Origin of the sequence: Litchfieldia stipae (assembly GCF_014837155.1) — a bacterium.
Classification (GTDB): domain Bacteria; phylum Bacillota; class Bacilli; order Bacillales; family Bacillaceae_L; genus Litchfieldia.
Window position 1 is genome coordinate 1 of sequence record NZ_JACYHA010000011.1, and the last position, 115,343, is coordinate 115,343.

The 115,343-nt window shown below is 37.2% G+C and carries 114 protein-coding genes and 8 pseudogenes (1 of these 122 running past the window's edge); 94 read left to right on the forward strand and 28 right to left on the reverse strand.

The window, feature by feature from the left end:
• Positions 1–130: 130 nt before the first annotated feature.
• The 3 genes from F7888_RS13385 to F7888_RS13395 form a co-directional block, all read right to left on the reverse strand.
• Positions 131–997, reverse strand: coding sequence for a metal-dependent hydrolase (locus F7888_RS13385; RefSeq protein WP_191780249.1), 867 nt, complete (start codon positions 995–997; stop codon positions 131–133).
• 116 nt (positions 998–1,113) lie between these two features.
• A complete protein-coding gene (locus tag F7888_RS13390) occupies positions 1,114–1,269 on the reverse strand; it encodes a hypothetical protein (protein ID WP_191780250.1) in 156 nt (51 codons plus the stop codon).
• A gap of 79 nt (positions 1,270–1,348) precedes the next feature.
• On the reverse strand, positions 1,349–1,573 hold the full coding sequence (locus tag F7888_RS13395) for a DUF1128 domain-containing protein (RefSeq protein WP_191780253.1): 225 nt from the start codon (positions 1,571–1,573) through the stop codon (positions 1,349–1,351).
• A gap of 191 nt (positions 1,574–1,764) precedes the next feature.
• On the opposite strand from F7888_RS13395, the gene F7888_RS13400 reads away from it, so the two are divergent.
• The 3 genes from F7888_RS13400 (at position 1,765) to F7888_RS13410 (ending at position 3,677) form a co-directional block, all read left to right on the forward strand.
• Positions 1,765–2,235 carry a low molecular weight protein-tyrosine-phosphatase gene (locus tag F7888_RS13400; RefSeq protein ID WP_191780255.1) on the forward strand — a complete coding sequence of 157 codons (471 nt, stop codon included), beginning with the start codon at positions 1,765–1,767 and terminating at the stop codon, positions 2,233–2,235.
• A gap of 245 nt (positions 2,236–2,480) precedes the next feature.
• On the forward strand, positions 2,481–2,825 hold the full coding sequence (locus F7888_RS13405) for a YtxH domain-containing protein (RefSeq protein WP_191780259.1): 345 nt from the start codon (positions 2,481–2,483) through the stop codon (positions 2,823–2,825).
• Between the two features lie 12 nt (positions 2,826–2,837).
• Complete coding sequence (locus F7888_RS13410; RefSeq protein ID WP_191780265.1) at positions 2,838–3,677, forward strand: YihY/virulence factor BrkB family protein; 840 nt, start codon at positions 2,838–2,840, stop codon at positions 3,675–3,677.
• Between the two features lie 46 nt (positions 3,678–3,723).
• Here F7888_RS13410 and F7888_RS13415 read toward each other — a convergent pair whose 3' ends face one another.
• The 3 genes from F7888_RS13415 to F7888_RS13425 all read right to left on the reverse strand — a co-directional run bounded on the left by F7888_RS13415 (position 3,724) and on the right by F7888_RS13425 (position 7,553).
• Positions 3,724–5,664 carry a heavy metal translocating P-type ATPase gene (locus F7888_RS13415; RefSeq protein ID WP_191780266.1) on the reverse strand — a complete coding sequence of 647 codons (1,941 nt, stop codon included), beginning with the start codon at positions 5,662–5,664 and terminating at the stop codon, positions 3,724–3,726.
• Between the two features lie 281 nt (positions 5,665–5,945).
• A complete protein-coding gene (locus F7888_RS13420; protein ID WP_191780268.1) occupies positions 5,946–6,245 on the reverse strand; it encodes a hypothetical protein in 300 nt (99 codons plus the stop codon).
• A 138-nt stretch (positions 6,246–6,383) separates the two neighbouring features.
• Positions 6,384–7,553, reverse strand: coding sequence for an MFS transporter (locus tag F7888_RS13425; protein WP_191780270.1), 1,170 nt, complete (start codon positions 7,551–7,553; stop codon positions 6,384–6,386).
• Between the two features lie 178 nt (positions 7,554–7,731).
• Between F7888_RS13425 and F7888_RS13430 the strand changes: the two genes are divergently transcribed.
• From F7888_RS13430 to F7888_RS13450, 5 genes are all read left to right on the forward strand, one after another.
• Positions 7,732–8,121 carry an OsmC family protein gene (locus F7888_RS13430; RefSeq protein WP_191780272.1) on the forward strand — a complete coding sequence of 130 codons (390 nt, stop codon included), beginning with the start codon at positions 7,732–7,734 and terminating at the stop codon, positions 8,119–8,121.
• Between the two features lie 161 nt (positions 8,122–8,282).
• The gene (locus F7888_RS13435) at positions 8,283–8,921 is read left to right on the forward strand and encodes a YczE/YyaS/YitT family protein (RefSeq protein WP_191780274.1); all 639 of its coding nucleotides are present in this window, start codon (positions 8,283–8,285) and stop codon (positions 8,919–8,921) included.
• Between the two features lie 53 nt (positions 8,922–8,974).
• Positions 8,975–9,835, forward strand: a complete 861-nt coding sequence (locus F7888_RS13440; protein ID WP_191780276.1) for a YfkD famly protein — start codon at positions 8,975–8,977, stop codon at positions 9,833–9,835.
• 88 nt (positions 9,836–9,923) lie between these two features.
• On the forward strand, positions 9,924–10,115 hold the full coding sequence (locus F7888_RS13445) for an SE1561 family protein (RefSeq protein ID WP_191780277.1): 192 nt from the start codon (positions 9,924–9,926) through the stop codon (positions 10,113–10,115).
• A 354-nt stretch (positions 10,116–10,469) separates the two neighbouring features.
• Positions 10,470–12,005, forward strand: a complete 1,536-nt coding sequence (locus F7888_RS13450) for a fumarate hydratase (protein WP_318246287.1) — start codon at positions 10,470–10,472, stop codon at positions 12,003–12,005.
• Between the two features lie 47 nt (positions 12,006–12,052).
• Here F7888_RS13450 and F7888_RS13455 read toward each other — a convergent pair whose 3' ends face one another.
• On the reverse strand, positions 12,053–12,838 hold the full coding sequence (locus F7888_RS13455) for a formate/nitrite transporter family protein (protein WP_191780278.1): 786 nt from the start codon (positions 12,836–12,838) through the stop codon (positions 12,053–12,055).
• A gap of 183 nt (positions 12,839–13,021) precedes the next feature.
• Between F7888_RS13455 and pdaA the strand changes: the two genes are divergently transcribed.
• From pdaA to F7888_RS23075, 6 genes and pseudogenes are all read left to right on the forward strand, one after another.
• Entirely contained in the window at positions 13,022–13,804 is a 783-nt protein-coding gene (gene pdaA, locus F7888_RS13460; RefSeq protein ID WP_191780397.1) for a delta-lactam-biosynthetic de-N-acetylase, read from the forward strand.
• A gap of 107 nt (positions 13,805–13,911) precedes the next feature.
• On the forward strand, positions 13,912–15,339 hold the full coding sequence (gene rlmD / locus F7888_RS13465) for a 23S rRNA (uracil(1939)-C(5))-methyltransferase RlmD (protein WP_191780280.1): 1,428 nt from the start codon (positions 13,912–13,914) through the stop codon (positions 15,337–15,339).
• 323 nt (positions 15,340–15,662) lie between these two features.
• Positions 15,663–16,346 carry a helix-turn-helix domain-containing protein gene (locus F7888_RS13470; protein ID WP_019155151.1) on the forward strand — a complete coding sequence of 228 codons (684 nt, stop codon included), beginning with the start codon at positions 15,663–15,665 and terminating at the stop codon, positions 16,344–16,346.
• A gap of 617 nt (positions 16,347–16,963) precedes the next feature.
• Complete coding sequence (locus tag F7888_RS13475; RefSeq protein ID WP_028988130.1) at positions 16,964–17,926, forward strand: tRNA dihydrouridine synthase; 963 nt, start codon at positions 16,964–16,966, stop codon at positions 17,924–17,926.
• A gap of 746 nt (positions 17,927–18,672) precedes the next feature.
• Entirely contained in the window at positions 18,673–19,428 is a 756-nt protein-coding gene (locus F7888_RS13480) for a DUF4825 domain-containing protein (RefSeq protein WP_256464900.1), read from the forward strand.
• Positions 19,429–19,695: 267 nt separating this feature from the next.
• A pseudogene (locus tag F7888_RS23075) lies at positions 19,696–19,890 on the forward strand (transposase); the annotation flags it as partial.
• On the opposite strand, the gene F7888_RS13490 reads toward F7888_RS23075, so the two are convergent.
• The 4 genes from F7888_RS13490 to F7888_RS13505 form a co-directional block, all read right to left on the reverse strand.
• Complete coding sequence (locus F7888_RS13490; RefSeq protein ID WP_019155146.1) at positions 19,883–22,315, reverse strand: choice-of-anchor A family protein; 2,433 nt, start codon at positions 22,313–22,315, stop codon at positions 19,883–19,885. The pseudogene F7888_RS23075 and the gene F7888_RS13490 overlap by 8 nt on opposite strands.
• Entirely contained in the window at positions 22,306–22,452 is a 147-nt protein-coding gene (locus F7888_RS13495) for a hypothetical protein (RefSeq protein ID WP_019155145.1), read from the reverse strand. Before F7888_RS13495 ends, F7888_RS13490 begins: the two co-directional genes overlap by 10 nt.
• Positions 22,453–22,454: 2 nt before the next feature.
• Positions 22,455–22,856: a hypothetical protein gene (locus F7888_RS13500; protein ID WP_019155144.1), complete on the reverse strand. Its 402-nt coding sequence runs from the start codon at positions 22,854–22,856 to the stop codon at positions 22,455–22,457.
• 136 nt (positions 22,857–22,992) lie between these two features.
• Positions 22,993–23,325 carry a hypothetical protein gene (locus F7888_RS13505; protein ID WP_019155143.1) on the reverse strand — a complete coding sequence of 111 codons (333 nt, stop codon included), beginning with the start codon at positions 23,323–23,325 and terminating at the stop codon, positions 22,993–22,995.
• 611 nt (positions 23,326–23,936) lie between these two features.
• On the opposite strand from F7888_RS13505, the gene F7888_RS13510 reads away from it, so the two are divergent.
• The 11 genes from F7888_RS13510 to F7888_RS13560 all read left to right on the forward strand — a co-directional run bounded on the left by F7888_RS13510 (position 23,937) and on the right by F7888_RS13560 (position 32,787).
• Positions 23,937–24,674, forward strand: a complete 738-nt coding sequence (locus F7888_RS13510) for a phage antirepressor KilAC domain-containing protein (RefSeq protein ID WP_191780283.1) — start codon at positions 23,937–23,939, stop codon at positions 24,672–24,674.
• Positions 24,674–25,108: a DUF7768 domain-containing protein gene (locus F7888_RS13515; RefSeq protein ID WP_048717998.1), complete on the forward strand. Its 435-nt coding sequence runs from the start codon at positions 24,674–24,676 to the stop codon at positions 25,106–25,108. The genes F7888_RS13510 and F7888_RS13515 overlap by 1 nt, the downstream gene beginning before the upstream one ends.
• The gene (locus tag F7888_RS13520) at positions 25,105–27,471 is read left to right on the forward strand and encodes a virulence-associated E family protein (RefSeq protein ID WP_191780285.1); all 2,367 of its coding nucleotides are present in this window, start codon (positions 25,105–25,107) and stop codon (positions 27,469–27,471) included. Before F7888_RS13515 ends, F7888_RS13520 begins: the two co-directional genes overlap by 4 nt.
• 219 nt (positions 27,472–27,690) lie before the next feature.
• Positions 27,691–27,972, forward strand: a complete 282-nt coding sequence (locus tag F7888_RS13525; protein ID WP_035150316.1) for a VRR-NUC domain-containing protein — start codon at positions 27,691–27,693, stop codon at positions 27,970–27,972.
• The gene (locus F7888_RS13530; protein ID WP_225228791.1) at positions 27,953–29,314 is read left to right on the forward strand and encodes a DEAD/DEAH box helicase; all 1,362 of its coding nucleotides are present in this window, start codon (positions 27,953–27,955) and stop codon (positions 29,312–29,314) included. Before F7888_RS13525 ends, F7888_RS13530 begins: the two co-directional genes overlap by 20 nt.
• On the forward strand, positions 29,314–29,532 hold the full coding sequence (locus F7888_RS13535; RefSeq protein ID WP_035150322.1) for a hypothetical protein: 219 nt from the start codon (positions 29,314–29,316) through the stop codon (positions 29,530–29,532). Before F7888_RS13530 ends, F7888_RS13535 begins: the two co-directional genes overlap by 1 nt.
• Positions 29,529–29,939, forward strand: a complete 411-nt coding sequence (locus F7888_RS13540; RefSeq protein ID WP_035150326.1) for a DUF1492 domain-containing protein — start codon at positions 29,529–29,531, stop codon at positions 29,937–29,939. Before F7888_RS13535 ends, F7888_RS13540 begins: the two co-directional genes overlap by 4 nt.
• Before the next feature lie 154 nt (positions 29,940–30,093).
• Positions 30,094–30,453: an HNH endonuclease gene (locus F7888_RS13545; protein WP_044036327.1), complete on the forward strand. Its 360-nt coding sequence runs from the start codon at positions 30,094–30,096 to the stop codon at positions 30,451–30,453.
• A gap of 111 nt (positions 30,454–30,564) precedes the next feature.
• Positions 30,565–31,116 carry a P27 family phage terminase small subunit gene (locus F7888_RS13550; protein WP_036174997.1) on the forward strand — a complete coding sequence of 184 codons (552 nt, stop codon included), beginning with the start codon at positions 30,565–30,567 and terminating at the stop codon, positions 31,114–31,116.
• 17 nt (positions 31,117–31,133) lie between these two features.
• Entirely contained in the window at positions 31,134–32,315 is a 1,182-nt protein-coding gene (metK, locus tag F7888_RS13555) for a methionine adenosyltransferase (protein WP_191780287.1), read from the forward strand.
• Positions 32,290–32,787 carry a ParB N-terminal domain-containing protein gene (locus tag F7888_RS13560; RefSeq protein ID WP_225228792.1) on the forward strand — a complete coding sequence of 166 codons (498 nt, stop codon included), beginning with the start codon at positions 32,290–32,292 and terminating at the stop codon, positions 32,785–32,787. The genes metK and F7888_RS13560 overlap by 26 nt, the downstream gene beginning before the upstream one ends.
• A 1-nt stretch (position 32,788) precedes the next feature.
• On the opposite strand, the gene F7888_RS13565 is transcribed toward F7888_RS13560, so the two are convergent.
• From F7888_RS13565 to F7888_RS13600, 8 genes and pseudogenes are all read right to left on the reverse strand, one after another.
• Positions 32,789–33,906, reverse strand: a protein-coding gene (locus tag F7888_RS13565) for an IS3 family transposase (RefSeq protein ID WP_087946637.1) whose coding sequence is annotated in 2 segments (ribosomal slippage) — positions 32,789–33,663 and positions 33,663–33,906 — 1,119 coding nt in all. Because the reading frame shifts where the segments join, the coding sequence is not laid out codon by codon here.
• Between the two features lie 289 nt (positions 33,907–34,195).
• The gene (locus tag F7888_RS13570; RefSeq protein WP_026073465.1) at positions 34,196–35,230 is read right to left on the reverse strand and encodes a glycosyltransferase family 2 protein; all 1,035 of its coding nucleotides are present in this window, start codon (positions 35,228–35,230) and stop codon (positions 34,196–34,198) included.
• A gap of 22 nt (positions 35,231–35,252) precedes the next feature.
• A complete protein-coding gene (locus F7888_RS13575; RefSeq protein ID WP_036175013.1) occupies positions 35,253–35,714 on the reverse strand; it encodes a hypothetical protein in 462 nt (153 codons plus the stop codon).
• Between the two features lie 73 nt (positions 35,715–35,787).
• Positions 35,788–36,216, reverse strand: coding sequence for a hypothetical protein (locus F7888_RS13580; protein ID WP_019155127.1), 429 nt, complete (start codon positions 36,214–36,216; stop codon positions 35,788–35,790).
• A 204-nt stretch (positions 36,217–36,420) separates the two neighbouring features.
• Positions 36,421–37,284: pseudogene (locus F7888_RS13585) on the reverse strand (IS3 family transposase); the annotation flags it as partial.
• A gap of 64 nt (positions 37,285–37,348) precedes the next feature.
• Positions 37,349–38,070 (reverse strand): annotated as a pseudogene (gene istB / locus F7888_RS13590) (IS21-like element helper ATPase IstB).
• Positions 38,070–39,577: pseudogene (gene istA, locus F7888_RS13595) on the reverse strand (IS21 family transposase). The pseudogenes istB and istA overlap by 1 nt, the downstream one beginning before the upstream one ends.
• Positions 39,578–39,733: 156 nt before the next feature.
• Positions 39,734–39,985 (reverse strand): annotated as a pseudogene (locus F7888_RS13600) (transposase); the annotation flags it as partial.
• 273 nt (positions 39,986–40,258) lie between these two features.
• Here F7888_RS13600 and F7888_RS13605 point away from each other — a divergent pair.
• The 35 genes and pseudogenes from F7888_RS13605 to F7888_RS13760 form a co-directional block, all read left to right on the forward strand.
• Positions 40,259–41,023 (forward strand): annotated as a pseudogene (locus F7888_RS13605) (DNA modification methylase); the annotation flags it as partial.
• Positions 41,016–41,420: pseudogene (locus F7888_RS22965) on the forward strand (DNA cytosine methyltransferase); the annotation flags it as partial. The pseudogenes F7888_RS13605 and F7888_RS22965, both read left to right, overlap by 8 nt.
• 105 nt (positions 41,421–41,525) lie before the next feature.
• A complete protein-coding gene (locus F7888_RS22970) occupies positions 41,526–42,071 on the forward strand; it encodes a hypothetical protein (RefSeq protein ID WP_318246294.1) in 546 nt (181 codons plus the stop codon).
• A 95-nt stretch (positions 42,072–42,166) separates the two neighbouring features.
• Positions 42,167–42,928 carry a DNA cytosine methyltransferase gene (locus F7888_RS22670; RefSeq protein ID WP_225228794.1) on the forward strand — a complete coding sequence of 254 codons (762 nt, stop codon included), beginning with the start codon at positions 42,167–42,169 and terminating at the stop codon, positions 42,926–42,928.
• 101 nt (positions 42,929–43,029) lie between these two features.
• On the forward strand, positions 43,030–43,818 hold the full coding sequence (locus F7888_RS13615; RefSeq protein WP_019155122.1) for a hypothetical protein: 789 nt from the start codon (positions 43,030–43,032) through the stop codon (positions 43,816–43,818).
• The gene (locus F7888_RS13620; protein WP_019155121.1) at positions 43,818–44,045 is read left to right on the forward strand and encodes a DUF4314 domain-containing protein; all 228 of its coding nucleotides are present in this window, start codon (positions 43,818–43,820) and stop codon (positions 44,043–44,045) included. The genes F7888_RS13615 and F7888_RS13620 overlap by 1 nt, the downstream gene beginning before the upstream one ends.
• A 135-nt stretch (positions 44,046–44,180) precedes the next feature.
• On the forward strand, positions 44,181–45,080 hold the full coding sequence (locus F7888_RS13625) for an amidoligase family protein (RefSeq protein ID WP_019155120.1): 900 nt from the start codon (positions 44,181–44,183) through the stop codon (positions 45,078–45,080).
• A 38-nt stretch (positions 45,081–45,118) separates the two neighbouring features.
• Positions 45,119–45,577, forward strand: a complete 459-nt coding sequence (locus tag F7888_RS13630; RefSeq protein WP_019155119.1) for a gamma-glutamylcyclotransferase family protein — start codon at positions 45,119–45,121, stop codon at positions 45,575–45,577.
• Positions 45,570–45,758, forward strand: a complete 189-nt coding sequence (locus F7888_RS13635; RefSeq protein WP_018664388.1) for a DUF5049 domain-containing protein — start codon at positions 45,570–45,572, stop codon at positions 45,756–45,758. Before F7888_RS13630 ends, F7888_RS13635 begins: the two co-directional genes overlap by 8 nt.
• A gap of 87 nt (positions 45,759–45,845) precedes the next feature.
• Entirely contained in the window at positions 45,846–47,450 is a 1,605-nt protein-coding gene (locus F7888_RS13640; protein WP_036175021.1) for a terminase large subunit, read from the forward strand.
• A gap of 50 nt (positions 47,451–47,500) precedes the next feature.
• Positions 47,501–48,745, forward strand: a complete 1,245-nt coding sequence (locus F7888_RS13645) for a phage portal protein (protein WP_036175024.1) — start codon at positions 47,501–47,503, stop codon at positions 48,743–48,745.
• Complete coding sequence (locus tag F7888_RS23165) at positions 48,746–48,949, forward strand: ATP-dependent Clp protease proteolytic subunit (RefSeq protein ID WP_462937540.1); 204 nt, start codon at positions 48,746–48,748, stop codon at positions 48,947–48,949.
• Positions 48,927–49,436 carry a head maturation protease, ClpP-related gene (locus tag F7888_RS13650; RefSeq protein ID WP_462937541.1) on the forward strand — a complete coding sequence of 170 codons (510 nt, stop codon included), beginning with the start codon at positions 48,927–48,929 and terminating at the stop codon, positions 49,434–49,436. Before F7888_RS23165 ends, F7888_RS13650 begins: the two co-directional genes overlap by 23 nt.
• A 19-nt stretch (positions 49,437–49,455) precedes the next feature.
• Positions 49,456–50,649 (forward strand): phage major capsid protein, encoded by a 1,194-nt coding sequence (locus tag F7888_RS13655; protein WP_036175029.1) that lies wholly within the window; start codon positions 49,456–49,458, stop codon positions 50,647–50,649.
• Between the two features lie 12 nt (positions 50,650–50,661).
• The gene (locus F7888_RS13660) at positions 50,662–50,874 is read left to right on the forward strand and encodes a head fiber protein (RefSeq protein ID WP_019155114.1); all 213 of its coding nucleotides are present in this window, start codon (positions 50,662–50,664) and stop codon (positions 50,872–50,874) included.
• 26 nt (positions 50,875–50,900) lie between these two features.
• A complete protein-coding gene (locus F7888_RS13665; RefSeq protein ID WP_019155113.1) occupies positions 50,901–51,221 on the forward strand; it encodes a head-tail connector protein in 321 nt (106 codons plus the stop codon).
• Between the two features lies 1 nt (position 51,222).
• Positions 51,223–51,558, forward strand: coding sequence for a phage head closure protein (locus tag F7888_RS13670; RefSeq protein ID WP_191780288.1), 336 nt, complete (start codon positions 51,223–51,225; stop codon positions 51,556–51,558).
• Between the two features lie 5 nt (positions 51,559–51,563).
• Positions 51,564–51,995: an HK97-gp10 family putative phage morphogenesis protein gene (locus F7888_RS13675; protein WP_036175034.1), complete on the forward strand. Its 432-nt coding sequence runs from the start codon at positions 51,564–51,566 to the stop codon at positions 51,993–51,995.
• Entirely contained in the window at positions 51,992–52,333 is a 342-nt protein-coding gene (locus F7888_RS13680; protein WP_021623104.1) for a hypothetical protein, read from the forward strand. The genes F7888_RS13675 and F7888_RS13680 overlap by 4 nt, the downstream gene beginning before the upstream one ends.
• Positions 52,334–52,336: 3 nt before the next feature.
• On the forward strand, positions 52,337–52,927 hold the full coding sequence (locus F7888_RS13685) for a major tail protein (RefSeq protein WP_018664396.1): 591 nt from the start codon (positions 52,337–52,339) through the stop codon (positions 52,925–52,927).
• 11 nt (positions 52,928–52,938) lie between these two features.
• Positions 52,939–53,325, forward strand: coding sequence for a hypothetical protein (locus F7888_RS13690; protein WP_019155108.1), 387 nt, complete (start codon positions 52,939–52,941; stop codon positions 53,323–53,325).
• A gap of 202 nt (positions 53,326–53,527) precedes the next feature.
• Positions 53,528–55,948: a phage tail protein gene (locus tag F7888_RS13695; RefSeq protein ID WP_019155107.1), complete on the forward strand. Its 2,421-nt coding sequence runs from the start codon at positions 53,528–53,530 to the stop codon at positions 55,946–55,948.
• A gap of 13 nt (positions 55,949–55,961) precedes the next feature.
• Positions 55,962–56,813: a phage tail family protein gene (locus F7888_RS13700; protein WP_191780290.1), complete on the forward strand. Its 852-nt coding sequence runs from the start codon at positions 55,962–55,964 to the stop codon at positions 56,811–56,813.
• A 2-nt stretch (positions 56,814–56,815) separates the two neighbouring features.
• On the forward strand, positions 56,816–58,753 hold the full coding sequence (locus F7888_RS13705) for a siphovirus ReqiPepy6 Gp37-like family protein (protein WP_019155105.1): 1,938 nt from the start codon (positions 56,816–56,818) through the stop codon (positions 58,751–58,753).
• Positions 58,754–58,768: 15 nt separating this feature from the next.
• A complete protein-coding gene (locus F7888_RS13710) occupies positions 58,769–59,272 on the forward strand; it encodes a hypothetical protein (protein ID WP_019155104.1) in 504 nt (167 codons plus the stop codon).
• Between the two features lie 13 nt (positions 59,273–59,285).
• Complete coding sequence (locus tag F7888_RS13715; RefSeq protein ID WP_019155103.1) at positions 59,286–61,640, forward strand: phage tail protein; 2,355 nt, start codon at positions 59,286–59,288, stop codon at positions 61,638–61,640.
• 74 nt (positions 61,641–61,714) lie between these two features.
• The gene (locus F7888_RS13720; RefSeq protein WP_019155102.1) at positions 61,715–62,155 is read left to right on the forward strand and encodes a phage holin family protein; all 441 of its coding nucleotides are present in this window, start codon (positions 61,715–61,717) and stop codon (positions 62,153–62,155) included.
• A 33-nt stretch (positions 62,156–62,188) separates the two neighbouring features.
• A complete protein-coding gene (locus F7888_RS13725) occupies positions 62,189–62,890 on the forward strand; it encodes an N-acetylmuramoyl-L-alanine amidase (protein ID WP_019155101.1) in 702 nt (233 codons plus the stop codon).
• 196 nt (positions 62,891–63,086) lie between these two features.
• Positions 63,087–63,338, forward strand: coding sequence for an SHOCT domain-containing protein (locus tag F7888_RS13730; protein WP_019155100.1), 252 nt, complete (start codon positions 63,087–63,089; stop codon positions 63,336–63,338).
• Between the two features lie 45 nt (positions 63,339–63,383).
• On the forward strand, positions 63,384–64,943 hold the full coding sequence (locus tag F7888_RS13735; protein ID WP_036175038.1) for a recombinase family protein: 1,560 nt from the start codon (positions 63,384–63,386) through the stop codon (positions 64,941–64,943).
• A 5-nt stretch (positions 64,944–64,948) separates the two neighbouring features.
• Positions 64,949–65,377, forward strand: coding sequence for a recombinase family protein (locus F7888_RS13740; RefSeq protein WP_036175041.1), 429 nt, complete (start codon positions 64,949–64,951; stop codon positions 65,375–65,377).
• The gene (locus tag F7888_RS13745; protein WP_191780292.1) at positions 65,367–66,932 is read left to right on the forward strand and encodes a recombinase family protein; all 1,566 of its coding nucleotides are present in this window, start codon (positions 65,367–65,369) and stop codon (positions 66,930–66,932) included. The genes F7888_RS13740 and F7888_RS13745 overlap by 11 nt, the downstream gene beginning before the upstream one ends.
• A 141-nt stretch (positions 66,933–67,073) precedes the next feature.
• A complete protein-coding gene (locus tag F7888_RS13750) occupies positions 67,074–67,307 on the forward strand; it encodes a single-stranded DNA-binding protein (protein ID WP_019155097.1) in 234 nt (77 codons plus the stop codon).
• Positions 67,308–67,369: 62 nt separating this feature from the next.
• Positions 67,370–67,939 carry a hypothetical protein gene (locus F7888_RS13755; RefSeq protein WP_019155096.1) on the forward strand — a complete coding sequence of 190 codons (570 nt, stop codon included), beginning with the start codon at positions 67,370–67,372 and terminating at the stop codon, positions 67,937–67,939.
• Between the two features lie 46 nt (positions 67,940–67,985).
• Complete coding sequence (locus tag F7888_RS13760; RefSeq protein ID WP_019155095.1) at positions 67,986–68,906, forward strand: hypothetical protein; 921 nt, start codon at positions 67,986–67,988, stop codon at positions 68,904–68,906.
• A 272-nt stretch (positions 68,907–69,178) separates the two neighbouring features.
• Here the strand turns inward: F7888_RS13760 and F7888_RS13765 are convergent, their stop codons facing one another.
• Complete coding sequence (locus tag F7888_RS13765) at positions 69,179–70,738, reverse strand: recombinase family protein (protein ID WP_191780294.1); 1,560 nt, start codon at positions 70,736–70,738, stop codon at positions 69,179–69,181.
• Positions 70,735–70,884, reverse strand: coding sequence for a hypothetical protein (locus F7888_RS13770; protein ID WP_191780296.1), 150 nt, complete (start codon positions 70,882–70,884; stop codon positions 70,735–70,737). Before F7888_RS13770 ends, F7888_RS13765 begins: the two co-directional genes overlap by 4 nt.
• 366 nt (positions 70,885–71,250) lie before the next feature.
• Between F7888_RS13770 and F7888_RS13775 the strand changes: the two genes are divergently transcribed.
• The 5 genes from F7888_RS13775 (at position 71,251) to F7888_RS13795 (ending at position 82,370) form a co-directional block, all read left to right on the forward strand.
• Positions 71,251–74,472, forward strand: coding sequence for a helicase-related protein (locus F7888_RS13775; RefSeq protein WP_191780299.1), 3,222 nt, complete (start codon positions 71,251–71,253; stop codon positions 74,470–74,472).
• A 44-nt stretch (positions 74,473–74,516) separates the two neighbouring features.
• Entirely contained in the window at positions 74,517–75,272 is a 756-nt protein-coding gene (locus F7888_RS13780) for a DUF4391 domain-containing protein (RefSeq protein WP_318246293.1), read from the forward strand.
• Between the two features lie 3 nt (positions 75,273–75,275).
• Positions 75,276–77,165: a site-specific DNA-methyltransferase gene (locus F7888_RS13785; RefSeq protein ID WP_191780303.1), complete on the forward strand. Its 1,890-nt coding sequence runs from the start codon at positions 75,276–75,278 to the stop codon at positions 77,163–77,165.
• 3 nt (positions 77,166–77,168) lie between these two features.
• Positions 77,169–80,123 carry a type III restriction-modification system endonuclease gene (locus F7888_RS13790; RefSeq protein ID WP_191780305.1) on the forward strand — a complete coding sequence of 985 codons (2,955 nt, stop codon included), beginning with the start codon at positions 77,169–77,171 and terminating at the stop codon, positions 80,121–80,123.
• A gap of 66 nt (positions 80,124–80,189) precedes the next feature.
• Positions 80,190–82,370 carry a Z1 domain-containing protein gene (locus F7888_RS13795; protein WP_191780307.1) on the forward strand — a complete coding sequence of 727 codons (2,181 nt, stop codon included), beginning with the start codon at positions 80,190–80,192 and terminating at the stop codon, positions 82,368–82,370.
• 100 nt (positions 82,371–82,470) lie between these two features.
• On the opposite strand, the gene F7888_RS13800 is transcribed toward F7888_RS13795, so the two are convergent.
• Positions 82,471–82,731, reverse strand: coding sequence for a hypothetical protein (locus F7888_RS13800; protein ID WP_191780308.1), 261 nt, complete (start codon positions 82,729–82,731; stop codon positions 82,471–82,473).
• A 21-nt stretch (positions 82,732–82,752) separates the two neighbouring features.
• The gene (locus tag F7888_RS13805) at positions 82,753–83,115 is read right to left on the reverse strand and encodes a helix-turn-helix domain-containing protein (RefSeq protein ID WP_191780311.1); all 363 of its coding nucleotides are present in this window, start codon (positions 83,113–83,115) and stop codon (positions 82,753–82,755) included.
• A gap of 123 nt (positions 83,116–83,238) precedes the next feature.
• On the opposite strand from F7888_RS13805, the gene F7888_RS13810 reads away from it, so the two are divergent.
• From F7888_RS13810 to F7888_RS13825, 4 genes are all read left to right on the forward strand, one after another.
• Positions 83,239–83,529, forward strand: a complete 291-nt coding sequence (locus F7888_RS13810; protein ID WP_191780313.1) for a hypothetical protein — start codon at positions 83,239–83,241, stop codon at positions 83,527–83,529.
• 18 nt (positions 83,530–83,547) lie between these two features.
• On the forward strand, positions 83,548–83,856 hold the full coding sequence (locus tag F7888_RS13815) for a hypothetical protein (protein ID WP_191780315.1): 309 nt from the start codon (positions 83,548–83,550) through the stop codon (positions 83,854–83,856).
• Between the two features lie 22 nt (positions 83,857–83,878).
• Positions 83,879–84,307: a hypothetical protein gene (locus tag F7888_RS13820; protein ID WP_191780317.1), complete on the forward strand. Its 429-nt coding sequence runs from the start codon at positions 83,879–83,881 to the stop codon at positions 84,305–84,307.
• 581 nt (positions 84,308–84,888) lie between these two features.
• Positions 84,889–85,410, forward strand: coding sequence for a hypothetical protein (locus tag F7888_RS13825; RefSeq protein ID WP_191780319.1), 522 nt, complete (start codon positions 84,889–84,891; stop codon positions 85,408–85,410).
• Positions 85,411–85,769: 359 nt separating this feature from the next.
• On the opposite strand, the gene F7888_RS13830 is transcribed toward F7888_RS13825, so the two are convergent.
• Entirely contained in the window at positions 85,770–86,417 is a 648-nt protein-coding gene (locus F7888_RS13830) for a helix-turn-helix domain-containing protein (RefSeq protein ID WP_191780321.1), read from the reverse strand.
• 514 nt (positions 86,418–86,931) lie between these two features.
• Here F7888_RS13830 and F7888_RS13835 point away from each other — a divergent pair.
• The 18 genes from F7888_RS13835 (at position 86,932) to F7888_RS13920 (ending at position 105,693) form a co-directional block, all read left to right on the forward strand.
• Entirely contained in the window at positions 86,932–87,150 is a 219-nt protein-coding gene (locus F7888_RS13835) for a hypothetical protein (RefSeq protein ID WP_191780323.1), read from the forward strand.
• A gap of 211 nt (positions 87,151–87,361) precedes the next feature.
• Positions 87,362–87,610, forward strand: coding sequence for a hypothetical protein (locus F7888_RS13840; RefSeq protein ID WP_010026693.1), 249 nt, complete (start codon positions 87,362–87,364; stop codon positions 87,608–87,610).
• Positions 87,603–87,788: a Sec23/Sec24 zinc finger-containing protein gene (locus F7888_RS13845; protein ID WP_191780325.1), complete on the forward strand. Its 186-nt coding sequence runs from the start codon at positions 87,603–87,605 to the stop codon at positions 87,786–87,788. Before F7888_RS13840 ends, F7888_RS13845 begins: the two co-directional genes overlap by 8 nt.
• 923 nt (positions 87,789–88,711) lie before the next feature.
• Positions 88,712–90,526 carry a hypothetical protein gene (locus tag F7888_RS13850; protein WP_191780327.1) on the forward strand — a complete coding sequence of 605 codons (1,815 nt, stop codon included), beginning with the start codon at positions 88,712–88,714 and terminating at the stop codon, positions 90,524–90,526.
• A gap of 649 nt (positions 90,527–91,175) precedes the next feature.
• Complete coding sequence (locus F7888_RS13855) at positions 91,176–92,537, forward strand: IS4 family transposase (protein ID WP_191780401.1); 1,362 nt, start codon at positions 91,176–91,178, stop codon at positions 92,535–92,537.
• A 114-nt stretch (positions 92,538–92,651) separates the two neighbouring features.
• Positions 92,652–93,146: a DUF2538 family protein gene (locus F7888_RS13860; protein WP_191780329.1), complete on the forward strand. Its 495-nt coding sequence runs from the start codon at positions 92,652–92,654 to the stop codon at positions 93,144–93,146.
• A 553-nt stretch (positions 93,147–93,699) separates the two neighbouring features.
• Positions 93,700–95,430 (forward strand): ATP-dependent nuclease, encoded by a 1,731-nt coding sequence (locus tag F7888_RS13865; RefSeq protein WP_191780331.1) that lies wholly within the window; start codon positions 93,700–93,702, stop codon positions 95,428–95,430.
• Complete coding sequence (locus tag F7888_RS13870) at positions 95,418–96,989, forward strand: UvrD-helicase domain-containing protein (protein WP_191780333.1); 1,572 nt, start codon at positions 95,418–95,420, stop codon at positions 96,987–96,989. The genes F7888_RS13865 and F7888_RS13870 overlap by 13 nt, the downstream gene beginning before the upstream one ends.
• A 979-nt stretch (positions 96,990–97,968) precedes the next feature.
• Positions 97,969–98,475, forward strand: coding sequence for a nucleotidyltransferase family protein (locus F7888_RS13875; protein WP_225228804.1), 507 nt, complete (start codon positions 97,969–97,971; stop codon positions 98,473–98,475).
• A 50-nt stretch (positions 98,476–98,525) separates the two neighbouring features.
• Positions 98,526–99,539 carry a serine hydrolase domain-containing protein gene (locus F7888_RS13880; RefSeq protein ID WP_191780335.1) on the forward strand — a complete coding sequence of 338 codons (1,014 nt, stop codon included), beginning with the start codon at positions 98,526–98,528 and terminating at the stop codon, positions 99,537–99,539.
• Between the two features lie 265 nt (positions 99,540–99,804).
• Positions 99,805–99,990 (forward strand): DUF4083 domain-containing protein, encoded by a 186-nt coding sequence (locus F7888_RS13885; protein WP_225228795.1) that lies wholly within the window; start codon positions 99,805–99,807, stop codon positions 99,988–99,990.
• A gap of 69 nt (positions 99,991–100,059) precedes the next feature.
• Complete coding sequence (locus tag F7888_RS13890) at positions 100,060–100,911, forward strand: DUF2785 domain-containing protein (RefSeq protein WP_191780337.1); 852 nt, start codon at positions 100,060–100,062, stop codon at positions 100,909–100,911.
• A gap of 42 nt (positions 100,912–100,953) precedes the next feature.
• The gene (locus tag F7888_RS13895) at positions 100,954–101,367 is read left to right on the forward strand and encodes an NUDIX hydrolase (protein WP_191780339.1); all 414 of its coding nucleotides are present in this window, start codon (positions 100,954–100,956) and stop codon (positions 101,365–101,367) included.
• A gap of 198 nt (positions 101,368–101,565) precedes the next feature.
• Entirely contained in the window at positions 101,566–102,396 is an 831-nt protein-coding gene (locus F7888_RS13900; protein WP_191780341.1) for a hypothetical protein, read from the forward strand.
• Positions 102,397–102,780: 384 nt separating this feature from the next.
• Positions 102,781–103,347, forward strand: coding sequence for a GNAT family N-acetyltransferase (locus tag F7888_RS13905; protein ID WP_191780343.1), 567 nt, complete (start codon positions 102,781–102,783; stop codon positions 103,345–103,347).
• Between the two features lie 791 nt (positions 103,348–104,138).
• Complete coding sequence (locus F7888_RS13910) at positions 104,139–104,651, forward strand: HIT family protein (protein WP_191780345.1); 513 nt, start codon at positions 104,139–104,141, stop codon at positions 104,649–104,651.
• Positions 104,635–104,826 (forward strand): hypothetical protein, encoded by a 192-nt coding sequence (locus F7888_RS13915; RefSeq protein ID WP_191780346.1) that lies wholly within the window; start codon positions 104,635–104,637, stop codon positions 104,824–104,826. Before F7888_RS13910 ends, F7888_RS13915 begins: the two co-directional genes overlap by 17 nt.
• Positions 104,827–105,105: 279 nt before the next feature.
• Positions 105,106–105,693 carry a GNAT family N-acetyltransferase gene (locus F7888_RS13920; RefSeq protein WP_191780348.1) on the forward strand — a complete coding sequence of 196 codons (588 nt, stop codon included), beginning with the start codon at positions 105,106–105,108 and terminating at the stop codon, positions 105,691–105,693.
• Positions 105,694–105,768: 75 nt separating this feature from the next.
• Here the strand turns inward: F7888_RS13920 and splB are convergent, their stop codons facing one another.
• From splB to uvsE, 3 genes are all read right to left on the reverse strand, one after another.
• A complete protein-coding gene (gene splB, locus F7888_RS13925; RefSeq protein ID WP_191780350.1) occupies positions 105,769–106,794 on the reverse strand; it encodes a spore photoproduct lyase in 1,026 nt (341 codons plus the stop codon).
• Positions 106,791–107,042, reverse strand: a complete 252-nt coding sequence (locus F7888_RS13930) for a transcriptional regulator SplA domain-containing protein (RefSeq protein WP_191780352.1) — start codon at positions 107,040–107,042, stop codon at positions 106,791–106,793. The genes splB and F7888_RS13930 overlap by 4 nt, the downstream gene beginning before the upstream one ends.
• Positions 107,043–107,126: 84 nt before the next feature.
• Positions 107,127–108,080: a UV DNA damage repair endonuclease UvsE gene (uvsE, locus tag F7888_RS13935; protein ID WP_191780354.1), complete on the reverse strand. Its 954-nt coding sequence runs from the start codon at positions 108,078–108,080 to the stop codon at positions 107,127–107,129.
• 249 nt (positions 108,081–108,329) lie between these two features.
• Between uvsE and tnpB the strand changes: the two genes are divergently transcribed.
• The 3 genes and pseudogenes from tnpB to F7888_RS13950 all read left to right on the forward strand — a co-directional run bounded on the left by tnpB (position 108,330) and on the right by F7888_RS13950 (position 110,745).
• Positions 108,330–109,448 (forward strand): IS200/IS605 family element RNA-guided endonuclease TnpB, encoded by a 1,119-nt coding sequence (gene tnpB / locus F7888_RS13940; RefSeq protein WP_191780407.1) that lies wholly within the window; start codon positions 108,330–108,332, stop codon positions 109,446–109,448.
• A gap of 121 nt (positions 109,449–109,569) precedes the next feature.
• Positions 109,570–109,947, forward strand: a pseudogene (locus tag F7888_RS13945) (3-phosphoshikimate 1-carboxyvinyltransferase); the annotation flags it as partial.
• Between the two features lie 321 nt (positions 109,948–110,268).
• Positions 110,269–110,745, forward strand: a complete 477-nt coding sequence (locus F7888_RS13950) for a hypothetical protein (RefSeq protein ID WP_191780356.1) — start codon at positions 110,269–110,271, stop codon at positions 110,743–110,745.
• A gap of 41 nt (positions 110,746–110,786) precedes the next feature.
• Here the strand turns inward: F7888_RS13950 and F7888_RS13955 are convergent, their stop codons facing one another.
• Positions 110,787–111,329: a recombinase family protein gene (locus F7888_RS13955; RefSeq protein WP_191780358.1), complete on the reverse strand. Its 543-nt coding sequence runs from the start codon at positions 111,327–111,329 to the stop codon at positions 110,787–110,789.
• 175 nt (positions 111,330–111,504) lie between these two features.
• Between F7888_RS13955 and F7888_RS13960 the strand changes: the two genes are divergently transcribed.
• From F7888_RS13960 to F7888_RS13975, 4 genes are all read left to right on the forward strand, one after another.
• Positions 111,505–112,968 carry a SulP family inorganic anion transporter gene (locus F7888_RS13960; RefSeq protein ID WP_191780360.1) on the forward strand — a complete coding sequence of 488 codons (1,464 nt, stop codon included), beginning with the start codon at positions 111,505–111,507 and terminating at the stop codon, positions 112,966–112,968.
• A 508-nt stretch (positions 112,969–113,476) separates the two neighbouring features.
• Positions 113,477–113,896 (forward strand): universal stress protein, encoded by a 420-nt coding sequence (locus F7888_RS13965; RefSeq protein ID WP_191780362.1) that lies wholly within the window; start codon positions 113,477–113,479, stop codon positions 113,894–113,896.
• Between the two features lie 231 nt (positions 113,897–114,127).
• Positions 114,128–114,589, forward strand: a complete 462-nt coding sequence (locus F7888_RS13970) for a DUF3888 domain-containing protein (protein ID WP_191780364.1) — start codon at positions 114,128–114,130, stop codon at positions 114,587–114,589.
• A gap of 484 nt (positions 114,590–115,073) precedes the next feature.
• Positions 115,074–115,343, forward strand: the 5' portion of a protein-coding gene (locus F7888_RS13975) for a DinB family protein (protein ID WP_225228797.1). 186 nt of this gene lie beyond the right edge of the window; only the first 270 of its 456 coding nucleotides appear in the window; it begins with the start codon at positions 115,074–115,076; the stop codon falls past the right edge of the window.

Here is a 115,343-nt window from a genome sequence, read left to right on the forward strand (position 1 = left end):
TGAATTTCCTCAAGCTTTTTTGTGTGCAATTTACAGTGTTATGTGTTTTGCTAATTCGTATGTTATTTAACCATTGATTTTGGATTTTCTCCACCTTATCGGAACTACTTAGATGAAATCCTCTGGCTTGTTATTTTTCTACATATTCAAATAAAAACGATTCACCATTCATATAGAACCTTGGGTCGTAGATTCCAATTCTTTCATCATCATCTACAACAACGACAAATGGTGACCATTGGTATAATGTTTTTGCAGCAGGATTCATTTCAAAAAGTACTTCAAGATTTGTGTCTTCCTTAGAATGAAGAGTATGAATATGTTTAGGCTTAATGAATAAAGTATCATCAATAATGTCAATCACATTGGCATTTTTTCCAATCACGGTATAATTCCAAGGGATAAAGCTCGCAGAAAGAGCAACCTGATCATAATCCTTCTCATAGTCCTTATACAAAATGAAGCCCTGTAATGACTGAATGAGAACATGTAACGCCATTAATCCCCATGCAAGACGAAATTTTTTATAGCTATTCTCTTTCTTAAATCGAGTGATAATAATTGTCGTAAACATAATTAATAAATAGACAATATCAACAATCGGAATCACTCCAAATGTGACACGAGTATCCGAGAGAGGTTCAAAATAGCCAGTGCCCCAAGCGTTAAACAAATCACTGGTACTATGTATAAATACGGCAATACTCGAGATGAAAAACAGTCGTTTATAGTCCTTTACTTTAAATAGGAGCACACACAGCATGGTTAAGATCAAAGCCCATACCGGTACCATCAGAATCGAATGGGTAATCCCGCGATGCCACATTTGATAAAGCCCTTCTGTATCCCACAAACTTGAAACTACATCAATATCAGGTATTTGACTCCCACCAATTGTAGCGACAATCAGTGATTTTTTCATTGCTTTTGAATCATTGCTCTTATCAATTGCTCCGTATAAGGTCATGCCAAAAAATGTGTGTGTTACTGTATCCAAAAAACTCACCTCAACCATAGTATAAACGATTTCAAAATGATAAGAAAAAAATAACCCAAATAATCGCCAAAATGATTGGCTTTTATTTGAGTTATTAGAGACGTTCTTATGGATGATTATTCTTTTGAAGAGGTTGAGTCATCATCAGGCAATGGATCAATCTTCACAGCATCATGAGTGTCAGTAATTGCACCAAGACCTAAGATTGTAAACACAATACCAATTAAGAGAAAACCAAAGATGACTAGCGTCGTTAGCCACATTCCCGCCATAATAACCCTCCTTTTATACACATATATGCACTATGCAAAGGGGGTATAACGGTTTTTGTTATTAACTCTAAAAGGAAGGCTATTTTTTTCGAAGTGAGCCTAGTTCCTCAACAAGTGCTTGCATTTCATTTGGGCTAAATGAGTTTTTCTTCATGACAAGCTCATAAATTTCAAGTAGGTCCTCATACATTTCCTCGTCAAAGTGTGATGGTTTGATTGCGCCAAGGTTAAGTACTTTCAATTTTTCCTTTATTTGTTCAATCATGTATTCTACATTTTCTATTGATTTTTGAGTTAAGTCCATGTTTGTCCATCCCTTCTATTATCGATGTTCCTATTGTATCACGTTTTTGCCCTAATCCATTCTATTAATTACAAGCTGATTAAAATGATGGAAATTGGTATCTGATTATTTTCTAATTGACGAGTGTTTCTTTATAATGAAATTAGATAGGTTTTGTTTACTCTATCATTTTCAGAAAGGGGTTGTGTGGTTTGATTAATGTGTTGTTCGTATGTTTAGGGAATATTTGTCGTTCGCCGATGGCTGAAGCTGTTTTTAGGAATATGGTGAGTGAGGCTGGTTTAGCAGACAAAATCAAGGTGGACTCTGCTGGAACTGGGAATTGGCATATTGGGAAGCCACCACATGAAGGAACAAGGCAAATATTAACGACGTATAACATTGACTATACTGGGATGAAGGCAAGGCAGGTTGCAAAGGAAGATGTGGTTAACTTCAATTATATTATCGCAATGGATGCAGAAAACCTTGGGAACCTAAGAAGAATGGCTGGCTATCAACAAACAGGATATATCGGAAGACTCTTAGATTTTGTTGAGGAAAGTGACATAGAAGATGTGCCAGATCCGTATTATACGGGGAACTTTGATGAAGTATATGAATTAGTCACAAATGGTTGTAAGGGATTATTAAATGCAATTAAGGACGACCATCATTTATAAAGGTTGTTTTCCCAAAGTTTGTTGTTTTTAGCTGTACATTATTTAAAAGATAGAATTCTAGCAGACTGAATATACTCAAGACTCCCGTGGGATGCGTGAGCTAAAGTGAGACCCCACAGGAGCCAGTGACGAGGAGGCTCACCGCTCACCCCACAGGACGCGGAGTGTATTCAGGCTGCGACTTTAAAAGCAACAATTCATACGAAAACTGCCTTTATAAAAGGATATAACTGGAGGTTAGCAAGATGTCTAAGAAAATGGTACAAGGTATGATGATTGGTGCACTAGTTGGTGCGGCCATTAGTTTGTTTGATCGAAAAACTCGTGAAGAATTTGTTGAGAACACAAAGCGAGTAAGTGAAAAGACCGTTGATCTCATTAAGCACCCTCAGCAAGTAACAAGTGCAGTGAAGGAAAATATTCATGAAGTGAGAACCACATTTGAGCAGCTATCAGATGATCTCCGTTTTTTATCATCTAAAATGAATGAATTAAATGAGACGACTCCTGAAATGATAAGTATGATTAAGGAAACTCAGGAGGCGTTCAAAGATATTAAACCGAACTTGGGTAAGGGAAACGACGAATAGCGAGGTGAAGGAATGGGCAAATGGAGTAGAGCTTGGAGCTTTATTAAGGAACTGTTTAAACGGTTTAATGAAGATGAAGTAGCTGGTCTTTCCGCAGAATTAGCCTACTTCTTTTTACTTTCATTATTTCCATTTCTTATTTTTAGTGTCACATTAATTGGTTATTTACCTATATCAGAAATTGATATCCTAAATAGTGTTCGTGAATATGCTCCAGATGGAACCATTGATATGATTGAGAAAAATTTGGAATCCATTCTTGGTGCACAAAATGGAACCTTACTTTCGTTTGGGATTATTGCAACGATTTGGTCTGCTTCTAATGGAATTAACGCAGTAGTACGTGCATTCAATCGTGCTTATGATGTGAAAGAAAGTCGCCATTTTCTCATTGCTCGTGGGATGTCGATTGTGCTAACGATTGCGATGGTGTTTGTCATTATCATTGCTCTGTTGTTACCGGTATTCGGCAGACAGATAGGCTTATTTTTATTTACAGCGTTTGGATTATCAGATGAATTTATGGGCGTTTGGAACGTCATTCGTTGGATATTCAGTGCTACTATCTTATTTATTGTGTTTAATTGCTTGTATTTATTTGCACCAAATCGTAAGTTAAAAATCAAAGAAGTGGTCACTGGTTCATTTTTTGCTACGTTTGGTTGGATGTTTGTTTCATTAGGTTTCTCTTATTACGTGAGCAGTTTTGGAAATTACTCTGCAACCTATGGTGGGTTAGGAGGAATCATCGTCTTAATGATCTGGTTTTATTTATCAGGGATGATAATTATTATTGGTGGAGAAATCAATGCAATTTTAAATTGTGAGCGGATAAGAACGGAACTGAAATAGAATAGAACTGCTTTATCCTCCAAATAGGGGACAAGGCAGTTCTTTTTTATTTGGACCTCAAGAGGCGCAGTCCGTTTAAGATGACTAGGATGGTGCTGCCTTCATGGCCGATTACGCCAAAAGGTAAGTCAATGATTTGTAGAAAATTAGAACAGATGAGTAACATAATAACGGTGATCGAGAAGATAATATTTTGTTTAATGATACGGTTCATTCGTTTTGAAAGTTCTACAGCTTCAGCGATACGTGTGAGGTCATTTTTCATTAATACAATATCTGCTGTTTCTAATGCGACATCTGTGCCTTCACCCATTGCGATTCCTACATTTGCTGTAGCTAAAGCTGGTGCATCATTAATACCATCGCCGACCATAGCGACGCTTGTGTACTTCTCTTTTAATTCTTTGATATAATCTACCTTTTGTTCAGGTAAGCACTCTGCTTTGAATCCATCAATGTTACATTCTCTTGCAATGGCAGAGGCCGTTCTTTGGCTGTCACCAGTTAACATCAAGGTGTGGATTCCTAATTTTTTCAGGGCTTTAATTGAATCAACCGTGTCTTTTCGGATGGTATCTTTCAAAGCAATTAATCCAATGATTCCATTTGAGTCACTAGCAAATACAACCGTATTTCCCTCTTCTGCAAGGCAGGACGCCACTCCTTCTTGAAAGTGATCAGCCAGTTCCTGTCCAACAAATTCTGCCTTGCCAATTTTCCATTCTCTTGACTGAAGAGTACCGACCACTCCCCAACCAGGAATATCTTCGATGCCATCAGGCTGTAGTAGCTCTAGCTGAAGCTTCTGCTGAGCATGTGTAACAATTGATTTAGCTAGTGGATGTGTTGAATGCTGTTCGATGGATGCAACTTGTTGAATAAACTTCGCTTCATCAATTCCTTCTCGAACTACAATTGATGTGACTTCTGGTTTTCCATTTGTTAATGTACCTGTTTTATCAAAAGCAATGGCTTCTAGGTTTCCTAGCTGTTCAAGGTGAATACCGCCCTTAAATAGAATCCCTTGACGCGCACCAGTCGAGATGGCTGAAAGTGTAGCAGGCATGATTGAGGCAACCAGTGCACAAGGTGAAGCTACAACTAGTAAAATCATTGCTCTGTAGAAGGTTTCTGTCCAAGTCCATCCTAATAAAAAATAAGGGAGAAACATCATCAGTGCAACAGCTGCAAGGACACATTTGACATAGGCACCTTCAAATTTCTCTATAAATAGCTGAGATGGTGATTTTTCACTTTGTGCATTTTGAACAAGTTGAATGATTTTTTGAAATAGAGTGTCACTACTTTCTTTCGTGACTTCAACCGTGATCGAGCCTTGTATGTTTACTGTACCAGCAAACACGACATCACCAGTCATTTTACTTACTGGGATAGATTCTCCTGAGATTGCTGATTCATCAATATTTGTCTGACCTCTTACAAGCTTTCCATCAGCTGGGACCCTTTCACCTGGTCTTATTAAAATATTGTCACCAATTTGTAAGCTTGCTACCTTAACAATCTTATGGACCCCATTTGAGATAAGAGTTGCCTGTTCAGGCTGAAGCTCCATTAGCGATGAGATTTCTCGATGACTTTTATTCATCGTATACGTCTCAAGAGCACCACTTAATGCAAAAATGAAAATCAATATTGCTCCTTCCATCCAATATCCGATGATAGCAGAACCAATCGCAGCAAAGATCATTAGCATTTCTACATTTAGTTCTTTGCTTTCAATGGTATCCTCAATACCTTCTTTAGCTTTTGCGAATCCTCCAATGACAAAGGCTGAAATGAACATCACAATTGATAATGTATCGGCATTTGTTTTTGAGAGAATATAACCAGCGATAATTAAAAGTCCTGAGACTAGTGCTGCAATTAATTCTGCATGTTCTTTTAATTTACCAAGTACGGTAAAATGTTGTTGTTCGTTTTGGGTGACTTCAGTTTCTTGTGATAGTGCTTTAATTCCTGAATTCATATTATCGCCTCCGATTTCTAATTGAGAAAAATAATCACAATCAATTGGGTTATTAAATAACGAAAGCTGCCTTCATGAAAGAAAGCAGCAACAAACACTAATTACTTTTACTTTATAATTATTATAATCTAAGTATAACATGACTAAATGGAATAATGAAGATTTTTTTTTCGACATTAGATGTAGTTGAAGAGGTTGAACTAATTATATGAGGGGAATGAGGATTATGTGCTTTTGAAAAGAAGAGTTTAAAAGGACCACCTTGATGGTCCGCGTTAAAATTATTCTTCTGAAAACATTCTAATTGCCCCTATCACAAACGCTATAGGAAATAGAATGATGGCTAATCTAAGGTGAGGGATGTCTAAAAACAGAATGATAATCACAATAGGTAACCCAACCATTGCAGTCAATGCTGAGAATTTCGCATAGCGGATTCCTGTTCTTGAAATCTCAGGTTCATCGTTATACATCCACCGCTTTCCAAATAGAATACTTTCTTCAGGACAACAATATGTCCAAATCAATAATGCATATAAAGGAATCATAAAGATTACTGTTAAAATAATATTTGCAACCATCAATCAACCTCCAACAACTTTGGTAATAACAGTGTAAATCCTTACTATTAATACGAATGATTAGATGTAGAAGTTTCAAATTTTTCAATGTGTAAGTCCGCAAAAAAAGGCCCTTCACTAAGAAGGACCTCACTCAATCTAACTTTTAACATCAACTACTGACTTCCGACCATTAAACAGAATCACAAGACATAACCCCAAAAACAATGAACTTATAATCATAAAGAAGCTTATTCCTTCTAGAAACTCAATGAACAAACCTCCAATAGAAGGACCCACCAAGCTGCCTAAACTGAAGAAGATTCCGCACATCAGATTCCCTGTTGGTAGCAAATTCTTTGGCATTAAATCTGCCATATAAGAAATTCCAAGAGAAAAGGTGGAGCCAACAAACATTCCAGAAATAAATAAGCATAAGACAAGCCCAGCTATCGAATCCTCCAATAAGCTTGCAGTAGTAAAGCTGATAAAGCCTAAAAATAAAATCGAAATGAGGATCTTCCTCCGTCCCAATTTATCACTTAATATCCCAAGAGGTAGCTGAAAGACAATTCCACCAATGGCAAAAGAGGCTAATAGAATGGAAACAACATTGATATCATGACCAATCCTTAAAGCATACACAGGGAAGCTTCCATTTAAGGAGGACTCCAAAAAGCCATAGGCTAGAGGTGGTAAAAAGGCAACCCAGCCATACTTCCACGCATGTTTAAATCGTTTCAATGTATCAAAGAATGACGTCATCTCAACCTCTTGCTCTGGATATTCATTTTTAAGCGCAAATAAAAATAACCAACCAATCAAGCATAAGACAGACGATAGAATAAATGGGAGTGATTCATGGATATTGACAAGTGGAGTCATAAGAGGTCCCACCGCAAATCCAATCCCGAAAAATAATCCATATAAGGAAATGTTTCGACCACGCTTATTCGCAGGAGAAAAGTCAGTGATCCAGGTTTGCGTACCGAAGTGAAGGGCATGATCCCCAATACCAATCAAGAGTCTTAGAACAAACCAAAACCAAAAGGATTTCCATAGCGGAAAAAGTGCGAGTGCTAGAACAACGATTAATCCCCCAATGACAATCACAGGCTTATACCCAAATCGTCTAAGCGGCTGCTCCATAAAAGGTGATGCTAGCAAAATTCCAATATATAATGCAGTCGCATTCAACCCATTTAAAAAAGATGAAACACCACTATTTTCAAGCAGAACAGCAATTAATGGTAAGAGCATTCCCTGAGAAAAACCAGAAATCGCAACAATACTTACTAAAACCCAAAAACGATAAGTTGTATTTTTCATATGTATCCCCAATGTGAGTAAATTCATTTCCATCTTCCATCATACAAAACTCGGGTGGTGCCTGTCACTACCCGAGTTTTGTCGGATGTTGTGTAAATCAAAAAGGATAATATATTTGTATTTCATATGCAATCCTATAAAATAGATATAAATGACTAAGCTATGGAGGAAAATAAATATGGAATTTAAAATGAAAGAAGTCGGCTTTACGACTCAATTTGAATATGGAGAATTACATGTTGCTGGAGACGAACAGCATGGGTTTAGACCATTTCAACTGATGGTTTCTTCAATTGTTGTTTGTAGTGGTGGAGTGTTACGAAAAATTCTAGAAAAGAAAAGAATCAATATTGACAATATGACAATCAAATCGTCAGTTGAACGAAACGAAAGTGAAGCAAATCGAATTGAGAAGATCTCTATTCATTACATAATTACAGGGAAAGACCTAAATGAAAAGAAAATAGCCCAATCGATCGAGCTTGCTAGCAAGAATTGTCCAATGACACAATCAGTGAAGGGCAGCATTGAGATTGAAGAAACGTTTGAGCTTGTAGTAGCTGAATAATCTGCAAAAGCGTTAGGGAGTGTGAAAATTCCTAACGCTTTTTCTACATATAGAGTAGAACAAAGTAGAGGAATTGATACATTGTAATAGGGTGAAAATTGAATACTACATATAGAGAAGGACAAATCTTGCGAGGCATAAGTTAGGGGAAATGAAATTATATGAAGCACTTTCTTTGGAGAACCATCTTCTTTACCATTGGATTATTTATTATTTCATTAGGAGTTAGTTTAACAATCATAGCGAACCTCGGGGCGGGACCCTGGGATGCGTTAAATGTTGGTTTGTCAAATATGATTGGATTAACGGTCGGAAATTGGACAATCATTATCGGGATCTTACTCATATTTATTAATGCATTTCTGTTAAAAGCAAGGCCAGCTTACTTAGCAATAGTTACCATAACGTTAATTGGCTTTTTTATTGATTTTTGGCTCCTCATTGTGTTTGGGGATTGGACTCCAATAACATTTGGTCGTCAAATCCTTATATTGGTTAGCGGGATTGTTACGTTAGCATTAGGAATTGCCTTCTACTTACAGGCTAAGTTTCCCTTATCCCCAATTGATCAATTGATGGTCGCTATTAGTAAACGATTAAAGGTAAATCTAATGATTGCTAAAACAATGGGTGAGCTCACAGCATTAGTCCTAGCCTTCATATTTAAAGGTCCGATTGGGATTGGGACAATTATTATTACATTTTCAATTGGGCCACTTATTCAAGTTTTTTTCCCTACTTTTGAAAAATGGATGAATGTGTTAAACGAAAATCATCAATTTAAAAAAAAGAATGGATAATATAGCATTTCTTCGAAAAAACTAACAGCAAAGAACTGAAAGGAGTCATTTTCATGAAATCTCTATTTCATTGCATTGCTGTTATCGTTTTATTACTTAGTAGTTCAATAAATGTTTTTGCCGATAAACCGAAAGACAAACCGAAGGAAGAAAAGAAAGAGGTCACTGAAAAAGAGCAAAAACCGACTGAAGAAAAAAGTGAGAAATATAAAATCCCTAATTCGGTTTTGGATATCTCTAAAGAAAATACGTATCCAAATCCAACACAGGATTTACCGTATTTACAACCAAGTGATCTTGCAAAGGAATTAATTGACACTGCAGAGGTGAAAATTGAAAACCCAGATCTCATTAAGATTCTAAATGAATCAACGATTTCAACCACTCCATTAGCAATTGGATACCGTGCAACAATTTATTTGGGACAGTGGGCGTTGAATTATGAGTCATCTGAAACGAATATCAATTGGGAGTTCCAAAAGGTAAATACGAACTATTTTGATAACCGTGGTGGAAAAGCTCCACATCAAATTCATTATCGTCAAGAAGCCCAAAAGCAAGTAGAGGGTGGATTAACAGCAAAAATCGATAGTGCAGATGAAGTGAAGAAAATGATGTTAATCACGGCTGCAAATAAAACGAAGCTTCCATTATCATTTGAGACGATTATTGGAGCCGGAACGAAGAAAGATCAGGTCTATAATATTCCTCCAAAAAGATTAGGTTATTTATATGCATACGCACCTGCGGTTAATGAAAAAGGAAAGGTAACGTATGGCGAGGTATACTTAGTTTTAAAGGGGAGTAAGAAAAGTCTTGTCATTAAAAATGTCACACACCAAGGAATTGGTGCTTGGATTCCTGTACAGGACCACACCTCATTTGGATTCCTTGCTTCTGAAGTACCAAGATAAAAATAGAAACTCATCCGACTATTGACTCCTTTGATTTGTCATTTTTCGTGAAATCAAATACGATAGTACGGAAAGGAGAGATGTCATTTTGGGTAACGCTGTGCACGATAAGGATTCACAAATAGATTATTTGAAAAATCGACTCAATATGTTTATAGAGGTAATTGATTCTCTTGATCCAGAAAACACTGAGTTAGAGGATATCGATCGTCTAATCAAAATGCTGGATGATTTAGAGTTTAAATATGATCAATTTAAGACAGATTGGGATAAGGAATAAGCCACTCATTGGATGAGTGGTTTTTCTTTTTGGCTGTTTTCGTATATATTGTTGCTTTGAATACCGCAGCCTGAATACACTCCGCGTCCTGTGGGGTAACCGGTGAGCCTCCTCGTCGCTAATCCCACGGGAGTCTTCGTGTATTCAGACTGCTAGAATATTAACTCGTTTCACCAGAGGAAGTGATTTTTTAGAAAAAGGTGTAATCGCTTGCATATGTCTTTCACATTCTCCGTTTAGAAGTTATAATTGGTAATGAGAGAATTGGTCAGAAAAGTTGCACTTTTTAAATGGGGAATTACTTAAAAGAAATTGAATATATCTTTTGTAAAGGGGATAAGGGAGAGGGGATTAATGATGGAAAAGCTTCAGGAAAGTATGTACAAGTTAATTGTTGAAACCTCAACAAGACTTCCTAAGGATGTAAGACGTGCGATTGCTAGAGCCAAAGAGCTAGAGAACGCAGGGACACGTTCAGCGATGTCATTGGATACGATCACTAATAATATTAAAATGGCTGACGATAATATCTCACCAATATGCCAGGATACCGGACTGCCAACATTTAAAATTAAGACCCCTGTGGGTGTGAACCAATTAAAAATAAAAGAAGCCATTTACCAAGCAATCGCTCAAGCGACAAAGGATGGGAAACTTCGCCCGAATTCAGTAGACTCACTTACTGGGGAAAACAGTGGGGATAATTTAGGGTACGGTACGCCAGTTATTAAGTTTGAGCAGTGGGAAAAAGATTACATAGATGCTCGCCTTATTCTTAAGGGTGGCGGATGTGAAAATAAGAACATTCAATACAGTCTACCATGTGAGTTGGATGGACTTGGACGAGCGGGTCGTGACTTAGATGGTATCCGAAAATGTGTCATGCATTCTGTATACCAAGCACAAGGACAAGGCTGTAGTGCTGGCTTCATTGGGGTCGGAATTGGTGGTGATCGTACGTCAGGATATGAGCTTGCGAAGGATCAATTGTTCCGAAGTGTAGAAGATGAGAATAGTCATGAAGAGCTTAAAAAGCTCGAAGACTATGTCATGGAAAATGCAAATAAGCTAGGGATTGGGACAATGGGATTTGGTGGAGAAACAACTTTACTTGGCTGTAAAGTAGGAGTGATGAACCGCATTCCAGCAAGCTTCTTCGTTTCAGTTGCGTATAACTGTTGGGCTTTCCGTCGTCTTGGAATCACAATTGATCAGCAAACGGGTGATATCAATGATTGGCTGTATCAAGAGGGAGACGAGATTGATTTTTCTAAGGAAACTAAGGCTGAAACAAATAAAGAGGATGCTAATTTAGTAGAGTTACAAGCACCAATTACAGAGGAACAAATTCGCCAATTAAAGGTGGGAGATGTTGTTCGAATTACTGGTCGAATGTATACAGGACGAGATGCCATCCATAAGTATTTAAGTGACAATGATGCTCCAGTTGATCTGGATGGCCATATTATCTATCATTGTGGACCAGTTATGCTCAAGGATGACCAAGGAAATTGGCATGTGAAAGCAGCTGGACCAACGACAAGTATTCGTGAGGAGCCATATCAAGGCGACATTATGAAGAAATTTGGAATCAGAGCTGTTATTGGAAAAGGTGGGATGGGGCCGAAAACTCTTGCTGCCTTAAAAGAACATGGTGGTGTGTACTTGAATGCAATTGGTGGAGCAGCCCAGTATTATGCCGATTGTATTAAAGGTGTCTACGGTGTAGACCTTATGCAATTTGGAATTCCTGAAGCGATGTGGCATTTACAAGTAGAAGGCTTTACAGCCGTAGTGACAATGGACTCTCATGGAAACAGTCTTCATGAAGATGTTGATAAGTCATCACTTGAAAAATTATCAAACTTCAAAGAACCTGTTTTTAAATAAATATACGAAAGAGCTTGGATTGATGTTCCAAGCTCTTTTTGTCTGCATTAATGTTTCTCATCTAAAAATGGTTTATTTACATAGTGATACATGAAGCCCATTAAGACGGCTCCACCAATTAAGTTTCCTATCGTCACAGGAATTAAATTTCTGATTACCCCGTAAAAGGAAATGCTCTCAGGGTGGTCTAATACTAAAGCTATAGCGAACGTACACATATTGGCAATACTATGTTCATATCCAGAAATAAAGAAACAAAAAACAAATAACATCATTGTAAATAATTTTGGTCCATCATGATCAAAATTCATCGGTACAAAAAACGCTAAACAAACAAGCCAATTACAAAGAATGCCTCTGAAAAATAACGCCATTACTGGATCGGTAACCTTTTTTTCAACAACTCCTAATAAAAATCCATTCACAGATGCATCATTAAAGAGACCTGTTGTGTAAATGAGAAAGGCAAACACAATGGCACCAAGTATATTGCCAATATAACTATAAGTCCAAAGCTTCCATACAATTGCCCATGACATTTTTTTTCTTAGTGCAGCATAGGAGAAATAAAATGTATTACCAGTAAATAAATCTCCGCCTCCATAAGCAATTAGAATGATTGCTGCCCCGAACGTAAGTGCAGCCATTGGATAGGTGAACGGAGAATGCTCTAGATAGAAGAAATTCCCTGTTTTAAAGGCAACAATGACTCCAAAACCTATAAACATACTAGCAAGCATTGATCTAGAAAGATAACGTAATGGGCTGTTCAAAAAGATTTTTTGTTTTTTTAACGCGAGTTCTTCGACACCTTGTAATGGTTTGATTTCCATGATATTCTCCCTTGAATTTCATTTCTCTTACTTTCTCCATTTTAATAGAAGATTATGTAAATACAAAGAGGAGTTGGAAAACTCTTCCCTGAATGAATTGCCTATTTTTGCAAAAACTAACAAAATCAGATGTTGTAATTTAGGGAGGGTCTTTTGGTGAGAAAGATCGTTTGTATACTTACGATGATTGGAATTGTCTTTTCCATTCAAACAAATGCACAAGCAAGCTACTCCAATCAACCGATTCATTGGGGATTCAAAAAAAGCCAAAATCATGAACCACCAAATGCAGGTGAAGAGCTGAATACACTGCTTGAGAACTATGGAACTTATTATCTCGGTGATACCTCGAAAAAGGAAATCTATCTTACATTTGATAATGGATATGAAAATGGCTACACGGGTCAAATATTAGATGTGTTAAAGAAGAAGAAAGTCCCAGCTACTTTTTTCGTGACGGGTCATTATTTAAAAGACCAGGCAGATCTTGTGAAAAGAATGGCAGCTGAAGGCCATATAGTTGGTAATCATTCATGGCATCACCCTGATTTAACAAAGGTCAGTGATGAGCGTTTAAGAAAAGAGCTTAATTCTGTTAGAGATGAAACTGAGCGATTAACAGGACAGAAAAAAGTTGCTTACTTACGACCACCAAGAGGTGTATTTAGTGAAAGAACCCTCGCTTTAACGAAGGAGCTCGGTTATCAAACGGTGTTTTGGTCACTGGCTTTTGTTGACTGGCATGTGGATAAGCAAAGAGGATGGGAGTATTCCTATAATAATATTATGAAGCAGGTTCATCCTGGAGCGATTCTTTTACTTCATACTGTTTCAAAGGACAATGCAGAAGCACTCGAAAAAGCAATTGATGACTTGCATGAACAAGGCTACACATTTCATAGCTTGGACCACTTAATGGCAAGCAAAATGAGGATGGACGAGCCTTTGATTTTTAATATTGATTAGTAGGTAGCACCTTTAGGACTGTCCTAAGGGTGTTTTCGTATCTGAACGGGATTTTTTTGTTATACTAGTAGCATCAAGTAGGTCAAATTAAAAATGGAGCTGTATGAATGAATCGTCAAGTGAAAGATCAAAAGAACACATCAGTTAAATTAAATGAGGGACAAACCTTTCCTCTTACTATAAAACGTCTAGGCATTAATGGAGAAGGTGTAGGATATTTCAAAAAACAAGTCGTCTTTGTTCCGGGAGCACTTCCAGGAGAAGAAGTAGTGGTAGAAGCCACAAAAATTCATCCGAAATTCGCGGAGGGAAAAATCAAGAAAATCCGCAAAAAATCATCCCATCGTGTCATGCCACCGTGTCCAATCTATGAGCAATGTGGAGGTTGCCAGTTACAGCATTTAGATTACTCCCAACAGCTCAAGGAAAAACGAGATATCGTCGTCCAAGCGTTTGAAAAATATATGAAATCATCAGTCGAAAGTTTACATATCAAAGAAACGATCGGGATGGAGAACCCTTGGAACTATCGAAACAAGAGTCAATTTCAGGTTGGATTGCAGAAGCAGAAGGTCATTGCGGGCTTATACGGGATTGGATCACATTCACTCATTGATATCGCTGACTGCATGGTTCAGCATGAATCAACGAACAAAGTGACCCAGGTTGTTAAGAAAATATTACAAGACTTAAGTATTTCTATTTATAATGAAAGAACGCGAAAAGGTCTGGTAAGAACAATCGTTACTCGTGTAGGTGTCCAAACAGGTGAGGTTCAGGTTGTTCTAATTACCTCGGGGAAAGAACTACCGCGCAAGCAAGTCATCATCGAGGAAATTACTCGAAGATTACCAGAAGTGAAATCAATTGTCCAAAACATTAATGGCCATAAAACCTCATTAATCTTTGGAGATGAAACAAAGCACATTCACGGGAAAGAAGTCATTCAAGAGACTCTTGGAGACCTTTCATTTGAACTGTCAGCAAGAGCTTTCTTCCAGCTGAATCCATATCAAACCGTTAAGTTATATGATGAAGTCAAAGAAGCAGCGCAATTAACAGGAAAAGAAAAAATTGTGGACGCTTATTGTGGAGTAGGAACGATTGGCCTTTGGCTTGCTCAAGGGGCAGCAGAATTAAGAGGGATGGATACCATTGCCGAGTCAATTGAAGATGCAAAGAAAAATGCAAAACGACATCATATCAAGAACGCAACCTATGTCACAGGAAGAGCGGAAACGTGGCTGCCTAAATGGGTAAAAGAAGGGTGGAAACCAGACATCATCGTCGTCGATCCACCAAGAACAGGTTGTGATCAAAAGCTACTAGAAACAGTCTTAAAAGTAAAACCCAGAAAATTCATCTACGTCTCATGCAATCCATCGACACTCGCAAAAGACTTGAAAGTACTGTCTAGTCAATATAAGGTTGAATATGTTCAGCCTGTGGATATGTTTCCACATACCGCGCATGTGGAGTGCGTTGCCTTGATGTCAAGGGTAAAAGGGATGACCAACAAAAATTGCCTGAAGTAAAGACTTTTCGGAAGTCTGAGCGTAAGCGCCGCAGGAGGAGGCTTGCTTTGAACGTGAGAATCGAACTATCACTCTAAGAAAACTTATCTACACTTTTCTTCGGAGGGTTTGAGTAGCCGATTGGGATGTTTTTGCGTTAGGATTGAGTTAGTGATTTGGATAACATCGAGCTCGGGCTGTGATTTAGATGTCTGAGCAGAAAATAGAGAAATATAGCAATTAGACAAGGTTGTCTATAGGCATTAACAGGGCATTTCTCGCTTTGTGTCGTGTTAAAAAATGCCTGCTGGTAGTAATCTGGCAGAGAAAAGGAGGTCATCCATATGGATCAAATCAAAATCGGAGTGTTCCTAAAAGAGCTTCGAAAAGAAAAAGATTTGACGCAGGAGCAATTGGCTGAAAAGCTGAATGTCTCTGGCAGAACAGTATCAAGATGGGAGACCGGCAGGAATATGCCAGATATAGGTCTGCTCATCGAGATAGCAGATTTTTATGATGTTAGTATTCCTGAGATTGTCAATGGAGAAAGGAAAAGCGAGAATATGAATCAAGAGACAAGAGATACTGCTATTAAAATGGCAGAATATGGACAAAACGAGATAAAGTACGGAAAACAAAAAGTGATTAGTTATCTGATGTCATTATTCGGTATATTCATCATTATTTCGGCCTTAGCGATATTCCCCAATGATAGCAGCTGGGGAAGTATTTATTCAATTATCGGAAGTATCATTTTAATAATTGGAGCTTACTTCATGATTAAATCTGTATTCGTAAAGAGAAGCTTACGTATATTGAGTGTTGTCGGATGTGCCATTCTATTATTTGCAATTTTTACTATTTCAGATTATCTTGCAGTCACTCAATTCAACCAGGTGCCCAGATTTAGTTATGAGAAATCATACAGTTCACTGAATCCAGATGAAATTGTTCATAAGACTTTATTTTTTAAAGCTGTTCAGAAAAATCCCGGAACGGAGTATGAACGAATTGAAATTGTAAAATAAGTTCAAAAAAAGATAAATCCCAGTTTGTATTAGACAAACCAAGGCTCCTCAACTACCATTATGGCGGCGAGGAGCCTTTTTATGCTTCGATTTTTGTATGGGAGACTTTAATATAAAGAAAAATTAAAGTAAAATACACACGAATTGATACTTCAAATATCATATACATAAAAGCAGTTGATATCGTAAAAAGTCTATACTATCTGCTTTTTCGTTTGTGAAAATACCATTCAGGACTGATTTTCGTTAAAATATACATGGCGATTTTCATAAATGATCCATATTCAAATATACTAGTGTATGATAGTAAGTTAGGAAACATGATGTTAGTGTAAAAAAAGCGGTTTTATCCCGCATTAATGGGTTGTAATGCTTCTACCTCAAAATTTAGCGAAAGCAAAGAAGTTAGGAAAGGAATCAATTGCCCATAAAAACCCAATTGGTTCAGGCTAATAAGATGTTGGTTCTTCAGGTGTCATAGGACATGGCGCCTTTAACCTGAGTTTCTCTAGTTCGGTGGAGGATGAAGAAACCCCAGTGATTAAAAGTTTCACTTTATATTTTTGACTGACAGATAGTTTAAAGTTGTATCAGTAATGAGAGGATTTGAGTTTGCAATGATTGATAATTTTTGGCGTGATTTACCACGACCATTTTTTATACTTGCGCCAATGGAAGATGTGACGGATGTTGTTTTTCGCCATGTAGTAAGTAAAGCAGGTCGACCGGATGTATTTTTTACAGAGTTTACAAACTCGGATAGCTATTGTCATCCTGAGGGAAAGAACAGTGTTCGGGGTCGTTTGTTGTTTACAGAAGATGAACAGCCAATGGTGGCACATATTTGGGGAGATAAGCCCGAATATTTCCGACAAATGAGTATTGGGATGAAAGAGCTAGGATTTAAAGGCCTTGATATTAATATGGGCTGCCCTGTACCGAATGTGGTATCGAGAGGGAAAGGTAGTGGACTTATTCTGCGTCCAGAAGTCGCAGCAGAACTTATTGAAGCAGCAAAAGCGGGTGGACTGCCTGTCAGTGTGAAAACACGACTTGGCTATTCGGATGTAAATGAATGGGAGGAGTGGCTAACGCATATTTTAAAACAGGATATCGCAAATCTTTCTATTCATTTACGTACAAGAAAGGAAATGAGCAAAGTAGAGGCACACTGGGAGCTGATTCCAGAAATCAAGAAATTACGTGATCGTGTGGCACCGAATACGCTACTAACCATCAACGGGGACATTCCTGATCGTGAAACAGGACTGAAACTTGTTCGTCAATATGGTGTGGATGGGGTTATGATTGGGCGCGGAATTTTTAAAAACCCATTTGCCTTTGAAAAAGAGCCGAAAGAGCATAGTAGTATGGAGTATCTCAATCTTCTAAGATATCATCTTGATCTTTATGACTACTATTTAGAAAAACTGCCACGTCCAATTACTGGGCTCCATCGTTTTTTCAAAATATATGTCAAAGGATTTCCTGGAGCAAGCATGTTAAGAAATCAATTGATGAACACAAAGTCAACGGATGAAGTACGTCAATTACTTGATCATTTTGAAAAAAAGTGTTGACAGGACAGGGACAGTAGAATGAGGTAATGCATAAAAATTAGAGGGAAAATGAATCCTATCAACTCATGTGTATTTATAATTTTACTATTAAATCGAAAAGGTAAAGTTAATTGATTCATGTTAAGAATCCTTCATTCCATATGATTAGGTAGAAAAATTCATTTTATCAGAAATAATCTTTATTTTATTTTGAAAAATGAAAAGCCAGTGAAATTTTACGACGAGTAAAACCTCACTGGCTTTTTTAATGTTTTAAAGGAGGGTTTTGTCCTAGCTGCAATTAAATTTTTTCATATTTAAAGAATATTAATTTATTGGTTTGTTTGTATTCTGTGGTTTTAACATAACTTAGCTTTTCGTAGAAATGGTGATTACGATAACTTAGATAAGGCGCATGCAAAGTAAATAATTCACTTTAATGCAAACTGTTTCAATGTACTTTATAGCTTATGAGTCTAAGCCGGAATTTTGTACATTTTAATTGAGAAACAATTCATCTTATTAAAATAGATTATCACAGGTTAATGGAGCAACAGATGAGTTGCTTCAAATTTTATTTGCATGTCACTAAATAATGATTTTAACGTTCAAAGAATAAAACGATACCTTGTAATAGCTTGGGATAAAGCCGATTATAGTGCTTACCAATCTGACATTTGCCATAATCTCTATGAAAAGCTATTAGAAATTGATACTATTGCTATAGGGGTAGATGTAATAGTTACTTTAAGATATTAGCCTTCTTAATATTACATTGGCTTAATTCTCTTGTATGGCTTTCATTTTTTTTAATGAGTAAGGATATGGAACTTTTCTGTGATGAAAGCGTATTAAAAGTATGCATGAAAACACAAAAAACTTATGTTAATCCATTGCTGTTGCTTGCTATCGGAAAGCGTATTTTAAGAGGAACTTCTCTAGCTTTTGACAAGGGAAATGTAAAGGGGAGGATTAAAAACGTGTTAAATTATAGAAAGCCAAAATTTTGGGTGATTGCTGTTACTTTAGTTGCAATTGTAGTACTTGTGGTTGCTCTAGTTACCAATTTAATTACAACTAAATCAGGTGATGACCCTCTTGTTTCTCAGTTTTTAAAAAATAAAACCGAGTATGTAGGCAATAACTCAAAAGTTGGAGGTATCATCTTTTTATTAACGTTCCCTAAAAACATCGATTACGATTACTTTGAGCTTTCTACTGATAGTGAGCCTTTTGCAATAACTGTAAATTTACAAACGGATACAGAGACTAGAAATTTTTATAGTGATGAAGCAAATCAACAACAGTTTGAAGTTAATGCTATCATTATGTTTGCCTTGATTGGAAACGTAGAATATATCAATTTTAACCTAAATGACGGGCTAACCTCCTATAATATGCAGTACACACGAGAATGGGCAAATGATCAATATGGAAAAGATGTGCGTGATTTTGCCATAAGCGAAGAAGAATTTAGTAAGCTGATTAAGGGTACATCTTATAATGGAAAATATAGAGATTAAAATGATATAGCACAACTTGTGGAAGAAAATCTTGCTATTATAATGTTGCAAAATTCGAATCAAGACATCTACACTTGGATTTTATAGTCCACTCTTATAGTAGTGATGTAAAATCGCGCCGAGCTTTTATAAATAGAATTTCATTTTTAAATCTTTTGCGCAGGAGTGTATCTGACGGTCATCTTGATTTTTGAGAGAGGTTATGAATGTTCTTGTTAATTCATTATTGGAAGTTGTGGCAGCGTCCCAGGTTGATACAAACGAAGTCCGGAACGCGCCACGCAAAGAAATGGTTATCATCATGAATTGGACACATGGCTAGGTACACTAGATTTGAAGATTCGAAAACCTCACAAAGGCAGTTACTATCCAAGTATGCCAAAACCCCGAAAACGTATAGAAAAACATTGCTCTCTGTTATCTAAGAAGCATATTTCATTGTATTTTGAATCAGTTAAATAATCCATTCGTTGGAATCACCGGGATCAAGTGATGGGAGGGTTCCAATAACGCCGAATACGCTGTCGGTTACTTCAATATTGGTAAGCGTCACATCACCAGTATTTGTTACGATGAATTTAAATTGCGGTGTTACTCCGTCTGGAAGCAACGGTCCTGGAGACGTATCGGCTTCCTGCCATGTTGCTCCATTATCTACCGAAACATATTTCTCAATGGTGATGGAAGGGATGACGCCAAACCAATATGTCGAATTGGTGTCAGAGAGAGTATTGCCGTCATATTCACCAGTTACCGTTGCGGCATTCACGTTTTGTCCAAGCACCCAGGTACCGACAATAATCCAACTAGCTGAATCTCCCGGTGGCAGAACGGGCATGGTCCCAACAAAACCGTATATATCGTCCGTTACTTGGACATTGGTTAAGGTTACGTCTCCCACATTAGTAACTGTAACTCTAAACAAAGGATTGGTCCCTATGGCAACATTTAATCCTGGAGGTGTATCCGCGTCATACCAGGTAATCCCGTTATCGTTAGATACCTCTTTTATTATATTAATTTCTGGCTGTGGAGCTTCTTCGCCGAACCAATATGCGACATCAGCATCGGATACTCCTTCGTCAGATGTTGCTGTTGCAATATTCATTTGATTCCCAAGTGCCCATGTACCAACAACTATTGTGGATGATGATTCACCGGGGGCTAAACTTGCGATTGGTCCAAGCACTAAGCCATAAACATTGTCATTTACTATAACATTGGTCAACGTGATATTGCCCGTATTAACAACTGTGAATTGAAATTGTGGATCTGTGCCTTGTGGTACAGGTGGGCCTACAGGAGCATTTGCTTCAAACCATGTGACCCCATTATCTGGTGAAACGTATTTGTCTACTTCAATGGACGGTGCGGCCGCTTCAACCCCAAACCAAAATGCCGTGTTCTCATGGGTAACCCCCTGATCACATGTTGCCGTCGCAATATTGGACTGCTGGCCAAGTGCCCATGTGCCGTTAATTGTTACTGTTTCCGATTCGCCGGGGTTCAAATCCGTTGGACCGATAACCGTTAAATAAACATTATCCGTCACGGTAACATTGGTCAACGTAACATTTCCTGTGTTTGTAACTGTAAATCGAAACTGCGGATTGTTGGGAAAAACTACATTCGGGCCTGGAAGCTTGTTTGCATCGAACCATGTAACCCCATTGTCTGGCGATACTTCCTTTTTCACGGTAATCGCCGGAAGTGCCGCTTCCACACCTACCCAATATGTCGAATTGGTGTCAGAGAAGGTATTGCCGTCATATTCACCAGTTGCCGTCGCGGTATTCACGTTTTGACCAAGTACCCATGTTCCATCGAAAATGAATTGGTCCGAAGCGGACTTCTCCAGTGTAGCTATTGTTCCAATTAAACCGTAAACATCGTCCGTAACTATAACATTGGTTAGTGTAGCAGTTCCATTATTTGTAACAGTGAAACGAAAACGCGGATTTGTGTTAGAAGGCACATCCGGTCCTGGGGCAGTATCTGCCGAGAACCATGTTACACCATTATCAGGCGAAACCTCTTTTTCTATCGAGATGGAAGCGATTTCAGTTAAGCATGACTGCGGATCAGGCAGAGTTCCTTCAAACAATTCATTATGACTTTCGGAAGTTCCCGTAAGAGAGTTAAAAATAATATTGCCATTAATTTGGCTAGATACGGTAGTTGCATCTGCAAATGGGGCCAATACCGAGCCATATATTGCGGTCGTACTATTAGTCCATGTTGCTGCTTGAGGAAAATTCCAAAGGATTAATCGTGCATCGCTTCGAGTTGCGGTTACTCCATTTCTAAAAATTTGGTAACTACCAAATGCAATGTTTGTTCCTATGACATTGATTAAAACTGTAGAACTTAGTGGAGCTACAATATTGATGCCATTCAACTGATTCAGTGACAATCCTGACCCTGCTACATCATTTGCATTTATTTCAAATATATTCAAATCTGGCTCGGTACCGGTTAGAGTTAATCCCCCAAAGCTTACACTTGCAGTACCAGTTGCCGTCAGATTGCCCCAAAAGGTACTTGCGCATTTTAAATAAGTTGCTTTCTCTGTAAAATTGATTGGATTCCCAGTTACAAAAGTACCGTTTGGGTTTCCCATAGTATAATTGATTACTGAACTAGATGCTCTTCTGATAGTATTGCCACTAAAATTCGAACCACTTGTAACATTTACATTACCGCCAATTACAAAAGAGGCATCCGTTCCAAAGGGTGGTAATGGTGAGATGGAAGCGCCTATTCCGTAGTTTTGCAAGGTAACATTACCTCCTACGGCTACTCTTCCTTCGGCATCTGTATTGCTCATATTCATATCTTGTATCACAAACACATTGTAAATGCCTATTGGTCCAAGGTTTACTGCCATTTTTCCATTCCCTCCTTTTCAACGAAAATCGAGCCAATAATCGTCATATTACGAACATCGTTGAGGTTATAGTGAAACCTTTTCTGAATGTTACTCCATTTAACAGGAGTGTTAATGCAGTTTAAATTCGTTGACATTATTACATTCCTCCCGTTGTATGATAATATGCACTGTCGCTGGCGTAGTAGGTGTTGCCTTCGAATACGGCCGTTACGCTTGCAGTATTAACGTGTATGCCAAGCTGTTCATAATTGATGAGATCCTCGAGTTGGAACTGAAGAAGTATCTGGGTTTTAATAGTATCTTTGAGCGTCTGATTCACCGAATTGTTGATTTTCAATAAATCATCAATTGTAGCGGGCTCTGGTGGGGTTTGCCCGTCAAGTGTTCCAAGGACATACTGAATCTTTTCAGCTTCGGCGTTGATGATATGAGACAATCCTAATTCTTCCAATGCTATGGACGCCAACAAAAGATTGATGACGCTATCTCGGTTAATATTGATATGTGGAGTTACATTAGGCATGTTTGGAAATGACATAATTGGACTCCTTTCTATTTGGTTTTTATATCACAAGATGTTTTTTCGACATTGGTTCAACGCTCAAAACTAAATGAATAACAAGGCGGTGCATATGTGTCTGCTTATCTACTCATTAAAATTTGCAATTACAAAGTTATGGCGTCCCGGTAGTCGTCGTTGTGGATGTCGAAATGGATAGCGTATCTTTCAACTTAAAATGAAGAAGCATTTGGTTTTTAATGACGTTTCTCAATGTTTGACTAACCGACTCATTGATTCCTAGAAGTTCATCAATCGTCGGGGGCGTAGTGGGGGGATTCTGTCCTCTGAGCGTTCCAAGGGCATACTGAATCTTTTCAGCTTCGGCGTTGATGATATGAGAAAGCCCCAGTTCCTCAAAGGCCACGGAAGCAAGCAAAAGATTGACAGAATCTTCAAGAGTGATACTGATGGTTGCATTTATGTTAGGTATATTGGGCATTGACATAGAGTAAATTCCTCCTTTCAAGTATTAATGCTTAATGATATCTCACGCTTTCAAACATAGAATCAAATCTATAACGATTATTAAAGCAGATGAGATATATGACACTCAGTGAAAGTGTTTATGCTATATTATGTCAATGTTGACTATGTGATTGTGCTGTCGTCTATCATGTAACAGTTTGACAAGTAAAGAAGTTTAATGATTAAAGGCATACTAGATTTAGATAAGAACTATTTATCAGAAAAAATAGTAAGTGATATGGCAAAAGGAAATGATGATTTTACTGATCTGTTTCATAATGAATTTAAGATGTTGACGGACATTGGAAATAAATATCGTATACGACATCATGAGATTGAAATAACTAAATTCCGTTATTATGACTATCTTTTTAATTGTTGTTTAGCACTAATTACACGAGCTATAAAATAGTTGAAGGACTATGTAATATTTTTAATAAAGAAAAATTCCGCAAAATCATAGATGTATCGTGAGGCTGAAATAAAAATCAAACTACATATTCTTGCATTTACAATGTGATGACATTACGAAAGATTTGGAAAGGAAATTCTTTAGATCAATTCCAATTTGTCAAGGAACTTATGAGCACAATGCATTTTGTTACAGATATAGTGGATATGTTTCTGGAAACGGATTCAAATGACATTCATTCTAAACTTCCGAAATATGATAAATGGTTTCCAAGAATGTGTGAGTATGGATTTGTGGAGGGTACGGACTTTTCGACATTTCTGTCGGAAAGTACAGGTGGAAGACCAGCTGTTGACCACCAAATAACAATTGATATGGCAAAAGAGCTATGCATGATACAGCGTACTCCAAAAGGGAAAGAGTGTCGCCAATACTTTCTTGAAATAGAAAGAAGATGGAATTCACCAGAGGCAATCATGGCAAGGGCACTACAGATTGCCAATCAACAGCTAACTCAAGTAAGGAAACAAAATAAAGTGCTTGAAGGTACAGTTGCTGTTCAGAATCAGCAAATTGCAGAAATGAAACCGAAAGTGTCTTATTACGATGTGGTTTTAAATTGCAAAGACCTCATTTCCACATCAGCAATCGCCAAAGATTATGGTAAGTCAGCTATTTGGATGAACCGCTATCTTAATAAAAAGGGCATCCAATTTAAACAAGGTGGTATCTGGCTTTTATATCAGAAGTATGCAGAAAAAGGGTATACCAGCACCAAGACACATAGCTACATTGGTAGTAACGGTGAACTGCATACAAAAGTCCATACATATTGGACTCAAAAAGGCAGACTCTTCATTTACGAACTGTTGAAGGCAGATGGTATTTTGCCGCAGATAGAAATGGAGGGTGTGTAATGGGAATTGATAAATTCAATCATGAAGGATACCATGACCCAACTCCCCATGAGGCACTGACCAACATAATAAGAAAGAAAAAGGCAGAGAAAAAATCTGCCTTTAAGCCACTTGTATATATTTGTTCTCCCTATTCCGGTGATGTAGAAGGAAACATTAAAAAGGCTCGCAGTTTTTGCAGGTTTGCATTAGACCAAAACTGTATTCCGATTGCTCCCCACCTTATGTTTCCACAGTTTATGGATGATGAAAATCCAGAGGAACGGGAACTTGCCATATTTATGGACATCGTGCTTATGGGCAAATGCTCCGAGGTTTGGGTGCTAGGCAATACCATCTCAAGCGGTATGGCAAGGGAGATTGAAGTAGCCAAGAAACGCAGACAAACGGTCAGATATTTTAGTCCAGAGCATGAGGAGGTCGAAAGCTTATGAAAATCGCTGTGGGCAACAGCCGGATGGACAAGAAATGGAAAAACAAAGATATCTCGTGGGAGGATTTTTGTGCCCGAGTAAAGACAACACAACGTACTACGGAAACAGTAGAAGAATATCGGAAATTAAAAAGAGGTCAACAAGATGATATCAAAGATGTGGGTGGTTTTGTTGGAGGGCATTTAAAAGGAGGAAGGCGAAAGAAGGGCAATGTTTTATGCCGTTCTTTGCTTACCCTTGATATGGATTACGGTAGACCGGACATCTGGGAACAAATCAGTATGCTTTTTGATTTCAAATGCTGTGTTTATTCCACCCATAAGCACACACCGGAAAATCCAAGACTTAGGCTAATAGTTCCTCTTGCTCGTGAAATCAGCGAAGAAGAATACGCAGCCGTTGGACGTATGGTGGCAAAAGAAATCGGCATAGATCTTTTCGATGATACGACTTATGAAGCCCATCGCCTTATGTATTGGCCATCCACTTCCTCTAATGGTGAATTTGTCTATGAAGAGCAGGATGGAGAATTGCTTGACCCTGATGTTTATCTTTCAAAATATCAAAACTGGCGGGATACATCAACATGGCCAGTATCAAGCAGGCAGTCTGAAGTTATAAATCGCAGTCTTAAAGAGCAAGCAGACCCGCTTTTAAAGGAAGGTGTGGTAGGAACATTCTGTCGTGCCTACTCCATTCGTGAAGCAATTGAGAAATTCTTAGGTGCAGTTTATGCACCTTCTGCTATGGAAGGGCGATACGATTATATTCCAGCTGATAGTAGTGCCGGTGTGATTATCTACGATGATAAATTCGCATACAGCCATCATGCTACAGACCCAGCAAGTGGATTACTCCTCAATGCTTTTGATCTCGTTCGTATTCATAAATTCGGTTCTTTAGATGATAAAGCTTCTACCACTACAGCTCCTGGTAAGATGCCATCTTTTGTGGCAATGTGCGAGTTTGCTATAAAAGATGAAAGAGTAAAAGCTGAGTTTTCTAAGGAAAGACAGGCACAGGCTGAAGAGGAGTTTAGTGATGAGGATTGGCAGACAGCTTTGGAATTGGATAAGCAAGGCCGAATAAAAGACACTCTAGACAACATCGTTTTGATTATTCGTCATGACAAGGAATTACAGCATATAGCTTTTAATTGCCACCGTGATGGTATTGATGCCAAAGGTGGCCTGCCTTGGGAACAGATCAAGGCGGGTTGGAATGATTCAGATAATGCACTTCTTAAAGTGTATTTAAGCAGCAAATATGGAGTCTATTCACCTACCAAGACCAAGGATGCTGTGTTAGCTGTAGCGTCAGAACGAGCCTACCATCCTGTTAAGGAGTATCTGGACTCCCTGCCAAAATGGGATGGAATTAGGCGAGTAGATAATCTATTAATTGATTATTTCGGTGCAACAGATAATTCCTATACAAAAGCAGTCATCCGCAAAACGATGGTTGCAGCGGTAGCCCGCATTTATAGACCAGGCACAAAGTTTGATAGTGTCCTTATCTTAAACGGTCCTCAAGGTATCGGTAAGTCAACCTTCTTTGCAAAACTTGCTGGAGATTGGTTTTCAGATAGTTTGACCATTACGGACATGAAAGATAAATCCGGAGCTGAGAAACTTCAGGGATATTGGTTATTGGAACTGGGTGAGCTTGCTGGTATGCGTAAGACGGATGTGGAAATTGTGAAGTCTTTTATTTCGAGGGCAGATGATAAGTACCGGGCAAGTTATGGAGTCAATGTGGAAAGCCATCCCCGTCAGTGTGTGATTGTAGGTTCAACAAATGCAGAAAGCGGGTTTCTTCGAGATATAACTGGCAATCGAAGATTCTGGCCAGTCCGTATTAGCGGTAATGGTAAAAAGAAAGCTTGGCAGATGACTAAAGAGGAAGTACAGCAGATTTGGGCAGAGACACTAGTGCTATATGAGAAAGGCGAAAAACTCTACCTTGAAGGTGATGATGCATCCATGGCAACTAGTGAGCAGGCAGATGCCATGGAAACAGATGAACGAGAAGGATTGGTTCGTACCTATCTGGATACTCTTTTGCCGGATGATTGGGACACTATGTCTTTATACGAACGTAGAAATTTCCTCGGCGGTAGCGAATTTGGCGGCGGAACCCGTGTTGGAACAGTAAAAAGAACCCTTGTCTGCAATATGGAGATTTGGTGTGAATGTTTTGGAAAAGATGCATCCTCAATGAGAACATCTGATTCTTATGCCATCGGTGCCATTATGAGAAAGATCAGTGGGTGGAACAAGTACACCGGGAACAAGAACGGAACAATCAATTTTCCTATCTATGGAAAGCAACGAGCTTATTCCCGAGTCGAGGAACAAAGCTAGTTGTACCTTACCTTGTTCTCATACTGGTTCTTTCCCCAAAGCTAGTAATCAAAAGGAAAATCTACGGTTCGGAACAAGTGGAACAAGAAGTACCCTATTTATTTATAAATAGTAAAAAAGAGGAAAGTGTAGCCTGTGCATACACGCATACGCGCGCGTATAGGAAAAATGGGTTAAAGTTGTTTTCTTGTTCCGAGCCTTTTTATATGGGAGGCATTTATGCTTGAAAAATATATCGAAAAGAAACTGGTGGCTGAGGTAAAAAAGATGGGAGGCATTGCAGCAAAGTTTGTTAGTCCGGGTTTAGATGGGATGCCAGACCGCCTAGTGCTTTTACCACTTGGAAAGATGGCATTTGTGGAATTAAAGGCTCCCAGAAAGAAACCTCGTCCACTACAGATTAGAAGAATAAAGCAATTACAAAAATTAGGCTTTACCTGCTATGTCATTGACGATGTTGAGCAGATTGGAGGGATACTCGATGAAATACAATCCTCATAAATATCAAACATATGCTACGAATTTCATACTTGAGCATCCCATAGCAGCGGTGTTTTTAGAGATGGGTCTTGGCAAAAGCGTAATCACTTTAACTGCTATATTTGATTTATGTCTTGATCGTTTTGAAATTGGAAAGGTTCTGGTCATTGCCCCTCTAAGGGTAGCAAGGTATACTTGGCCAGCTGAGATAAACAAATGGGAGCATTTAAAAGGACTGGAGTATTCAGTGGCTATTGGAACAGAACAGGAGCGGTTAGCAGCTCTTAGGAAACCAGCAAGTGTCTATCTTATAAACAGAGAAAATGTTGACTGGTTAGTAAACAAAAGTGGCATTCCTTTTGATTATGACATGGTGGTCATTGATGAATTGTCATCTTTTAAGTCCTATGGAGCAAAAAGATTTAAGAGTTTACTAAAAGTCAGACCTAGGGCGAAACGTATCGTGGGTCTTACAGGTACTCCATCCAGTAACGGGTTAATGGATTTGTGGGCAGAGTTTCGTATTCTCGACATGGGTAAAAGACTCGGCAGATACATAACTCACTACCGCAATTCCTTCTTTACTCCAGATAAACGTAATCAGCAGATTGTATTTTCATATAAACCGTTACCTGGGGCAGAAGATGCCATATATCGGCTAATTTCAGATATTACCATTTCAATGAAGTCGGTTGATTTTCTGAAAATGCCAGAATGCGTGATCAATGAAGTGTCGGTGTATCTAAATGATAAAGAACAATCAGTATACGATCACTTTCGTGAAGAGATGGTTCTTGAGCTTGCAAATGAGGAGATTGATGCCATGAATGCAGCAGTCCTTTCTGGCAAACTCCTTCAAATGGCAAACGGTGCTGTCTATGATGATGATAAAAATACTCATATTATCCATGACCGCAAGCTGGATGCTCTTGAAGATTTAATCGAAGGTGCAAACGGCAAACCTGTTCTTATTGCATATTGGTATAATCACGATTTAGAGCGTATTAAAGCAAGATTTAATGTTAGAGAAATTAAAACATCTAAGGATATCAAAGACTGGAACAACGGAGATATTTCTGTGGCGGTTATCCATCCCGCATCAGCAGGACACGGTCTCAATTTACAAAGTGGAGGTTCAACACTTATTTGGTTTGGTCTTACCTGGAGTCTGGAACTCTATCAGCAAACAAATGCAAGACTTTGGAGACAGGGACAAAATGAAACGGTGGTTATCCATCACATTGTTACTAAAGGCACGATTGATGAAGATGTGATGAGAGCCTTGAAACGAAAGGAAAAGACACAGTCCGATCTTATTAACGCTGTCAAAGCAAATCTGGGGAAAGCGAGGGGTGTTGTATGATGGATGCATTTGAAAAGCTGGCAAATGCCATTATTCTACAGGCGGTCAAAGATTATCGTTTTGCTCTGAAAAGACTAGCAAAATACCCTCGCAATGATTCTGCTAGATATACGAAACGTGAGATTGAGCGTTTCTTCCATTCCGGGTATTTCACTACCCTGACATCTCTCGATCCTGAGATGCTAATTAAAAAGCTACATGAGGAGGTGGTGCGATGACGGCAAAGGAATTCTTGAAACAAGCTTATCGCTTAAATGAGCTGATTAATTCCGATCTTGAGGAGTTGCAAAATCTAAGGGAACTCTCAAGAAGTGTTTCATCTCCTGTTCTTGAGGAAAAAGTCAGTAAAACAAAAAGTACTGATCCACCTTTTGAAAAATACGTGATTAGAATAGTAGATTTGGAGAAGCAGATACAACAAGAGGTGGAACGTTTAATAAAGCTTAAGTCAGATATTCGTGAAGCGATTAACCAGATGGAAAACGTGGATGAGAAGCTGCTTCTTCGCTACCGTTACATTAACTTTCTTAACTGGGAAGAAATCTGTGTCAACCTTAATGTTTCTATGAGAACTGTGCATAGACTTCACTCATCAGCCTTGCAGCATTTAAAGGTGCCTAAATAAAAGTTGGCACACTTTGGCACAGGTTGGCATACGATGACACTGTTTGTCCGTAGTGAAAGTTATATAATGGTAGTATGGAATATTAGCAAACAGAAGCCTTCACGGGAGCATTTCTCCTGCGAGGGCTTTTTCTATGGGCAAAAGGAGGTGTAGTATGCCAAGGAAACCTAAGCGACCATGCTCTTATCCTGGTTGTCCAGAGCTGACTGACAGACGTTTTTGTGAAGAACATGCTAAAAAAGAAGCCGCACGGTATGAAAAGTATGACCGCGATCCAGCAACCCGTAAGCGATATGGTCGTGCATGGAAAAGAATACGTGATCGCTACATTGCGGCTCATCCTCTTTGCGAGGAGTGTAAACGACAAGGAAAGCTGACCCCAGCAACCGAGGTGCATCACATTCTTCCTCTAGCAAGAGGTGGAACTCACGATAGAAGTAATCTGATGGCTCTTTGTACTCCTTGCCACTCTGCAATCACTGCAAGAGATGGAGACCGTTGGGGAACCCGGTAGGGGGAGTCAAATCTCTACAGCTTTCCATTTGTGCAACGGGCGTGGGGCAACGCGTGAAAAAACGCGGTTTCAAACGGGGTAATAGGCCCATCGACGAAAAGAGGTGAGTGAATGGCCAAAGATGGAACAAATCGTGGCGGCGCCCGTATAGGCTCCGGTCAAAAGAAGAAACCACTTGCTGACAAAATTGCAGAGGGGAATCCTGGTAAGAGAAAGCTTGAAGTCGTTGAGTTCCAAAATACCGCTGACCTGAAGGGGCAGGAAATGCCAAAGCCAATGGCCATGCTCTCAGCGGTGCAAAAGGATGGAAAAACCCTAGTAGCGAGTGAAATCTATGAAATTACATGGAAATGGCTCGAGGAGCGAGGCTGTGCCCATTTGGTACTTCCACAGCTTCTAGAGCGATATGCCATGAGTGCGGCCAGATGGATACAGTGTGAGGAAGCAGTAACCGAGTTTGGCTTTCTTGCCAAGCATCCAACTACCGGCAATGCTATTCAAAGTCCTTATGTAGCTATGAGTCAGAACTTTATGAGTCAGACAAACAGATTGTGGATGGAGATTTATCAAATCGTTAAAGAGAATTGTGCTACAGAGTATTCTGGTTTAAACCCACAGGACGATGTGATGGAGCGACTGTTATCTGCCCGCAGAGGAAAATAAAGATGAGGAGATATATAATGAGTAAAAGATATTTAACAGCTGAAAGTGTATGTGCTGGACATCCTGATAAACTATGCGACATCATAGCAGATAGCATTTTAGAAGCATGTTTACGTAAAGACAAAGCATCACGTGTCGCTTGTGAGGTAATGGCAACCAAAGGGAAAATTATCGTGGCGGGCGAAATCTCCTGCAGCGAGAAAATAGACATCCGATACATTGTTAGGAATGTCCTTAAAGAGATTGGATACAACCCTCTTAGATTCTTAATTTATGTATTTGTACACAAACAAAGTGTAGATATTGCAACTGGCGTGGATACTGCACTGGAAGCAAGAAATGGAATAAATGAACAGTATGGTTCGATAGGTGCTGGAGACCAAGGAACTGTGTATGGCTATGCTACAAAGGAAACAGGAGAAATGCTTCCCCTACCCCTTATACTATCTCACAGGATTGTAAAGAGACTGGATGATTGCCGAAAAGGGAAACTGATAAAAGGTATCCACCCAGATGGTAAAGCACAGGTGACGGTGGAATATGAAGGGGACACTCCAGTGCGAATAAAGACTATCGTGATATCGGTACAGCATGATAAGAATAAAACACAGGAAGAACTAAAGACAGATATCCTTAACAATGTCCTATGGCAGTGCTTTGAGGACTTCCCATTTGATGATGAAACAGAAATTCTCATTAACCCCTCTGGTAGATTTGTCGAAGGTGGTCCCGCTGCCGATACAGGCTTAACTGGTAGAAAAGTTATGGTTGATACCTATGGAGGACTTGCATCTCATGGAGGAGGCGCACTTAGTGGTAAAGACCCCACCAAAGTTGACCGAAGCGGTGCCTATATGGCTCGGTACATTGCAAAGCATATCGTCTGGTGTGGATATGCAAAGAGATGTGAAGTTAGTATATCCTATGCCATTGGTAAGGCAAATCCTGTAGCCTTTTCTGTAAATACCCTTGGCACAGGTATTGTTTCTGACGAAATATTAACTCTTGCTGCACAGGAGATTTTCAATTTAAGACCTGCGGCAATCATAGAGAAGTTGCGTCTAAGGAATGTGATTTACTCTGATACAGCTGTTTATGGTCACTTTAATAGTTGTCTGTTCCCGTGGGAGGATGTAAATAAGTACAGTGAATTTAGAAAGGCGGTGGAAAAGTATGTTGATAGAGAAGATAAAAACTAAACAACTCATCCCCGCTGAATATAACCCAAGGAAGGATTTAAAACCGGGTGATCCGGAATATGAGAAACTTAAACGCTCCCTTGAGGAGTTTGGATATGTAGAACCCGTAATATGGAATAAGACCACCGGCAGAGTCATCGGAGGTCATCAGCGTTTGAAAATCCTGCTGAGTATGGGCATGGATGAGATAGAATGCGTAGTTGTTGAAATGGATGAGCAAAAGGAGAAGGCGCTGAACATTGCACTAAATAAAATAAGTGGTGATTGGGATAAAGACAAATTAGCACTTCTTATCACGGACTTAAATGCTTCAGACTTTGATGTGTCCTTGACAGGTTTTGACCCAGGAGAGTTGGACGATCTTTTCAAGGATTCCCTTAAGGATAATATAAAAGAAGATGATTTCGATGTAGACAGCGAGCTGAAAAAGCCCGCTGTTTCGCATTTAGGGGATGTGGTATGTCAACACTAAACTAGACAACTTTTTTAAGGTGTTCATTTTTATATTCAATAGGGCTTAAATACCCAAGTGTTCCGTGAATTCTGATATGATTAAACCAATGAACATAATCATCTAATTCTAATTTCAACCGTTCTAAATTTTCAAAATGTTTCCCTTTGACAAACTCTGTCTTAATAATTTTAAAGGTGGCTTCAGCTACCGCATTATCATACGGACAACCTTTCATACTCAATGAACGCTTTATTTTAAATGTTTCTAATGCTTCATCAATCATCCTGTTTTTAAACTCATTTCCTCGGTCCGTGTGAAACAATTGAATTTGCCGTAAATCAGCTTTTATAGTCGATAAGGCTTGATATACTAGGCCTGCGTTTTTATGAGGCCCAGCACTGTGACCAATAATTTCACGATTATAAAGATCAACAAATAAACATATGTAATGCCATCGATTTTCGACTCTTACGTATGTTAAATCACTCACTACCACAGATAATTCATTTTGTTGATTGAATTCCCTATTTAACTCGTTTTTAGCTTTTGATTCATTACATTTATCTACATGAGGCTTAAATTGAGCGACTGTATATTTAGATACTAGCCCATTCTTTTTCATAATTCTGCCAATACGTCGTCTGGATGCAACTATGCCAAGCTTTTTTAATTCATGTTTAATTTTGCGTGTGCCATAGTTTTGGCGACTTTTATTGAATATATCAATTATGGCAAATGCGAGTTCATCTTCTGATTTTGATTGCTCTTTTGCTTCGTAATAATAGGTACTTCTTGGGAGTTGTAGGACGTCACACATTGCTGATATCGAGTATTTGTGTCGGTTATTTTTGATCACATTTACTTTCGTCCTAGTATCAGCGCAGCTTGCTTTAAAATATCATTTTCCATCAATAAACGTTGGTTTTCTTTACGAAGTTTGATCAACTCTGTTTGTTCTGGTGTCCTATTATCCTTCTCTTTAAACGAACCAGATGTTTTGCTTTGTTTAATCCATTTGTCCAATGCCGAAGGCGTTAAATCGTATTCACTAATGATATCTTTTCTGGGCTTTCCGCTTTCGTATAACTTGACCATTTGAGCTTTAAATTCGGAAGTAAAAGTTCTTCTTTCTCTCATGTAAGTCTCTCCTTAACTAAATAGGGGTAACGTAGACTGCAACAACAGTGGAATAATGCCGAAACTTGACATGGAGCCTCTGCGGACATGCTTTCCCGACCAGGAAGCCAGCTGATAAGTACACCTGGCCCCGCCGACAAGGCTAGCATACCCGCTTCTCCACGTAAAGTTTCTAGAATGGATCTCTTATGACAGTAAGCAGTATGCCCAAATTTGGTGGTTAGTCTACTTGACCTTATTTTTATTGTCCAGTTAAGTGTAGCCGATTCAGCTCCTTGACGACATCCAACTACAAATCACTTTCTGGAACTATCATTGCTTTTAAACATAATTGTTTATAATGTTCTGCTTTAAAGCTACCTGCACCCCTTGTAATAAGATAGTCTGTGTGATGTTCTCCTAGTTCCAGACATTTATCAAATGAAGCTATTGCAGCTGGATAATTTTTTATTTGAAATAAAAAAAGCCCTTTTAAAAAATGAAGATCTACATAATCCGGATAAAGAAGAAGAGCCTTATCAATACTAAAACTAGCAACTTCATAGCTCTTCGTCTCAAATAAAATATCATATTTCAAACGGTATAAAAGAGCAGGAGGTGTATATCCTTGCTGTAAAAATCCTAAGATTGATTTATTTATATAGTTAAAAGCTGTTTGATATTCTTTTAATCGATAAAATTCACTAGCTAAATGATATTCAATCCAAGGACTATGAGAACTGTCTTGAAATTCTTTAAAAAGGACCTGTAAATTCCTTCGAGATTTATTTCGTTGGTCTGTAATTTTTTTGAAATAACCATAATGATAAATTTCAGTATCAATACTTACTATATCATGAGATGATTCGAGTGATTGGGGTAGTTGGAGTGTTTCGTGAATTCGATTAGTAAATCGAATACCTACATGATTACGAAATAGTCGTGGCTGGTAATAGATAAAAGCATCTTCTTCTTGAATGGGTAGAGATTGACCGTAATAATTAACAATAGGCATATAAATCATTAACGCATTCGTTTGTTGTATTGCATCTTGTATTAATTTCGATTTTTGAACTTCCAATTTTTCATCAGCATCTAACCATAATATCCAATTACCACTAGCCTTTGATAAACCATAGTTACGGGCTTCTGCAAAATGATCATTCCATTCATAAGAAAAGATAGAAGCATTATAGTTCTTACAAATGTTAATCGTTTGATCGCTTGAGCCCGTATCCACAATAATAATCTCATTAACTAACTTTTGAACACTTTGTAAACATTGTTCAATAAAATCTTCCTCGTTTTTAACAATCATACAGAGTGAGATTGTCTGCGATGTCATTTAATCATCCCATCCGTTATAATTAATGATTCGGTGGTTTCCAAGGAGGAGAAGGTTCTTTCAAAATAATGATTTTAACAGTGGAAGCAGGGTAATAGTTCAGAATCTGAGAGATAATATTGTTGCATAACAATTGATTATCTGAATGGACAAAATGATGTTGCTTAATCAGGTGCTGTAATTTTTTTATTAATAAATAAGTATTATTACTTTCAATTGAATAGTAGGTAAAATGATCATCTGATAAAGGTATTACCTGATTATAGAGATAATGCCGATAATTCATATACATGTGCAGCTTTTCAATTAGGAGTAAAGATTGAATAATTTGTTTTTCAGTTAAATTTTTTTTTTTTGAAGAAATTGCATAGGAATAAACAAAAAAATATTTTATTATCAATTTAATAAATGACTGTATGAAATGGTAATGATTTTCTACCGTTTTCATGACTTTCTTTTCATCGAAACTATGATTTGTTTGCAATGATTCAACTCCTCTCCTAAACGTTTCCTCTCGATTCATATCAATGATGGAAAGGCGTTACAGGCGCTTAATTCTAGCATTCTTTATTCTTTTCTTTACTTTGACACTTTGAACAAATACAAGGAATCACCTTTGTATCCTTACAGATATTATTTTTTTGTTTATCACATTTTTTAGAACATTTGTCTTTATCTTTCGAATCGCATTTTTCATGACATGCCTCATCATCAATTGAAATAACTTCTTCTAACTTAAATTGAAGTAATGTTTGAGAACTGACAATCGATCGCAGCATCTTATTGACGCTTGCATTTAATTTTATATAATCCTCAACGTTACAAGGATCCTTTTTTAAGAAATGTTGTATTTTTTCCCCTTCTGCATTCAAAATATGGGATAAACCAATCTCCTCTAATGCAATGGATGCAAGCAATAAATTGATCGTTTCACAACGGGTTAGTGAGATTTTTGGAGTAATGTTAGGAATAGTAGGTAATGACATATAGATCCTCCAATCCATTTTTGCCTTTATCAAATGACTAGGACGTTCTTTATAATATATGAGTTATGAAATAATTGGTTCCTAGTTATTTGAAATTAGAGTGGATATAAAACAGTTTAAGAAATCACTTTTTTATCGAAAAACTATATGCTTCTCAGACGAATTAGTGTTATGTAATAAGACAAGTGGTATGTCAACACTAGACTAGACAATTTTTTTAAGGTGTTCTATTTTGTATTCAATTGGGCTTAAATACCCCAGTGATCCGTGAATTCTTATATGATTAAACCAATGAACATAATCTTCTAATTCCAACTTTAACTGTTCTAAACTTTCAAAATATTTACCTTTTACAAATTCTGTCTTAATAATTTTAAATGTGGCTTCGGCTACTGCGTTATCATATGGGCAACCTTTCATGCTTAACGACCGTTTAATCTCGAATGTATCTAAAGCTTCATCGATTGTCTTGTTTTTAAACTCGTTTCCTCGGTCTGTGTGAAATAGTTGAATTTGTCTTAAATCAGCTTTAATCGTTGATAAGGCTTGGTAGACTAGTCCAGCATCTTTATTAGGACCGGCACTATGTCCAACAATTTCTCTATTGTAAAGATCAACAAATAGACATATGTAATGCCAATTTTTTTGGACCCTTACGTATGTTAAATCACTGACTACAACCGTTAATTCCTTTTGTTGATCAAATTCCCTATTCAACACATTTTCAACTTTAGATTCATTACATTTATCCACATGTGGCTTAAACTGGCCAACTGTATAGTTTGATACTAGCCCATTTTCTTTCATGATTCGGCCAATACGTCTTCTGGATGCAATTTTACCGAGTTTTTCCAACTCATGTTTTATCTTACGAGTGCCATAGTTCTGGCGGCTTTTATGAAAAATATCGATGATGGTAACAGTAAGTTCATCATCTGATTTAGATTGCTCTTTTGCTTCATAATAATAGGTACTTCTTGGGAGTTGTAGGACGTCGCACATTGCTGATATCGAGTATTTGTGACGATTATTTTTAATCACATTTACTTTCGTCCTAGTATCAGCTTGTTTTTGGCAAGTAGGAAATGTATCAAATGGCAATTAAAAATGTACCACTTGCCAATCCCTATATTTACTTATTGTGTAATAATGATTCTTTATACCGGTAGCTTTCTCCATTAAATACAATTAAATGAGAATGGTGAATCAGCCGATCGATCACAGCTTCCGTTAAGATCGGATCCCCAAATACGTGATTCCACTGACCAAATTGTAAATTCGTCGTCACAATCATGCTCTTTCTTTCATAACACATTGAGATGACTTGAAAAAGAAGTTCTGCCCCCTGTTTATGTAGAGGGATGTACCCTATTTCATCAAGAATCAGAAGATCGAGTTTCTCTATCTGCTTAAAGACCCGGCTCAACGAGCCTTTTTCGTGCGCATCTAGTAAGCTATTCACTAGACCAGTTACCGTATAAAATTTGATGCGCTTCTCTAATTTTTGAATCGCGTTTAAACCAATTAACGTGGATAAGTAGGTCTTTCCGGTACCCACACCTCCATAAAAGATTAGATTTTCTCCATTTTCAATAAAGTGCCCGTTTAACAGATATTCTGCTGTGATGCCTTGAGCCATTTGAATGTGGGTCCATTCAAATGGCTTTCCTGCTATTTTAGGCAACGTTGCCTGAGAGAGTAATTGGTAACCTTTCGTTTTTCCCGTTGTTTCACTTCTTGTTCAAAGAGTTGGAGAAGATACTCCTCATGGCTCATTGCTTCGATTTCATGATAATGCTGACGAATCCAGCTTAATTTCAACCGTTTTGCATATTCTCGAATCTTTTGATCCATCACTGCTTCCCTCCTCTAGAAGGGAAAAGCTGATCATAATGCTCTAACCCTCTTGTCGCATTCGGTATGACAGGTAACGAACCTTTCGGTTGAATGATAGGGCGCTGTCCTCGTCCGTTAATGAGTTGATAAAACACTTGTTTAATCGACTCTACAGATGGATGCCCGTTTTCAGAGGCAAGCTGTAAAGCTTGCGTAGGTAACTCAAAATCGTAGTCTTTTAGAATCACCGATAAGAGCTGTAATGCTTGTTGTTTTTCTGACAGCGTACATTGTGTAAAGTATTGTTGCCACAATGGAGGTAACTGATCGTAAAAACTTGTGTATTTCATCGCTGTCGGTCTTTTCGACATCAACGTTAGATACGGTTGCCATATCATCGATTTTTGTTTATTACCGTAAAGACGTGGATGGCAAACAATCGTGTCATAATCTTCTGTTAGGATCTCGATTCGGTTGTACGAGATTTTTGCCAAAACTGTGGATTTGGCAAAACGCGGAGACGTCGAATAGAGTTTATTTTCCACTCGAATATAGCCATACTTATCAGCTTTTACTTGTTCATACCGCACACACTCATACTCTTTCGCTGGTAACTGTAAAAACTGCTCTTTATCTGCCAAATACAGTTCGGCAAGTACAATACCTTTTTGATAATGAAGACGGTTTCGTTCCTTTTCTGCCTTTCCCCATAGCGTTTCATTCAGTTGTTCTATGTCATGCACCACAAGCTCCGGAAGAAAGAAGTTGTTTCGAACATATTTCACCATCGATTCCACATGTCCTTTTTCGTTTCCACTAGCCGGATTACAAAATTCATATTCAAAACCATAATGGCAAACAAAACGCTGAAACTCCTCCGTTAGCTCTCGCTCCCCATTAGGTAATACTTTTTTCACCGCAGGTGATAAATTATCAAAACGAATTACTCTAGGTACTCCACCTATGTGATGAAAGATTCGTTTCAACCCTTCTAAAAAGCAATCCCGATTTTCAGATGGAAACACCTGAACGTAAAAGGTATTACTATAGGGAAACGATAAAACCAAATATGGCCATGTCACTACTTCTCCACGATATTTAAATGGTGCCTCCCTAAAGTCCACTTGAGCTGTTCCTGGCTTCGACTCTAATGGCAATGCAGCTGTTTCTGTTTCTTCGGAAAGCTGTTTTTTACGTTGGGATACATAATGCCGAACGGATCGTGCGGAACCTTCAAACCCATATTCTTCGACAAGTTGCGTATACATCCGTTGAGCAGTTCGTTGAAACTTCTTTTTCTTCTTCAAGTCTTCTTGAAGCCATTGATCTAGAATCGGTTTCACAGGATCCATGACTTTTGCTTTTCGTTTTTGCTTTGGTACTTCTGAAGGACTAAAATCCTCCACCTCTGCATATTTCCGAACCGTTCTACGGTCTCGACTCATTTGTTTGGCAATAGAGCTATACGAACGCCCTTTTTTATTTGTTCATGTCTGATATAATTAATTTCTGCCACTGCTAACATCTCCTTCATCGCCTCCTGTCATTTTTGCCCAATAACAGGAAGTTTATTTGAATGTAGGAATGTTGGCAAGTGGTTTTTTTATGCCCGAAAAGGGCTACATAAATTAATTGCCAAACTGTACATTTTTAGTTTGCCATAAACAATCAGCGCAGCTTGCTTTAAAATATCATTCTCCATCAGTAAACGCTGATTTTCTTTACGGAGTTTGATCAACTCTTCTTCTTCAGGTGTTCGGTTATCCTTCTCTTTAAATGAACCAGATGTTTGGCTCTGTTTCACCCATTTGTCTAATGCCGAAGGCGTTAAATTGTATTCACTTATAATGTCTTTTCTAGGCTTACCACTTTCATATAGTTTGACCATTTGAGCTTTAAATTCGGGAGTAAATGTTCTTCTAGTTCTCGTCATATCGGCGTACCTCCATTAACTGAATGAGATGAAGTAGACTTCCAAATTTAGAGGGTAAACACCGCAACTTGACAAGGAACCTCTACGGGCATGCTTTCCCAGCCAGGAAACCAGATGATGAAAACATCTGGCTTGCCAAACAGACTAGCATACCCGCCTCTCCTAGTAAAGTTGCTGGTATGGGATCTCTTACGTTTGTTAGCAGTATACCCAGATTAGGTAGTTAGTCTACTTGACCTTAATTTTTTTGTCCAGTTAAGTGTAGCCGATTCAGATGTTTGGCTACTTGGGCAGCATCGATTAGTCTGCGGAGACAGTACAAAGAAAGACACCTTTAATGTCTTGATGGATGGGAAAACTGCTAATTTGGTAGTTACGGACCCTCCATATAATGTTAACTATGAAGGCACTGCTGGAAAAATCAAAAATGACAATATGGCTAACGAAGCGTTCTACGATTTCCTGCTTGCAGCATTTCAGAACACCGAAGCAGTAATGGCGAAGGACGCTTCTATTTATGTATTCCATGCGGATACCGAAGGACTCAATTTTAGAAGAGCATTCTCCGATGCAGGATTTTATCTTTCCGGTACTTGTATTTGGAAAAAGCAGTCCCTTGTTCTCGGTCGCTCTCCTTATCAGTGGCAGCATGAACCTATTCTCTTTGGGTGGAAAAAGAAAGGCAAGCATAACTGGTATTCCGATAGAAAGCAGACCACCATCTGGGAATTTGAGAAACCGAAGAAAAACAGTGATCATCCTACGATGAAACCAGTTGCACTTGTGGCCTACCCTATTTTGAACTCAAGCCTTTCTAATTGTATCGTGCTTGATCCTTTTGGTGGTTCAGGAAGTACACTGATTGCTTGTGAGCAGACAGATAGAATCTGTTACACCATTGAACTGGATGAAAAGTACTGTGATGTTATTGTGAAAAGGTATATTGAGCAAGTTGGAAACTCAGACGGTGTGTTTCTTTTAAGAGATGGTTCGAAAATAAGATATTGTGACCTGCCGGAGGTGAATGCAGATGAGTAAATTGACACTCGGCTCCCTTTTTGATGGGAGCGGAGGTTTTCCTCTAGGCGGTCTGCTCTGTGGCATTGAGCCTTTATGGGCATCTGAAATTGAGCCGTTTCCTATAAGAGTTACGACCAAACGCATCCCTCAGATGAAGCATTATGGGGATATAAACAAATTAAATGGTGCGGAGCTTCCACCTGTAGATATCATAACATTTGGCTCTCCCTGCACAGATATGAGTGTGGCGGGTAAAAGAGCTGGTCTGGACGGAGAACAATCCGTCCTTTTTTATGAAGCAATAAGAATTATCAAGGAAATGAGGTGTAAGACCAATGGACAATATCCAAGGTATGCAGTCTGGGAAAATGTACCCGGCGCATTCTCGTCAAATAAAGGAGAGGACTTTAGGGCAGTCCTCGAAGCGGTCATCGGTGTCAAAGAGCCGAACACCTCGGTGCCTTTACCTGAAAAAGGACGATGGCCATACGCTGACATCTATATGGGAGACGGATGGAGTGTGGCTTACCGAACTATCGATGCGCAATATTTCGGAGTACCCCAACGTCGTCGTAGAATCTACCTTGTCGCAGATTTTGCAGGCAGATGTGCCGCAGAAATACTATTTGAGTCCGAAGGCATGCCAAGGAATTTTGCGCCGAGCGGCAGCCCGTGGCAAAGAACTGCCGGAAATGCTAAAAACTGCACTGGAAAGACAGGCACTGTATGCTTAAACGATCAAGGTGGACAACGCATCGATGTGCTTGATGGTAAGACAGCAACACTTAGAGCAAAAGCAAATCATCCACCCTGTGTAATGTTTGAAAACCACAGTCAAGATACACGATACAAAGGCCCCGTTGATGTAGCACCAACTGTATCCGCTACATATGGGAAGGGTGGTAATAATCAACCTTTTGTAACAACTGCTGGATTCTGCACAGAACATTCATCGGATAGTCGTAGTATTGGATATGAGGAGGAAATTTCACCAACGTTAAGGGCAGGAGTCGTACCAGCGGCTGTATCATTAAATGGTGTGAAGGTGGCGGTAAAGGTGCGTTAATTCAAGATGATAAGTCTGCGACCCTTGGATGCAACAATGACCAGACCGTTTTTGTGCCTACTGCATTTGGCATCTGTTCTGATAAGAGCAACTCTATGCAGTCAAGCAATCCTCATAGCGGTATATATGAAGCGGATACTTCCCGAACCATCGATGCTAATGGTGGAAATCCGGGATGTAATCAAGGTGGTATTGCAGTAGTTGCTCTTCAAGGCTCGATGATTGGAAGACAGGATAAAAACGGTCCTCAAGGCGATGGTATAAATGACAATATGAGTTTCACTCTTAATACAGTGGATAGACATGGTGTTGTGTATGCAATTGATCGTGAAACCTTTAACTGCGGACAGAATTTTGCTAGAAATTTAGGGATAACAGAAGACAGTGTTGCATCAACATTAAATGCTCAAGGTCCATCGGCTGTGGCACAACCTTATCAGAATGTCAGTGGTACGATTTCTGCAGGCGCACATCCAAGTGGTTTTAACGGTCAGGATGCATCAAACGATATGCTTGTTACAGTCAAGAAAAACGATGAGCCAGAATATATCGTTCGAAGGCTTACACCAACGGAATGTGCAAGATTGCAAGGTTTTCCTGATGATTGGTGTGATGACCTCGGTACGGAAAACCCTACAGAGGATGAAATTTTATTCTGGACGGAGGTTTGGGAAACTCACCGCAAAATCATGGGTAAGAGCAGCAAGCCAAAAACAAGAAAGCAGATTATAAAATGGCTTAATAACCCTCATTCTGATTCAGCTGAGTATAAAATGTGGGGTAATGGTGTAGCACTTCCATGCGTCTGTTATGTGCTGACTGGCATTGTGTTATCTGCTGAAAATACCGCCGATTAATGGAAGAGTCTTTTCTACAGAAAGATGCTCTAAATGACTTGATATTAACAGCCTTTAGAGAGATATATGTATGTACCGAAAATAGAAAGGCGGTATAAAAAATGCAGATAAACTATAATGTCACAGGAGAAAAAAGAAAAGAGCTAGTCAACGCAATCAGCCAAAAACTGAATGCTCCTGCAAGATATCTTGGAGCGCCTACATTTGCATATGAGGTGGCAGATTACAACATTGACAAAAACGGGGTGGTCAGAGGACCAGATAATTCTAAACTGGTTAATGATCTATTAGGCCTTCATGACTTTAAGGCGGTTACAGAAGAATATGACACACCACTTCCAGCAGCAGAGCCTGTTCTTGAAAATATTCAAGTTCCCAATGAAGCGGCTCTTGGGGGTAGGGTAAATCCAAATAGTGATTACGAAGAACCTCCCGTATACAGCGAATCAAATGAAACCGAAGAAGCTATTAGTTTGATTATTCAAATGCCGAGGGCGGGTTTTAGCGAAACTGCACTTGGTAACCTAAAAGGATTGGTAGAAAGTAAAGAAACCCTTATAAAGAAAGCACTTGATACTGACTCTATTCCCATTATCATAAATGAGGAATTTATAACCTTCCCTTGGTTCCAGAGTGAGTGCTCCGCAGAGGAGGTTAAGGCTTATACCCACTTTGTAACAGCACTTTGTGAAATGGCAAAGAAGCAGACCCGCGTCAACTCGACCGAGAAATCAGTGGAGAATGAAAAGTACGCTTTCCGTTGTTTCCTTCTAAGACTTGGCTTTATTGGGCCAGAATACAAAACAGAACGAAAAATTCTCCTCTCCAAACTGTCCGGTAGCTCTGCCTTCAAAAGCGGAAGTGCCAAGCATGAGGAGGTGAGTGAATAATGAATATCATTCATCCAGAAATGCTAAAGCAACTTAGAAGTTATTACACTCCAGGAACTCGTGTCATGCTACTTAAGATGAATGACCCTTATACCAAGCTTCAGCCAGGAGATAAAGGTACGGTTACTAGTGTTGATGATATGGGAACTATCCACGTCAGTTGGGATTCAGGCAGTTCCCTTGGAGTGGTTTTTGGAGAGGATTTATGCAAGAAAATCGAAGAATAAAAACACACATTTTAACCCCAATATGGCAGTAAATATGTAGATTTATATTGCAGAATTGTCTTGCTATATAAGCCTTTTAGAGTGATATATGTACATGCCGAAAGGACAAACACACTTTAAAAGGAGCGATACACGATGTTAAGTGCAAAATTCGGGATTGAGATTGAATTTACAGGGATTACAAGGGAAAGGGCGGCTAGAGTCGCTGCAGAGTTTTTGCAAGGCATTTACAGTGAAGGCGGGACTTACTACGACACCAAGAAGGTAAAAACTTCAGATGGTCGAGTGTGGAAGTTTATGTACGATGGGAGCATCAACTGCCAAAGAAAAGAAGGTAGAAGAAAAGTAGCTGCAGGTAGAGATTATAGTGTTGAGCTGGTTAGCCCAATACTAACCTATCGGGAGGACATTGAAACTTTGCAAGAGCTAGTAAGAAAGCTTCGCAAAGCTGGAGCCTTTACAAATACATCTTGCGGAATTCACATTCATCTAGACGGTGCTGAACATACCCCACGAAGCATTCGAAACTTTGTAAATATCATTGCAAGTAAAAATGACTTATTTTATAAAGCACTTCAGATTGCACCGCAGAGAATGAATTACTGCAAAAAGATGGACAGCATTTTGGTTGAGAAGATAAACCGTAAAAAGCCTAGAACCATGAGACAAATTGAGGACATTTGGTACGAGGGCTACAGCGAGAGTAGAAGCACTCATTATCACAACAGCCGCTACCATTTCCTCAACCTTCACAGCTTTTTTACCGGAAACCATACAGTTGAACTTAGAGGGTTCAATAGCGAACTTCATGCAGGAAAGATAAGAAGCTACATTGTTCTAGCACTTGCCATCAACCACCAAGCCTTAACACAAAAGTGTGCATCAGCAAAGAAACCGCAGGTGGAAAACGAGAAATTTGCCATGAGAACCTATCTAAACCGGATTGGTTTCATTGGAGATGAATTTGCAAACTGCAGAGAACATTTGACAGCAGCACTTTCGGGTTCAGCTGCATGGCGGTTTCGGGCGGCCTGAGCTGCCCCTAACCTACAAAGCTAAGAAGGAGGATTACAATGAAGAATAAATTATACCTTGCCTATGGCTCCAACCTTAATCTAAAGCAAATGGCCGACAGATGCCCCACAGCGAAGGTGGTAGGAGCAAGTCAAATCAATGACCACCGCCTATTATTTAGAGGGGCACACGCGGGCGCTGTGGCGACAATCGAGCCTTTTGAGGGTGGCAACGTACCAGTTTTAGTTTGGGAGATTACACCGACCGATGAAGCGGCACTTGACCGTTACGAGGGATGGCCGTTCCTTTATCGAAAGGAAACAATAAAAGTGAAGTTGGGAGGCAAAACCGTCAAGGCGATGGTCTACATCATGAATGATGGTAGACCGCTTGGACAGCCGAGTTGTTATTATTACAGTACAATTTTAGAAGGCTATAAGAGTGCAGGCTTCGATGTGGAAATCCTGCGCAAAGCGACAACCGATTCAGTAGAATCGGAGGAGGTAGCCAATGAATGAGATAATTAAGCAACAAATCCTTTCCATCCGAGAAAGCGGAGTCACAAATATGTTTGATGTGGACCGAGTACAGTATGAGGCAAATGAACGAGGGTTTTATGAATTGGTAGTCTATTTAATAGACCATAAAGCAGAATATGCCCATTTCATACTGACGGGTGAAGTGGATAAAAAGAAATAACTAAATCTAAATAGGATAGAGAAAAGGGCTTCATCTATAGATTGAGGCTCTTTTCTTATGTCCTTTTCCATAAAAGGGGCGGTGTTTATGCGGAAACTGAAGAAATATAAGCCGACCGCCTTTATAGCTGAAGGGTCATATTACGATAAGGACGCTGCTGATTACGCTGTGGCTTTTATCGAAGCACTCTCCCATACGAAAGGTTCATGGGCAGGCAAGCCTTTTGAACTTATCGATTGGCAGGAGCAAATTGTCCGTGATTTATTCGGTATCTTAAAACCTAATGGATACCGGCAGTTTAACACGGCTTATATAGAAATACCTAAAAAGATGGGAAAAAGCGAGCTTGCAGCAGCAATCGCACTTCTCCTCACTTGTGGAGATGGTGAAGAACGAGCAGAGGTATACGGTTGTGCCGCAGATCGCCAGCAGGCATCAATTGTATTTGAAGTAGCAGCCGATATGGTGCGGATGTGTCCAGCGCTGAATAAACGAGTGAAGTTGCTGGCTTCAACTAAACGACTGGTGTACCTGCCGACCAACAGCTTTTATCAGGTATTGTCGGCTGAAGCCTATTCAAAACACGGCTTCAATATACATGGTGTTGTTTTTGATGAACTTCATACTCAGCCAAATAGGAAACTATTTGATGTTATGACAAAAGGGTCTGGTGATGCGAGAACCCAACCGCTATATTTTCTTATCACCACTGCAGGGACGGATACCCAGAGTATCTGCTATGAAACACACCAAAAAGCGGTTGATATTATTGAGGGCAGAAAATACGATCCTACTTTTTATCCCGTAATCTACGGTGCCAAAGAAGAGGATGATTGGACTGATCCTAAAGTATGGAAGAAAGCAAATCCAAGCTTAGGAATTACAGTAAGTATCGATAAAGTTAGAGCCGCTTGTGAAAGTGCAAAGCAGAACCCTGCTGAGGAAAATAGCTTTCGACAGCTGCGTCTGAACCAGTGGGTTAAGCAATCTGTCCGTTGGATGCCAATGGCAAAGTGGGATGCCTGTGCGTTTCCAGTAAAACCAGAGAGCCTTGAAGGTAGAGTATGCTATGGAGGACTTGATTTATCCTCTACCACTGACATTACAGCCTTCGTGCTGGTGTTCCCACCGGAAGATGAAACAGATAAATATACCGTTCTCCCGTATTTTTGGATGCCGGAGGATAATATTGACCTCCGAGTTCGACGAGACCACGTGCAATACGACCTTTGGGAGAAGCAAGGCTATATTTTAACCACCGAGGGAAATGTAGTCCATTATGGATACATTGAAAAATTCATTGAAGAACTGGGGGAAAAGTACAACATTCGAGAGATTGCTTTTGACCGCTGGGGCGCTGTTCAGATGGTGCAAAATCTTGAAGGGTTAGGCTTTACTGTAGTTCCTTTCGGTCAAGGTTTTAAAGATATGTCACCACCTACAAAGGAACTTATGAAATTTACATTAGAAGAAAGAATAGCACACGGCGGGCATCCAGTACTACGGTGGATGATGGATAACATCTATATAAAAACAGATCCGGCTGGAAATATAAAACCGGACAAGGAAAAAAGTACAGAAAAAATAGATGGAGCAGTGGCAACTATTATGGCACTCGACCGCGCCATCCGCTGTGGACCAGGTAATAGTGGAGACTCGGTGTATGACGAGAGAGGTTTAATAATTCTATAAATTTCAATGATTGTTTGTGGTGTAATTCTTTCAATTTGGAGGTGACGCCTATGAATCTAATAAAAGGACTGTTTCGGTCAAGAGACAAACCGCAAAACCGTGTGGGTAGTGCATTTTCCTTCCTGTTTGGCGGTACGTCATCTGGCAAAACGGTTAATGAACGTACTGCAATGCAGGCAACAGCGGTGTATGCCTGCGTAAGGATACTGGCTGAAGCGATTGCAGGACTGCCACTACATGTATATAGATATCGTTCTGATGGAGGTAAAGAAAAGATTCCTTTCCACCCGCTGTATTACCTTCTTCATGATGAACCAAATCCAGAGATGACTTCGTTCGTGTTTCGAGAAACACTGATGAGTCATCTTTTACTTTGGGGTAATGCTTATGCACAGATAGTTCGAAATGGTCGTGGCCAGGCAATTGCGCTCTATCCTCTACTTCCTAACAAGATGGAAGTAAGTCGAGCATCAAATGGTGAACTGGTTTATACCTACTACCGGGATACAGACGAAAGTGGCCTGAATCCAAAGGGCGGCTATGTCACACTCCGTAAAGATGAAGTTCTACACATACCCGGCTTAGGTTTTGATGGACTCATTGGTTATAGCCCAATCGCTATGGCAAAAAATGCAATCGGTATGTCACTTGCTACTGAAGAATACGGTGCGGCATTCTTTGCCAATGGTGCTAATCCGGGAGGTGTGCTGGAACACCCAGGAGTAATCAAAGATATACAGAGGGTCAAGGATAGTTGGAATAGCGCCTACCAAGGCACAGGAAATGCTCACAAAATTGCTGTGTTGGAAGAAGGCATGAAGTTTCAAGCCATTGGTATCCCGCCGGAACAGGCGCAATTTCTTGAAACACGGAAATTCCAAATTAATGAGATTGCGAGGATTTTCCGAGTACCGCCTCATATGGTGGGTGATCTTGAGAAGTCTAGTTTTTCCAATATTGAACAGCAGTCTTTGGAGTTTGTAAAATACACCCTCGATCCGTGGGTGGTGCGATGGGAACAAAGTCTCCAGCAATCGCTTATTTTGCCTTCTGAGAAAGCTTCACTGTTTATCAAGTTCAATTTGGACGGTCTGCTTCGTGGTGATTACCAAAGTCGTATGAATGGCTACGCTACAGGTCGTCAAAATGGCTGGATGTCAGCCAACGATATCCGTGAACTGGAGGACATGAACAGAATACCAGCTGAGGAAGGCGGCGATTTATATTTGGTTAATGGAAATATGACAAAACTGGCTGACGCAGGTGCGTTTGCCAAAACCGAAGGAGGTCAGTAAATGAGAAAGTTTTGGAACTGGGTGCGAGATTCTGATGAAGAACGTACCCTTTATTTAAACGGAGTAATATCCGAAGAAACGTGGTGGGGCGATGAGGTCACACCTAAACTTTTCAAAGATGAACTGCTGGCAAGCACTGGCGACATTACGGTGTGGATTAATTCCCCTGGCGGGGATGTATTTGCAGCAGCTTCAGATTTATAACATGCTGATGGAGTATACCGGAAAAGTCACTGTAAAGATTGATGGGCTTGCGGCAAGTGCGGCTTCCGTTATTGCAATGGCGGGTGGAGATGTGTATATGTCCCCAGTTTCCATGCTTATGATTCATAATCCATCAACGATTGCTATCGGTGACAGTGAGGAAATGTTGCGGGCAAAGGCTCTATTGGATGAGGTCAAGGAAAGCATTATTAATGCCTATGAGTTAAAAACGGGTCTTTCTCGAACAAAACTCTCCCATCTAATGGATGCAGAGTCATGGATGAATGCCAATAAAGCGATTGAACTTGGTTTTGCAGACAAAATCATGTTCATGGAAAGTGAACCACCGGATTTGACGGATAGTCTTATCTTTAGCAGGATGGCAGTTACTAACTCGCTTATCAGCAAACTGCCAAAACAACCAAAACAGAAAACAGGTACACCCATTGAGTCGCTAGATAAGCGGCTTTCTTTAATTTCGCACTAATTTAAAGGAGGAAATAACAATGAGTAAAATTCTTGAATTGCGCGAGAAACGCGCTAAAGCATGGGACGCAGCAAAGGCATTTCTTGATTCAAAACGTGGCGGTGATGGACTGTTATCCGCTGAGGACACGACAACCTATGAAAAAATGGAAGCCGATGTGGTGGCTCTTGGTAAGGAAATTGAACGTTTGGAACGCCAAGCATCTATCGATTTGGAACTGTCGAAAGCAACCAGTAACCCAATTACGAATGAACCTACTAGAACTGGAGAAGTAAAGACTGGTCGTGCAAGTGCTGAATACAAAAAAGCTTTCTGGAATGCGATGCGTGACAATGTCAGCTATGAAGTAAGGAACGCTCTAAAGATTGGCACTGATTCTGAAGGCGGATTCCTTGTGCCAGATGAGTTTGAACGTACGCTAGTAGAAGCTCTGGAGGAAGAAAATATTTTCCGTAGACTGGCCAATGTAATCACGACATCTTCTGGTGACCGCAAGATTCCTGTTGTTGCAAGCAAAGGCACTGCAAGTTGGATCGATGAAGAGGGAGCTATACCAGAGAGTGATGACAGCTTCGGTCAAGTATCCATTGGTGCCTATAAACTAGCAACGATGATCAAAGTCTCTGAGGAACTGCTAAATGATTCCGTGTTTAATCTCGAAAGCTACATCACAAGAGAATTCGCCCGTCGCATTGGTAACAAGGAGGAGGAAGCCTTCTTCATAGGTGACGGTACAGGAAAGCCAACAGGAATTCTGAATGCTACTGGTGGTGGTCAAGTTGGGGTTACTGCGGCAAGTACCACTGCCATCACTTTGGATGAGGTATTAGATTTATTCTACAGCTTAAAAGCACCGTATCGAAATAAGGCAGTATTCGTAATGAATGACGCCACTATAAAAGCTATCCGTAAATTAAAGGACGGAAACGGACAGTACTTATGGCAACCTTCTGTCCAAGCGGGGACACCTGATACGATTCTTAACCGCCCGCTGTACACCTCATCATATGTACCTACTATTGAAGCAGGTGCAAAGACTATGGTATTCGGTGATTTTAGTTATTACTGGGTGGCAGACCGTCAAGGACGCGTATTCAAACGATTAAATGAACTCTATGCTGTTACAGGTCAAGTAGGATTTATTGCGACTCAGCGAGTTGATGGAAAGCTTATCTTACCGGAGGCCGTTAAGGTACTCCAACAGAAAGCCTAACGGAGGTGCTTTATGAGTTATAACACGAAGAATTATACCGAACAAGGCGGAGAAAAAACTGTCATCGGAGGTGTTTTAGAAATTAAAGAAGGGGCCTCGGTTATGGGGCTTCCTGTTGCTGTAAACCAGGCAGACAGCACCGCCACCGATGTTGCTGGTCTAGTTACGGACTTCAATGCCCTGCTTGCCAAACTAAAAGCAGCGGGGCTTATGGAGACTGACTAAGGTGGAATGTAAAGGGGGTTGGTGGTATGGCAGTGACAGACAATCTTTTGCCTAAAGTTAAGGCAAACTTAATTTTGGCGCATGACCAAGATGATGCCCTCCTTATTGGATTTATCACTGCTGCAGTCTCATATGCACAGAGCTATCAGCACGTTCCTGAAGACTATTATGAAACCCATGCCATGCCTCCAACAACAGAACAAGCAGTGATCATGTTGTCGAGTCATTTCTATGAAAGTAGAGATGGCTCGACGGCAGGTTTCTTTGCTGATAGCGTACAGGCGGGACAACAAGTATGGAATACAGTGAACTTGCTTTTACGACTTGATCGAGAGTGGGGTGTTTAGTGTGAGCTTTGGGAAGATGAACACATTCATAGATATCATCAGTACGGTACCAATAAAGGATGAGGAAGGCTTCGCCACAAAAGATGACAACATACTCGCAAGTGTACTTGCTTACAAGGAAGATCGGCATGGCAGTGAGCGATGGACGAATATGGCATCATTTTCATCTGCAACTTCCCTATTCAGGTTTAGAAAAATCTTCGGACTTAAGGTGACCAATGAAATGGTTATCGTCTGCGATGATGGCAGATATCAAATTTTAAGTGTTGAGGATGTAAGAAACCGAGGGATGTATGTCGAGGTTTTAGCCGAAAAGCTAGAACCAACTGTGAGGTGATGGATATGGCAAAAGCGAATATAAAGATGCCAGAAGAATTCCTTTTAAAGGTATCCCGATTAGCTGACCAGACCGATGTGATTCTTCCTAAGGTTTTGGAAGTTGGCGGTGAAGTGGTGCTGGATAAAGTCAAAGGAAATCTAAGTAAGGTGGTTGGCAAGGGCACGAAATATCCATCCAAAAGCACTGGTGAGTTGCTATCTTCACTGGGTCTTTCTGGAGCAAAGCAAGATAGAAACGGAAACTTCAATGTAAAAGTCGGCTTTGCCGAGCCACGATCTGACGGCGAGAGCAATGCTAAACTTGCCAGCATTATCGAATATGGCAAACATGGTCAGCCTGCAAAACCCTTCCTAAAGCCTGCGAGGAATGCATCTAGGAAACCTTGCATCAATGCAATGGTCGCCAAGCTGGAGGAGGAAATCGAGAAGATATGAATATCTTAGAGGAATTGAATACACTTGTGACCGCTATACCGCTCCCCGTGGAAACCGGGGTTTTTTCAGGTTTGGCACCAGATGAGTATGTCGTGATTCTCCCTCTTTCGGATATTTTTGAAGTCCATGCGGATAACCGTCCAGGCTTTGATGTGCAGGAAGCGAGGATATCACTGTTCTCAAAAAATAACTACCTAGAGCGGAAAAGACAGCTCACAACGGCTTTAATAAATGCAGATTTTACTGTGACCGAACGAAGATATATCGGTCACGAGGATGATACTGGATATCATCATTACGCCATCGATGTGGCGAAAAACTATAGATTGGAGGATTAACACATGGCAACGATTGGTCTTGATAGACTGTACTATTCAAAAATAACCGAGGACGCTAACGGTGAGGAAACTTATGCCCAACCTTCTGTGCTGGCAAAAGCCATCACTGCTGAACTTTCGGTAGAACTGGTGGAAGCAATTCTGTATGCTGACGACGGAGCGGCTGAGGTTGTGAAAGATTTTAACAGTGGTACTCTCACTCTCGGTGTAGACGACATTGGTCCGACAGTCGCAGCGGATTTAACTGGTGCTTCTACAGATGATAACGGAGTATTAATCTCAGCCAGTGAAAACGTGGGTACACCCGTTGCAGTTGGGTTTCGTGCGCAAAGGGCTAATGGAACATACCGCTATTTTTGGTTGTATCGCGTTAAGTTTGGACTACCAGCAACCAACTTGCAGACAAAGGCTGATTCCATTACCTTTTCTACACCCACCATTGAGGGAACCGTTATGCGTAGAAATAAGCTGGATGGATTGGGCAAGCACCCATGGAAAGCGGAAGTTACAGAAGGTGATCCTGGTGTTTCATCGACCACCATAACAGGTTGGTTCACAGAGGTCTATGAACCTGTATATACACCTGAACCATAGGAGGGGAAATCATGGATAATGATAGAAGTGCCTCAATCAACATAGGTGACAAAGAGTATGAACTGGTTTTAACTACACGTGCAACAAAGGCCATTGCGGGTCGTTACGGTGGTCTTGAAAACCTTGGAGAAAAGCTGATGAAATCAGAAAACTTCGAGATGGCACTGGACGAGATTGTTTGGCTAATTACATTGCTTGCAAACCAGTCCATTTTGATTCGTAATCTTAAGAATAAGAACGCACCAGAAGAATTGCTTACAGAGGAAGAAGTGGAGCTTCTTACTTCACCGCTTGACTTAGCGGCATATAAAACTGCAATTACCGAGGCAATGTTCAAAGGTACAAAGAGAAATGTGGAAAGTGAGGAGGAAACTCCAAAAAACGTGGAAGTCGGGTAACGGACGCTGAGGTCTTTACCCGGCTTCTTTATTATGGAACAGTCCAGATGGGCATGGAGGCAGAGGAATTCTGGCTTCTGCCAATTGGACTGTTTTTTGATTTATGGGCTTGCCATAAGCAGTGGCATGGCATTGAAAAGCCAAAGAAAAGTCAGACCATTGACGATATTATCCCACTAGGCATATAGGAGGAGGTGAAGGGATGGCGGATAATTTTGGATTAAAAATAGGTGTCGAGGGTGAGCGAGAATTTAAGAAGGCACTCTCCGAAATCAATCAATCATTTAAGGTACTAGGTAGTGAAATGGCCCTTGTAACCAGTCAATTTGATAAAAACGATAAATCCATTCAATCGATCACGGCTCGAAATGCCGTTTTAAATAAAGAAATTGACGCACAGAAAGAAAAGATTTCTACCCTTAAGGCTGCCCTTGATAATGCCTCCTCCTCTTTCGGTGAAAATGACCGTCGTACCCAAAACTGGCAGATACAATTAAACAGGGCTCAGGCAGAACTGAACCTTATGGAACGTGAACTTGAGGAGTCTACAATTGAAGCGGATAATCTCGGTGAAGAGTTAGAGGATTCCGGTAAAAGTGCAGAGGATGCTGGTGGCAGGTTTGAAAAGCTTGGCGGTGTACTCAAGGGTATTGGTGTGGCGATGGGTGCGGTTGCCGTTGCCGCTGGTGCCGCGGCTATTAAGTTAGGTAAAGAGGTAGTTACTCAGTTCGGAGAATTAGAACAAAACCTAGGTGGATCGGAGGCGGTTTTTGGAGCATATGCTGCATCGATTCAGAAAACTGGTGAGGAAGCCTATAAAAATCTAGGTGTTTCCCAAAGTGAGTACCTAGCAACTGCCAACAAAATGGGCGCGTTATTCCAAGGTTCTGGTATACAGCAACAGAGGAGTCTTGAGCTAACTGAAAAGGCCATGCAACGTGCGGCAGACATGGCATCTGTTATGGGTATTGATATGTCCTCGGCATTGGAGGCAGTCACTGGGGCGGCAAAGGGTAACTTTGATATGATGGATAACTTAGGTGTTGCGATGAACGCTACAAACATCGAAGCCTATGCTCTCGCAAAGGGTCTGGATTTCACTTGGAATACTGCAACACAAGCGGAAAAAGCCGAAGTAGCAATGCAAATGTTCTTTGAGAACACAGAGCAGTATGCAGGTAACTTTGCAAAAGAATCAACCGAGACAATCTCCGGTTCTATTGGGTTACTACAGGCCGCACTTGGTTCATTTACAGCTGGACTCGGTAATGCCAATGCTGATATGACGAATCTGACTGAGAATCTTGTTGATGCTTTCGAGGCGGTTGTCACTAATATTGTACCGGTTTTAGAAAATATCGTAGCCGCCTTGCCAACAGCGACAGGCGCAATATTAGCGGCGGTTGCAGACTTGCTACCAATGCTTCTTGAATTGGTTACAAATATATTCGCGCAAGTACTGGAAACAATTTTGAGCCTTTTACCCGAACTTATTCCAGCGACGGTAAGTGCTCTAATGACGATTGTCGGTGCATTAATTGATAACCTTCCACTGCTAATAAATGCAGCAATTGAATTAGTAACAGCACTTGTGGAGGGAATCGGCATAGCGTTACCACAACTCATCCCTGCGGCAGTTTCTGCAGTTATGCAGATTGTCCAAGGATTGATGGATAACCTACCACTCATTTTGGATGCCGCTTTGCAGTTGATTATAGGATTAGCACAGGGATTGGTAGAGGCAATACCTCAGCTTATTTCTGCCTTACCGGTCATCATCAAAGCAATAGTGGATTTTATCATTGCATCTATTCCACAGATTATTGATGCGGGTATTCAATTATTGACCTCACTGGTCACAGCTTTGCCTACCATTATTACAGCAGTTGTGGAAGCAATTCCGCAAATTATCGATAGTATCATCAGTGCTGTTATAGGGTCGATTCCTTTGATTATTGATGCAGGTATCCGGCTTCTAATATCACTCATACAGGCATTGCCACAGATTATAACTACTGTTGTAGGTGCTATTCCCAAGATTGTTAGCTCGCTGGTCAATGCCATTATTGGTAACATCGATAAGATTATCTTAGCGGGTGTACAACTGTTTGTGGCACTGATTGCAAATCTGCCAAGGATAATCGTGGAGATCGTAAAAGCCGTACCGCAGATTATCTCTGGACTGGTTAGGGCCTTTACTGGCTATATCGGTCAAATGGCACAAGTGGGCGGCAATTTGATTAAAGGGTTGTGGAAGGGTATATCAGACGCAGGTGCATGGTTATGGGGTAAAATATCCGGGTTTTTCGGAAATGTTGTATCGAGGATAAAAGACTTTTTCGGTATCCGCTCCCCTTCAACTCTATTTGCTGGAATTGGCCACAACATGGGTGAAGGTATCGGTGTAGGTTTTGAGGATGCAATGACAGCAGTTTCAAGGGATATGCAAAATGCAGTACCAACTAGCTTTGATTTTAATTACAGAGGTGTATCTGGGCAAGGGAATGCTACAGGTGCAAGTATTACTCAAAATATTTCAGTTGTGACACCTAAGGCTCTATCAGAAAAAGAACTAGCACGGGAGTTTAAGAACCTATCCCGTAAACTGGCACTGGAATTGTAAGGGAGGTACGGCAATGGAACTAACATATACAAATAGAGATGGAGAGAGCATTACGCTTAAGCAAAGCCGACCGTACTTTCTTACGAAGGTAGACGGCACTGGCAATATGCGTCAAACCGTCAACACTTTCAAGGCGCCAGATCAGGATGGCGCTTTTTATATTTCCTCCACGTTAGATATGCGAAACATAACGATTGAAGGTACGGTTGTTGCTGATACTCCCGATGAAGCCTTTAAAAGGAGACAACGATTCCTTAAAATATTCAGCCCAAAGCTACTAGGGACCCTTCAATACCGTGACCGACAGATATCCTGCGTGGTGGAGGAGGCAGGTTTTAGTGTTTCTAATCGGCAACGAATACCAAACTTCTTTGTCAGTCTACTCTGCCCATCCCCTTTCTTCGAGACATTAAATGAGGTGCGAGAGGAACTGGCATCATGGATACCGCTATTTGAGTTTGAATTAGAAATCCCAATGAGCGGGATGGAGTTTGGAATGCGTCAGCCTAGCCAAATCATTACGGTGGAAAATATCGGGGATGTATCTTGCGGATGTGAGATTGTGTTCCGAGCTTTAGGTACTGTGTCGAACCCTGAACTCTTAAAGATAGACACTGGTGAATACATTCGGCTTCTTACGACAATGGATGCCGGAGACGAGCTGCGTGTATATACTCATTTCGCCAGAAAGCGTGTAGTAAAAGTGGAGGGTTCTTCGATTACAAATGCTTTTTCGTTATTAGATACCACTTCGGCGTTCTTTCAACTTTCCGCTGGTCTTAACACACTGCGCTACGATGCTTCAGTCAATATGGAACTGTTAGAGGTTAGTATTTACTTTCGTCCACAGTTTCTGGGGGTGTGAGTATGGAACTATATATCTTTAATACAAATCGGGAGCTTGTGGGAATTGTGGAATCTTTCGAGTACTTGCGCTGGACGAGGCGCTATTCCCAGTGTGGCTCATTTGAATTAAAAGCGATTGCAACTCCGGAGAATACAGAACTCTTAAAGGAAGGGAATATCATCTGGAAAAATGATGATGAGGAAGCCGGGATCATTGAGCATCTGGAACTTTCTCAAACCGAGCATGAAATTATTACTGCAAGTGGTCGCTTTGCAACTTCCTTCCTTTCCCGCCGCATTGTATGGCAAACGGAGAAACTCTCTGGTGACATTTCTGTATGTGTAGAGCAGCTGATAAATAATAATCTTATCAATCCTTCTGATACAGCAAGGAAGATATCAAATATATCTTTTTCTGCTCCAAACTTAAATGCTCCCATCAGCACACAGGTATCGTATCGAAATTTGATGGAGGCTGTGACAGGACTATGTGTTGCTTCAGATATTGGCATTAAGACCGTGTTCACTCCTGCGACGGGTCTTTTTACCGTATCGTTGTATAGAGGAACGGAATCACAAGCAGTATTTTCTAAGGAATATGAAAACCTTACAGAACAGATTTATACAATAAGTGCTGGAGATTATGCCAACACAGCTCTTGTTGCTGGCGAAGGAGAAGGTGAAGACAGAACTTTTGTTGCAATTACAAGTGGCTCTGGTGAGACAAGGCACGAAATTTTCGTGGATGCTAAGGACTTGCGGGCAGAAGACTTTGGTTCAGAATACATTGATACACTAATCTTTCGAGGTCAAAGTAAGCTGAGTGAGCAAGCCATACGCTATTCATTTGATACATCTATCAATCCACACGGCAATTTAACATATAAAGTAGACTTCGATCTTGGGCAGACTGTCAAAGTCATTTCCAAAGCCTGGGGTGTATCCATGACGACGCGCATCACCGAAGTCGAAGAAACCTATGACGCAGATGGACAGAGCATCAGCGTAGTGTTCGGAAAAGCGGAGTTGACAATCGCCCAAAAAGTCCGCTCTGAGTTAAGTGAGGTAAAAACAGCAATATCCGCTCCAACTGGCATATCTGAAATTGCACAGGCTTTAGGAGCCGTGGAGGATACGCTAGTAACAGTTGAGGAAACCTTAGGCGACTTGACGGAGGTAGATTCAGAGATTCAAGGAGACAACGTTGCATCTACTATTAACAATCTATATGGAAAATTACCTGCACTGGAGATTAATGTGGGTGGAGGTACTATATCGATTGGCCAATATGCGTTGTACCATATGAACCCTGGAGATGCCTTTTATTTCACTTCATGGAGCGGAAATAAGTTTAGTGACCAGCCAAGTGACGATGGGCATGTCTTTTTGATAAAACATAACGGTGACGATACGGGAAATGGCTATCAGCGGGCAATGGGTTTCTTCATTTCTCGCAATACCATGACATTCTATGTGATTTCCGTTTTCGTATTTGATAATCCTTCTGGTCAAGCAAACTGGCTTAATATCAATAACGAACCTGTAACTACTGCAAGAATTGCAAACGGAGCAGTTACAGGTTTAAAAATTGCAGACCGTACAATTACTGCTACTAAACTGGCTTCTTCCTTTAGCGATTATTCAACTACAGAACAAAACACAGGGCGACTATGGATAGATGGCAAGACGATTTATCGTAAACAGATAAATCTCGGTTCCCTTACAGATACAACACCAAAACATGTACCTCATGGTATAGCAAACCTCAGTACTGTTGTCAGTTTATCCGGCTTTGTCACGAACGGAAGTGTTTTCTTGCCACTGCCCCTTGCTCGGTATAACAACTTTGAATCGCAAATTGGTCTCTTCGCAAATAAGACCGACATTGTAGTCGAACCAGGCAATGATAGAACCGCGTATACAGGCTATGTAGTAATAGAGTATACAAAAACGATATAGAAGGAGGAGTGATTAATGGAGAAAAGTGGATTTTTCAATTCATCCGATGGGGATAGAGTCTATGATGCAACGGACTTCGCTGCATACTTTGGAAGCCTTGTCTCGAATGGTGTGTTTTATGCGACACCAACAAACTTACTGGTATCTCCTGGGATTGGATTAGCAGTAACCATAGCACCGGGCAGTGCATGGATTAATGGTTATAGATATGAAAATACGGATGTTTTAAATAAACCCCTTGCTACAGCAGATGGGAGCAATCCTCGCATAGACAGGGTTGTGGTTCGTTTAAGTCAAATTACGAGAAGCATTCAGCTCGCCATTGTTACTGGTACTCCAACGGCATCGCCCATAGCTCCGGAGTTGACAAGAACAAGCGATGTCTATGAACTAGGTATTGCTGATGTTCTAGTACCTTCAGCTGCTACATCGATTTCAGCAAATAACATTATTGATACTCGGTTGAATACTAGTCTTTGCGGGTTGGTAAACTCGCTAGTTTCTGCGGTTTATGAATAGGAGGTGAATATAAGTGGCGGATATTAACGGCATCACTCTGCAGGCGGGTTCCAGCCCGACCGTTTATTACACGATTACTTATACTAAAAGCCGACCTAATAATAGCCAGATGACATACAACTTTACCATATCCGCTGCATTGGGTTCTTCAGGTTCCTTCATCCATAATGGTTATGCATTGCTTTGTACAATGACTGTAAATGGATCTTCTTCGCAGGTGCGAATCAAAGCGGCGGACGGGGATAACTGGGATGGAACTACACCAAGACTCAGGTATGTTTCGGTGACCTGTGCTTCTACTACAGGTAATGCAACCCAGCCAGTCACATTCAAAGTGGTATCTGATGGGCGATTGCCATTATCCTCTGGTGTAATTACCAATTCGAGTTATACAGTATTAAGCTCTCCATTGCTTACTACAGCATGTGGAGCACCGACATCTTGTACGGTTTCCCCGACACTTGCGGAAGGGGATGTGACTCTTTCTTGGAGTGGTGCTTCTGGGGGCATCAATAATACAATCTCTAGTTATGAGATTCAATATAGTGATTCTGCCGATAACATCACATGGGGAGCATGGACTGCTCTGACAACTGTGACCACCACAGCATCAAGTGGCAGTGTATCAGTAGCACCGCCCTCAACGCGAGGTAATTACCGAAGATTTCGTGTACGAACCCGTGGTACAGCAGGAGCTAGTTATTACTCTAGCTGGAAAGTATCCACAAACAGCGTCCGCAGGAATACGGTACCAAAGCCAGCAACGACTGCTGTTGCCTCCCCTGCGGCATATAGTAATGAGACTATCACGCTTACTTGGAGCGGAGCGTCTAGCGGTACCAGTCCAATTAAGGGGTATCAAATTGCCAGTCGCACATCCACGGATAACAGCACATGGAGTGCGTGGAATGTGTTGACCATGTTGACATTGGCAGCAAGCGGTGGTAGCTATAATCCAATTGTATCGAGGACCCCAGGAACATATACACAATTTGGTATTTGGACAATTGACACATTTGATGTTTACTCAATAGAGAAAATCAGTAATAGCATTTATTGCAACATCACTGCCTGTGCAGCACCGACTGCCTGCACGGTAAGTGCAACATTATCTGAAGGAAACGTTACTCTTTCGTGGAGTGGAGCAGCTGGTGGCGCAGGTAATCCCATCACTTCCTACGAAATACAATATAGTGATTCGCCAGATAATAGCAATTGGGGTGCTTGGTTGGCATTGGCGATAGTCAATACTTCTGCAACAAGCAGTATTTTAAATGTCAGTCCACCTGCTACACGTGGTCATTATCGTCGTTTCCGAATAAGAACTCGTGGTACGGCTGGAGAGGATTTTTACTCAGACTGGACTATATCCAGCAATACTGTACGTAAAAATATACTACCCATACCGCCGACTACTTTTGCCGCAACCCCTCCTATATATGAAGCTAACACAATAAATCTTTCATGGAGCGGAACGGTACCAGGAACCAGTGCGATTAAGCAGTATGTCATACAACAGGCTACATCGGCAGATGGTGTGAATTGGTCGGCATACGAAGCACTGACGACGAGTATTTCAAGCAGTACTTCAGGTAGCCTTCAGGTAAATGCCTCACAGATAGCTGGTCGGTATACCCGTTATCGAATAAGTGTTACAGATGCACTTGATGCTGTTTCTGCCTTTGTAGTTAGCAACACTGTAAAGAAAAACAGCCCACCAGCAGCACCAATAGTGAACTGTCCATTGTCTGGAAATTTTACTTATAACACCACGCCACGTTTTATGATCACAACAGGTATCGAACCAGATGGGCAATCACAAATAGTAGAGGTAAAGATCGACTCTGGCCCATGGGAAAACAGCGTAGACAATCCTGAGAGGTTTTCCATAAGCGGCTACCTTGGTAATGGGGTCAGGACCGTTTACCAAGCTGAACCGCTTTCAGTAGGAAGCCATACAGTTACTTTTCGTTGTCTTGACAGTGATATCGAATCGGCAAGCACAGAAGTTGTTCGTACCTTCACGATTTTAGCATTACCTTTTGAAATCATCACTGCTAATGTAACACACGTAAAGGCAGCGCATATTCAGACGCTTCGAACTGCTATAAACAGGGTGCGTAGCTATTACAATCTGTCCCCTGCAACTTGGAAAGAGGAGATTATCTCAGGAAAGACCACTGTTAAGAATTGGCCATTTCATATCGTTGAAATACGCAAAGCAATTGATGCGATTATTTTGATGATTAGTAGTTTTGATTCTTCCCAGGCATTCGATATACCACCTGTCACATGGTTGCCTATCGGTTCAGGACGACCCAAGGCAGATGTAATGCAACAAATTTATGACCTAATAAAAATCATGTAAAGGTAACATTCAGCGCTCTTGTAATTTGCAGGGGCGCTTTTCTATATGGAAATACACGAATGGAGGTGTCTTTAATGAAAGAGATTTGGAATTGGATACAACTGGCTATTGCCACAGTCGGTGGATTTCTTGGGTGGTTTTTCGGCGGTTATGATGGATTTCTTTATGCATTGGTAGCCTTTATAGTCATCGATTATGTGACAGGAGTGCTCTGTGCCATTATAGATAAAAAATTGTGTAGTGAAATAGGTGCCAAGGGAATTTTCAAAAAGGTACTCATCTTTGCAATGGTGGGTATCGCTCATATTAGCGATACACAAATTTTAGGTAGTATCGGAGATAATAGTGGAGCCTTACGCACAGCAGTAATCTTTTTCTATCTAAGTAATGAAGGGATATCCATTTTGGAGAACGCTGGTCATATTGGACTGCCCATCCCAGAAAAATTAAAATCGGTTCTTCGGCAACTACATGGACGTGATGAAGAGCCACGTAAGCCAGGTGATGGAGTATGATTGGCTCAGAATGTCTAATTAGAGGTGATTATAATGAATTTACGTAAACTAATACTTACAAAAAACGCTTGTTACAAGGCAGGCAAAACAATAAAACCGAAGGGTATAATGATTCACTCAACAGGGGCTAACAACCCGTGGTTGAAGAGATATGTTGGTCCAGATGACGGTTTGCTCGGAAAGAACAAATACAACAATCATTGGAATCAGGATAAACCCGGAGGTCGTCAAGTTTGTGTCCATGCTTTTATTGGTAAGTTAGCAGATGGCTCCATTGCCACCTATCAAACATTGCCTTGGAATCATCGTGGTTGGCATGCTGGAGGAGATGCGAATAACACGCATATAGGATTTGAAATTTGCGAGGACGGTCTAACCGATGCCTCGTATTTTTCTGCTGTTTATAAGGAAGCAGTAGAGCTTTGTGTACATCTTTGCAAACTCTATGGACTAAGTGAGAAGGATATCATCTGTCATAGTGAAGGCTATAAGCAAGGTTTAGCCAGTAACCATGCGGATGTTATGCACTGGTTTCCTAAGCATGGCAAGACCATGGATACCTTTAGAGCAGATGTTAAGAAACTTCTAAGCGAAGAAGAAAAATCAGCAGAACCAGCGAAAAAGAAATACTATCGTGTACAAATAGGTGCATACACTGTCAAAGCAAATGCTGAGGCACAGCTTGCAAAAGCTAAAAAGGCAGGATTTACGGATGCATTTATTAAGTATGATTAATCAAGGGGAGCGAGTTAATAGGCAATTATGCTTTAGCTTTACAGAGTTTCCCTAAAAAATATTAACTATTAGATGTATATAGCCTGTGGGGGTTATTCCCTTGCAGGCTCTTTTTTTATGCTCTGATTTAATTTAATTTTTACAAATCCTCAACTTCGACCTGTTCCCGCGGCTATTAGGTAGGAGGTGATTCTACATGAATCAGCATGAGGATAAAAAAGTTATGAAGATCTCAGATGGGGTTATAGACAAAAGCACCGAATTAAAAAAAATGTCACAGGAGCAGCTACAGCGTGAGTTTGATTATATTCAAGCAGAGAAATTACTTAGAAAGATGCTTCAAAAAGGTTTAATAACGGAGGCAGAATTCAACAAGATAGATGTACTCAACCGCCAAACTTTCTCTCCTTTTTTAGCAGAGATAATGCCTGAATTCGTTGATATATAAGGGCTTCAGAGGTAATATGTGACCTACCAAGAAGGAGGTGAGGCGATGAAAAAGATAACGAAAATAGAAGGAAATAAGGTTGCATCGATTATCAAACCTAAACTACGAGTGGCCGCATACTGTCGTGTTTCTACGGGTAGTGATGAACAGTTAGTAAGTCTACAAGCACAAAAATCCCATTATGAGACTTACATAAAGGCAAACCCAGAATGGGAGTATGTTGGCTTGTATTATGATGAGGGAATTAGTGGCACTAAAAAAGAAAACCGAACGGAACTTCTAAGAATGCTGTCAGATTGTGAAAACAAGAAGATTGACTTAATTATTACAAAGTCCATTAGTAGGTTTGCAAGAAACACTACGGATTGTTTGGAGATGGTTCGTAAACTGTTGGACCTTGGGATTTATATCTACTTTGAGAAAGAGAATATCAATACCCAATCAATGGAAAGTGAACTGATGCTTTCTATATTAAGCGGGCTTGCAGAAAGTGAGTCAATCTCCATTTCGGAAAATAACAAGTGGGCAATTCAAAGGAGATTTCAGAACGGAACTTTTAAGATTTCATACCCACCATATGGTTATGACAACATTGACGGTCAAATGGTGGTAAATCCTGAGCAAGCAGAAATTGTGAAGTATATTTTTGCAGAAGTATTATCAGGCAAGGGTACACAGAAAATAGCAGATGATCTTAATCAAAAGGGTATCCCTTCTAAAAGAGGCGGTCGTTGGACTGCTACGACAATTCGAGGAATTCTAAAAAATGAGAAATATACCGGGGATGTTATACTGCAAAAAACCTATACAGATTCCCGTTTTAATAAGCGCACCAATTATGGTGAGAAAAACAGATATTTAATAGAAAATCACCATGAGGCAATTATCAGCCATGAAGTGTTTGAAGCAGTAGAGGCTGCCTTAAATCAAAGGGCAAAAGAAAAGGGAATAGAAAAGCGTAATGATAAGTACCAAAACCGGTATTCTTTCTCCGGAAAAATTATTTGCTCGGAATGTGGTAGCACCTTTAAAAGACGAATTCATTCATCCGGCACAAGAAAATATGTAGCCTGGTGTTGTAGTAAACACTTAAAGCAGATAACAGAATGTTCAATGCAGTTTATTCGAGATGAGGATATAAAGAAGGCCTTTGTTACTATGATTAACAAGCTGATTTTCGGTAGAAAACTTATTCTACAACCACTATTAGATGCTTTGCGTGGAATGAGCAACTCAGATAACCTTTCAAGAATTCAGGAATTAGAGAGGCAAATTGAAAAAAATGCAGAACAGAGAGAACTGCTTGTAAAGCTTATGGCAAAGGGTTATCTAGAACCTGCCCTTTTTAACAGAGAAAACAATGAACTGCAAATGGAAGCAGATAATTATATGGGGCAAAAAGAAGCTTTAATTCATGCTTTAAATGGAGAATTATCAAAGGTGCAGGAAGTCAGTAACTTAATAAAGTTTACAAATAAGGCTGAAATGATAAACACTTTTAACGAGCAAATTTTCAATGATCATATTGAAAAAATTATCGTTTTCTCAAGGGTAGAGATAGGTTTTGTTCTGAAATGTGGAATCACACTAAGGGAAAGGATGTGAGAAAAATGGCGCATACGCCTTATGGCTATAGGATAGAGAATGGAATAGCAGTTATCGATGAAGAAAAAGCTGAAAAGGTTAGGAATTTATATAAGGGTTACTTATCAGGCCTTTCCTTATCGGTCGCGGCAAAGTCTGCTGGAATAGATGCTTATCATGGAACTGCGGGAAGGATGCTAAGAAATGAACGTTATTTTGGTGATGATTATTACCCTGCCATCATTGATAAAGAGACCTACGAAAGAGCAGAATCAGAGAGGGTAAAGAGAGCAAAAAAGCTAGGTAGAATCTTTGAACCAAAGAAAGAAGATAAACCTACTATTTCTAAGAAGTTTTCCATAGGACAAGTAATTCAGAAGTATACAAATCCTTTTACACAAGCCGAATTTGTATACAGCTTAATAGAAAGTGAGGTGCAGCAAGATGGCAGTTAGTAAAAATGTAATGATTATACCTGCAATAAAACGTGTAGGCAACAATCGAAAAGAAGATGAAACACCAAAACTTCGGGTCGCTGCTTATTGCAGAGTTTCTACAGATAGTGATGAGCAGGCTAGTAGTTACGAAGTGCAGATTGAACACTATACAGAGTTTATCAAGAAGAATTCAGAGTGGGAATTTGCAGGGATCTTTGCTGATGATGGCATCAGCGGTACAAATACAAAAAATCGCAACGAATTTAATCGAATGATTGATGAGTGCATGGCTGGGAAAATTGATATGATTATTACCAAATCAATAAGCCGATTTGCTAGAAATACCTTGGACTGTCTACAATACATCAGAAAACTTAAAGATAAAAACGTTGCGGTATATTTTGAGAAAGAAAATATCAATACATTGGATGCCAAAGGTGAAATTATGCTTACCATTATGGCATCCTTAGCGCAACAAGAGAGCCAGTCATTAAGCCAGAATGTAAAGCTTGGTTACCAATACCGATACCAACAGGGAGAGGTAATGGTCAATTGTTCTAGGTTTTTAGGATATACCAAAGATGAAAATAAGCGATTAGTAATTGTGCCGGAGGAAGCTGAAATAGTTAAAAGAATTTACCGAGAGTACCTTGAAGGCTCCAGTATGGATAAAATTAAAAAAGGACTTGAAGCTGATGGCATACTTACGGGAGCGGGAAAAAAAAGGTGGCATACCAGTACTATAAGGAAAATATTAAGCAATGAAAAATACATTGGTGATGCACTGCTCCAAAAAACTTATACGGTAGATTTTCTTACAAAAAAGAGGGTTGTGAATAACGGAATCGTACCTCAGTATTATGTAGAGAATAACCATGAAGCCATTATCCCGCGTGAAATTTTCATGCAGGTACAAGAAGAGTTAGTTCGTAGAAGTAGAGGACATATAAGTACTAGTGGAAAGAAAAGAAACTTTAGTTCAAATCATGTGTTTTCACAAATTATCTTCTGTGGTGAGTGTGGCGAAATATACCGTAGAGTTCATTGGAATAACCGAGGTAAAAAATCGATTGTTTGGAGATGCGTCAGTAGACTTGAGAATACAGGGTTAACTTGTCATTCCCGAACTGTGCTGGAGGATATGATAGGCCTTGCTACGGTTGATGCAATTAATAAACTAATAGGGCAAAAGGATGGCTTTTTAACTATCTTAAAGGAAAATATAGAAACAGTGATAAGTGAAACGGACAATAATATTGTTTCCGAGATAGATAAAAAGCTAGAGGAATTACAAAAAGACCTTTTGAGACTGGCCAATTCCAAAGAGGATTATAACGATATAGCCGATGAGATTTACAGGCTCAGAGAGGAAAGGCATAAGGCTTTAGCAGAAGAAGCTGGCAAAAAAGGCTCCAAGCAAAGACTAGAAGATATGGAAAAGTTCCTAAATGAACAATCCACCCTCCTTGAGGAGTATGATGAGCAACTAGTAAGGAGACTTATAGAGAAAATAACGGTTTATGATGATAAACTAACTATTGAATTTAAATCTGGTGTAGAAGTAGATGTATAAACACAACCTTCATGAATGACCACCATTCAGGAGATATATTCTCTTGATTGGTGGTTTTCTTCTTATTGACTGGAATTGGTAAAAGGCATATAATCTTATTAACAATGTTGTTGATATTGTTATTGATAAGGAGATGACAACATGGGCGATGTTAATGAGTTACTAGAAGAAGCTATTAAGGAAACTGAAAACTTGAATGCAGGTGAAGTCTTTCTTGTTAAAGACCTGTTCAAGGGTTATGTATGGAATAGAATACCCAGAAAGGATCGACTTCTGCTTGGGACTTTATTTTTAAACTACGTAAATAAAATGGAAGGTAATATAAAGGCTATTGAAAAGACTTCATCTAATCAACAGAGGTATCAGAAGGTTTGAGGATATAGTAAAACTATTATGAAAAGTAATAAAGAATTATAAATTATATAAGGGTGGATGGGGTGGATGCTTTGCTTAATTTAAGGCAATTAGTAGATGACTTTTTCTTGTTTGTGCAGTCTAAGAGTATTGAAATTTATAATGAGTTTAGCCTCCAGCATGAGCTGGGGATATTCCTACGTGAAAAGCTTCCGGATTATCGTATTCAATTTGAAAGAAATGTATCATACTTCACACCAGACAATAAAACTATAAAAAAAGAAATAGATATCACTATATTTAATGAAGATAAATCGGAGAAGTATGCAATTGAACTTAAGTGCCCATTAAATGGCCAGTATCCAGAACAGATGTATTCATTCGTGAAGGATATTAAATTTATGGAGGAGCTTAAGAACCGAGGATTTACTAGAACAGCTGCTGTTGCTCTTGTTTCGGATAGACCTTTTTATGAAGGGCGCAACAATGAAGGTATATATAGGTTTTTTAGAGAAGAATATTCTGTTTACGGTTGTATTTTTAAGCCAACAGGTGTAGGAAAAAATAAAGATAGCATTGCATTAACAAGCAGATATGATTTTATCTGGCAGGACTTAAGTGACGGTCGTAAATATTACGTAATCGAGCTTTGATTGAAACGAGATTTTATCTCTATGTGTAATATGAGGGGGGTAATATATGAAATGTGCATATTGTGGGAAAGAAGCGAAAGGAACTAAAGAACATATAATTTCAAGTGCGGTTCTAGATTTATTTCCAGAATGCTTTTTAACATTTGATGATGCCAGAAGCGTAATACACGAAGCAGACCCAATGGTTAAAGATGTATGTGCTGATTGCAATAATAATAAAATTGCCTATATTGATAGCTATGCAAAAGAATTTATTAGCCAATATTTTACGAGAAGATATAATGAAGACGATACGGTTGAGATAGAATATGACTATGTGATGATTCAGAAAATGCTATTAAAATATGCATTTAATGATAGCCGGTCTCATAAAGAAGATTGCTCTTTTTTTGATAAGGAAATACTGCATTACATTATGAATCCATGTGATAATGCTCCGAAGGAAAATGTGACAGTACTATGTGGATTAGCGATTAATGTCTCTCCTATGCATGAAGCCATGTTTGGAAATTTGAAATTACGTTGGTGCAAAAATCCTTTGTTTTATTCAAATAGTACAATAAGAAATATCGATTATGAAACAGGGCAGATTTTTCTTAATGAAAATGTAGAAAAAGAGGAGTTCCCTGATTTACAACTTTCATACATATTTAGGTTTAATAGCGTACAATTTTTGTTGATGTGCTGGAGTAAAAATTCGAAGAAAATCCAGCAGAACAATGTTGTTTTAGAGCACCAATATCCATACCATCTAATGAAAGTAAATGATGAGAAAGTAGCTCTACCGATATGTACCAATGAGTTTAATTATCATAATTATGAACATATACATGTATGTTGGGATGGATTGTTTGAAGTCGGTTATTTGAGAAAACATGCGAGTGGTGGCACGTATAAATATAAAGAATTGTTCGAAAAAGAATGGGTAGTAGAAGAAAAAAGAATAAAAGATAAACATCCCCGTTAAGGGGTTGAGTTACTGTAATATTTTGAGTTAGCAGGCTCATTGACAAATTCGAGCTAGGGATAGAATATAATCTGTTTCAAATATGTGGATATAGATGACGTGTTCCCGCCTACCGATAGTGCAAAAAGTGCCTTTGACTTGTTTCCGACTACCGACAATGTAAAAGACATCAATCCACCCCGCTCGTTGCATGTTGAGTGTTGCGCGTTGCTAAAATTAATATAAAAAAAGAAAGCTCGTTTAAATTTCTTTATTTAGACGAGCTTTTCTGATTAAAGTAATTCGTTAGAAAAGCGATAAAAGATTCTTGGAGATCCGTCTTTTTTAATTTCAATTCGATCTACTAGACGGTGTAACATTTCAGTTGTTAACTCATTGAATTGAAGGAAATAACTTAGCTCTTTTTTAATTTTAGCTATATCAGTTGCTGTTGTATCCTTTGATACTGAATTTGATTTTTCTAGCTCGTATTTTTCAGTAACTAAGATATTTAATTTATTATCGATATCATCAATAGTTAAGCGGTAGTCCTCTATTTTTATACTTGATTGAGCTAGAAGTTTTGTAAGTCTTACTTTGTCATTATTTAAATCTGCAATGTCTTTTTCAATCTTAACCAAACGTTTTTTTGTACTATTGGTTACTTTATAAGCTTTCTTAGCGATAGAACCCATTACATCATCCAAGTTTAATTTAGCTGTTATGGATACAATATCTTCCAGTATTATTTCAGCAAGTTGCTTTTCCTTAATAAAATGTTCTGAACATGCTTTGATTCCATGTTTATTATAATTACCACATACATAGCCTTTTCGATTCTTTTTAAAGTGCAAACCTCTACCACAATCAGCACAGAAAGCTGTATTTGTGAATAAATGAATCTCCTGTTGGGGTCTGATGCGTTGTCTAGAAATAATCATATCTTGAACAGTGTTGAATGTATCTAGAGAAATAATAGCTTCGTGAACATTTTCTACTATTACAAATTCAGACACAGGAAGTAATAATCTTGAATCAGTGATAGTAGGCTTAGTATCACGACATTGTACAAGCGCCCCAGTATAGTGAGGGTTCATTAGAATTTTCTTAATCGTTGAACCATGCCACTTATCTCCAGCATTAGCCTTTCCACTTATCTGTGAAGGAGTTGGGATTCCTTCGTTATATAAGCCACGGGCTATACCATCAAACCCTTTACCTTCAATATATTCTTGAAAAATCTTACGAACAATATCAGGAGTATAATCATCTCTAATAAATATCTTTTTATTTTCAAGATAATAACCGTAGGGTGGTACGGAACCATTAAATTCCCCTTCTTTTGCTTTTGTTCGGAATGTATGTTTAATCCGATTGCTTGTTTTTTGTGATTCTTGTTCGTAAATCCATGCATACAATCCAAATTTATCTTGGTCTCCATTTAAAGTATCAATTGCCCCATCAAGTGTTTTAAGATGGATTTTATGTTTATTTAAGATTTCCTTTAATTGATAGGCAAGAGGTACATTTCTTGCTAAACGAGACAATTCCTTAGCTAGAATTAAATCGAATTTATTTTCTTTTGCGTCATTGATTAATTGATTAAGTCCTTTACGATTAGTGTGTGTACCCGATTCAATTTCTTGATAAAAGTCGTAAATTTCCCATCCGTTCTCCGCGCATACCTGTGTGAATAATTTTCTTTGATTTTCAAGGGATGACTTTTGTTCTTCTTTATGAGTTGATACACGAACTAGAATAGCAACTTTTACTGGTCTGTTTGCTAAAGTACTATCAAGTTCTTGCTGTCCAATTTCTTTATATGAATTACTACTTGCCAATGCTAATCTCATGATTGAACACTTCCTTCATCATGAGATGTAGTGGTGTTATCCTTAGCATATAAGCTTTTTAATAGTTGGTCAATTTGGTTATTGATTAGATCAGTTATAATTTTTTCTATTGTTGTTTCATTTTTATAAACACGTTCTATGTTCATTTTATTAGCCTCCATTATTTTGGTGGCTAGATGTTTCAGCCGGCTTACTGATCTAGCTGAAATATAATACTTTCGAATTTTTGATATTCTAAGAGCAAATACATATAAAATTAAAATTTAAATTTTCTGTCTATTTAATACTTAACATTGGATTTAAGTTGGTTTCGAAGGGCATTAGAAAAAGATTTAGTGATGAGATTGTCTAGGAAGTTTGGTTCTAAACATTTGTTCGCTCTAGTTCTAGATAATTAACCTTTCACAAGATTATATTAACTAATCATGCTGTTAAAATTTAGTAGAATCTAAGGTTCGGTTGTATGGTAAAATTGAACTATCTAACTATCGAAAAAAGGAGCGCTCAATATAATGTCAAAAGGAATTATTGATAATAAACAAACAGGTCTAGTCGGTACTGTTTTAAAAGAGAATATTGCAAAAGGAAGCAAAATCTCTATTGCAGCAGCTCACTTCACTTTATATGCATTTGTTGAGTTAAAAAAAGAACTTTCCGATATAGACGAATTTCGTTTTGTATTTACAGAACCTGCTTTTTGTGAAGATGGCGAGGGTCTAAATGAAGCATTATTATTCGGAGTAAAAGAAGAGCAAAAGTATAAAGTTGATTTAACTCAAAGTTATGTAGCAAGGGAATTGGTAAAATGGCTAAAAAAGAAAGCCACCTTCAAATCTATTGTTGGACAAAGAATTGAAGGTGGACTTTACCATATTTTAAATAAAGATGGGAATCAAATTGGTTTAGTCGGTGGAGCGCCATTTTCAAGTCCGGGGCTAGGATTCAGTAATTCTTCAAATATTTATATTAATAATATTGTGGATGATGATAGTACAAATCGACAATTATTAGATAGCTTCGAATCCATTTGGGAAAATGCTCAAATTTTAAAGGATGTAAAAGAAGATATTATTAATAGAGTTGAGTTGCTTTATAAAGAAAATTCCCCAGAATTTATTTATTTCGTTACACTTTACAACCTATTTAAAGATTTCTTAGAAGGAAATCGTGATTTTCGTACGTTGCAAGAAAAAACAGGCTTTGAAAATACTACTATTTGGAATAAACTTTATAACTTCCAAAAAGACGGGGTAGTTGGGGCAATAAATAAAATTGAAACATACGGTGGTTGTATTATTGCGGATAGTGTAGGTCTCGGAAAAACATTTGAAGCATTAGCCGTCATTAAATACTATGAATTACGTAATCATCGTGTTCTTGTATTAGCACCAAAAAAACTTCGAGAAAACTGGTCTGTTTATCGTTTAAATGACAAACGAAATATATTAGCAGAAGATCGTTTTTCCTATGATCTTTTAAATCATACCGACTTATCACGCAAGGCAGGATACAGTGGAGACATTAACCTCGAACATATTAATTGGGGGAACTATGATCTCATTGTAATAGATGAATCGCATAACTTTAGAAACAATGAGGCTAGAAATGATCGTGTTACGAGATATTCACGACTAATGGATGAAATCATTAAAGCTGGTGTTAAAACAAAGGTATTAATGCTTTCAGCAACACCTGTCAATAACAAGTTAGATGATTTAAAGAATCAAATTGCCTTTATAACAGAAGGAGAAGACTCGGCATTAGAAAAGACGGCAAATATTAAAAGTGTCTCTCATACGATTCGAATTGCTCAAACGCAATATAATAAGTGGAGTAACTTATCTGAAGATGAAAGAACAACAGATAGATTATTAGATATGCTTAGTTGGGATTATTTTAGTCTATTAGATTCATTGACGATTGCAAGATCAAGACGACATATTGAAAAATATTACAACATGAACGATATTGGCAAATTTCCCAATAGGTTAAAGCCAAGAAATATAAAAGAATCAATAGATGAAATCGGTAAATTTCCACCGATGGAACAAATAAATAATGAGATTTTGCGGTTAAGACTAGCTGTTTACTCACCAATGCAATACATCTTGCCAAATATGAGAGCCATTTATAGTGAAAAATATGACACGAAAATTGCGAATGGTAAAGTGTTCAAACAAACTGACCGTGAAAATAGCTTGATTTATTTAATGAAATCTAATTTGTTAAAACGCTTGGAAAGCTCAATTTACTCATTTACTTTAACATTAGAAAATATTATTCAGAACATTGAACTACACATTCAAAAAATAGACAATTATGATCCAACTTTCGATGTATCAATAGATATTATGAATTTAGACGTAGAGGATCCAGAACTTTCCGATGCACTAATAGGTTCCAAAGTGAAAATTTTACCGAGAGATGTGGATTTAATTCATTGGAAACAAGATTTGTCGTATGACAAAGAAATCTTAGTAAAACTATTATCTCAAGCTAAAGAGATTACTTCCCAGCGTGATAAGAAATTAAATAAATTGAAGCAAGTGATTGAACAAAAACTTACTCAGCCAATTAATAAAAACAACAAGAAAGTGCTAATATTCACAGCATATGCAGATACAGCTAAGTATTTATATGAGAACTTACACACGTGGATTTTAGAAAATTACGGTCTTCATACAGCCATTGTGACAGGATCAGATAACCCAAAGACAACATTAAAAGTAAAAAAAGTAGACTTTAATAACGTCCTAACAAATTTCTCGCCACGTTCAAAAGAAAGAGACAAAGTTCAACCCGATATGGTAGAAGAAATCGATATTTTAATTGCTACAGATTGTATATCGGAGGGGCAAAACCTACAGGACTGTGATTATTTAGTTAATTATGATATTCACTGGAATCCAGTTCGCATCATACAACGTTTTGGGCGTATTGATCGTCTAGGAAGTAAGAATAATGATATCCAGCTCGTTAATTTTTGGCCATCAATGGAATTAGATGAATATATCAATTTAATTGGCCGTGTGAAAAATCGAATGATTATTATGGACATCTCTTCCACTGGAGAAGAGAATGTTATTACTGAGGATAGTAACGATATGAAAGACTTAGAATATCGCCGTAAACAATTAGAAAAGCTTCAAAATGAAGTCATTGATTTAGAGGAAGTAAACGGTACGATAAGCCTTACTGATTTTACTATGGATGATTTCCGAATGGATCTATTGAACTTTATTAAAGACAATGGAAAAGAAGTAAAAACAGCACCACTAGGGTTATTTAGTATCGTAAGGAATCACAATCAGAACCTTCAAAATGAAATTCAACCGGGTGTCATTTTCTGTTTAAAGCAAATCGGAAATATTGCAGATTCAAACGAAAAAAATGCACTGTTTCCATATTTCCTTTTATATATTCAGGAAAACGGCGAAGTCCTATATTCACATGTTCAAGTAAAGAAAATATTAGATATCTATCGCTCGTTATGCTTGGGAAATCATGAAGCAGCAGATGAGTTGTATCGACTATTTAATGATGAAACAAGTAAAGGGAAAAAGATGGATCATTATAAAGAACTACTTGAACAAGCAACAGATGAAATTGCAGGGAAAATCGAACAACAAACAACGTTAAACATCTTTAGTCTCGGTAATTTAGATAGCCTTGTTACAAGTACAAATACGAATCTACAAGACTTTAAAATTGTGTCCTATTTAATCGTTAAGTAGTGTAAGGGGGATTAAACATAGAAGCGAAAAAGTTTTATAAAAACATTGGATTAGAAAGTAGATTAACTTCCTTAAATAAAAAACTGGATAAAAAGATGTTTTATGATTTTGCGGATATTAATAAGAAAGAAAAAACAGCCATTACAAAATACATCGAACGAATGGAATTAACCTATTTGTTAACTCCCACCACTATTAATATTCAAGCATTTATAAACGAAGAGTATCACTATGAAGGGGTCATGATTGTTACTGCTCATTTAAAAGACGGTATAACTGAAACAGATATTAGGGTATTGGAAGAGGTTATTCATAGAGCATTGCCACATCCTGTCGTCATTACTTTTTCATTACAAAATAAAATCCTTCTAAGTACGTGTATGAAAAGGCTAAATAAAGTGAATAAAACGAATGTCGTTTTAGGAACAATTCATCAAACAAATTGGATAGATGGAGAAATGAGCAATTCAGTGGTTACTCCCTTTCTTCAATCATTACAATTAATCCATTTAAGTTTTATCAATTTTTATGAATTCTATAAAGACATTGATATGGCAGTGGAGGCTTTTCAAAATACAGATACAATCGGGGCCTTTAAAATTATTAAAGAAGATGAAGAAAGAGAAGAGCAAAAATCACTTATTCATCAAATTCAAGAGACGGAACAATCGATAGCACGTATAAAAACAGCGATTAAAAAAGAAACACAATTCAATAAAAAAGTGGAGTTGAATATAAAGGTTCAAGAATTAACAAGGGATATGGAAAATCTAAAAAATAATGTAAGTAAAGGAGAATGATCAATGGAAAAGCTTGATGGGAAAACACTGGATCTTACAAAAGAAAACATCAATGCACTGAAACAATTATTTCCTGAAGTAGTAACGGAAGGAAAAATTAATTTTGACAAATTAAAACTTGTATTAGGTGAAGAAATTGAAACCAATAAAGAAAGATATGAATTCACTTGGCATGGTAAAGCAAGAAGCTTAAAACTTGCTCAAACACCTTCTACTGGGACATTGCGACCAGATAAGGTATCTAGTAAAAACTGGGACGAAACGGAAAATCTTTATATTGAAGGGGATAACTTAGAAGTACTAAAGCTACTTCAAAAATCTTATTTTGGGAAAATAAAGATGATATATATTGATCCTCCATATAATACGGGTAAGGATTTTGTTTATAAGGATGATTTTCGAGATAATATTAAGAATTATAAAGAAAGAACTCAACAGGACTCAAGAGCAAATTCTGAGACGAGTGGTAGATATCATACGGATTGGCTTAATATGATATACCCTCGTCTAAAATTAGCAAAAAATTTATTAAAAGATGATGGACTCATTTTTATAAGCATAGATGATAACGAAGTTGAAAACTTAAAGAAAATATGCAATGAAATCTTTGGTGAAAATAGTTTTCTAGGTTGCATAGCAAATATAAATAATCCAAAAGGGCGCTCCGATGATAAATACTTTGCTACCGCTCATGAATATATAGTTGTATATAAAAAATACGATGCATTTATTGGAGGATTTGAACCCGAAGACAACATTTTAAAAAGATACAATAAGGTTGATCAATATGGAAAAAAATATCGAACTATTGATTTAAGAAAAACAGGTGACAGTGACAGACGTGAAGATAGACCAAAGATGTTTTATTACTTTATATATAATGAAAATACAGGAGAATTCTACCCTACTTATGAAGAAGAAGTCCCACAAGGCTGTATAAAAATTTTTCCAACTAAGGACGATGGGAGTTATGGAAGATGGAGAGTTGGTATAGAAACTGCAAAAGAAAGAATTGCAAATCTGGAACCATACTATATGTTAAAAAAGCAGAAATGGACTGTTAATGAGAAAGATTATTTATCTGATGATTTAAAAGTGAAGCCTACGACAGTCTGGAATTTTAAGGATGTTAATAGTGAAAGAGGAACGGAACAATTTATAGATTTAGGTTTTAATAAAGACATTTTCCCCCGTCCAAAACCAATTGGTACTATACGTAGAGTTTCAGAAATATCTACAAAAGAAGATGATATTATCCTTGACTTTTTCTCAGGTTCTGCAACATCTGCTCATGCAATAATGCAATTAAATGCAGTTGATGGTGGTAATCGTAAATTCATTTTGATTCAGTTACCAGAATTAATTGATGAAGAAACAGAAGCTTATAAAGCAGGATACAGAAACATCTGTGATATAGGGAAAGAACGCATCCGCCTTGCAGGCAATAAAATTGTAGCGGAAACTGGAAAATCGGATTTGGATATTGGATTCAAAGTGTTTAAATTGGATTCTTCTAATGTGAAATTATGGGATCCTAATAGTGAAAATCTTGAACAGGATTTGTTTGATTTACAAAATAATATTAAAGCAGATCGTTCAAAAGAAGATTTATTGTTTGAGGTCTTATTAAAAATTGGTATTCCATTAACAACACCTATCGAAGAAGTGAATGTGAATAGCAAAGTCGTTTACAATGTTGGTTTTGGAGCGGTTCTTTTATGTCTTGAAGATGAAATTGATTTAGAGGTTGTTCATGAGTTAATTAAATTAAAACCAGAAGATTTTGATTCAAAGGTAATTTTTAAAGAAACTGGTTTCCGAGATGACTCGGTAAAAACAAATGCCATCCAAACATTGAAGAAAAACGGAATTACTGTTGTTAGGAGTGTGTAAGAAATGAAGCTGCAATTTCAATCTGATTTAACTTACCAACTCCAAGCAATTGATTCTGTTGTGAATGTTTTTCAAGGACAACCTATTCGTCAATCTAATTTTACGGTGTCATTTGGTGAAAGTGCAGGGATGATTCAAACGTCTCTAGGTATAGGGAACTTTTTAGATTTGAATGAGGATGAAATATTAAAAAATGTACAAGAAGTTCAACTTCACAACGGTTTACCTCCAAGTGAATCATTATTTGGTATGAACTTCACAGTTGAAATGGAAACAGGTACAGGGAAAACGTATGTTTATTTGCGGTCTATTTATGAATTACATCAAAAGTATGGGTTTACGAAATTTGTTATTGTAGTACCATCGGTTGCGATTCGTGAAGGGGTCTATAAATCACTACAAATTACGGAACAGCATCTAAAAGGCTTATATGAAAATCAAACATTAGAATATTTTATTTACGATTCTGACAAATTGGATCGTGTTCGCAGCTTTGCGACAGCAACGACGATTCAAGTGATGATTATCAACATCGATGCATTCCGCAAAAGCTTTGAAGATCCTGAAAAGGAAGATAAGGCAAATGTCATTCACCGCCCGAATGACCGTTTAAATGGCTATAAACCAATTGAATTCATTCAACAAACGAACCCGATTGTCATTATTGACGAGCCACAAAGCGTTGATACAACGGATAAATCAAAAGAAGCCATTTCTTCATTAAAACCTTTATGTACATTACGTTATTCAGCGACACATGTAGATAAATATAATATGATTTATCGCCTTGATGCGGTGGATGCCTATAACGAAAAATTGGTAAAAAAAATTGAAGTAATGTCCATTCGTTCGGAAGCATCCTTTAATCAGCCGTATATTAAATTGTTAGAAGTGAAAGAAAGAAAAGCAAAAGTAGAACTAGATGTCGAAACTAAAGGCAAAGTGAAACGTGCTGCCAAAACTGTAAAGTACGGGGATGATTTATTCGATATATCGGGAGAACGTGAATTATATCGAAACCATATGATTGAACAAATCGATTGGACAGAAGGAAATGAATCCATTGAAGTTGGTGGTTACTTATTAAGACTTGGTGAGGCCATTGGAGATTTCGATGATGATACCATTAAGCGATATCAAATCCATCAAACGATAGAAGAACATTTAGATAAAGAACTACGCCTAAATCCACGGGGGATTAAAGTGTTAAGTCTATTTTTCATTGATAAAGTAGCCAATTATCGAGAGTACGATAAAGATGGTAACCCGATTAAAGGGAAATATGCATTAATGTTTGAAGAAGAATATAAAAAACTGATACAAAAACCAAAATATAATACTTTATTTAAAGAAATCGATGTTGATATCGATGTAGAAAATATCCATAATGGTTATTTTGCTCAAGATAAAAAAGGTAAATTAAAAGATACAAAAGGAAATACACAAGCAGATACAGATATTTACAGCTTAATCATGAAAGATAAAGAGAAATTATTAAGTTTTAATGAACCACTTCGATTTATATTTTCTCACTCTGCTTTACGTGAAGGCTGGGATAATCCAAATGTATTCCAAATTTGTACGTTAAAAGATTCTGGTGGAACATATGTCAGTCGTAGACAGGAGATTGGACGAGGATTACGTCTTGCTGTTAACCAAAGAGGTGAACGTGAATCTGATTACAACGTCAATACGTTAACGGTTATGGCAAATGAATCCTACGAAGACTTTGTAACGAATTTACAAAATGAAATTGAAAAAGAATCAGGTATTACGTTCGGAAAAATAGAAAAGCATACATTTGCGAATTTAGCTTATGTAGATAAAGAAACTGAAGATCCTGTTCAACTAGGTTACGATTTATCGAAGAAGCTATATGAAGACTTTAAAGAAAAAGGCTATATCAATGAGAAAGATAAGGCTACATCTGTTTTAAAAGAAGCAATCGAAAGCTATGATGTTGATATTCCAGAAGAATTTGAACCGTGGAATAAAGCAATTATGATAGAGCTAAAACGGATTACAGATCGTTTGCCTATCAAAGACGGAACGAAAAAGAAAAAAGTAAAACTAAATAAGGCCATTATTGATAGTCAAGAATTTATAGAACTTTGGGACAAGATTAAATATAAAACTGTTTACTCCATTCAGTTCGATAGCGAAGAGTTAATTAAAAAAGCAATTGATAGCATTCAAAAAATGAAGAAAATTGAAAAGGTACGAGTAATTAGTCGGAAAGATGCAATCGCTTCAATGGATCGCTTAACAGGCTTGGAATCTGTCACTTTGAAAGAAGGGGTAGAGGATTACGTATCTTTACAACATACTTTGCCTGATGTCATCACAGAATTGCAAAATCGTACAAATTTAACTCGTAAAACAATTGTTCGCATCTTAGCAGGTAGCAAACGTTTAGATGACTTTAAAAACAATCCACAAAAATTCATTGATGAAGTATCAAAAATCATCTTACGAGAAATGAAATTCATTCTTCAAGATGGCATTAAATATTATAAAATGGACGAAGAATTTTATGCTGTGGAACTATTCCAATACCAAGAATTGCTAGCTTATTTAAATGATAATGCGATTGAAAGTACGAAATCCCCGTACGATCATGTTTTATATGATTCTGATATTGAAGAAAGCTTTGCAAAACGATTTGAATCAGATGAGAATGTCAAAGTGTATGTGAAGCTTCCGAATTGGTTTAAAATCGACACACCTGTAGGCAGTTACAATCCTGACTGGGCAGCAGTGATTAATAAAGACGGTGTTGAAAAGCTCTATTTCGTAATCGAAACAAAAGGGACAGATATCGAAGGATTCCTACGTCCAGAAGAACAATCAAAAATTGCATTTGCCCGAAAACATTTTGAGGCTATTAATGCAGAAGTTGCTTTTGAAGGACCAGAAAACGATGTTAGTGACTTCTTATTAAGGGCCATATCAAAGTAATTAACTAAAAGGATAATAGTGGTTAGTAATCGCTATTATCCTTTTTTTGGAAGGGGATATTAGGGAATGGAAACAAAAGTATTAAATACTATGGGTTACTTTTACAGTGGCTTATCAAAGAAAAATCAATATGATGAAAAAACAAAGCACTGTATAGAAAATACGGTAATCAATCTATTAGATACGGATACTAGTTTAAATAAACCGGGAATGCTACTCGGAAAGATTCAAAGTGGTAAAACAAGAACATTTATCGGAATTACCGCTTTATCATTTGATAATGGGTATGACGCTGCGATTGTACTAACTAAAGGAACTAGAGCTTTAGCACAGCAAACATATGAACGATTAAAGTGCGAATTTGATGAGTTTTATCGAAACGATGAGATTCAAATTCATGACATTATGAATTTGCCAGATAATTTAAGTCAATGGGAATTGGATCAAAAGCTATTACTAGTCGTTAAAAAAGAAACAAACAATTTAAAGCGCTTATTCAATGCCTTATTTGAACAATATCCTTCTTTATCTGAGAAAAAGGTTTTAATCATTGATGATGAAGCCGATTTTGCTAGTATTGGCTTTTCGAAGACCAAACAAGAAATCATTGAAATTAATGTTATTGCTGGTCAAATTGATGAAATTCGGAAAAATTTATCTGAATGTGATTTCCTTCAAGTAACAGCTACTCCTTACTCTTTGTATCTTCAACCAGATAACTTGAATATTGAAGGATCGACTAAAACTTTTACCCCAATTAGACCTGCATTTACAGAACTTGTTCCTGTTCATCAAGGATATATTGGTGGAGACTATTATTTTGAAGAAAGTGAAGATGAAGACTCCATTGCTTCACATATTTACCAGCCGATTATAGAAGATGAACTGATAGTTTTGAAAAAATCGGATCGACGTAAATTTAAAATCGAGGAGGCATTAACAAGTCATAAAATCATGTCCCTCCGTAGTGCGATTGTGAATTTTGTTGTAGGTGGAGTAATTAGAAGATTACAAGAACAAAAGAAAGGTGAGCGATTAAAGAAATATAGTTTTATTGTCCATACGGAACAGGGAAAGGCTGCGCATGAATGGCAAGAAACGATTGTAAACGAAATAAAGGAATTATTAAGAGCATCTGTAGATACAGATCCAGTTCTTTTAGGTGATTTAGTTTTAGCGTCATATAAAAACTTTGAGGAATCTATTACATTACTGGATTGTTATATGCCTTCATTCGAAGAAGTGAAATATGAAGTCACAAAGGCATTACAGAAAGACTATTTAATGATAACGAAAGTAAATTCAGAAAAGGATGTTAGTCAACTATTAGATGAAACAGGTCAGTTAAAATTGCGTACACCGCTAAATATATTTATTGGAGGGCAAATCCTTGATAGAGGAATCACAATTGGAAACTTGATTGGATTTTACTATGGGCGAAATCCGAACAAATTCCAACAGGATACGGTCTTACAACATTCACGTATGTTTGGTTACCGACCAATTGAGGATTTAGCGGTTACAAGATTTTATACGACGTTAAGAATCTATGAAGTCATGCAAAAGATGCAAGAATTTGATTCAGCACTTCGGGAAGCATTCGAAAAAGGAAGCCACGATAACGGTGTTGTATTTATACAAAAGGATGCAAAAAATCAAATTATACCGTGTTCACCTAATAAACTGTTGCTATCAAAAACAACAACGTTAAAACCATTTAAACGATTGCTGCCAATAGGATTCCAAACGGGTTACAAAACTTATATTTCAGGAGTAGTGGCTCAAATTGATCAAATAATTGCCGAAGAAAGTGGAGGTAGTGAAGAGCCGTTTTTACTTGATTTGGAAAAAGCAACTAAAATCATAAATTTCATAAAAAGCACTCATGATGATACAGCTGGTGAATCGTGGGATGAAGTTTCCTTTATTTCGAGTATGGAATATTTAGCCTTAAATACTGATAGCAATCATGCTGGACATGTTTGGTGTATTGTTAGGAAAGACAGAAATATAGGACGTATCCGTGAAGACGGCAGATATGAAGATTCCCCTGTAAGTTCTAAAGGAGAGAAGGGGGAGCTAAAGGTAGCGAGAAAAGTTGCTCATGATATACCAGCATTAATTCTTACTCGTCAAAATGGGGAAGAAGGAGAAAATAAATGGAGAGGTACTGCGTTCTGGTGGCCTGTTCTAGTGACTCCTGAGAATACAAAAACAATTATATTTTCAAGTAAATCAAATGACTAATAGTTTAGTATCTAGAATCTTTTAAATCTATATCGAAGCTAAGGTAATAGTGAGTATAGGTTTTCTAGTGCCTTCTGAAATGAGTTCAACAGATAGAGAGCTACTTATCTACTTTCACAAAAGTATCACATTTCTTAGGAATAACAAAAGCAGTAAAAGACTCTCCTTGTCCTTCGAGGGGTTGGTTGTTTACTGCTTTTATTAATGAAGAATTTGCAAAACCTAGTGGAATAGCAGGACCTGTAAAGACCGCCTGTAGTTCATCCAAATATTTTCCGCAAGTTTTCCCACAAGTGCATGTTTTTTCTTCCAATTTTAGATTAAAAACGTCCATGCAATTGGCACACATTAAAAGTTTCATCGGACTTCACCTCCTAACTGGTTACTCTTTCATATACGGCAGCAATAGTGTATATAATCCCTTTTTTTGTTCTGTGGAAAGAGCTGAGATCATTTTATTTAATTCATCATCTAGTTCTTCTTCAATATCTATCCCCTTTTTCTCATCTTCTTCAATAGCTAATAATACACTTTTCTCTTCTACTCTTTGAAAAAAATCACTCAAAGAAATACCGAACTCATCGCATATTTTTTCTAGCTGTGTAAAAGTAACCTCTTGATTTCCGCTCTCGATTCTTGAGAGGGATGGTTGGGATATATTTACGATTCTTGCAAAGTCAACCATTGTATAAGAATGATCCTTTCGCAACTTTCTAATTAGCCTTCCAACTTGTAGTAAGTTCATATATTAATCTCTCCGTCTGTTGTTTTCATTTTCATACTACATTTTTCTTGTTTTACAATCAATCTCTTTCGTGTTATTCTTTAATAGGATATATAATTATAACGAATAAAATGAGGTGGAAAAATGGTTGACGGTTTTTATAATGCTTATAGTAATCTAATTGAATCACGCTTAGCGGACATTTATAAGAGTGAAGAATACACAATTATGACTGAAACAATTTTTCATGAATTTGAACAAAAATTGGCAGCTAAAATTGGTGATTTTGGCCCGGAAGAAAGGGAAGCTTTATTCGAAGATTTTCAAACAGCTATTTTTAATCAAACACATCATCAAAACAAACACACATACCGCGTTGCGTTTAATGACGCACTAACATTTTTTATGGATACAATACTAACCCCGAAAAAATAGTCATCAGGAGGTAGCGACATGTATTTATATCAAGGGAGATTGGTTTTCGACATTGTAACCGCAGTAGAAGAAAAAAGTGAAGAAGCGCTAATGAAAAATGATGCTCACGAGAATTTAACAAATGAATTATTTGAAGAACTGCAGGCTTTTATTGAAGCGAAGGGTTATAAGGTACTTTTGATCGGTGCAAATCTGGAAAACTTCGGTAAAGCAGATCCTGCACAGTTAAAAGCACTAGAAGAAAGTAGAAAAGATGGGAATGATAAAGTAAAACGTATTTATAATAAAGCAAATATTAAATCGCATACTTTTCAAATTATAGAATAAAACTTTGAAGGGATTGATGTATTTGTCTATTTTAGGAGACTCTGAATTTGATCTATATCAAACTACGAAAGTTCGGATAAATAAAATCTTGGAAGATGGGGTAGAAGTGAAAACTAGCAAAAGTCAGCTAGGGTTTATTCCGTTCTGTAATCTGGTTGAAGACAAATATACTTTGAAAATTGGTCAATCTTTGTATGTAAGATTTTTAAGACAAGATAAGGATTATCTGTATTTTGCGGGGGAGGATTTATTTAATCCAACCCCTTCTCCATCTTCAACGAGAACATCACATTCATCTGGTCTAGAGATGTTTCTTATAAACTATCAAAGTAATATAGTTGGTGTTATAAAGTTATTCATAGCTGGACAATCAGTTATTGAAATATCCTCAAAACTAAACATGCCGCCAAAAGAAGTAGTGAAAATTATCGAGAAGTTTCAATCAGAATAATAATAAGGAAACGCTTTGCATCCGTTGAATGCAGGCGTTTTTTTGCTTTTGGTGACAAAGCTTGAGTTTTTCACTGCTCTGTGAAAAACGTATTGTGAGAAATGAATCTTTGAGAAGAGAGCAATTAGATTACTATTATGAAATTTAGAAGGTCCAAATATAAATTTTCAGGGACAAAGTTATATATCACAAATGACGTTTAAATATGTGTAACTTTGGGCTTTAAAAGGGGTATTAGTCGGCGAGAAAGGGTCATTTTTGACGTGAGAAAATGCAGTTGTATCAAGGGTTTAATTAGCATCAGGTGTATGGAGTCGTTCATAGGGATAATTGGGTATATCTACGTGTACCCAATTATCCCTATGAAACTGAAAAGAAAAGGCATCTCGTAAATACGCTAATTCTTCAAATAAAAAATACTTTATTCAGACTTTGAAAGAACTTGGATAGGAATCAAAATAAATTCCTATTTGTAACCTAATAATACCTAAGTTGAATTTGATAAAAATCTTCCTAGTACGCTATTAAAATATGATTAAATGCCGTTTAAAATATTTAAAAGAGTTTAGGAGGATTATATTATGCTTATAAAAGATATATTATTTGCATTAAATAACGGTAAAAGTGAAGGGGATTTGGCAAAAGAATTGGGAATGAGTTTGACGGTGTTTAAAAATAAATTAAGGAATGCTGCAATTGAGCTTGACGATGTGAATAAAAAATGGAACTATTATGGATCAGATGAAGAAAAATCATTAGATAGGGACATTACCAAAACTGTTAAAGTTTTAGGAGTAGATAGAGCATTTGTTGATAGACATAAACAATCAGTTGCTAAGGTAGATAATGCCGAAACGAAGGATTCCAAGTACGAATTATTTAAAGATTATATTAATATGAATAATCAAGAGTTGCTTGCGAAGAAAACATTCACGTTAACTGAAGAAATATACGATACAATCAAGGGTGTTAGTAAAAAGAATTCGATGAAAATTAATGTTCTAATAAACTTATTATTGGAGCGAGGATTACATTTTTATAATGTACCCATAGAGGGCAAAACCGCCAATAAAGGCAAAGAAATCCGTTCTGATGAAAAATAATTTAAATAAGGTGTAATGTACAAGTTGGATGCGGATTTGTATATTGCACCTTTATTTATACATAAAACAATGAATCTTTACTTTCTATTGATTACGGCCATTGAAATGTACCACCCTTGTCATAGTTTTTACCACCGAATGACAAAGAATGCACGAAAGAATGACAGACTGCTTACCGCTGCAATCCGTCTTTTGATAAAAGATATAAAACAAAGTTTAAGAATCGAAAATGTTTGATTGACCTTCAATAAGTTCAGTCTTCTGCATGATTCATTAAATGTCAGCATAGTCCATCCTATAGGCGCTATCTTGGTATTTTGTTGTGGTGCAAACCTTTGAATAATCTATTATAAGTTATATTATTCACTTTTTATGCTCACAACTACTTGTGGCTGGTTAGGGTATAATTCATTAATTAGTAGTACCAGAGCTTCATTCAATTCATATCGTGCAATTTTCCCTTTGTACTCTAAACCACGGATGTATTCAATTTCACTATCTTGGGTGTCGAATCCGTGATTCTCTCGATTTGGTAATATAGATGTAAGGTGAAGATCATGTAGCCTATCAAAAAAATTAGGAAAGCCCTCTGCTGAAAGAAACTTGTTAAAAGACTCTCTCATATGTTTCCTCATATAGGATGCTTCATTTTCAGGGTGTGTCACTTCTCTTATGGCTTTTATCGCTTCGCCATTCAAGCCCATATAAGAACATGCCTTCTCCACCGAAAATGAAATCTCATCAGTTTCACCAATGAGATATCCAACATCTACACTAAAGAAATCTGCAATTAGAAGTATAGTATCGAATTTTGGAAATCCAACTTCTCCATTTTTAATTTTGGCTCCTGTATTCATCCAACGGCTAACATCTTTTTGGCCATAACTAGTTCCATATTTATTGTTTAAGGCTTCAGCAAAGGATGCTTGAGTATATCTGCCTGCATCCATACACTCCTTTAATCTAATTTTCCAGTACGTTGCCTTTTCTTTTGATAAGTCATTCATGTTATAGATAACCTCCAATCTAGCTGGATTATATACCATTAGTAAGTCTTGAACAACCTAAAACTACGCGCTATTATTATGTTAGAAAAGCCAAAGAAACAGTAGAAAAACGGGAAAGGGAACTTTTTTCCACAAAGTAATGTATTGATATAAAACAGACTAAAGGTGGTAAATACTTTAATGATAGTCAAAGAAGTATATTTGGTATTGAAAAATAAGGGCTTCCTCGATGGCGAAAAAGGCAATTGGCCTTAATGGAACTAGGTAAGCAAGTTGGGGTCATGTGAGGAAAAAAGATAATGGAGAGGGTGGGTTCTGTAGATGCACATGGTCAGTTTTATCGTGGGATGAAAAAATAGTCAATAAATTGAAAAAGAAATAATCCAGTAGTAATTATATCTCTATTTGCAACTATGACAATCATCCACGTTGTTGGAGCAGTAAATAAAGCAATTTTGGATTCAAAGCAAATTGCAAGAAATACTAAATCAAATAGCTAAGGGTGATGAATAAAATGGAAAATAACAAAAATGAAAAAGATTATGCAGAATATAACCATGATAACAAAACTGTTAGATTTGGTAATAAGCCAGCAATTATTGTTTCAGTGTTTGCAGGTGTAACTTTACTAGGACTTGCTGGAGGAATTACGTACATAATGACTAGAAATCCAGAAGCAACAAAGGAAGTAGCAACTAAAGTATTAAAGGAAGTAACAAAACACGCAGCATAAAAATATAATTGACACCTTTGCTATGCAGTGCAAGTATAATGGTAATAGATTGGACATCAAGAGACGATCCCTTTTAGGGTGGTCGTATTTCTTATTTGACACATACTGTGCTTTAAAGTTCTTCATTAATGATTTTTCTGCTCCTTTTGAAAAGGAAAAGAAGAAGAGGTAGGGAATAAATATATTAGAAAATAGTAGAGAGGGATATGGTATGGAATTTGGTGATTTTCTTAGAAAGAATTATCATTTGGGGGACAAATCTGTAAAAGATTATATTAGTCGGTGGAACGGGATCCTTAACAAAGGTTTATATAATGGAGAAACGGAACTGACTCCTTCTTTGATAGCATCTGTTGATAGGGAGTATCCAGAAGACTCTCATTACCGCCTCACACTTAAACGATATATTGAATTCCAAAACAAACAGAAAGAAAATAGAGGGGGAAAAAACTATGGGTGAAAGATTTCCTGATGTTGATTGGCATTGTGATCGTTGCAATGCATATTTAAATAGTCAGTCAGGGTTTGATGATCATAAGTATATTTGGAAATGTACAGAATGTGGTCATAAAAATAGCATCTCAGCATCTAATGTGTATGAATCCGAAGAAGATTACAGAAGTGGCAATAATTATTAATCATAATTGTAGAGAAACATAGGTTGCCATAAGTTCATGAATTTGACTAATTGCACCGATAAACTTACGGACTGTTCAGTGAACTTTGGTCGAGAAGTTGTTATTACTTTCGTGATGAAAGAAAACTTAGAGTATGCTGTTAAGGGAAATTGTATTATAAATAGATAAAAATATTTGAGTTATGTTGTCTTTAATGCAATACAAATAAGGACCAACAGTCCCACTAGTCTGCAACAGCCGTGGAATTTGTTTTAGATTATTTCGAAAGATTTTACTAATTTGTTTTGCTGCGCATTACAACGATACTATTCATTAGAAAATGATATTCCACAATCCGTGATTGCGGAAGACCAAAAGCATAAATTCTCGGTGTAAATATTGAGGATTTATGCTTTTTACTTCTAAATCGTTGACGTTTTTCTATTGGCAAATACTTTGACAGCAAGTGGTAAATTTCGTGGCAACTGCTGGTAAAAAACATGTCACAGATAGGTACATTCTTGACTGTAATCATCCTAATGCTTAAAGAAAATATCATCATTTTTATAAAACATTTTCTAAACATCTGTTCGCCAGAAATATAATATTCCATGTAGCTGATCAATACTATGGATTATCAAAGAAGTGTTTCAAAAAAAGTATTTTTGCTAATGCTATTAAAATATTAAAATCTTAATAATATAATATTTAAGATTTCGCAATAAGGTAGTGAATCCTTAAAGGAGAATGATAATTAATAAAATTACGGACATTGTCTGTTTAGACCTTGCGTAATACTAAATCGATAAAACGATGGAAAAACAAGTACAGAATTTAATAACTAATAAACAAGGGAAACCCCCAATGAGCTTGGAAAAGAAGATGCAAAGCATATCTTCGTTTTCAGGTTTGTTGGGGGTTGTTTTAATTTAGGAGGAATATTAATGGAGAAATCAAACTCTATAGAAAGAAAGAAGACAAGTATAGGAAATAGTATTGGGTTGTATTGCGAGCTGCTGATGGCCCTTAATACTGATTCGAATATATTAATAAATAATAAAGAAAACTTTTACTATTTGGAAGGTAAAGGGAATAATGGCGTTTCTAGGGAAGATCCGTTATCAAACTTCATTATCGAACCGCTTTATTTTACTAAAAGTAAGAAGGGTTTAACAAAGTTTATATTAAAGTTTATCTCTAACAATTATTCAAGGGTAGTTGAGCTAGATGGTGAAACCTTAGCGATTAATCATTCTTTTAAGAAGTTTTGTATAAATCAAGGCAAATTTAATTGGAAAGGTAAGCAGCATCATTTAGACGATTTAATCGATTTTATTATGGTTGGGGCTTCAAAAGAAATCACTATGATACCCTATATAGGCTGGAATTCAAAAGAGGAAATTTGGATTTTCCCTACCCATGCATACTCTCAAGCAAATGTTTATTTTCCTAATAATGATGGGATTTTTGAAATTGACAACAGTTATTTCAAGCTAGAGGTAGATAAGGATGATGAATATTTCATCCAACCGCATATTTCAACTGAGCCATCTAAGAAGGAAATTGTTGAATACTTTAGAGATTTGAAAAAGCTGTATAAGGATTATTCATATCTAGGTTTTGGATATATAGCAAGTTCATTTCATGTTGACGCTATTACTGAAAAAACGGACTTTTTCCCATTTTTATATACTCACGGGAAAGCTGGACATGGAAAAAGCGCATTTATTAATATTATCTCTAAATTTTCGGGGATGAAGGTATCACTAACAAATCCTCCATCTTTAGATGGATTAAGAAAAGGTATTAGTGGAAAAGCAAGTCTTCCGTTTATTATCGATGAAGCAGAAGATAAAAATGATAGGTCACGTGGGAGAGATTTCTTTAAATATTTGTCCGATACTATAAAGGTTATTTACATGCGTTCTATATTAAAAAGAGGACATAAAGATGAAGAAAGATTGGTTTATTATCCGACAAGAGGTACGTTATTTTTAGGTGGAGAGGTGTTGACTAGTGTTGCATCAATCATACAACGTTCCATTCTTATTGATTCTTCCAAAATTACTAAGAATGAAGATGTATATAAGAAAGTTAAGGACAGTCAAATGCCTTTTTGGATTGGTCAATTTCTTATGCGAACTTCTCATGTATGGCAATCATATTTATTAGACTTATATGATGAAATTACAGCTTATTTTATAAAACAGGGGTGGACAAATATCGATGTCCGTATACGCTGCAACTATGCTATATTCTTAGCTGGTGCTTTAGCTGCCATTAAACATTTGAATAATTTTTTTGAAATGGAGCTAATTTCGGAAGATGAGTTGAAAACTATATATCTTTTTATATATGAAGAAATGAAGGAAACAAAAAGAGCGACGGAAAGTGATCATCCGTCAATGCAATTCTTAATGAAAATTGGATTACTTGCGAATAAAGGTGTTATAAATAAAGACATTGATTATAAGTGTATCAAGCAGAAGGATGGCCATGTTTATTTGTATTTAGCTCCTTCTAACGTCATAGAAGCATACAAGAGTAATGAAAAGACTCCGTTTTATACAACGAGCCATAAAGCAATTAAAGACATTCAAAATCAATCGTTTTTTGGGGGGACTCGAAAACTTCGTATTGGACAAAGTCAGCCTACTGCATGGATTATACAGCTTACTCACCCTAATAACCCAGAGTTAATTAAGGAGGGGATAATACATCCCGATCTACCGGATACAATGGTTTATTTTTATAATTAATCCGTGTAGTTTAGTCTTGTTCCAAAAATTTAAGAACAATTGGAACAAAAGAATTTCAGCAATATCAAGGTTTCCGAAGGCATTGTTCTATTGCTCCCAAAATTTTTGTTTAGTGCTGCCGTATATATTAGATTTATTTAAAAGGCAAATAGTTAAATTTTTGCTTAATATTCAATAAACTATTGGAAGTTTGGAACAAAATTAATAAAAAGTAATAAAACCCTAATAACACGTGGGTTTACGGTTATTTTTATGTTCCAAAGACGATTAAAATTCGGAACATAATTGGAACTTTTAGTGTTCCGATTGGATATTCCGTAGTCGATGCATGGTCGTTCGTTTTTTCAAAGTAATGAGATAACGTGAATCTGTTTACAAGTCATCTCTTATGAACCTTCGGAAACTAGAAACTAACGTAAATAATTTTTTATAGAGTATTAAAATACAGTTTTATTTGAACTAAACTGATTTTATATTAATAACTCAACTTTCGCACCAATAAAGTAGGTGATCAATGTTGATTGTTAAAGGCCTACGGCCTTTTCATTATGTTACTTGACAATGTTAATGAAAAATGAAAAGCACCTCAATCTTTTGGTATAGTGTAATTGACGAGAAAACACTACCATACAGAAGAGGTGCTCCCTATATGATAGACCAAAATAGCCAATATAATCAACTACCAAATGAACTTGATTCTGTTTTTTCTGAGCTTGAAATGTATAAACATCTACGCCAGGCGGGAATTAAAAAATCTTTTGGTTTCAGCTGTTCCTACTTATTTCAGCTCGTTTTCTGTTTGATTTTCCAACATAAAAATTGGTTTTCTATTCTTGATTCAAAGAAGGCCGATAAGTATCCAGCCAAGGACGCTGTTTATCGTTTTTTAAATCAATCAACATTCAATTGGCGCCGTTTCCTACTGCTATTAAGCACCTTTACAATTAAGAAAGTTAGTCGTCTTACTGACAAAAGTCGCCCAAAGGTATTCATTTTTGATGATTCCGCTTATGATCGAAATCGTAGTAAAAAGGTTGAGTTACTTTCACGTTGCTTTGATCATGCATCCCTCAAAATGCGTTTCTATAAGGGTTTTCGTATGTTGACTATGGGCTGGTCTGATGGACATACATTTATGCCAATCGACTTTTCATTGGTTAGTTCTAAAAACGCTCAAATCAATGGAATCTCCGAACATATAGACAAACGCACATGCGGTTATAAACGTCGAGAAAATGCACTACAAACCTTGCCTGAACAAATCCCTGACATGATAAGACGCGCGTTAGATAGTGGAATAGAAGCCAGTTATGTCCTAATGGATTCTTGGTTTACCTTGCCACCTCTTGTCAAAAACATTGTTGATCAAGGATTAGACGTAATCGGCATGGTCAAAGAAACAAAACAGCGTTACAACGTTAGCGGAGAGATGGTTTCTTTAAAACAGCTTTACCGCCTAGCTGTGCCTGTTCAATCAAAGAAAGGAATTCTTCGTTCCATCCATACAACTATGGCTAATGGAACATCAGTAAAAGTTGTATTTATTCGAAACAGAAACAAGAAAAGTGAATGGCTAGCCATCCTCAGCACCGACTGCACTCTTTCAGAACAAGACATCGTCCGAATCTATGGAATGCGTTGGGATATTGAGGTTTTCTTTAAGACGGCTAAATCACTCTTGAAACTTGAAAAAGAGTTCCAAAGTCGTTCATACGATGCACTGATTAGCCATACAACTATTGTGTTTGCTCGTTTTATCGTGCTATCTTGGCAAAATCGCTGCAACACCGATCAACGCACAATAGGAGGTCTGTTTTACGAATTATGTGACGAAGTCAATGAACTTGATTGGGCCGTAGCTTTACAACAGTTAATTGAGCTTCTTCAAGATGCGCTAGAACAAACAAATAAGAAAATCAAAAAGTTAATTCAAAGTCAACTGGAGCAGTGGATCTCTAGCCTTCCTAATTATATCAAGGCTTATTTGCCGATTTCACTCTGCGAAAGTTGAGTTAATAAAATAAGGGAAAGCCCCATCAAATAAAATGCACGATTTCATACTGTGCGTATTTATTTGACGGGGTTTTTTCTATTAAACAATTAAATTTGAAAGGTGGAAATCAGTGTGTTTAGTGAAAAATACTCTTTATATTTTATTGATGAGTGTCATGAAGGGAACTATGAAAAAATGTTAAAAGATTTTCGGTCAGCAGAACAATTGAGCGATTATCGTTGTGCGATTTATATTATTTCTCTACCGGAAATTTATAGTAGAATTGATGGGATCGCAGGTAGTGAACAACCTCTTGAATGGGTTTATGCTGTGAAAGGGAAATATATAGAAATGTATGATGAAGAAACTGATGAAGAATATCTAGAATATTATTTTGAAGTATTACGGGAAAAAGATGGTTCCTCTGATTACAGCGATGCATATTATTCCTTGCCTGCATCGTACAAGACAATAGTTAATATCGTAGAAGTGTTATTTACCGATAGGCATAAGGCATTTCGAATAATGGATGCTATTACAGACTTTGATGATAGCCTTTTTGAAGTATTAATTCAAGCATTAAAAATCCGGAGGGAAAAAGACGCTGAATTGTTCTCGATTTTATAATAGTTTTAAGTAATCAATAAAACTTAATAAGTATTTGATTGAATAACCGAAAGTCAGAAATTGAAAACTTTTAATATTAGTTTCGCAGATACTTAAATCAATGTTAATTGTATTTACTAGTGAAAAAGAAGCTCATTTTATGGGCTTTTTATTTGTGTGTAATTTGTTGTACATTGAGCCGCTCCCTTTCCAGTTAGAATACCGTCTTGATATGGTGTGAGAGGCATGATAGGCTTGTTGCTAATTGAAATAACCATGATGTGTCGATTTCGATAGTCAAATCATGCCTCTAATGGCTCCGTATCATGACATTACAGATTTTCTAATTGCAAAATCAATAGTGGTTTAAGATGAGATGATGTAATCGGAGTGGCTCAAAATCCAATGAGCAAATACATTTGTCGCCAATCAATTAATTTATAAATTACTTGTTATAGAGACAGAATATGAAAAAAAGAACCTTAAAATTTTTATCGGAATTTGTAGATTATTAGATTTAGTATTTGGTAAGATTTTCTTATAAGGACACTACTTCTCTGAAAGGTTGGTTAATATGAGGTTTAATTCAATATATATCAAAGGATTTAGAAACTTTGAAGAAATAAGTTTAGATTTAACTAATCGGAATGTAATATTTGGGTTAAATGATATTGGTAAAACCAATTTTTTGGGTGCGCTGAGGTTTTTACTTGATAGAGACTTTAGAAAATATGGATTTGTAGATACTGATTTTTTTAATAAGAAAATTGATGGTGAAATAAATATTATCTTAGAGGTAAATATTGAGGATGAGTCTAGTGAAGATAATAAAAAGATTTATACTGCAATGAAGGGTGCAATACCATCTGATGCAAAAGTAGTATTCTTTCAATTAAAGGCTAAATACAATCCTGAAACACTTAGGGGAGAACCTGAGTTATTTTGGGGGTCAGACAAGAATAATTTAGATGCAATCCCTAGTAATCAATCTTTTTATGAGGTAGATAGGTTATTTAACGTAGTTTATATTGATTCGTCAATAAAAATGGATAATGAATTTAGGAGATACACAAGAGAAATTCTTAGAGCAGACACAAGTTTAGATGAAACAGAAAGAAAAAAGGTTAATCTACACATAGGAAATTTAAATAAAAGTATTGGTAGACTAAAAAGTATTAAGAAGTTTGAAAGTGATTTAGTAAAGGAATATAAAAGATTTCGAGATGAAAAGAATTTAAAAATCTCTATCCAGTCGGAAATCGAGTTGAGTAATATTCACTCAAAATTAACACCGTATATATTAAATGAGGATTCTGAAACTTATCCGACTGGTGGGGATGGTAGAAAAAAAATCTTAGCTTATACATTATTGGCTTTAGAAAACAGAAGAAATGAAGATAAAAAAATTAATATTTTTTTGATTGAAGAGTTAGAGAATCATCTTCACCGTTCTATGCAGATTGCACTCTCATACCAATTATTTAGTGATGGTATTTTTAAATACTTATTTATCACCACACATTCATCATTAATTGTGAGTCAAATGGATGATGTAAATCTCATTAAACTATTTAAAGACAAAAAGGTGAATGCAAAATCTTATACATATGTAGTTCCAGATAACTATAAGAAGGTAAAACATAAACTAAATGAAAATTTATCTGAAGCAATATTTGCAGACGTGGTTTTATTAGTTGAGGGGCCATCAGAAAAAGTTCTCTTTGAAAGAATTCTAAGAGAAAAGCATGAAAGATATGAGAGTTTCGGAGGGTACATCCTTCAAGTAGATGGAATAGATTTTAGTGAATATTACAGAGTTCTATCAAGTTTGGGGATAAAAGTCATAGTAAAAACTGATAACGACTTAAAACTTAATAAGAAAAAAAGCGAATGTAATCTTTTGGGATTAAATAGAGGGTTATCAATAGTAGGTTCTCCTAATAAGCCTAATAAATTGGGTATTGATGTTTATAAATATGAAAATGACCCTGAATATAAGAAAGCGTTACAAAAAAGTCTTTATGATAAGGATTATAGTGTAGAATTTAAGGAGTTAAGAAATAAAGGTGTTTATATTTCACGTATAGATTTAGAAAATGACCTGTATGAAATAATTCCTAATCAAATGGATCTACTTGCAAAGAATAATCATTCAAGGAAAAATGGAGTTGATTTCTTACAAACAGCTAAGATGATTAACATGATAGAACTTTGTAAGACATTAAACTCTAGACATTGTAAATCTATAGTTAACCATGAGTATTTTGGTTGTATAAAGGAGTTGATAGAATCATGCGCCCAGTAGATATTGATATTCGAGACCAGATTCTAAATATAAATGGAAATATTGTTATAAGTGCTAGTGCAGGAACAGGGAAAACTTATACAACTGTTAATAGAATTATACGAGATGTTAATAATGTGAATAACTATCAAACTTTTGCTGCTATCACATTTACTCGAAAAGCAGCAAAAGAAATTAAAGATAGACTAGGAATAAATAAAGGTACTGGGTTTATAGGAACAAACGATAATTTTGTACTAACCGAAATAATTCAACCATTTATGTATGATGTTTATGGTAATGAATTTAAGAAAGAGATATTTCCCGACTATTCAAATCAAAATATGATTAATAAATTTGATGAAGGGGTTGGTAAAATTAGAGAAGATGGTTATTTGTGTAAGTATGATAATAACCATAAAAATTTTGCATTTCAGTTAGGTCTTGATATACTTAAAAATTCAGCTTCAGCTAGAAGGTATCTAAAATCAAAATACTTTAGATTATATATTGATGAATATCAAGATTGTGATGTAGACATGCATAATTTATTTATATATATCTCTGATAATCTTAAAATACCATTATTTCTTGTTGGTGATATTAAGCAATCTATCTATGGATGGAGAGGTGCTTATAGTGATGGATTCAAGGACCTTATGAAAAGAGATGACTTCCACACGTTTAACCTATGGCATAACTTTCGTTCTAACCAACCTATTCAAAATTACTCGAATATATTCATGGAAGAAGCAAGAAATAATTATAATGTTTGTGAATTTAATAGTGAGGTGCAGTTGATTGTATACACTAATGAGAATGATGCACTTGATTATATTGAAAATTGGTTAAATAAAGACCAAAAATGCTCTTTCCTAAATTATAGAAGAGACACTGCTGAGGACTGGAGTAACTTATTAAAAGAACGAGAAATAGAGTTTGTTTACTTACCACATTCCCCTCTAGACAATGGTGATTTGGAAAGTGAACACGTATGGATAGCTAGAATGCTAGCCTCATATCTTCTTGAGGATAGATATAACGAATACGATGTTCTTTTAGAAATACCAATGCCCGATGCCTTTGAAATAAGAAAAATTAGAAGCTTACTACTGAAGGTTAAACAAAATCTACTAAATAAAAGTGATTTTTATAATAGTTGTATAGAATTCTATAGGTATTTAGGTTACAGCAGCTTGAATGAGAAAATGAGTAATGAAATTAATATATTATATACCGTGATTTCTGATCAGAGATATATTCCATATTATAACGCAGAAAAATACAGACAAACTACATCTACTATACACTCATCTAAAGGACTAGAATTCGAACAAGTTATTATTAATGGTAACGAATATAATTTTCGTAATGAAAATGATAGATATTTACATTATGTGGCAGTTTCACGCCCTAAAAATAGACTTTTAATTTTGCTAAAGAACGACTATAGAGGAAAAAAGTACTTAGAAGAAATTGAAAATGTGGTTATCGAAACTCAAAAACTAGGTTTTCGAATTAATACTCCTGATATTATAGAAATGATTGATCTAACTAAAAGTAAACTAGAGGTTCCTTAAAAAACTATGGTGGTTTTATTTTCTAAATGATGAAGATCCTAATAAAATCACAAGATTTTATCAAAGCTATTAAAAGGGTCAACGAAAAGCAATAAAGATTTAACAGATTAGGAAAATGATGCACCACTACATCTCATTTTTTGTATGTTTTCCTACCGTCAGTACTCGACACATGTGGAGGCAGTTGCTAAGTTGGTTTTGAAATTGTAACAAAAAAATAAACTCTTCCGAACCATAATAAACATTTCCGATTCAGACTCGATTTCAGTTAAAATAAACATTTCCGATTTCCGTTTCTGGATCAATATAATCCCGGTTTTTCCTCATTAGGAACCCGGGATTTTTTCTGGTATAATTCAATAAAAAATCAATAAAATTTCAATAGTTTTATGATTATTAACTCTTACTTATCCCATGCTGTATCAGGCTTTTTTCAATAGTTTACTTAGGCAGCGATTCAATAAGAGACCGAAGGTCTTATCCCTTCTTTTCTCAATGCTTTTTCTTCATTCCTCTATTCATTTCTCCGTTTATTCTTCATTCCAAAATCGGAGATTTCTATTTTAACACCCGAAAAAACGTGAAAAAAGTGTAGAAAAACAGGAGGAAAAACGGTCATTTTTGAATTTAAAATCGTCCAAAATAGGGGTTCGGTCGGAAATCTTTATTTTAACTCGAACGGTGGAATGCGGGTTTGAGGCGGGTGATTTGAGTGATTTCTATTTTTGTTATACAGAAATAGTAATAAATAAAAATTGAATGTGATAATCATGGCTGTCTCTTACGGGATAAGCCTTTTTTTGTGGGACTCGAAAATAATCCCATGGTGGAGAAGAATAAGAAAAGAGAAGAGAAGGCAAGGGGGTGGAGGATTCTCCTTACAAATGAAGAAATAGTAAGATATTACATTTTAGAAGGAGTTACTAGGGTGATAAAAAACGAGAATGATATTATTTCTTTAATACAAGAAGATAAATGGATGATGGAAATATTAATAACTTCAAAGAAGTTAAACTTACCTGATTGGTGGGTATGTGCAGGTTTTGTAAGAACAAAAATTTGGGACGTATTACATGATTTTAGTCAGAGAACCCCATTACCTGATGTGGATGTTGTTTATTATGATCCTACAAATACGAATGAGTCATATGAAAAAGAATTGGAGAAGAAATTAAAATTATATAGATCGGATATCCCTTGGTCAGTAAAAAACCAAGGAAGAATGCATGTCATAAACAATAATCCCCCATATAGTTCTTCACTAGATGCAATCTCAAAATTTCCTGAAACAGTTACAGCATTGGGCGTAACATTAGACGCTAATGATAATCTTATATTGATTGCTCCCTGCGGAATTCACGATGTAATCAATATGGAGGTTAATCCGACCCCATATTTTATGGAGACTAAGGAACGAATGGTAATCTATGAGGAAAGAATAAGGAAAAAGAATTGGCAATCAATTTGGGATAAGATAAAAGTATAAAATGTTTTGGAACAATGGATATAGAAAATATAGGAGAATAAGGAGTAATTATGATAATAGAGAGAAAGTTAAATCATCAGTTTTATCCAGTAGTATCACATGTGAAAAATACTGCTAAGATTCTTGATTGTTCTGGTGCTGGTGTGATAGTTATTTATAAGAATAAAATTGTGTCAGAAGAATATTGGGGAAAACAGTCAAAAGCACCTGAGGCAAGACCAATTCAAAAAGACTCACAATTCCATGTGGCTTCTGTTCGTAAAAGTTATATTGGCTTTGCTGTTGCTTATGCTGTACATCATAGTTACATAGAGTCGATTGATGATGGGGTTACTAAATATCTATCAGACCCTTACACTGAACTTTTAGACAATACTACAATTAGGCACCTACTTACACATACGCATGGTTTAAACACCAAAGAAGGTAGAATGATCCGAGAGTTTCCTCCGGGACAAAGTTGGGCATATCGTGATATAGGGATTGAGCTTTTAGTACAAATTGTAAAACTAAGCACAGGAAAAACAATAGCTCAAATTCTAAGAGAACAGGTTTTTAAACAATTGGATTTTAAGGAAACTGGATGGTATGACGAAGACAATGAGAAACTAGTGAAGGTTATTAGAGAACCAAATAATAAATTTTGGTCAACTAGTAAGGGGACAGACGGGGATAAAAAGAATATGTATGTATCTACAAGAGAACTTGCATATTGGGGTTATATCCATTTGAAGGGCGGTTTCATAAATGGTAGACAAGTAGTTTCCAAAGACATTATTAAACTGGCGACATCACTTCAGACACCCAACTTATTGAATAAGGATCTACCTCAAAATGGATTTTTGTGGTTTGTAAAGGATTTGCCTGCATTGAACACTGAAATTGGTGAAAGTGTTCCTAAAAATTCCTTTCAAATCTTAGGATATACGAGTGTGGCAGTATTAGTTATCCCTATGCATGATATAGTCGTAGTCCGTATGTTTAATAGCTATGGTTCTACTCCAGGCTATGATTATTTATCCGATATCAGGGAGTTTGGGAATACAGTTATGAAGTGTATGTAGTGGATATTAAATGGGCTGCTTAAAGACATGATTAAATGGTGCCCAGAGGAAAAGTTTCTATTTTGTAGTAAGTCAGTAACTCGATTAATGTTCATACTTAGAGATTGGTCGCTTAGCATAATATGTTCCCTTCTTTTTTGAATGAATATTATTAGGTTTATCAAGAAGTAGTTAACATAAACAAGCAAAGTATAGGTTGCCCTTTGTGTATTATGGATTAGAATTTATTATATATTTAAATATTTTGAAATTTAGGAGTGAGAAGTTGGCCAATTTTAATCTTGGAGATGCCTTGTATCAACTAATCGTTTGGGGATTTCTTATATTGTTGATTGTCCTAATCGTGACTTCTGTTCGTTTGAACAAGGGTCGAAGAAATCAACTTGATAGAATTGAGAAGAAATTAGATGATGTGAACGAACAATTAAAAAAGGTGTCATCTAACGGCTGAAGATAGAAGCCTTTTTTCTATTAATATTTGAATGTAGTAGAAATTTTATAGAAGTTAAAGGGTGAAAACATGAGTTTACTAGTTAACGTAGTTCCAATGAATGAACTTGATTTGAAAGGTATTTTGAAAGAGATTAAAAATAGTGATAGGCATTGGAATGGAGAGAATAAATATATACTGGTTCAATCAATGCTTCATCATATTGGGGCTACAGATAGTGAACTTAGAGATCAGTTGATTTATGGCACTTTTTTTCAGTTAATTATTGAGCAGAATGAACTTGAACATGAATTGTTAAGCGAGATATTAGGTATATGTATAAGTGATCTATTATTTCAAGGGATTGGTGAGAGTGGGACAGATCATGTTTTCACAAGAGCATTTACTACATTAATAATAGCCCTTATTATATTTCGAGATTCTGAGGATGACTTTCTAACGAAGGATATGCTAAACAAGGTAAAGGATAAATTAATATTATATATGAATCTTGAAATCGACTTAAGGGGATATGTTTCAAAGAAGGGGTGGGCTCATAGTATTGCACATGTAGCTGATGCGTTTGGTCAGCTTGTACATAACCCGAAGATTGAGCAAGTGTCTTATTTGGAAATTCTACAGGCAATTTGGTCAAAGATATTCATTTCTGAAAGTGTTTATATTCATGACGAGGATGAGCGACTAATTATGCCGCTATTAACCATGTTAGAGAATGGACTAGAGCTTGACCACATTGAGAGTTTAGTAAAAGAGATACCAAAAGAGTTAGAACGGCAGAAAGAACAGCTTGCTGAAGAAAATTATTGGTTTCTCCTATTTAATTGTAAAGTATTTTTAAAGAGCTTTCATTTTCAAATAAAGAGTAGTTCTAATTACGTATCTCTTAAAACGAGTATTGAGAATTGTCTTAAAGAAATGTAGAAAGTTTTTCTTAGATTTCATGAAATACTAGGGGGGCATTTTATGGAAGAAGTAAAGGTAGTCTATGCACTAATTAAGAATAAAAACAATCAGATTTTAATGGTTGATAATCATGAGGGGCATTGGTCATTGCCGGGTGGTAGAGTTAAAGCAGGGGAGTTTTTATTGGAAGCAGTGATTCGAGAAGTATATGAGGAGACTGGTCTAATTATTGCACCTGGCAAAATACTTGCCATTAACGAAGGCAAATTTAAGAAAAGAAATCACCATGCCATTTTCTTTACTTTTGAAGGGTTAATTGCAGGTGGGATTGTGGAAATCAAGAGGTCAGAAGAAATAGTTAACATTGAATGGGTTGAAATTAAAGAAGTTGAAGAGAGGGCTCCCTACTATTCAGGAGGTATAAAAGAACTTCTACAAGGTAAGGCACAATATTTCAATCAAGGCACTAATTGAGGTCTATAGGTAATTCCAAGTAATTGATAGTTACATAAACTCCTAAAATTTTACTTAATATTTATTATAATATTTTGAATATATAGTACAATATTAATAGAATAAGATTTAGGGATTAGAACCTGATACATCTATCATTCCTACATCTTTAAAATTATTAATCGGGAAAGCCAGAGAAATTATTATGGAGGTGTCTAAATGCTTAAGCTAAGTATTAAAGATCAATTCGGAAATGTGAAGATGGGAATCAATGATTATGAAGAGGAAAATCATTTGTTAGAGAGCGTTGGCGAAAGGATGTGTTATATCGCTTCTCAAGATTTTGTGTATGAGGAGGAGGATGTAATCGAGGTATTTGTAGAGCAGAAGAATCGATTTCTGATGGTCAAGCTTGATGAAAGTATTGATAGCACAATTGTCTTTATCCCTGACCATAGTTGGAAATACAAGATAAGCAAGGAGAATACATCATTTGAGGCTATGCCGGATCATCGCTTTACGAACAAAAGACATTATTTAGCTGTTAGATATGCTACGAATGAAGAGATTACTAGATATCAGAATTGGGCATTAAATCCTCATGATCAAAAGGACTTTTCAGGTGCGTATCCTCATGCGAGTGCAAATGTTGAAACTAGAAATGATGCAACCTTCTTTGCTTGCAACGCGATTAACGGGATATATGCAAATAATAGTCATGGGTCATATCCTTACCAGTCTTGGGGAATTAACAGGCAGTCAGATGCGACATTGACCATTGATTTTGGAAGACCAATTGAGGTTGATAAGGTTAGTATAACAATAAGAGCAGATTTTCCACATGACAGTTATTGGACAGAGGTTACTGTTGTTTTCTCAGATGAGTCGAGTGAAACATTCAGTTTGCAAAAAACAAAAGAACCTCAATTTTTTAGTTTTGAAAAGAGAACGGTTACAAATGTGCGATTAACAAATTTGATCAAAGCAAAAGATGAATCCCCTTTTCCCGCTTTGACCGAATTTGAGGTATATGGGGTTAATCAACTATAATTATCATCGTGAACCGAAAGATGTAGCTACCTAAATAATGAATTTCAATGACAATGCAACGAATACGTAACAACACATTTACAGTAGGTTATCCATTTTAGAAAGACCTTTAACCACTACCCATGGGGATGGAAAAGTTATATCTATTCAAACTTCAATCCGAAGTATCCTCAGATGGTTATAACTATTCTGCGAACTTACTACAATTGTTATTTCGCTTATAAATCACACGGAACAATGTGATACGTCTGCACAACGATTTTAAATTATTGGTAAAATGATTGGATTAATAGATATAATTTATCTAGGGTAGTTCACTTAATATCAAGTGAACTACTTTTTTAAAGGGAAATAGATAATAATTAACTCAGAGGAGATGTTACATTGTTATTGAAAAAACAAGAATTTGATATTGTTTTAGAAACAGAAAGATTAGTAATAAGACCCTTGAAAAAACAAGATTATAAAAATTGGCTTAATGAATTTGAAAATCGTCATTTATCTCAACATAGACACGATAAAGGAAAAATTGATATGAATGAATGCACGTTTGAATGGTTTGCCAATTTGGTTGATAAACATCAGGAGTTAGCTTTGACAGATGTTGCTCACGTTTTTGGAGTGTTTAGAAAAGAAGATGGTACTCACTTGGGGATGGTAGATTTCTCAACTTTAGCCAGGGACGAATTCCAATGGGGAAGAATTGGATACACAATTCATAATCATTATTGGAGAAAAGGTTACGGAAAAGAAGCAGTAAAAGGAGCTCTTAACATTGCTTTTGAACGGTTAGAATTCCATCGGATTGAAGCTCACATCAATTTAGATAATACAGCTTCTATAAATTTAGCTGAAAGTGTTGGGATGGAATTCGAATGTATTCGTAAAGGGTTTATATATGAAAATGAAGAGTGGACTGACCATATGGTCTATTACATAAATTTTAAATAATGTTACACTAAAGAAGGCTTTGAGCGTTTTTACTTGGTGTATATATGATAATTTACTGTTGAAATGTGTGTTAATTAGGTTGTTAGGTGCATACCAAAGGCCATTGATAACGATGGCCCACTCTTTTGTTAAATAATAAGTATTAGTTTCGATAACAAGTTTCATAATCGTCATTCATTACCCAACTATCACAAGCTCGTGCTCTTTCATCATAAATTTCATTTTCAATCTCTAATTCTATACTTCTATTAGAACCAGGATAATCAGGACCTTCATCATTTCTTATATAAATGGTATTGTCATCCTTTCATTCCATAGCAAAGTTACTTTTTCCATCACTATAATAAATAGTTCTAACTTTTTTATTCTCGTATCTGTGATGTTCACCCATATATGAGCACCCCCTGCAGCCCCACCCCAATGTTTAAAATAAGAGTCAGCAGTATATTTTCCACTGGGCGACTCAACAGGAACCCTGAAGTAAGTACTATGACCAATGTTATCAATTGAAAATAAATATTTTTTATATCCTATTATCAAACTAGACTGCAATCAAAATTAGTATTAGTATTTTATATCTCTTCTTCAAATTAACCCATCCTCACTTAAATTAGTTATGTATATTCAAACTCATCTCTTAATACTTCTTCATTCACTACAATAACTTCTATGGAAATGATCATTTCTCCTTTAAAAATCAGTACCGGAGTACCATATGACTAAATTTCTTTATTTTTGGAAAAATGAATTGTACTCTTATTATTATAAGTAATCAATTTAGGGGAGGTCCTATGAGAAAGATAACACTTTCAAATGGAAAAGTGGTAGAAGTAGAATGTTTAAGTTGTGCTTTGACAAGTGGATTGATTGAACCGGACGGTGGAGTTGTCATAGAAACAGAGTATTTTCATGCACATCAAGATGTGGCGTATCCAATCAAAGGCTTAATCATTTTAGCCTCTAAACGTCATATTAAGTGTTTTGATGAATTAACTGATGAGGAGAGGCTTGATTACATCAATGTCTTATCTAAGATTAGAGCTGCTCAAAGGAATGTCTTAGGGATTGAACATGTGTATTATTTTTACAATGAAGATACAACACATCATTTTCATACGTGGATGGTACCACGCTATGAGTGGATGTACGAGTTTGGGAGGTCAGTAGAATCGGTTAGACCTGTCTTACTACATGCAAGACATGAACTAAATCATGACGAAAATATACAAGAAGTCATGAAAGCGATTAGGGTATTAGCTGAAGAATTGAATAGTGGAGGGAAAATCATTGATCAAACACACTAAAGTAGGAAGAATGATTAATTTATTGGGAATTGGGGCGTTTGCATTAGGTATGGCATTAAGAATAACGAGAGATACACAGGATTATTCTTCGTTCTCATTACCTTTGATTATTATCGGTCTTGTGCTTATCATTGCAACGAATTTTTTCAAAAGAAAAAAAGATGATGATTCTTAGAAGAGCAGCAATTACTCTGTTGTTCTTTTTTTGCTATAGGCTGTTTTCTCAAAGTTTGTTGTTTTTTTGACAATAATTTATTGAAAATGAGATTTCTAGCAGCCTGAATACACGGAGACTCCCGTGGGATGAGTTGGTCCCCACAGGACGCGGAGTGTATTCAGGCTGCGGCATTAAAAGCAACAATATATACGATGCCTTGCTATAAATCAGAACAAGTAGAATTAATTATGCTATAGTTATAAATATTAAAAAAACGAATGAGGTGAAGAGAGAATAATGATCAATGATTTTTATAGGCAAAATATTATATTAGAAAATGAGATTGTTAAGTTAGTCCCTTTTGAAGAGGTATACAAGGAGCAATTGAAAGATATCATTTATGATGAGGAAATTTATTACACAATCGAGTGTAAGAATGAACAAGAGTTGGACAAGTATGTGAGCGTGACAACTAATCAAAGAGAGGTAGGAGGCTCATATCCTTTCATTATCATTGATAAAAGAACCAATGAAGTGGCAGGCTCTACAAGATTTGGAAATATTCAGTTTGCTAATAAAAGGGTAGAAATCGGTTGGACTTGGTATGGTAAGGCATTTAGAGGATCAGGGTTAAATAAAGCCTGTAAATTTGAGTTGTTAAAATTTGCGTTTGAAAAAATGGAGTTTAGAAGAGTTCAATTTAGTGCAGATAGTCGAAATACCCGTTCTCAAAAAGCGATTAAAAAGCTTGGTGCCACACAAGAAGGGATCTTTCGATCAAATTACATCGATTCATCTGGTGAAAGTCAAGATGACATATACTTCAGTATTATCCATTCCGAGTGGGATACGATTAAGCGTGATGTGTTTAAAGAATTCATATGATTGAAGGACACGAAAGAGCTATAGTTAGGCTCTTTCGTGTGATCGGATATGATGGTGGACTTGTCCATTATCTAATTAAGTGAAGTATTCTAATTTTGCATCAGGGAAAAATTTCTCCATATAAGTGTAAAGATGTTTTTTGATGTCTTCTTCTTCATCTTTTTGATAGATATATTTGCCGATTCCATATTTTCCCCACTTATACCTTCTTTTTTCTTCGTCTAACTCTAGCTTTGTCATCGGATAATTTTTTTCAATGACACGCTTAGCGGGTTTTGTAAAACGATGCTGGATAAATTCAAAGGTCAAATCTTTTTTCGCATCAGGAGGTAGCTCGGCATTTAAACGCTCAAACATCTTGTAATATCCGTCCTGCCATCCTTCATGCAGATAAATAGGGGCTACAATAAAACCAAGCGGATATCCAGCTCGTGCTACTTTGCCAGCAGCTTCAATTCGTTTTTCCAGCGGAGATGTTCCAGGTTCGAAGTTTTTAATGATGTAATCTGCGTTCACACTGAAACGAAATCTGGTTTTTCCATTATGCCTAGCGTCAAGCAAATGATCAACATGGTGGAACTTCGTCACAAATCTTAAGTGTCCGAGCTCAGATTTCCCAAAATGTTCTATGGCTCTTTTAAGAGAGTGGGTCAAATGGTCAATCCCGACGATGTCAGATGTACATGATGCTTCAAACCTAGTGATCTCTGGTGCTCGCTCCTCAATGTATTGATCAGCAGCGTTAAGGATATCATCTACATTCACATAGGTGCGAATATATGGTTTACTCCCCATCGTTGTTTGCAAATAGCAATAATGACAATGGCCCATACAACCAGTCGCAAATGGAATGGCGTACTCTGCTGAAGGCTTTGACGTGTCAAATTTAAGTGTTTTTCTAATCCCAACGACAAGAGTTGATTTTGCGACCCGGTATTTTTTAAAGTCATTATCACCTGGAAGATTTCGTACTTGATTATGAGAAGTGGTTTGTCGGATTTCGATATCCATGTTGCTGAATTTTTCGTAGAGCTCTTTGCCTAAGGGATATTCTAGTGCATCTGGTTCAAAATAGACTAGTTTTGGGATAAAAGGTTTCATTCGATAACCCCTTCTGAGGCATCCCCATAATAATATTCATATGCTTGGTTTGCTTCTTCTTCTGTGGTATAGACGGCCATTTCAGTTGATAGTGGATAATAGGTTTCGTATAAAAACAAGGCTAATTCGTCTGTTTTCTCTGGGTTATTTACGACTGCTGCTGCTTGAATATTAGCTACATCCTGGGTATGGGGATTTCGGTAAAAAACATAAACGATATCTCCAGCCTGATAATCCTGATTTTGCATTTAATCACCCTCACTTATAGATTGCTTTAAAGAGAGTTTGCCTTTTGTTCATGCATGTTATGATTGCTTGATTCTGGAAATGCCTTACCATTCAATGGTTGAGCTAGAAATTCGTTTTACACCTCGAATGGCTGCTATCTCAGTAACAAGCTGTTGCATGGCAAGATTTTTTTGTTTTGCTTCTATCATGATGTCAAAGTCTTGGTTCAGCTCCTTTGCCACCATTAAGAAGGGGCGAACAAAATCTAATGAAACAAAATCAGCATGGGAACGAAAGGCTTGATCCGACTTTGGTGAAGAAATGTGAACTTTCGGAACGGTATTAAAGGAATCCCATGTTTTAAAAATACGATCTAAATAGAGGGGAAGTTCATTATCAATTTTATTAGCCATATAGTGATGATAATCGAGCACCATTGGAATGTTCTCCTTTTCACAAGTAATGAGAGTTTCCAGGGCATCATATGTTTTATCATCATTTTCCAGAGTCATGCGTTTTTTTATTTCATGGGGCAATTTTTTTAGATTGTGATGGAATTGACTTAATGACTTCGTTTTATCTCCATAGGCTCCACCAATATGAATATTAATTAAACCTGTTTCATGAGCGTTCATGGCATGCAACATTTTAAAATGATATTCCATATCCTTGACGGCATTCATTGTCACTTCATCTCTTGGACTTGTGAAAAGTGTAAATTGATTTGGGTGAAAGCTTACTCTTAGGTTGAACTGCCGTATTAGATGTCCTATTTCCTCCCACTCTTTTCGGAATGGTGTAATGAAATCCCACATGACGTCAGGATGGGTTGCTAAAGGGACAAGAGAGCTTGAAAAACGATATAATTCAATTTCATGTGCGATGTTATAAAAGAGAATTCTTTTTGTATGTTGTAAATTTTGTATCGTAATAACTTTCAATTTATCAAGTCTTTCCTCTTTAGGAAGCGCTGTATAACGAGCATAAGTTAATGTTTTTGATGGACTTGCATCCCATAATCCTAACGCGTTTGCTACGTAGCCGAATCGAATCTTCATCTATTTTACCCCTTGTTTAACTATGAAAGTGATACCTATGGGATAGATTATCCAAAAGGTAGAGGGCACATTCATAGTTCTTAAGAGGTCATGCTTTATCGTTTTCCAACAGAAGACTCCCTCCTCAGTCGTGTGAAGGGCGAAGCCCAACAATAGGTGGGAGATGAATGTCGGTTGGCGTTAGCCAAAACCTTCCATTTGTGATACGATAGGAACGTATATTCGTAATGGAAAGAGGTGAAATGAATGTTGGTCAACAAATCTTATAAGTTTCGTATCTATCCAACCAAAGCACAAGAAATTCTTATTGCAAAAACCATCGGTTGTAGTCGTTATGTCTTCAATTACTTTTTAGGGAAATGGAAGGATACGTATAAAGAAACAGGCAAAGGATTAACCTACAATACTTGTTCTGCCGAACTCACACAACTAAAAAAAGAATTAGTATGGTTAAAAGACGTTGACAGCATCGCCCTTCAATCCTCTTTGAAAAACCTTGCGGATTCGTATGTGCGATTTTTCAAGAAACAGAATCAATCACCTCGCTTCAAATCTAAAAAGAATAAGCTTCAGTCTTACACGACAAAAGAAACCAACCATAATATCGCCATTGTCGGCAATAAAATCAAATTACCGAAACTTGGGCTTGTTCGCTTCTCCAAGAGTCGGGAAGTAGAAGGACGTATCCTTAACACAACCGTTAGACGTAATCCAAGTGGCAAGTATTTTGTATCCATTCTTGCAGAAGTAGAACAGCAAGCATTAGAAAAAACAGGTTCTTCCATTGGTGTGGATTTAGGACTGAAGAACTTAGCCATCCTTTCGGATGGAACAAAATACGAAAATCCAAAGTGGTTTCATAAACTGGAAGAAGGTCTAGCCAAAGCACAGCGTATTCTTGCTAGACGTACAAAAGGTGGTTCAAATTGGAATAAACAACGTATAAAAGTGGCAAAAATCCACGAAAGAATTACCCAGGCACGAACAGACTACTTACAAAAAATCTCTACTGAAATCATCAAAAATCACGATGTGATTGGTATTGAAGATTTGCAAGTGGTCAATATGTTAAAAAATGAAAGATTAGCCTTGGATATTAGTCAGGTATCTTGGGCAAAATTCCGCACGATGCTGGAGTACAAAGCGAAATGGTATGACAAGGAAGTTGTTGTCGTATCTAAAACCTTCGCTAGCTCTCAACTATGTTCTTGTTGCGCATATAAAAACAAAGACGTTAAGACGAACAACCTTCGTGAGTGGGATTGCCCTTCTTGTGGCACACATCACGATAGGGATATTAACGCAGGACAAAATCTAAAAGATGAAGCCATAAGACTTCTAACCGTAGGGACTACGGGGATAGCCTAATCAATTAGAAGCCGATAGGCTTCTGTATTTAGGAATCTCCCACTTCAAACGACCCGGAAGGGTGTTAAGTGGTGAGTAGTTCAATGAATTAGAGGGTGTATCTCAATTAAAAGGAGGATTTGAGATCTCGATGAGCGAGATGTCTGATCAGGCTTTGACATTAGCAGCCATTGCTCCATTTGCAGATGGACCAATTACGATAAAAGAGGTTGGGCATATACGACACCATGAATCCGATCGAATTAATGTGATATGTAATGAACTTTCTAAGTTGGGGATTAAGGTGGAGGAATATAAGGATGGATTAACTGTATATCCAGGGAAGCCGAAACCAGCTTTACTCAACACACATGACGATCATAGAGTGGCTATGTCATTAGCTCTAATAGGTTCAAGGGTAGCAGGAATACAACTGAATGATCCAGGGTGTGTGTCTAAAACATGTCCGCAGTATTTTGAATTGTTGGAAGGCTTGGGGGTATATATAATTCGAAACTAAGTTAAGTTTCTTATTGGTTGAAAATGATACTGTAACATTTTCTACGATAATTAGTATTTACCTAATTGTCTAAAGAGAATTTTTGTTAATTAACGATAATAGGCCAAGGTAATAAGGGATATTAAAATTATGTGATTCTACTGGACGGATTTATTTCTGAAATATATAATAAATTTAATAATTGGAAAACAGAGACATATTATCCAAAAGCTTCATCTACAGGAACTCCATCCTTACAATATCCAAGTAATTCCACTCAGCTTTGGGATAAAGTGCGATATTATTAATTTTTACACCGATTAAGAGTGAGGGAGATTGAGTATGTTAAAAAAAGATGAGATTTTGCATGTATGGCAGCCTGTGACAAGCTTGGTCGGGAGAAATCCAGCAGAAATGCAGTTCGTTGATATACAAAGACATAATGACTATTTAAAAATAGTATTTCAAGATTTTCACGATAACCAAGTAGAAATAATATATGATCAACTTTATAATTCTTCTACTCCTACAGAGTATGTTGTGTGGGCCTTTCGGTACTCCACAGAATATGGAAGACCAGATTTACATACCATTGAATCGGATTTTAGTGGCTTAGTAGATTCTCATTCACCGTACTTTTTTAAAGTTTCAAATTCAAAGTTTATCGAATGGTTTGATAGAAACCCTTTAATTAATAGTAAACTATATCCAAATCTAGAGCACCACCTTTTTATTTCTGGTGATGAGGTTTTTGAAGTATTATCCGCTTATGAGCCCAGGTTTGTAGAGAAAAAGATAGATAAGACCTTCGAGAAATAATGAAGGTCTTTTTTTAACGTTTTTTTTGCTAAAATCGGTGTTTAATTTTCTAAATATCGATATAAAGTGGATTTGCTTATCCCAGTTGCTTCTTTTATTTGGGTTAGGGTGTGTTTTTTACTTTGGTACATCTCGATTGCTTGCTGGACGTTTTTGTCAGGTTTTCTAGGTCGACCTGAGGTAATTCCTTTTTCCTTTGCATCTGATAAGCCCTTTTTGGTCTTTTCACTAATTAAGTCACTTTGGAATTCAACAAGATGCTTTACAATTTCGTAGAATGGATAACCCTCTGCCTTACTAGTATCAATACCTTCTTTAAGTGAGAAAATAAAAGCACCTTTTTTATCAAATGTCTCTAATAATTCAACTAAATGTCTTGATGAATCAGCTAAAATTGATAATTTATTAATAACGACTTTATCGTCTGGTTTTAGGTTTGTTAGTAGCTCTAATAGCTTAACTCTTTTTTTGGGGGAAGAGTGATCCTCTGAATAAATAGTATGACAGTTAAGGGCTGTTAATGTTTGTAGTTGTTGTTCACATGTTTCATCTTCTTGGGAAGGTCTCATATAACCAATTAGCATCACTAAAAACTCCTATTATTAATAAGATTTCTTTATTATAACATAAAAAAATGTTAAGTTTGTTCCAAAAAGGTTCCGTTTTGGAACGGTTGGTGGTAGACTGTTCAAGTGAGTTTTTATTATCGTCATAATTTATTATATTTTATTTTTCAATAGAGAGACGGAGGATTAATAAGTGATTGAAAAAATAAAACGAGATTGGTTTTCCAATATTAAAGGAGATATTCTAGCTGGAATTGTTGTTGCTCTAGCTCTTATCCCAGAAGCAATAGCTTTCTCAATTATTGCCGGAGTAGATCCGATGATCGGTTTATATGCTTCCTTTACGATGGCGGTTGTTATTTCCTTTACCGGTGGAAGACCTGGCATGATTTCAGCAGCAACGGGTGCAATGGCGTTGTTAATGGGACCATTAGTTAGAAATTATGGGATCGAGTATTTGTTTGCAGCAACGGTTTTAACTGGAATCATTCAAATTCTTTTTGGTGTTTTTAAGGTAGCAAAGGTGATGAAGTTTATTCCGAGAGCTGTCATGATTGGATTTGTTAATGCGTTAGCGATTTTGATCTTTATGGCTCAAGTCCCACATTTTATTGGTATTTCAAATATGACCTATGTCTTTGTAGCTATTACGCTTTTAATTGTGTACCTAGTGCCAAGATTTTTCAAGGCGATTCCTGCTCCTTTGATTGCAATTGTTTTCTTAACAATTATTGCTATATTTTCAGATTTTGAGTTGCGAACGGTTGGGGATTTAGGTTCAATCACACAAACGTTACCTTCATTATTAATCCCGAATGTTCCTTTTACATTTGAAACACTAGCAATTATTTTTCCATTTTCGTTTGCATTAGCGATTGTTGGTTTGCTTGAAAGCTTACTTACTGCTTCAATTGTAGATGATATGACTGGAACGGGGAGTAATAAAAATCAAGAGGCAAGAGGTCAAGGTGTGGCAAATATCGTGACAGGCTTCTTTGGTGGAATGGCAGGCTGTGCCATGATTGGTCAATCAGTGATAAATGTGAAGTCCGGTGGTAGAGGTAGATTATCGACTTTCGTGGCTGGTACATTCTTAATCTTCTTGATTATTGTGTTAGGTGAGTTAGTTGTACAAATCCCAATGCCTGTACTTGTAGGGATTATGATTATGGTATCAATAGGTACATTTGATTGGGGTTCATTCTCATATTTGAGAAAAGCACCAATAACAGATTCAATCGTATTGGTTGCGACAGTTGGTATTGTGGTTGTAACACATGACCTATCTAAAGGTGTTATTGCAGGTGTGATTTTAAGTGCGATTTTCTTCGTAGCTAAGATTTCAACGATTAAGATAAGAAAGCGTGAAGAAAGTGATCAAATGATTTTTGATGTGGAAGGCCAGCTATTCTTTGCATCTGTGGATGGATTTGTAGATGCCTTTGATTTTACTGTGAAAAATCAGCAAGTGATCATCGATTTCTCAACTTCTCATGTGTGGGATGATTCGGCAGTTGGTGCGATTGATAAAGTCGTACTTAAATTCCGTGAGAATGATAATCAAGTGACGGTTAAAAATCTTAATGCTTCAAGTAAAAAACTTGTTGATAAAATGGCGGTTTTCAATGATCCCAAAGCGAAATTATCGACGCATTAATAGTGAAATCATTTTTATAGTTAGACACATAAAAAACAACTCACGTATAAATAAAGTAGTGAGTTGTTTTTTATTGGTTTGAGATATATTTCCAAAAATAATATACTATAGGTGGAATTGATGTAACCGCTTACTTTGTTGTGTTTTAGTATAAATTGTTGATTATAAAGCTTAAGCCTAAATACACCACACGCAAACCATGGGAGTCTTGATTATATTCAATCTACTAGTAATATCACTTTCACCTATTTTTAGGAATACAGTTTATTTTATAAGGCTGTTTCCAAAAGTTTGTTCTTTTTAGCATTACATTATTTAAAAGTTAGAATTCTAGCAGGCTGAATACACGGAGACTCCCGTGGGATGCGTGGGCAAAGTGAGACCCCGCAGGAGCCAGCGACGAGGAGGCTCACCGCTCACCCCACAGGACGCGGAGTGTATTCAGGCTGCGACTTTAAAAGCAACAATTTATACGAAAACAGCTTTTTATATAAAGGAGAGATCAATCATGTATAAAAATATCTATTTAGCAACAGATGGGTCAGAACATTCAAAACGGGCAACGGAAAATGCTATTCATATTGCAAAATGCAGTGAAGGGTCTATGGTAGAGATTATTTATGTTATTGATCCAAGCAAAGCTAAATCTGAAGCACTTACTAATTGGAATTCACCAGACGTAGAAGATAAAAGAAAAAAACGCATTAATGAAGTGGAAAGTATGATAAGAGAAGCAGGAATATCTTATGAGGTCACGATACTAAATGGAGAACCAGGACCGACGATCGTTGAGCATATCAACAAAAATAATGCAGACATAGTCATACTAGGAAGCAGAGGATTAAATGTACTGCAAGAATTTGTATTAGGGAGTGTTAGTCACAAAGTGGCAAAAAGAGCAAACTGTCCTGTTTTAATTGTGAAATAACTTTGATCCTTAAAATATTTGTAGACATCCCCGTCATTGTAGGGATGATTATAAGTGCAAAAAAAATTAAAGGTAACTTAATACTGGCCTTGAACATGTGAACCCACCTTTCATCTTTAAGGAAGCACCCTTCTCAAATAATTAACACAATACACTCAATGGAATAAATTTTATTGTATTAACGGATGAAATACCAATTTCTTCTAATAATAACTTCAAGGAGGTGATTATATGAGGAAATTGGTAATGATGTCGATTATTTTGCTTTCTATGTGTGTAAGCTCCATACCCATTAGTGCAGAAAAAGCAAATCAACATGATTTTGAAGGAATGGAGCAAGCCTTTGATCAATTTGTATTGTCTCAATTTACAGATGAAATGAGACAAGCAGTTACAGATTATTATAAAAAGGATTCCATTCAAGTTCAATACAATTGGTGGAATCAGGAACATGATGTTGTGGAATTACAGCAAACTGAAAAAGGAAGAGAACTTAGCTATCCTTTTGTTATTAAATTTACTGTAGATACGTACGATGAAAACAAAAAAGGGCAACTAGGAACAGATACAATTGTCTTTGGAGTATCACCTATTCAGTTCAATGATGACTTTGATGGAAAAAATCTAGCTGCTTCTGAAGTGGAGTTAGTAAACTATATACACCGTGAACCAGCTAAAGTAAAAGACAAGTAATCTTAATAGGTTGTAAAAAAAATAACGCCGTTGTTGAAACATATTCAATAGCGGTTTTTTTGATTCGAATTTTATAAAGCCATTCACGAAACAGGATCAGTAATAGGTCATAAAAGCAGGACAAATTAAGTTAATGCAGAACTTAGTATGTAGGATTTATAAATTTTGAGGACAAAAAATAGAATGGATGACCATTTTAATTAAAGAGCTCTTCAATCAATACAAAAGGGTAGAAAGTGAATTTCCTTGGGGTAGAGTGAATGGAATACAAAGAACTTCTTGGTCAGAGTTTAATCAGAGTAGTTTACTGAGTGCCATATTCCGAGGAACAAATTATAGATGAAGTGATTTTTCAGTTATATACTCGGATTGGGGTTTGTATCAAAGTGCACCCTCACGATCTTAATGAATATTTAAAAGCATGGAGTGATTGGAGAGAATACCTGCCTTAAACTAAAAGATATTTAAAAAGGGGATGCTTAGATTGAATAAAACATTCAGCCAATATGCTAGTCTAATAGATGATGTATTAAAGTTAAAAGAAGTGCCGGAAGATAGGGTTTGCGAACCAATCAAGGAAGGTAAATGGTCCATCATCCAAATTGTTGGACATTTATATTATTGGGATCAATTTATTCTAGAGCAGATGGTACCACATATGGTTGATGGTGCCGATCTACCTAAGTTTCCAGATCATGATCAATATAATGCTGAAGGCATAGCGTTCATAAAGGATGATTCGGTTGAATCCATC

What these genes read in the sequence shown, in the direction of transcription:
- F7888_RS13430 (WP_191780272.1), top strand. Translation starts at nt 7,732, where the DNA reads ATGGAATTTAAAATGAAAGAAGTCGGCTTTACGACTCAATTTGAATAT.
- F7888_RS13765 (WP_191780294.1), bottom strand. Translation starts at nt 70,738, where the DNA reads ATGAGATTAGCATTGGCAAGTAGTAATTCATATAAAGAAATTGGACAG.
- F7888_RS13435 (WP_191780274.1), top strand. Translation starts at nt 8,283, where the DNA reads ATGAAGCACTTTCTTTGGAGAACCATCTTCTTTACCATTGGATTATTT.
- F7888_RS13530 (WP_225228791.1), top strand. Translation starts at nt 27,953, where the DNA reads ATGAAATACAATCCTCATAAATATCAAACATATGCTACGAATTTCATA.
- F7888_RS13700 (WP_191780290.1), top strand. Translation starts at nt 55,962, where the DNA reads ATGGAACTAACATATACAAATAGAGATGGAGAGAGCATTACGCTTAAG.
- rlmD (WP_191780280.1), top strand. Translation starts at nt 13,912, where the DNA reads ATGAATCGTCAAGTGAAAGATCAAAAGAACACATCAGTTAAATTAAAT.
- F7888_RS13615 (WP_019155122.1), top strand. Translation starts at nt 43,030, where the DNA reads ATGCAGATAAACTATAATGTCACAGGAGAAAAAAGAAAAGAGCTAGTC.
- F7888_RS13505 (WP_019155143.1), bottom strand. Translation starts at nt 23,325, where the DNA reads ATGTCAATGCCCAATATACCTAACATAAATGCAACCATCAGTATCACT.
- F7888_RS13910 (WP_191780345.1), top strand. Translation starts at nt 104,139, where the DNA reads ATGAGAAAGATAACACTTTCAAATGGAAAAGTGGTAGAAGTAGAATGT.
- F7888_RS13900 (WP_191780341.1), top strand. Translation starts at nt 101,566, where the DNA reads ATGCTTAAGCTAAGTATTAAAGATCAATTCGGAAATGTGAAGATGGGA.
- F7888_RS13805 (WP_191780311.1), bottom strand. Translation starts at nt 83,115, where the DNA reads ATGAACTTACTACAAGTTGGAAGGCTAATTAGAAAGTTGCGAAAGGAT.
- F7888_RS23165 (WP_462937540.1), top strand. Translation starts at nt 48,746, where the DNA reads ATGAGAAAGTTTTGGAACTGGGTGCGAGATTCTGATGAAGAACGTACC.
- F7888_RS13580 (WP_019155127.1), bottom strand. Translation starts at nt 36,216, where the DNA reads ATGTCATTACCTACTATTCCTAACATTACTCCAAAAATCTCACTAACC.
- F7888_RS13760 (WP_019155095.1), top strand. Translation starts at nt 67,986, where the DNA reads ATGAAATGTGCATATTGTGGGAAAGAAGCGAAAGGAACTAAAGAACAT.
- F7888_RS13440 (WP_191780276.1), top strand. Translation starts at nt 8,975, where the DNA reads ATGAAATCTCTATTTCATTGCATTGCTGTTATCGTTTTATTACTTAGT.
- F7888_RS13655 (WP_036175029.1), top strand. Translation starts at nt 49,456, where the DNA reads ATGAGTAAAATTCTTGAATTGCGCGAGAAACGCGCTAAAGCATGGGAC.
- F7888_RS13835 (WP_191780323.1), top strand. Translation starts at nt 86,932, where the DNA reads ATGGAAAATAACAAAAATGAAAAAGATTATGCAGAATATAACCATGAT.
- F7888_RS13560 (WP_225228792.1), top strand. Translation starts at nt 32,290, where the DNA reads ATGTTGATAGAGAAGATAAAAACTAAACAACTCATCCCCGCTGAATAT.
- F7888_RS13425 (WP_191780270.1), bottom strand. Translation starts at nt 7,553, where the DNA reads ATGAAAAATACAACTTATCGTTTTTGGGTTTTAGTAAGTATTGTTGCG.
- F7888_RS13870 (WP_191780333.1), top strand. Translation starts at nt 95,418, where the DNA reads ATGCGCCCAGTAGATATTGATATTCGAGACCAGATTCTAAATATAAAT.
- F7888_RS13930 (WP_191780352.1), bottom strand. Translation starts at nt 107,042, where the DNA reads ATGCAAAATCAGGATTATCAGGCTGGAGATATCGTTTATGTTTTTTAC.
- F7888_RS13865 (WP_191780331.1), top strand. Translation starts at nt 93,700, where the DNA reads ATGAGGTTTAATTCAATATATATCAAAGGATTTAGAAACTTTGAAGAA.
- F7888_RS13660 (WP_019155114.1), top strand. Translation starts at nt 50,662, where the DNA reads ATGAGTTATAACACGAAGAATTATACCGAACAAGGCGGAGAAAAAACT.
- F7888_RS13790 (WP_191780305.1), top strand. Translation starts at nt 77,169, where the DNA reads ATGAAGCTGCAATTTCAATCTGATTTAACTTACCAACTCCAAGCAATT.
- F7888_RS13570 (WP_026073465.1), bottom strand. Translation starts at nt 35,230, where the DNA reads ATGACATCGCAGACAATCTCACTCTGTATGATTGTTAAAAACGAGGAA.
- F7888_RS13625 (WP_019155120.1), top strand. Translation starts at nt 44,181, where the DNA reads ATGTTAAGTGCAAAATTCGGGATTGAGATTGAATTTACAGGGATTACA.
- F7888_RS13815 (WP_191780315.1), top strand. Translation starts at nt 83,548, where the DNA reads ATGTATTTATATCAAGGGAGATTGGTTTTCGACATTGTAACCGCAGTA.
- F7888_RS13720 (WP_019155102.1), top strand. Translation starts at nt 61,715, where the DNA reads ATGAAAGAGATTTGGAATTGGATACAACTGGCTATTGCCACAGTCGGT.
- F7888_RS13395 (WP_191780253.1), bottom strand. Translation starts at nt 1,573, where the DNA reads ATGGACTTAACTCAAAAATCAATAGAAAATGTAGAATACATGATTGAA.
- F7888_RS13500 (WP_019155144.1), bottom strand. Translation starts at nt 22,856, where the DNA reads ATGTCATTTCCAAACATGCCTAATGTAACTCCACATATCAATATTAAC.
- F7888_RS13450 (WP_318246287.1), top strand. Translation starts at nt 10,470, where the DNA reads ATGATGGAAAAGCTTCAGGAAAGTATGTACAAGTTAATTGTTGAAACC.
- F7888_RS13415 (WP_191780266.1), bottom strand. Translation starts at nt 5,664, where the DNA reads ATGAATTCAGGAATTAAAGCACTATCACAAGAAACTGAAGTCACCCAA.
- F7888_RS13640 (WP_036175021.1), top strand. Translation starts at nt 45,846, where the DNA reads ATGCGGAAACTGAAGAAATATAAGCCGACCGCCTTTATAGCTGAAGGG.
- F7888_RS13690 (WP_019155108.1), top strand. Translation starts at nt 52,939, where the DNA reads ATGGATAATGATAGAAGTGCCTCAATCAACATAGGTGACAAAGAGTAT.
- F7888_RS13795 (WP_191780307.1), top strand. Translation starts at nt 80,190, where the DNA reads ATGGAAACAAAAGTATTAAATACTATGGGTTACTTTTACAGTGGCTTA.
- F7888_RS22670 (WP_225228794.1), top strand. Translation starts at nt 42,167, where the DNA reads ATGCAGTCAAGCAATCCTCATAGCGGTATATATGAAGCGGATACTTCC.
- F7888_RS13470 (WP_019155151.1), top strand. Translation starts at nt 15,663, where the DNA reads ATGGATCAAATCAAAATCGGAGTGTTCCTAAAAGAGCTTCGAAAAGAA.
- F7888_RS13775 (WP_191780299.1), top strand. Translation starts at nt 71,251, where the DNA reads ATGTCAAAAGGAATTATTGATAATAAACAAACAGGTCTAGTCGGTACT.
- F7888_RS13515 (WP_048717998.1), top strand. Translation starts at nt 24,674, where the DNA reads ATGGGAATTGATAAATTCAATCATGAAGGATACCATGACCCAACTCCC.
- F7888_RS13675 (WP_036175034.1), top strand. Translation starts at nt 51,564, where the DNA reads ATGGCAAAAGCGAATATAAAGATGCCAGAAGAATTCCTTTTAAAGGTA.
- F7888_RS13770 (WP_191780296.1), bottom strand. Translation starts at nt 70,884, where the DNA reads ATGAACATAGAACGTGTTTATAAAAATGAAACAACAATAGAAAAAATT.
- F7888_RS13875 (WP_225228804.1), top strand. Translation starts at nt 97,969, where the DNA reads ATGATGGAAATATTAATAACTTCAAAGAAGTTAAACTTACCTGATTGG.
- F7888_RS13740 (WP_036175041.1), top strand. Translation starts at nt 64,949, where the DNA reads ATGGCGCATACGCCTTATGGCTATAGGATAGAGAATGGAATAGCAGTT.
- F7888_RS13685 (WP_018664396.1), top strand. Translation starts at nt 52,337, where the DNA reads ATGGCAACGATTGGTCTTGATAGACTGTACTATTCAAAAATAACCGAG.
- F7888_RS13800 (WP_191780308.1), bottom strand. Translation starts at nt 82,731, where the DNA reads ATGAAACTTTTAATGTGTGCCAATTGCATGGACGTTTTTAATCTAAAA.
- F7888_RS13695 (WP_019155107.1), top strand. Translation starts at nt 53,528, where the DNA reads ATGGCGGATAATTTTGGATTAAAAATAGGTGTCGAGGGTGAGCGAGAA.
- F7888_RS13895 (WP_191780339.1), top strand. Translation starts at nt 100,954, where the DNA reads ATGGAAGAAGTAAAGGTAGTCTATGCACTAATTAAGAATAAAAACAAT.
- F7888_RS13965 (WP_191780362.1), top strand. Translation starts at nt 113,477, where the DNA reads ATGTATAAAAATATCTATTTAGCAACAGATGGGTCAGAACATTCAAAA.
- F7888_RS13535 (WP_035150322.1), top strand. Translation starts at nt 29,314, where the DNA reads ATGGATGCATTTGAAAAGCTGGCAAATGCCATTATTCTACAGGCGGTC.
- F7888_RS13955 (WP_191780358.1), bottom strand. Translation starts at nt 111,329, where the DNA reads ATGCTAATTGGTTATATGAGACCTTCCCAAGAAGATGAAACATGTGAA.
- F7888_RS13785 (WP_191780303.1), top strand. Translation starts at nt 75,276, where the DNA reads ATGGAAAAGCTTGATGGGAAAACACTGGATCTTACAAAAGAAAACATC.
- F7888_RS13635 (WP_018664388.1), top strand. Translation starts at nt 45,570, where the DNA reads ATGAATGAGATAATTAAGCAACAAATCCTTTCCATCCGAGAAAGCGGA.
- F7888_RS13855 (WP_191780401.1), top strand. Translation starts at nt 91,176, where the DNA reads ATGATAGACCAAAATAGCCAATATAATCAACTACCAAATGAACTTGAT.
- F7888_RS13645 (WP_036175024.1), top strand. Translation starts at nt 47,501, where the DNA reads ATGAATCTAATAAAAGGACTGTTTCGGTCAAGAGACAAACCGCAAAAC.
- F7888_RS13475 (WP_028988130.1), top strand. Translation starts at nt 16,964, where the DNA reads ATGATTGATAATTTTTGGCGTGATTTACCACGACCATTTTTTATACTT.
- F7888_RS13730 (WP_019155100.1), top strand. Translation starts at nt 63,087, where the DNA reads ATGAATCAGCATGAGGATAAAAAAGTTATGAAGATCTCAGATGGGGTT.
- pdaA (WP_191780397.1), top strand. Translation starts at nt 13,022, where the DNA reads ATGATTGGAATTGTCTTTTCCATTCAAACAAATGCACAAGCAAGCTAC.
- F7888_RS13825 (WP_191780319.1), top strand. Translation starts at nt 84,889, where the DNA reads ATGCTTATAAAAGATATATTATTTGCATTAAATAACGGTAAAAGTGAA.
- F7888_RS13520 (WP_191780285.1), top strand. Translation starts at nt 25,105, where the DNA reads ATGAAAATCGCTGTGGGCAACAGCCGGATGGACAAGAAATGGAAAAAC.
- F7888_RS13735 (WP_036175038.1), top strand. Translation starts at nt 63,384, where the DNA reads ATGAAAAAGATAACGAAAATAGAAGGAAATAAGGTTGCATCGATTATC.
- F7888_RS13490 (WP_019155146.1), bottom strand. Translation starts at nt 22,315, where the DNA reads ATGGCAGTAAACCTTGGACCAATAGGCATTTACAATGTGTTTGTGATA.
- F7888_RS13405 (WP_191780259.1), top strand. Translation starts at nt 2,481, where the DNA reads ATGTCTAAGAAAATGGTACAAGGTATGATGATTGGTGCACTAGTTGGT.
- F7888_RS13970 (WP_191780364.1), top strand. Translation starts at nt 114,128, where the DNA reads ATGAGGAAATTGGTAATGATGTCGATTATTTTGCTTTCTATGTGTGTA.
- F7888_RS13710 (WP_019155104.1), top strand. Translation starts at nt 58,769, where the DNA reads ATGGAGAAAAGTGGATTTTTCAATTCATCCGATGGGGATAGAGTCTAT.
- splB (WP_191780350.1), bottom strand. Translation starts at nt 106,794, where the DNA reads ATGAAACCTTTTATCCCAAAACTAGTCTATTTTGAACCAGATGCACTA.
- F7888_RS13680 (WP_021623104.1), top strand. Translation starts at nt 51,992, where the DNA reads ATGAATATCTTAGAGGAATTGAATACACTTGTGACCGCTATACCGCTC.
- F7888_RS13510 (WP_191780283.1), top strand. Translation starts at nt 23,937, where the DNA reads ATGCATTTTGTTACAGATATAGTGGATATGTTTCTGGAAACGGATTCA.
- F7888_RS13525 (WP_035150316.1), top strand. Translation starts at nt 27,691, where the DNA reads ATGCTTGAAAAATATATCGAAAAGAAACTGGTGGCTGAGGTAAAAAAG.
- F7888_RS13880 (WP_191780335.1), top strand. Translation starts at nt 98,526, where the DNA reads ATGATAATAGAGAGAAAGTTAAATCATCAGTTTTATCCAGTAGTATCA.
- F7888_RS13455 (WP_191780278.1), bottom strand. Translation starts at nt 12,838, where the DNA reads ATGGAAATCAAACCATTACAAGGTGTCGAAGAACTCGCGTTAAAAAAA.
- F7888_RS13745 (WP_191780292.1), top strand. Translation starts at nt 65,367, where the DNA reads ATGGCAGTTAGTAAAAATGTAATGATTATACCTGCAATAAAACGTGTA.
- metK (WP_191780287.1), top strand. Translation starts at nt 31,134, where the DNA reads ATGAGTAAAAGATATTTAACAGCTGAAAGTGTATGTGCTGGACATCCT.
- F7888_RS13665 (WP_019155113.1), top strand. Translation starts at nt 50,901, where the DNA reads ATGGCAGTGACAGACAATCTTTTGCCTAAAGTTAAGGCAAACTTAATT.
- F7888_RS13410 (WP_191780265.1), top strand. Translation starts at nt 2,838, where the DNA reads ATGGGCAAATGGAGTAGAGCTTGGAGCTTTATTAAGGAACTGTTTAAA.
- F7888_RS13545 (WP_044036327.1), top strand. Translation starts at nt 30,094, where the DNA reads ATGCCAAGGAAACCTAAGCGACCATGCTCTTATCCTGGTTGTCCAGAG.
- F7888_RS13420 (WP_191780268.1), bottom strand. Translation starts at nt 6,245, where the DNA reads ATGGTTGCAAATATTATTTTAACAGTAATCTTTATGATTCCTTTATAT.
- F7888_RS13850 (WP_191780327.1), top strand. Translation starts at nt 88,712, where the DNA reads ATGGAGAAATCAAACTCTATAGAAAGAAAGAAGACAAGTATAGGAAAT.
- uvsE (WP_191780354.1), bottom strand. Translation starts at nt 108,080, where the DNA reads ATGAAGATTCGATTCGGCTACGTAGCAAACGCGTTAGGATTATGGGAT.
- F7888_RS13630 (WP_019155119.1), top strand. Translation starts at nt 45,119, where the DNA reads ATGAAGAATAAATTATACCTTGCCTATGGCTCCAACCTTAATCTAAAG.
- F7888_RS13540 (WP_035150326.1), top strand. Translation starts at nt 29,529, where the DNA reads ATGACGGCAAAGGAATTCTTGAAACAAGCTTATCGCTTAAATGAGCTG.
- F7888_RS13725 (WP_019155101.1), top strand. Translation starts at nt 62,189, where the DNA reads ATGAATTTACGTAAACTAATACTTACAAAAAACGCTTGTTACAAGGCA.
- F7888_RS13495 (WP_019155145.1), bottom strand. Translation starts at nt 22,452, where the DNA reads ATGTCAACGAATTTAAACTGCATTAACACTCCTGTTAAATGGAGTAAC.
- F7888_RS13550 (WP_036174997.1), top strand. Translation starts at nt 30,565, where the DNA reads ATGGCCAAAGATGGAACAAATCGTGGCGGCGCCCGTATAGGCTCCGGT.
- F7888_RS13840 (WP_010026693.1), top strand. Translation starts at nt 87,362, where the DNA reads ATGGAATTTGGTGATTTTCTTAGAAAGAATTATCATTTGGGGGACAAA.
- F7888_RS13920 (WP_191780348.1), top strand. Translation starts at nt 105,106, where the DNA reads ATGATCAATGATTTTTATAGGCAAAATATTATATTAGAAAATGAGATT.
- F7888_RS13830 (WP_191780321.1), bottom strand. Translation starts at nt 86,417, where the DNA reads ATGAATGACTTATCAAAAGAAAAGGCAACGTACTGGAAAATTAGATTA.
- F7888_RS13845 (WP_191780325.1), top strand. Translation starts at nt 87,603, where the DNA reads ATGGGTGAAAGATTTCCTGATGTTGATTGGCATTGTGATCGTTGCAAT.
- F7888_RS13620 (WP_019155121.1), top strand. Translation starts at nt 43,818, where the DNA reads ATGAATATCATTCATCCAGAAATGCTAAAGCAACTTAGAAGTTATTAC.
- F7888_RS13950 (WP_191780356.1), top strand. Translation starts at nt 110,269, where the DNA reads ATGTTAAAAAAAGATGAGATTTTGCATGTATGGCAGCCTGTGACAAGC.
- F7888_RS13705 (WP_019155105.1), top strand. Translation starts at nt 56,816, where the DNA reads ATGGAACTATATATCTTTAATACAAATCGGGAGCTTGTGGGAATTGTG.
- F7888_RS13750 (WP_019155097.1), top strand. Translation starts at nt 67,074, where the DNA reads ATGGGCGATGTTAATGAGTTACTAGAAGAAGCTATTAAGGAAACTGAA.
- F7888_RS13810 (WP_191780313.1), top strand. Translation starts at nt 83,239, where the DNA reads ATGGTTGACGGTTTTTATAATGCTTATAGTAATCTAATTGAATCACGC.
- F7888_RS13890 (WP_191780337.1), top strand. Translation starts at nt 100,060, where the DNA reads ATGAGTTTACTAGTTAACGTAGTTCCAATGAATGAACTTGATTTGAAA.
- F7888_RS13390 (WP_191780250.1), bottom strand. Translation starts at nt 1,269, where the DNA reads ATGGCGGGAATGTGGCTAACGACGCTAGTCATCTTTGGTTTTCTCTTA.